The 115343-nt window shown below is 41.4% G+C and carries 97 protein-coding genes and 1 pseudogene (2 of these 98 cut by a window edge); 49 read left to right on the forward strand and 49 right to left on the reverse strand.

Translation table 11 applies throughout. The annotated features are described in order from the left end of the window. A protein-coding gene (locus tag V7K98_RS27940) for a thioredoxin domain-containing protein (RefSeq protein ID WP_335027928.1) crosses the window boundary here: on the forward strand, window positions 1-1368 show its 3' portion. It extends 690 nt beyond the left edge of the window; 1368 of the gene's 2058 nt are visible here — the last part of the coding sequence; the start codon falls outside the window, past its left edge; its stop codon occupies window positions 1366-1368. Window positions 1369-1420: 52 nt separating this feature from the next. On the opposite strand, the gene V7K98_RS27945 is transcribed toward V7K98_RS27940, so the two are convergent. Together V7K98_RS27945 and V7K98_RS27950 are read right to left on the reverse strand one after the other, a co-directional pair. After that, on the reverse strand, window positions 1421-1843 hold the full coding sequence (locus tag V7K98_RS27945) for a type II toxin-antitoxin system VapC family toxin (RefSeq protein WP_335027930.1): 423 nt from the start codon (window positions 1841-1843) through the stop codon (window positions 1421-1423). Next, window positions 1840-2061, reverse strand: a complete 222-nt coding sequence (locus tag V7K98_RS27950) for a hypothetical protein (RefSeq protein WP_104901588.1) — start codon at window positions 2059-2061, stop codon at window positions 1840-1842. Before V7K98_RS27950 ends, V7K98_RS27945 begins: the two co-directional genes overlap by 4 nt. A gap of 94 nt (window positions 2062-2155) precedes the next feature. Between V7K98_RS27950 and V7K98_RS27955 the strand changes: the two genes are divergently transcribed. Beyond that, the gene (locus tag V7K98_RS27955; protein WP_335027932.1) at window positions 2156-2773 is read left to right on the forward strand and encodes a molybdenum cofactor guanylyltransferase; all 618 of its coding nucleotides are present in this window, start codon (window positions 2156-2158) and stop codon (window positions 2771-2773) included. 68 nt (window positions 2774-2841) lie between these two features. On the opposite strand, the gene V7K98_RS27960 is transcribed toward V7K98_RS27955, so the two are convergent. Beyond that, window positions 2842-4341, reverse strand: a complete 1500-nt coding sequence (locus tag V7K98_RS27960) for a family 10 glycosylhydrolase (protein ID WP_335027934.1) — start codon at window positions 4339-4341, stop codon at window positions 2842-2844. Window positions 4342-5000: 659 nt separating this feature from the next. On the opposite strand from V7K98_RS27960, the gene V7K98_RS27965 reads away from it, so the two are divergent. Then, entirely contained in the window at window positions 5001-5936 is a 936-nt protein-coding gene (locus V7K98_RS27965; RefSeq protein ID WP_335027936.1) for an ABC transporter substrate-binding protein, read from the forward strand. Between the two features lie 62 nt (window positions 5937-5998). On the opposite strand, the gene V7K98_RS27970 is transcribed toward V7K98_RS27965, so the two are convergent. The 4 genes from V7K98_RS27970 to V7K98_RS27985 form a co-directional block, all read right to left on the reverse strand. After that, the gene (locus tag V7K98_RS27970; protein ID WP_335027938.1) at window positions 5999-6967 is read right to left on the reverse strand and encodes an FTR1 family iron permease; all 969 of its coding nucleotides are present in this window, start codon (window positions 6965-6967) and stop codon (window positions 5999-6001) included. A gap of 92 nt (window positions 6968-7059) precedes the next feature. Then, window positions 7060-7494, reverse strand: a complete 435-nt coding sequence (locus tag V7K98_RS27975; RefSeq protein WP_292841925.1) for a ferritin-like domain-containing protein — start codon at window positions 7492-7494, stop codon at window positions 7060-7062. A 110-nt stretch (window positions 7495-7604) separates the two neighbouring features. Continuing rightward, entirely contained in the window at window positions 7605-8642 is a 1038-nt protein-coding gene (locus tag V7K98_RS27980) for a helix-hairpin-helix domain-containing protein (protein ID WP_335027940.1), read from the reverse strand. 171 nt (window positions 8643-8813) lie between these two features. After that, entirely contained in the window at window positions 8814-9839 is a 1026-nt protein-coding gene (locus V7K98_RS27985; RefSeq protein WP_335027942.1) for a multicopper oxidase domain-containing protein, read from the reverse strand. 623 nt (window positions 9840-10462) lie between these two features. On the opposite strand from V7K98_RS27985, the gene V7K98_RS27990 reads away from it, so the two are divergent. From V7K98_RS27990 to V7K98_RS28005, 4 genes are all read left to right on the forward strand, one after another. Further along, window positions 10463-11947, forward strand: a complete 1485-nt coding sequence (locus tag V7K98_RS27990) for a glycosyltransferase family 39 protein (protein ID WP_335027944.1) — start codon at window positions 10463-10465, stop codon at window positions 11945-11947. 207 nt (window positions 11948-12154) lie between these two features. Next, entirely contained in the window at window positions 12155-13297 is a 1143-nt protein-coding gene (cofH, locus tag V7K98_RS27995; RefSeq protein WP_335027946.1) for a 7,8-didemethyl-8-hydroxy-5-deazariboflavin synthase subunit CofH, read from the forward strand. 154 nt (window positions 13298-13451) lie between these two features. Next, window positions 13452-14126, forward strand: coding sequence for a response regulator transcription factor (locus V7K98_RS28000; RefSeq protein WP_335027948.1), 675 nt, complete (start codon window positions 13452-13454; stop codon window positions 14124-14126). A 29-nt stretch (window positions 14127-14155) separates the two neighbouring features. Beyond that, complete coding sequence (locus tag V7K98_RS28005) at window positions 14156-15388, forward strand: sensor histidine kinase (protein ID WP_335027949.1); 1233 nt, start codon at window positions 14156-14158, stop codon at window positions 15386-15388. Between the two features lie 14 nt (window positions 15389-15402). On the opposite strand, the gene V7K98_RS28010 is transcribed toward V7K98_RS28005, so the two are convergent. Next, the gene (locus V7K98_RS28010; RefSeq protein ID WP_335027951.1) at window positions 15403-15873 is read right to left on the reverse strand and encodes a PepSY domain-containing protein; all 471 of its coding nucleotides are present in this window, start codon (window positions 15871-15873) and stop codon (window positions 15403-15405) included. 284 nt (window positions 15874-16157) lie between these two features. On the opposite strand from V7K98_RS28010, the gene V7K98_RS28015 reads away from it, so the two are divergent. The 3 genes from V7K98_RS28015 to psb27 all read left to right on the forward strand — a co-directional run bounded on the left by V7K98_RS28015 (window position 16158) and on the right by psb27 (window position 18158). Further along, on the forward strand, window positions 16158-16862 hold the full coding sequence (locus tag V7K98_RS28015) for a COG4705 family protein (protein WP_335028190.1): 705 nt from the start codon (window positions 16158-16160) through the stop codon (window positions 16860-16862). 12 nt (window positions 16863-16874) lie between these two features. Further along, window positions 16875-17573, forward strand: a complete 699-nt coding sequence (locus V7K98_RS28020) for a phosphatase PAP2 family protein (RefSeq protein ID WP_335027953.1) — start codon at window positions 16875-16877, stop codon at window positions 17571-17573. Between the two features lie 180 nt (window positions 17574-17753). Continuing rightward, window positions 17754-18158, forward strand: a complete 405-nt coding sequence (gene psb27 / locus V7K98_RS28025; protein ID WP_335027955.1) for a photosystem II protein Psb27 — start codon at window positions 17754-17756, stop codon at window positions 18156-18158. Window positions 18159-18313: 155 nt separating this feature from the next. Here psb27 and polA read toward each other — a convergent pair whose 3' ends face one another. Next, complete coding sequence (polA, locus tag V7K98_RS28030) at window positions 18314-21250, reverse strand: DNA polymerase I (protein WP_335027957.1); 2937 nt, start codon at window positions 21248-21250, stop codon at window positions 18314-18316. 544 nt (window positions 21251-21794) lie between these two features. Here polA and V7K98_RS28035 point away from each other — a divergent pair. Then, a complete protein-coding gene (locus V7K98_RS28035; RefSeq protein WP_335027959.1) occupies window positions 21795-22502 on the forward strand; it encodes a choice-of-anchor E domain-containing protein in 708 nt (235 codons plus the stop codon). Between the two features lie 280 nt (window positions 22503-22782). Then, the gene (locus V7K98_RS28040; RefSeq protein ID WP_335027961.1) at window positions 22783-23646 is read left to right on the forward strand and encodes a Cof-type HAD-IIB family hydrolase; all 864 of its coding nucleotides are present in this window, start codon (window positions 22783-22785) and stop codon (window positions 23644-23646) included. Between the two features lie 180 nt (window positions 23647-23826). Here V7K98_RS28040 and V7K98_RS28045 read toward each other — a convergent pair whose 3' ends face one another. After that, window positions 23827-24504: a DALR anticodon-binding domain-containing protein gene (locus V7K98_RS28045; RefSeq protein WP_335027963.1), complete on the reverse strand. Its 678-nt coding sequence runs from the start codon at window positions 24502-24504 to the stop codon at window positions 23827-23829. 520 nt (window positions 24505-25024) lie between these two features. On the opposite strand from V7K98_RS28045, the gene V7K98_RS28050 reads away from it, so the two are divergent. Further along, window positions 25025-25744: a Crp/Fnr family transcriptional regulator gene (locus tag V7K98_RS28050; RefSeq protein ID WP_335028191.1), complete on the forward strand. Its 720-nt coding sequence runs from the start codon at window positions 25025-25027 to the stop codon at window positions 25742-25744. Between the two features lie 65 nt (window positions 25745-25809). Here the strand turns inward: V7K98_RS28050 and V7K98_RS28055 are convergent, their stop codons facing one another. Continuing rightward, a complete protein-coding gene (locus V7K98_RS28055; protein WP_335027965.1) occupies window positions 25810-26856 on the reverse strand; it encodes a PstS family phosphate ABC transporter substrate-binding protein in 1047 nt (348 codons plus the stop codon). A 295-nt stretch (window positions 26857-27151) separates the two neighbouring features. Then, the gene (locus tag V7K98_RS28060; protein WP_335027967.1) at window positions 27152-27592 is read right to left on the reverse strand and encodes a hypothetical protein; all 441 of its coding nucleotides are present in this window, start codon (window positions 27590-27592) and stop codon (window positions 27152-27154) included. A gap of 310 nt (window positions 27593-27902) precedes the next feature. On the opposite strand from V7K98_RS28060, the gene V7K98_RS28065 reads away from it, so the two are divergent. After that, window positions 27903-28217, forward strand: coding sequence for a hypothetical protein (locus tag V7K98_RS28065; RefSeq protein WP_335027969.1), 315 nt, complete (start codon window positions 27903-27905; stop codon window positions 28215-28217). A 78-nt stretch (window positions 28218-28295) separates the two neighbouring features. Here V7K98_RS28065 and V7K98_RS28070 read toward each other — a convergent pair whose 3' ends face one another. The 6 genes from V7K98_RS28070 to V7K98_RS28095 all read right to left on the reverse strand — a co-directional run bounded on the left by V7K98_RS28070 (window position 28296) and on the right by V7K98_RS28095 (window position 36980). After that, window positions 28296-30368, reverse strand: a complete 2073-nt coding sequence (locus V7K98_RS28070) for a phospholipase C (protein ID WP_335027971.1) — start codon at window positions 30366-30368, stop codon at window positions 28296-28298. 181 nt (window positions 30369-30549) lie between these two features. Beyond that, window positions 30550-31224, reverse strand: coding sequence for a PEP-CTERM sorting domain-containing protein (locus V7K98_RS28075; RefSeq protein ID WP_335027973.1), 675 nt, complete (start codon window positions 31222-31224; stop codon window positions 30550-30552). Between the two features lie 365 nt (window positions 31225-31589). Then, window positions 31590-32996 (reverse strand): ABC transporter substrate-binding protein, encoded by a 1407-nt coding sequence (locus V7K98_RS28080; RefSeq protein WP_335027975.1) that lies wholly within the window; start codon window positions 32994-32996, stop codon window positions 31590-31592. Between the two features lie 106 nt (window positions 32997-33102). Beyond that, window positions 33103-34146 (reverse strand): PstS family phosphate ABC transporter substrate-binding protein, encoded by a 1044-nt coding sequence (locus V7K98_RS28085; RefSeq protein ID WP_335027977.1) that lies wholly within the window; start codon window positions 34144-34146, stop codon window positions 33103-33105. Window positions 34147-34172: 26 nt separating this feature from the next. Further along, window positions 34173-35570, reverse strand: coding sequence for a serine/threonine-protein kinase (locus tag V7K98_RS28090; RefSeq protein ID WP_335027979.1), 1398 nt, complete (start codon window positions 35568-35570; stop codon window positions 34173-34175). Between the two features lie 396 nt (window positions 35571-35966). After that, the gene (locus V7K98_RS28095; RefSeq protein ID WP_335027982.1) at window positions 35967-36980 is read right to left on the reverse strand and encodes a LysR family transcriptional regulator; all 1014 of its coding nucleotides are present in this window, start codon (window positions 36978-36980) and stop codon (window positions 35967-35969) included. 212 nt (window positions 36981-37192) lie between these two features. On the opposite strand from V7K98_RS28095, the gene V7K98_RS28100 reads away from it, so the two are divergent. From V7K98_RS28100 to V7K98_RS28140, 9 genes are all read left to right on the forward strand, one after another. Further along, window positions 37193-37915 carry an NnrU family protein gene (locus V7K98_RS28100; protein WP_335027984.1) on the forward strand — a complete coding sequence of 241 codons (723 nt, stop codon included), beginning with the start codon at window positions 37193-37195 and terminating at the stop codon, window positions 37913-37915. 102 nt (window positions 37916-38017) lie between these two features. Next, window positions 38018-38197 carry a hypothetical protein gene (locus tag V7K98_RS28105; protein ID WP_335027986.1) on the forward strand — a complete coding sequence of 60 codons (180 nt, stop codon included), beginning with the start codon at window positions 38018-38020 and terminating at the stop codon, window positions 38195-38197. Window positions 38198-38326: 129 nt separating this feature from the next. Continuing rightward, window positions 38327-38713, forward strand: a complete 387-nt coding sequence (locus V7K98_RS28110; protein ID WP_335027988.1) for a thioredoxin family protein — start codon at window positions 38327-38329, stop codon at window positions 38711-38713. A 145-nt stretch (window positions 38714-38858) separates the two neighbouring features. Next, window positions 38859-39014, forward strand: coding sequence for a hypothetical protein (locus tag V7K98_RS28115; protein WP_335027990.1), 156 nt, complete (start codon window positions 38859-38861; stop codon window positions 39012-39014). A 29-nt stretch (window positions 39015-39043) separates the two neighbouring features. Then, window positions 39044-41146 carry an NAD(P)H-quinone oxidoreductase subunit 5 gene (locus tag V7K98_RS28120; protein WP_335027992.1) on the forward strand — a complete coding sequence of 701 codons (2103 nt, stop codon included), beginning with the start codon at window positions 39044-39046 and terminating at the stop codon, window positions 41144-41146. A gap of 118 nt (window positions 41147-41264) precedes the next feature. After that, on the forward strand, window positions 41265-41456 hold the full coding sequence (locus V7K98_RS28125; protein WP_334887571.1) for a type II toxin-antitoxin system HicB family antitoxin: 192 nt from the start codon (window positions 41265-41267) through the stop codon (window positions 41454-41456). Continuing rightward, entirely contained in the window at window positions 41453-41638 is a 186-nt protein-coding gene (locus V7K98_RS28130) for a type II toxin-antitoxin system HicA family toxin (protein WP_152588361.1), read from the forward strand. Before V7K98_RS28125 ends, V7K98_RS28130 begins: the two co-directional genes overlap by 4 nt. A 45-nt stretch (window positions 41639-41683) precedes the next feature. Continuing rightward, complete coding sequence (locus V7K98_RS28135) at window positions 41684-41914, forward strand: addiction module protein (RefSeq protein WP_118162842.1); 231 nt, start codon at window positions 41684-41686, stop codon at window positions 41912-41914. Continuing rightward, window positions 41911-42207, forward strand: a complete 297-nt coding sequence (locus V7K98_RS28140; protein ID WP_335027997.1) for a type II toxin-antitoxin system RelE/ParE family toxin — start codon at window positions 41911-41913, stop codon at window positions 42205-42207. Before V7K98_RS28135 ends, V7K98_RS28140 begins: the two co-directional genes overlap by 4 nt. A gap of 45 nt (window positions 42208-42252) precedes the next feature. Here the strand turns inward: V7K98_RS28140 and V7K98_RS28145 are convergent, their stop codons facing one another. From V7K98_RS28145 to V7K98_RS28165, 5 genes are all read right to left on the reverse strand, one after another. Further along, a complete protein-coding gene (locus V7K98_RS28145) occupies window positions 42253-42456 on the reverse strand; it encodes a hypothetical protein (protein WP_335027999.1) in 204 nt (67 codons plus the stop codon). Window positions 42457-42600: 144 nt separating this feature from the next. Next, window positions 42601-42990 carry a hypothetical protein gene (locus V7K98_RS28150; protein WP_335028001.1) on the reverse strand — a complete coding sequence of 130 codons (390 nt, stop codon included), beginning with the start codon at window positions 42988-42990 and terminating at the stop codon, window positions 42601-42603. An 80-nt stretch (window positions 42991-43070) separates the two neighbouring features. After that, window positions 43071-43556 (reverse strand): helix-turn-helix domain-containing protein, encoded by a 486-nt coding sequence (locus V7K98_RS28155; protein ID WP_335028003.1) that lies wholly within the window; start codon window positions 43554-43556, stop codon window positions 43071-43073. Beyond that, a complete protein-coding gene (locus V7K98_RS28160) occupies window positions 43553-44965 on the reverse strand; it encodes a restriction endonuclease subunit S (protein ID WP_335028005.1) in 1413 nt (470 codons plus the stop codon). Before V7K98_RS28160 ends, V7K98_RS28155 begins: the two co-directional genes overlap by 4 nt. A gap of 5 nt (window positions 44966-44970) precedes the next feature. Continuing rightward, a complete protein-coding gene (locus V7K98_RS28165) occupies window positions 44971-46995 on the reverse strand; it encodes a restriction endonuclease subunit M (RefSeq protein WP_335028007.1) in 2025 nt (674 codons plus the stop codon). A 145-nt stretch (window positions 46996-47140) separates the two neighbouring features. Here V7K98_RS28165 and V7K98_RS28170 point away from each other — a divergent pair, with 145 nt between their 5' ends. Beyond that, window positions 47141-47428: a DUF4258 domain-containing protein gene (locus V7K98_RS28170; protein WP_335028009.1), complete on the forward strand. Its 288-nt coding sequence runs from the start codon at window positions 47141-47143 to the stop codon at window positions 47426-47428. Continuing rightward, window positions 47425-47652 (forward strand): type II toxin-antitoxin system MqsA family antitoxin, encoded by a 228-nt coding sequence (locus V7K98_RS28175; protein WP_335028011.1) that lies wholly within the window; start codon window positions 47425-47427, stop codon window positions 47650-47652. Before V7K98_RS28170 ends, V7K98_RS28175 begins: the two co-directional genes overlap by 4 nt. Before the next feature lie 50 nt (window positions 47653-47702). On the opposite strand, the gene V7K98_RS28180 is transcribed toward V7K98_RS28175, so the two are convergent. Beyond that, window positions 47703-47909, reverse strand: coding sequence for a hypothetical protein (locus V7K98_RS28180; protein WP_335028013.1), 207 nt, complete (start codon window positions 47907-47909; stop codon window positions 47703-47705). A 441-nt stretch (window positions 47910-48350) separates the two neighbouring features. On the opposite strand from V7K98_RS28180, the gene V7K98_RS28185 reads away from it, so the two are divergent. Beyond that, window positions 48351-49928 carry an NAD(P)H-quinone oxidoreductase subunit 4 gene (locus V7K98_RS28185; protein ID WP_335028015.1) on the forward strand — a complete coding sequence of 526 codons (1578 nt, stop codon included), beginning with the start codon at window positions 48351-48353 and terminating at the stop codon, window positions 49926-49928. Between the two features lie 362 nt (window positions 49929-50290). On the opposite strand, the gene V7K98_RS28190 is transcribed toward V7K98_RS28185, so the two are convergent. Further along, the gene (locus V7K98_RS28190; protein WP_335028017.1) at window positions 50291-51301 is read right to left on the reverse strand and encodes a DUF4351 domain-containing protein; all 1011 of its coding nucleotides are present in this window, start codon (window positions 51299-51301) and stop codon (window positions 50291-50293) included. Between the two features lie 15 nt (window positions 51302-51316). Further along, window positions 51317-53923 carry an ATP-binding protein gene (locus V7K98_RS28195; protein ID WP_335028019.1) on the reverse strand — a complete coding sequence of 869 codons (2607 nt, stop codon included), beginning with the start codon at window positions 53921-53923 and terminating at the stop codon, window positions 51317-51319. A 411-nt stretch (window positions 53924-54334) separates the two neighbouring features. On the opposite strand from V7K98_RS28195, the gene V7K98_RS28200 reads away from it, so the two are divergent. Beyond that, window positions 54335-55057, forward strand: a complete 723-nt coding sequence (locus V7K98_RS28200; protein ID WP_335028021.1) for a Uma2 family endonuclease — start codon at window positions 54335-54337, stop codon at window positions 55055-55057. An 89-nt stretch (window positions 55058-55146) separates the two neighbouring features. On the opposite strand, the gene V7K98_RS28205 is transcribed toward V7K98_RS28200, so the two are convergent. The 3 genes from V7K98_RS28205 to V7K98_RS28215 all read right to left on the reverse strand — a co-directional run bounded on the left by V7K98_RS28205 (window position 55147) and on the right by V7K98_RS28215 (window position 58321). Beyond that, window positions 55147-55905, reverse strand: a complete 759-nt coding sequence (locus V7K98_RS28205; RefSeq protein ID WP_335028023.1) for a Uma2 family endonuclease — start codon at window positions 55903-55905, stop codon at window positions 55147-55149. A gap of 474 nt (window positions 55906-56379) precedes the next feature. Beyond that, window positions 56380-57609: a tetratricopeptide repeat protein gene (locus tag V7K98_RS28210; RefSeq protein WP_335028025.1), complete on the reverse strand. Its 1230-nt coding sequence runs from the start codon at window positions 57607-57609 to the stop codon at window positions 56380-56382. 247 nt (window positions 57610-57856) lie between these two features. Continuing rightward, a complete protein-coding gene (locus V7K98_RS28215) occupies window positions 57857-58321 on the reverse strand; it encodes a hypothetical protein (RefSeq protein WP_335028192.1) in 465 nt (154 codons plus the stop codon). Between the two features lie 168 nt (window positions 58322-58489). Here V7K98_RS28215 and V7K98_RS28220 point away from each other — a divergent pair, with 168 nt between their 5' ends. The 4 genes from V7K98_RS28220 (at window position 58490) to V7K98_RS28235 (ending at window position 63142) form a co-directional block, all read left to right on the forward strand. Further along, entirely contained in the window at window positions 58490-59389 is a 900-nt protein-coding gene (locus V7K98_RS28220) for a YihY/virulence factor BrkB family protein (protein WP_335028027.1), read from the forward strand. A gap of 87 nt (window positions 59390-59476) precedes the next feature. Next, entirely contained in the window at window positions 59477-59983 is a 507-nt protein-coding gene (locus V7K98_RS28225; RefSeq protein ID WP_335028029.1) for a DUF4112 domain-containing protein, read from the forward strand. A gap of 884 nt (window positions 59984-60867) precedes the next feature. Further along, window positions 60868-61800: an alpha/beta fold hydrolase gene (locus V7K98_RS28230; protein ID WP_335028030.1), complete on the forward strand. Its 933-nt coding sequence runs from the start codon at window positions 60868-60870 to the stop codon at window positions 61798-61800. Between the two features lie 676 nt (window positions 61801-62476). Beyond that, window positions 62477-63142, forward strand: coding sequence for a class I SAM-dependent methyltransferase (locus V7K98_RS28235; protein ID WP_335028032.1), 666 nt, complete (start codon window positions 62477-62479; stop codon window positions 63140-63142). Between the two features lie 342 nt (window positions 63143-63484). Here V7K98_RS28235 and V7K98_RS28240 read toward each other — a convergent pair whose 3' ends face one another. From V7K98_RS28240 to V7K98_RS28265, 6 genes are all read right to left on the reverse strand, one after another. Then, complete coding sequence (locus V7K98_RS28240) at window positions 63485-65197, reverse strand: fasciclin domain-containing protein (protein WP_335028034.1); 1713 nt, start codon at window positions 65195-65197, stop codon at window positions 63485-63487. 738 nt (window positions 65198-65935) lie between these two features. Next, window positions 65936-69169 (reverse strand): hybrid sensor histidine kinase/response regulator, encoded by a 3234-nt coding sequence (locus V7K98_RS28245; RefSeq protein ID WP_335028036.1) that lies wholly within the window; start codon window positions 69167-69169, stop codon window positions 65936-65938. 186 nt (window positions 69170-69355) lie between these two features. After that, window positions 69356-69484: a hypothetical protein gene (locus tag V7K98_RS28250; RefSeq protein ID WP_335028038.1), complete on the reverse strand. Its 129-nt coding sequence runs from the start codon at window positions 69482-69484 to the stop codon at window positions 69356-69358. A gap of 254 nt (window positions 69485-69738) precedes the next feature. Beyond that, a complete protein-coding gene (locus V7K98_RS28255) occupies window positions 69739-70947 on the reverse strand; it encodes a NupC/NupG family nucleoside CNT transporter (protein WP_335028040.1) in 1209 nt (402 codons plus the stop codon). A gap of 325 nt (window positions 70948-71272) precedes the next feature. Continuing rightward, entirely contained in the window at window positions 71273-72403 is a 1131-nt protein-coding gene (gene wecB / locus V7K98_RS28260; protein WP_335028042.1) for a non-hydrolyzing UDP-N-acetylglucosamine 2-epimerase, read from the reverse strand. Window positions 72404-72531: 128 nt separating this feature from the next. Then, a complete protein-coding gene (locus V7K98_RS28265) occupies window positions 72532-72906 on the reverse strand; it encodes a hypothetical protein (protein ID WP_334856564.1) in 375 nt (124 codons plus the stop codon). A gap of 731 nt (window positions 72907-73637) precedes the next feature. Between V7K98_RS28265 and V7K98_RS28270 the strand changes: the two genes are divergently transcribed. Continuing rightward, entirely contained in the window at window positions 73638-74921 is a 1284-nt protein-coding gene (locus V7K98_RS28270; protein ID WP_335028045.1) for a type IV pilus twitching motility protein PilT, read from the forward strand. Window positions 74922-75124: 203 nt separating this feature from the next. Beyond that, window positions 75125-75892, forward strand: a complete 768-nt coding sequence (locus tag V7K98_RS28275) for a circadian clock KaiB family protein (protein ID WP_335028047.1) — start codon at window positions 75125-75127, stop codon at window positions 75890-75892. A gap of 127 nt (window positions 75893-76019) precedes the next feature. Here V7K98_RS28275 and V7K98_RS28280 read toward each other — a convergent pair whose 3' ends face one another. The 9 genes from V7K98_RS28280 to V7K98_RS28320 all read right to left on the reverse strand — a co-directional run bounded on the left by V7K98_RS28280 (window position 76020) and on the right by V7K98_RS28320 (window position 88151). Further along, entirely contained in the window at window positions 76020-76931 is a 912-nt protein-coding gene (locus tag V7K98_RS28280; RefSeq protein WP_335028049.1) for a M23 family metallopeptidase, read from the reverse strand. Window positions 76932-77250: 319 nt separating this feature from the next. After that, window positions 77251-77688, reverse strand: a complete 438-nt coding sequence (locus V7K98_RS28285) for a DUF6918 family protein (protein WP_335028051.1) — start codon at window positions 77686-77688, stop codon at window positions 77251-77253. A gap of 316 nt (window positions 77689-78004) precedes the next feature. Next, window positions 78005-81364: an efflux RND transporter permease subunit gene (locus V7K98_RS28290; protein ID WP_335028053.1), complete on the reverse strand. Its 3360-nt coding sequence runs from the start codon at window positions 81362-81364 to the stop codon at window positions 78005-78007. A 195-nt stretch (window positions 81365-81559) separates the two neighbouring features. Beyond that, window positions 81560-81688, reverse strand: coding sequence for a hypothetical protein (locus V7K98_RS28295; RefSeq protein ID WP_335028055.1), 129 nt, complete (start codon window positions 81686-81688; stop codon window positions 81560-81562). Window positions 81689-81968: 280 nt separating this feature from the next. Continuing rightward, entirely contained in the window at window positions 81969-83276 is a 1308-nt protein-coding gene (locus tag V7K98_RS28300; RefSeq protein WP_335028057.1) for a CO2 hydration protein, read from the reverse strand. A 99-nt stretch (window positions 83277-83375) separates the two neighbouring features. Then, window positions 83376-84872, reverse strand: a complete 1497-nt coding sequence (locus V7K98_RS28305) for an NADH-quinone oxidoreductase subunit M (RefSeq protein ID WP_335028059.1) — start codon at window positions 84870-84872, stop codon at window positions 83376-83378. Window positions 84873-84958: 86 nt separating this feature from the next. Further along, on the reverse strand, window positions 84959-85681 hold the full coding sequence (locus V7K98_RS28310; RefSeq protein ID WP_335028061.1) for a carbonic anhydrase: 723 nt from the start codon (window positions 85679-85681) through the stop codon (window positions 84959-84961). Window positions 85682-85735: 54 nt separating this feature from the next. Continuing rightward, complete coding sequence (locus tag V7K98_RS28315; protein ID WP_335028063.1) at window positions 85736-87613, reverse strand: NAD(P)H-quinone oxidoreductase subunit F; 1878 nt, start codon at window positions 87611-87613, stop codon at window positions 85736-85738. Window positions 87614-87965: 352 nt separating this feature from the next. Then, window positions 87966-88151 carry a hypothetical protein gene (locus V7K98_RS28320; RefSeq protein WP_335028065.1) on the reverse strand — a complete coding sequence of 62 codons (186 nt, stop codon included), beginning with the start codon at window positions 88149-88151 and terminating at the stop codon, window positions 87966-87968. A 524-nt stretch (window positions 88152-88675) separates the two neighbouring features. Between V7K98_RS28320 and V7K98_RS28325 the strand changes: the two genes are divergently transcribed. The 8 genes from V7K98_RS28325 (at window position 88676) to V7K98_RS28360 (ending at window position 97634) form a co-directional block, all read left to right on the forward strand. Continuing rightward, complete coding sequence (locus V7K98_RS28325; protein ID WP_335028067.1) at window positions 88676-90187, forward strand: hypothetical protein; 1512 nt, start codon at window positions 88676-88678, stop codon at window positions 90185-90187. Window positions 90188-90617: 430 nt separating this feature from the next. Next, entirely contained in the window at window positions 90618-90740 is a 123-nt protein-coding gene (locus V7K98_RS28330; RefSeq protein WP_335028069.1) for a hypothetical protein, read from the forward strand. A gap of 30 nt (window positions 90741-90770) precedes the next feature. After that, window positions 90771-92798 carry a pentapeptide repeat-containing protein gene (locus V7K98_RS28335; protein ID WP_335028071.1) on the forward strand — a complete coding sequence of 676 codons (2028 nt, stop codon included), beginning with the start codon at window positions 90771-90773 and terminating at the stop codon, window positions 92796-92798. 57 nt (window positions 92799-92855) lie between these two features. Continuing rightward, the gene (locus V7K98_RS28340) at window positions 92856-94403 is read left to right on the forward strand and encodes an FAD-binding oxidoreductase (RefSeq protein ID WP_335028073.1); all 1548 of its coding nucleotides are present in this window, start codon (window positions 92856-92858) and stop codon (window positions 94401-94403) included. 23 nt (window positions 94404-94426) lie between these two features. After that, window positions 94427-95131 (forward strand): actin-binding WH2 domain-containing protein, encoded by a 705-nt coding sequence (locus tag V7K98_RS28345; RefSeq protein WP_335028075.1) that lies wholly within the window; start codon window positions 94427-94429, stop codon window positions 95129-95131. A gap of 42 nt (window positions 95132-95173) precedes the next feature. After that, on the forward strand, window positions 95174-95881 hold the full coding sequence (locus V7K98_RS28350; RefSeq protein WP_335028077.1) for an actin-binding WH2 domain-containing protein: 708 nt from the start codon (window positions 95174-95176) through the stop codon (window positions 95879-95881). A gap of 364 nt (window positions 95882-96245) precedes the next feature. Beyond that, window positions 96246-97445, forward strand: coding sequence for an acyl-CoA dehydrogenase family protein (locus V7K98_RS28355; protein ID WP_335028079.1), 1200 nt, complete (start codon window positions 96246-96248; stop codon window positions 97443-97445). Further along, window positions 97446-97634, forward strand: a complete 189-nt coding sequence (locus V7K98_RS28360) for a hypothetical protein (RefSeq protein WP_335028081.1) — start codon at window positions 97446-97448, stop codon at window positions 97632-97634. Here the strand turns inward: V7K98_RS28360 and V7K98_RS28365 are convergent. From V7K98_RS28365 to ssuD, 4 genes and pseudogenes are all read right to left on the reverse strand, one after another. Next, on the reverse strand, window positions 97631-98581 hold the full coding sequence (locus tag V7K98_RS28365) for a D-2-hydroxyacid dehydrogenase (RefSeq protein ID WP_335028083.1): 951 nt from the start codon (window positions 98579-98581) through the stop codon (window positions 97631-97633). The genes V7K98_RS28360 and V7K98_RS28365 overlap by 4 nt on opposite strands. Window positions 98582-98830: 249 nt before the next feature. Next, the gene (locus V7K98_RS28370) at window positions 98831-99601 is read right to left on the reverse strand and encodes an ATP-binding cassette domain-containing protein (RefSeq protein ID WP_335028085.1); all 771 of its coding nucleotides are present in this window, start codon (window positions 99599-99601) and stop codon (window positions 98831-98833) included. Between the two features lie 124 nt (window positions 99602-99725). Beyond that, window positions 99726-100552: pseudogene (locus V7K98_RS28375) on the reverse strand (ABC transporter permease subunit). Window positions 100553-100646: 94 nt separating this feature from the next. After that, window positions 100647-101795, reverse strand: a complete 1149-nt coding sequence (gene ssuD / locus V7K98_RS28380; protein ID WP_335028089.1) for an FMNH2-dependent alkanesulfonate monooxygenase — start codon at window positions 101793-101795, stop codon at window positions 100647-100649. Between the two features lie 873 nt (window positions 101796-102668). Between ssuD and V7K98_RS28385 the strand changes: the two genes are divergently transcribed. From V7K98_RS28385 to V7K98_RS28420, 8 genes are all read left to right on the forward strand, one after another. Further along, a complete protein-coding gene (locus V7K98_RS28385) occupies window positions 102669-104483 on the forward strand; it encodes an iron uptake porin (protein WP_335028091.1) in 1815 nt (604 codons plus the stop codon). 754 nt (window positions 104484-105237) lie between these two features. Continuing rightward, window positions 105238-106854: an FAD-binding protein gene (locus V7K98_RS28390; RefSeq protein WP_335028093.1), complete on the forward strand. Its 1617-nt coding sequence runs from the start codon at window positions 105238-105240 to the stop codon at window positions 106852-106854. After that, window positions 106851-107180, forward strand: coding sequence for a ferredoxin family protein (locus V7K98_RS28395; RefSeq protein ID WP_335028095.1), 330 nt, complete (start codon window positions 106851-106853; stop codon window positions 107178-107180). Before V7K98_RS28390 ends, V7K98_RS28395 begins: the two co-directional genes overlap by 4 nt. A gap of 217 nt (window positions 107181-107397) precedes the next feature. After that, window positions 107398-108219 (forward strand): class I SAM-dependent methyltransferase, encoded by an 822-nt coding sequence (locus V7K98_RS28400; protein WP_335028097.1) that lies wholly within the window; start codon window positions 107398-107400, stop codon window positions 108217-108219. Window positions 108220-108512: 293 nt separating this feature from the next. Beyond that, a complete protein-coding gene (locus V7K98_RS28405) occupies window positions 108513-109607 on the forward strand; it encodes an aliphatic sulfonate ABC transporter substrate-binding protein (protein WP_335028099.1) in 1095 nt (364 codons plus the stop codon). Window positions 109608-109644: 37 nt separating this feature from the next. Further along, complete coding sequence (locus V7K98_RS28410; RefSeq protein ID WP_335028101.1) at window positions 109645-110508, forward strand: TauD/TfdA dioxygenase family protein; 864 nt, start codon at window positions 109645-109647, stop codon at window positions 110506-110508. An 853-nt stretch (window positions 110509-111361) separates the two neighbouring features. Then, window positions 111362-111646 (forward strand): hypothetical protein, encoded by a 285-nt coding sequence (locus V7K98_RS28415; protein WP_335028103.1) that lies wholly within the window; start codon window positions 111362-111364, stop codon window positions 111644-111646. A 233-nt stretch (window positions 111647-111879) separates the two neighbouring features. Continuing rightward, window positions 111880-114078: a CHASE2 domain-containing serine/threonine-protein kinase gene (locus tag V7K98_RS28420; RefSeq protein WP_335028105.1), complete on the forward strand. Its 2199-nt coding sequence runs from the start codon at window positions 111880-111882 to the stop codon at window positions 114076-114078. Window positions 114079-114150: 72 nt separating this feature from the next. On the opposite strand, the gene V7K98_RS28425 is transcribed toward V7K98_RS28420, so the two are convergent. Beyond that, window positions 114151-115343, reverse strand: the 3' portion of a protein-coding gene (locus tag V7K98_RS28425) for a TM0106 family RecB-like putative nuclease (RefSeq protein WP_335028107.1). It continues 268 nt past the right edge of the window; the window shows 1193 of its 1461 coding nt (coding positions 269-1461); its start codon lies beyond the right edge, outside the window; its stop codon occupies window positions 114151-114153.

Genomic DNA, 115343 nt, shown 5'->3' on the forward strand with positions numbered 1-115343 from the left:
TGTAATCAGCGAGGACTAGATTTAGCACTGGGTGGGATTTATGACCATGTAGCTGGTGGTTTTCATCGCTATACTGTTGACCCGACTTGGACAGTACCGCATTTTGAAAAGATGCTCTACGACAATGGACAAATTGTGGAGTATCTAGCTAATTTATGGAGTGCAGGAATACAAGAACCAGCATTTGAAAGAGCGATCGCTGGTACTGTACAATGGCTAAAGCGGGAAATGACCGCACCGGAAGGTTACTTCTATGCTTCTCAAGATGCCGATAGCTTTACCCAACCCACGGCTGTAGAACCAGAAGAAGGAGCTTTTTATGTTTGGAGTTACAGCGAAGTACAACAACTATTAACGCCTGAAGAATTAAGGGAATTACAAGAAGAATTTACTTTTACCCCTAACGGTAACTTTGAAGGACGTAACGTTTTACAAAGAAGGAATTCCGATCAACTGAGTGGAACGCTAGAAACGGCACTGAGTAAGTTATTTATTGTTCGCTATGGCGTTAATTCTGAGTCACTAGAAACTTTTCCCCCAGCCAGTAATAACCAAGAAGCAAAAACCACTAATTGGCCTGGTCGTATTCCTTCGGTGACAGATACGAAGATGATTGTCGCCTGGAATAGCTTGATGATTTCTGGGCTAGCTAAGGCTGCCGGCGTTTTCCAAGAACCATCATATCTGGAATTAGCAGCACGAGCGGCGAATTTTATCCTAGAAAATCAGTTTGTAAATGGGCGTTTTCAGCGACTCAACTATCAAGGCGAACCAACTGTTTTAGCTCAATCTGAAGATTACGCTTTGTTTATTAAAGCTTTGCTAGATTTACACGCTTCCAACCCTGAGCATAAGCAATGGCTAGAAAATGCGATCGCTATCCAAGATGAATTTAACGAATTTCTTTGGAGTGTGGAATTAGGTGGCTATAATAACACATCAAGCGATTCTAGTCAATATTTAATTGTCAGAGAGCGGAGTTACACCGATAATGCGACACCTTCAGCGAATGGAATTGCGATCGCTAATCTTGTCCGTCTGGCTATACTCACCGATAATCTAGATTATTTGGATTTAGCTGAACTTGGTTTGAAAGCCTTTAAAAGTGTGATGCATCGCGCTCCCCAAGCTTGTCCTAGCTTATTTACAGCCTTGGATTGGTATCGGAATTCTACCTTGATTCGCAGCACAACTGAGCAAATAAACTCGCTGATCCCCAAGTTTTTACCAGCGTCTGTGTTTGCCGTAACATCTGATTTACCAGAGGGAAGCGTTGGGTTAGTTTGCCAAGGTTTGAAGTGTCTTGCACCAGCCGAAAGTGTAGAGCATTTATTACAGCAGGTGGACAAAAGTCAGGTGAGGGCGTGAAATAGTTTTATTTGTCCAATTAGGATGTTACTGACCCAGTACAGTGATGAGCCTAAACAGACCAAGGATTAACGATTACAACTCCTGTTCCAACAAAATCTTTTTCGTTACGGGTGACAAGTGATAAAGAGTTATGGATTGCAATCGCTGCAATCAGAGAATCCATCACAGGTAGAGGTCGCCCATTCTGTTCTAGTTGCCCGATTAAATTTCCCCACAACACCATTGTTGAGACATCTATACTTAAAATTCTTTGTTGAAAGCGATTGGGTAGGGTTTCATTCAGCCAAGTTGTTAGAGATTCTTTCCGCTTAGATGCAGTAATTTTGCTGATGCCTTTAGCGATTTCGCCAATTGTGATGACGCTGAGGTAAAGTTTTTCTGGAACTTGGGCATCTAACCAATCTAAAACTTGTTGATTTGGTTGTTTGGCAACAAGTTCGGAAATCAAGCAGGTATCAAGGAGGTAATTCATGGGGTGAAGGCATCACGGGGGAGGCTGCGATCTCGACTAAGGTCAAGTTCTTCGGTGAGTTCAGCTAGGGGGGATTGACGGAAAAAATCTGAGAGTTTGCTTGGTTGATCTGGTTGGGTGTTGTGTGTGGTTAGGCTTTGGGCAAGGAGTTGAATGATGTACAGTTTATCGTTGGGGGAAAGCTGAAGGAGTTGTTGTTCGAGTTCTTGGATAGCCATGATGGGGTTTAAGTGGAGAATAAATTTATTTTACTTTCAGCATTTGGGGTTAATTTAGTTTGACTCGTTTTTTACCCTCTATTTTTTTTGACGAATGACTATTAACTCATGTAGCAAATTAACCGCCATTGTTTTAGCTGGCGGTAAAAGTTCTCGTATGGGTCAAGATAAAGCCTTGATTCCCATTGAAGGAATACCTTTGTTACAGCGAGTTTGTGCGATCGCTCAAAGCTGTGCTGATACAGTTTATATAATCACTCCCTGGCCAGAACGCTATCAAGATTTGCTTTTGTCTGGTTGCCAATTTATCCGAGAAGTACCTTTATCTGGAGAATCTTTAGCCCAGGGGCCTTTAGTTGGTTTTGCTCAAGCACTAGCGGAAGTGCAAACAGATTGGGTGCTTTTGCTAGCTTGCGATTTGCCGAGATTGCGGGTTGAAGTGTTGCAAGATTGGGTAACTAAACTTGATGGTGTGGGGGATAATGCGATCGCAGCTTTAGCCGATAATCCAAAAGGCTGGGAACCTCTGTGTGGTTTTTATCGCCGTCGCTGTTTGCCCCAACTTTTAGAGTTTATCAACCAAGGGGGGCGATCGTTTCAGCAATGGCTGCGGCAATATCCGGTAGAAGTTTTGCCTTTAGCAGAACCCGAAATGTTATTTAACTGTAATACACCAGCAGACTTAGTAAAACAAAATTTCATTAGTTCTTAGCGAATTCTCCGAGTGCCTCTGCGCTTCCCTCCGCACCCCTTTGCGTTTAAAATTCCCCCCTCTACTCATTACCGAATGCGACAAAATTTGCGATCGTTATCATTCTCAGGATATTGCCAAGAATAGGCAAAATGGCTAACTCCCTTCAGTTGGGGCGCAAATTGTCGGAGTGCTTGCATTTGCACTTCTAGGGATGGACGATTACTAACCGATTCTCCCCATTTGCCGGCTAAAGCTGGAATCACTTTAGTACCCGGTTTTGTCATACTCAAAACCCGTTGCACTTGCGCCACAATACAACTGACATTACCGCAATTTCCATAAGACATGGGATGCCACTCTAATGTCGTGGGAAAACGATCCCAAGGTTGCAAACGGGAATCATATCCTTGTCCTACAGTTTGGTTGCCATCAGGGAAAAACACTACTCCCGTGGAAACACCTTGCTGCTTGGCTGGGTAACTGGCCATGTTGACAAAATCTAGAATTCCTTGCATGGCGTGAGCAACTGCTAGCTGCCACAATTCCCATTGTAAAAGTGGTTGTCTGTCGGTTGCAGACAGAATTGATTTTTGCGCTGTTGGCGGAATGCGCCCTTGCCAAAGAGGTTCCCCTTCCTGGGGATAAAGTTTATCAATTTGGGCGATATCTCCGCCGGTGACATATCCCTTGCTCAAATAGCGGCGAATTAAGTCCAGCCCTTTATAATTCAGTGCCCGTTTAAATAAAGCTTCTTGAGTTGCGGGACTAAATAGCCATAAATCTGAAACTTTTGTGGCGATGGAATCACTTCCGGCTTGCCGGGGATAGCGCACGTAATCTAATAGCAAACCATCTGGACGACGGCGCAAAACTTCTTTTACTAATTGGTAGTAGTCGCTTTTTGCTTGGGAGTTGTAGGGATCGATAAATACTTGAGAGCCGTTATCTACAACATATAGGCTGGTTTGACCTTTACCATTGCGAGCGATCGCACTTTCTCTATCTGGACGCTGGGCATAAGTATAGCCGAAATTGTTAGTAAACATCCAAGCGTAGACCTTCAAACCGCGTTGCCGACCTTTTTGAATTGCTGTAGCGAGTATATCGATGTTTTCTGTCCCTGGAGTGCGAATTATAGAAGGCCAAACCGTCGGGTTAGCTTTTGCTGGCAATAATACCTGTCCGTCGTAAAATACTTCCAAATAAACTTGGTTATAGCCACGGTTGACAATCCGATCCATAATCTGGTCGATTATTCCTGGCCGAATGTCACAAGGATATAAACGCAACCAGAGAGCTTGAATTTGTGGCCACGTCCGAGTGCGGCACTCCTGTAAGTCTTGTGCCTGTTTTTTTAGTAAGTTTTGGTAGCGGGTTTGGGCATCTTGATTGCCTTTAAGGGCTGATAAACGTAAATTTTCTTTTTCTTGCACCACCGATGATGATAACTGACAATATTGGGTTGCTTGCGCCCTTGCTGGCTCGGTTCCAAAGTTGGGGAGCAACGAACTAGTAGTGAAAATAACAGCAAATAGATGCCGCCAAAATAATGTTGATCTTGCAACGTTCAAAGGATGGTTAGACATACCTACCAGTAGATGGACACAATAATCATCGACCCCAATTCAAATAATTGTGGGCAACGTGTATCGAATTATATAGTTAAGCTGTAATGGTTTTAAAACCTATTTTTTCAAGACTGCCAAAGCCCTGTTTGTGTTACCGCATTTTTTTATGAATACATAAACGTATTTAGGACAGTATAAAATGTCTCAATACAAAGGAAGTTTAGTCTACTATTAGATTCTATAGCGGTTCTCGGTTGAGTGAGATACACCCATAGGGGCACGGCACTGCCGTTCGCAATTAATGTTGTACTGCATCTGAATGGGAATCGCTATATATCTACTTTAGTTACTGAAAATCTGCCAAAGTCAGTAGTTTTTTGGAAACAAGAATAACTTGAATTTTAGCTCTTGTTATTAATCACATTGTTCCAATCTCTGGCAGCATTGATCCTGCTTGGTAATTTATAGCTATATTGCTAAAAGCTAATACGGTTCAGTTAAGGCTAAAACTTTTTGTTAAAGTCAGTTTTTTTAACAAACCACAGAGACGCAGAGTACACAGAGAGAAGATAAAAACCTTAACTGAACTGTATTGTGCTAAAAGCTACATTTGCGATTTTTGAAAGTGCTGCTGAGTATTTTTCGTATGCAATTTTTACCCCAGAAGGAATTTTAATATGCATCGTCGTTGGCTCTTATCTGCTTTAGCACTTTTGATGAGTATAGTTTTAGCTGCTTGCACGACTGCAACCACTCAACAGTCAGAAATAAAAGTCACAAACCCTACTGAGACGACAAACACAAGTTCTCAGCAATTATCAACAGGTTCAGCAAAAAGAGTTGTTGCTCTTTCTTCTCTTTCTGCGGATATTATCTCTCGACTCGATCCAACAAAAATTGTCGGAATTACTGGTAGTAAATTATTTAAAAATGACTCAAGATTCAAAGATATTCCCCGTGTTAGTGAAGGACAAAACCCACCAAATTTAGAAAAAGTGGTAGCACTCAAACCAGATTTAGTTATTGGTGCGGAAGGCTTTTCTAACATCCCAATTCAAAAACTTCAGCAGCTAGGAATTCCGACTTTATTAGCTAAGGTGAATAACTGGGAATCTCTAGAAGAACTTACTAAAACCCTTGGTAAAAAGATTGATGCCGATCCTCAGCCTTTGTTAAATCGTTATAAAACTTTCTTACCAGAAAAGCCAACTCAGGGTTTTTCTACTCTAGCGCTGGTTAGTCGTCAACCAATTTTATCGCCTAATAAAAATAGTTGGGCAGGGGATTTGCTGGCGAAATTCCAGGCGAAAAATATCGCGGCAGATTTACAAGGAAAAAGCCCAATTGGTGGCTATGTGACGCTTTCGGCTGAGAAGGTTTTAGAAGCAAACCCAGAGGTGATAATTTTGGTTAATCCCCCACAAGGTAATTCAGAAGCAGCACTTTTAGATTCGCTGAAAAAGGAAGCTTTTTGGAAGCAACTACAAGCAACTAAAAATAACCGAGTCTATGTGTTTGATTATTTTGGTTTGGTAAATCCAGGTAGTATAGATGCAATTGAAAAAGCTTGTCAGCAGCTTAAGCAAGTATTGTTTGCACCACAAGGTACTTAGCTTTTTTAAAATCGCAACGCTTCAGATCCCCGACTTCTTTAAGAAGTCGGGGATCTTGTTGTTCAATCTTTTGCAGAACTAATCGGTTTTTGTCCAAAGGGGATATTTTTTTTACCTTCAGGAGAAGCACCTCCAAGGCTGCGGAAATACAATCCTCCAACGGTTAGTAAGAACGTCACATATCCTACTGCTTGTACAAGATAGAGATTGTCTCTGTAACCAAATAAAGATTTGAGAATAATGCCAGGAAATTGTTCGTCAGGCAAGATTGTGGAAGTATTTGCAACCATTGGCCCCAAAATACAGGAGTGGATTTTTGTAAAACGTTCGTAATAGAAACACAGGTTTTCTGTGGCACGACTGCTAAGAGCAAGGTTTGCCACAGCTTCGTCAAAATGTTTCAAGCCTGAAACTACCAACCCAGCCACAATCAACACTAAGAAAACGCCCATTACCTGGAAAAACTGGCGGATGTTAATTTTCACACCCCATTTAAATAGCAGCACCCCAATGGCAGATGCTGCTACCAAACCACCAATTGCACCCAATGCTGGCATGAATCCCTGTTGAAAATTAGCAGCAACGAACAGAACAGTTTCAAAGCCTTCACGGACAACGGCAATTAAAATTAAAGTAAAAACACCCCAACCAGCATTTGAGTCTTGTGTCAGCGCTTCTGTTACTGCTCCTTCAACTGTGGCTTTCATGAATTTGGCTTGTTTAGTCATCCAGATTAGCATCCAACTGAGCATTGCGATCGCTAATACACTAAACACACCTTCTAAGGCTGGCTCAACTACAGTAGTGTATTGAGGATTCGCCGCTCCCAGTATTTGAATTACCCAACTGAATAGCACACCTATAAAGGCACTGACGACAATACCAACGCCGACACCCGCATATACCCAAGAGTTGAGTCGAGATTGTTTAGCTTTTTTCAGCAAAGCTAGCACAATACCAACAACTAGGGCAGCTTCCACTCCTTCCCGGAGTGTGATTACAAAAGTAGGTAGAGCAGTACTAAAATCCATCTTTTTTCCTTTGTCTTTTGTCTTTTGTCATTAGTCAGTTGTCCTTTGTCATTTGAATTTGTTTTTGACTAATGACTAATGACTAATGACTATTAGCTAAAATCGCGTAGCATCTTTTTCAGTTCGAGATTATGCATCTCTTCTTGCCCAATCATGCCACGAGCGAATTCTTCAAGATAAATACTAGCATTGGTGACAGTTTCGAGGAGGTTTTTATACAGTTCCAATGCCTTTTTTTCATGGGATAAGCTTTCTTCCAAGATATCTTTGACTTTATGCTGGTAAGTTTCTTCCATTGGGGCAATTTTCAGGGAGGGATGCCCATCTAAACCGGTAAGAATTTCTCCTACTTGTTCAGCATGAAGTAAAGACTCGCTTGCTTGTGCTTTGAAAAAAGCCACAATTGGAATGCGGTTAGGGCCAGTTACCATCAAAGAATAATGTGTATAACGCACTACTCCTGCTAGTTCAAATTCCATGATGGCGTTCAGCAAGTCAATAGTCTTTTTATAGTCAAGTTCTTGCATCATTTCTTAGTTAAAGTAACGAATGGAGTGTCAGAAGTTAGGAGGACGTAATTCCTAACGATTTCATCATTTTAAGCTCCTTAGCATGAGCTTTCCATTAAAACAAACTGTTATCGCTGTGCTTGGGTATTGGATTTGTCAACCACTTTTTGAGAGTTTTCCTCAATGGTTTTTACCAGCTTGGTAACATCATTAGTTGTTTTGACTGCTTTAGCTGGTGGGATGGCGGAGGGCCAAACTTTTATGAGTTCAGCGAAACTAGCATCGATCGCTTTGTGCGCTTCGGGATCTGCTTGAGCTACTTGACTAGAAATTCCTTTGTATAAATCATTGGCGTAAAAGACAAAACCACGGGAGTCTTGATACTCAATTGGGGCGGTTATTTTACCATCTGCGATCGCAGCGCCATATTCGGAGTTAGCTGAATCTAGCAGTTCGTTAATTACCTGTAACACAAATCCCGGTTTTGAGCGTTGAGCTTCTGGCAAAGCTGCGATCGCTCCGTCAACTGCTTGCACTGAAGAAGTAAAATTAGTTTTAACTTTGCTATCCTTCGGATTAGATTTTACTAAATCTTGCAAACTCACTAATGTTGTCTTAAATTCTTTGACTTTGCGCTCATTTAATTGTTCTTCTACATCAACATAAATTTCCTCAACTGGATGTCCAATATGAGGTTCTGCTTGTTTTGGCTGATTCTGATCTAGTAGTTCTCGTGCTACTAAAAGATGCCCTTTCATTAAGCCCAACTTGCTCATGTAGTCAACATCTTTTGCTTCACCAGTAAGTGCCACTTCTTGAACACCAACCTGGTCTTTAATTTGGTCGAACTGTTCTTGAGTAATGACTTTTTTAGTAACTAAATCTTCTGGTTTCCCATAAGGACGACCTGCTTGGATTTTGTTAGATAAAGCTGGAACACCTAGTTTACCTTCAAACTTATCTAATTCTGACAAAATAGCACTATTAATGTTAATTTTTTCTTTGCTACCATGACCACTATGACTGTTACTACTTACTGCTTCTGTAGTTGGAGTGCTAGCAACTGGTGCTGATGGATTTTCTGCGGTTGGTGTACTGGTACACGAACTCAAGGTAACTATTAAGGCTGCTGCTACTGTTAAACAGACATAGCGAAGTTTTATCATTTTTCTTTCTCACACAACTAAAAAAGTATTAATTGAAACATTTCAAACTATTACTAGAAAGTAGTTTGTTTGACAGAATGTCATAGATATTTACTGTTGCATATAATGACATTTTTTATCAACTAATTTTCTAAACCTTAATAAATTAATTACGAATTATTAATAATATTGTCAGGAATGTTTGACAGAATTTTGAGAGTTAATCTGGGCAAGTACTTCAAATTGACCCATGCAACCGTTTTCTGCGATCGCATCTTGATGGGGATGGAACATATACTTACCTGGGTAGCGAAAAGCAAATTCTAAGATGTGTCTTTCGGCTACACCCATCGTAATCACATCTGCTTTCTCACTAGGAGTCATACTCATGCCATAGCGATAGACATCAAAGAAGTTAGCGTGGAGATGAAACGTCACTGCCGGATCGTATTCAATGATGTTGAGGACATAGAGCCGAATCAACTGATCTTTGTAAATAGGAATGGGATTATGCATGTAATAGTGAGGCAAACCATTGAAGGCATAATAATCGTTATGACTATCATCATTCACGTCATACCCGCCCATTACTAGTACAATCTCATCAGCCGGAGGACGGGGAGTAGGTGGATCGATGATAAACATCCCATATAGTCCCTTAGCGATGTGACGGGTGACTGGTTCAATATGGCAGTGGTACAGGTGTACACCATAAGGTTCAGCATCAAATTCATAAATTGTGGCACTGCCATTACTGATTGGGCGAACACCATCCATTTCCGCCGGATGAACCCCATGAAAATGTAACGAGTGAGAATGTCCCGCATTGTTGAGAAATAGTACCCGAATGCGATCGCCTTGTTTTGCCCGTAGTGTTGGCCCTGGTATGCGACCATTTAAGTCCCAGATGTTGTAAGAAACAGCGCTATTGAGCTTTATGATGGAAGTACCCGCAGTTAGCTGAAATTCGCGGATAGTCCGCCCATTTTCTTGCTTTACCGTTCCATAATCAAAATCCCTTAACATCTTCATTGGGTTAGTAACATCATCTGGCGCTGACCTATCGAATGGTGGCACTTTGACGATGGACTTACTTTGTAGATTTAGCATCTGCCAAAGTCCAGCTGCACCAGTCACTCCAGCACCTGCTAGTCCCAGCTGCAATAATTGACGGCGGCTCCAAGGCTTTCCGTTACTTAGAGCGAAGTTGTTGGGCATGACATTTTGTTACGGTTAGCGCCAAAAAAGAATTGCAAAAGATTTGCAATTGCTTTTAAATATTAGAGGAATTAGTAATTATTGTCAATAATCTAATAGGGCTTCAAAACTACTATTTGAGTTGTTAAATTTAGAGCAAAGGAAAATTCACTCCTTGAAAATGGCTAAATTTATCAATATTAATTTAAGTGATTTATACACTGGCATCTGTATAAATAATCTTCAGAATCAAGCTAACTCTTTCCTGCTGATTGCTTTAGGGACTTCCAACAAATAAATTACCCAATCTTGTGGGGTGGGCAACATGAGCGCCTTTGTATATGGGCGCTCATGTTGCCCACCCCACAAGAAAGTAGTTGAGTATTTTTTTATTTGGAACTCCCTTAGTACTACTTAGATAGATGTACAATAAACCTCGTCTACCTTGAGAACTCTCTGCGGTTCATTTATTTTTACAAATGATTTAGGACTGCTATAATTCGATCTTTATGATAAACAGAGAATTAGTACTTGCAAAACATTTACCTCCTACAAAATATTTTCCTCCTAGTTGGTTACGATTTTTAATCGTAACCTTGTTAATATTAGGGATATTTTTTCGCTTCGCCTATCTGGATCGAAAAGTGTACTGGCACGATGAAGCTTATACCTCATTACGAATTTCTGGTTACACTAAAACAGAATTTGTTCAAAAAGTGTTTAATGGGCGCGTGTTTGCGGTTGGAGATATACAAGAATATCAACAGCCTAATTCTGAAAAAAGTTTAATCAATACAATCAATTCTTTGGCGGTGGAAGATGCTCAACATCCTCCACTTTATTACGTGATTGTTAGATTATGGATGCAATTTTTTGGCAATTCAGTAGCGACTACGAGAAGCTTGTCAGCCATAATTAGCCTGCTAGCCTTTCCTGGCATTTATTGGTTGTGCTTAGAATTATTTCAGTCATCTATAACGGCATGGATAAGCGTAGCTCTTCTAACAATTTCACCTTTCCATCTACTGTACGCCCAAGAAGCAAGGGAGTTCGGTTTGTGGGTGGTTACTACTTTGCTAGCGAGTATTGCACTACTGCGAGCAATAAGGCTTGGTAGCAAAAAGCTTTGGGGGATTTATGCAGTAACAGTTGCAGTAGGATTGTACACCTTTTTGTTTTCTGGGTTACTAGCGATCGCCTACGGTATTTATGTATTTGCCATTGAACGCTTTCGATTCACCAAAACCGTTAAAGCTTATCTAATAGCAACCAGTGCCGGATTTTTAGCTTTCGTTCCTTGGATTTTAACTGTTATTAATAGCCTGTCTGAAATTGAACGCACAACAGCTAGCGCTCAAACCAGAGAATCTGTATCATTTTTGGTTTCTGGTTGGATTGCTAATATTAGCTATTTATTTGGTGATTTTTGGCGTTACGAACCATTTTTTCCAGATTTGAATTTGCCAATTTTGCGCTGGGGTCGATTTTTAATTCCCTTAATACTAATCTTGGTACTATATTCATTCTTCTTTCTTTATCGTCAAGCAGAAAGACGAGTTTGGTTATTTGTTTTTACCTTAAGTGGGGTAACAGCTTTAGCTCTCATCTTGCCTGATTTGATTATTGGAGGTAAGCTTAGTCTCCGAGCTAGATATGTCATTCCGTGTTATGTAGGTATCCAGCTAGCTGTTGCTTACTTGCTGGCAAGTCAAATTATTTCTTCTAAGTTAATCGCCCAGAAATTTTGGCAATTAGTAATGGTACTAGTAATTTCCAGTGGAGTTATATCTTGTACCGTCAGTTCTCAAGCTGAGACATGGTGGAATAAAGGCAGCCATAAAAACCCTGAAATAGCTCGTATCATCAATAAATCTAATAACCCACTATTAATTAGTAGTAATTATTCCTTAAATATTGGCGATATAATGTCTCTGATTCATCTGCTCGATTACAAAGTACAGATGCAATTGGTAACTGAACCAAGCATACCAAATATTCCTGATAGTTTCAGTAATTTATTTTTGTATAATCCTTCTAAGAAATTTCGCTCTGAGCTTGAGAAGAAATACAAACTGGTCGATGTTTTTCAGTATGGTAGATTGTGGCGGTTAGAACAGAAAAGCAGATAAAGTTTGGATTCTCTATAACTTGGTATATTTATTATAGCGATTACCAGTTACGTGAGGTACAAATAATATTTTGAAACGCAAAGGGACGCAAAGTAAAGCGCAGAGGTACGCAGAGATTTGTACCTCAGCAGACTAGGAAACGCTATAAGTAAAATTTGATTATTTTCCAGATCATAAAATTAAAATTTACTCAGAAAAAAGAAAGTAATGCTGACAAAAATTGCTGTTGAAAAAATTCTTGAACGCGCCTTGATGGGATACGACTTATCTCCCGAAGAAGGAGTGGTGTTGTTACAACAAACTGAGCCAGAGGCGATCGCAGCAATCCGTACTACATCCGACACACTCCGCCACACTCAAGCAGGCGATACGGTTACATACATAATTAATCGGAATATTAACTTTACCAATATTTGTGAGCAGCACTGTAGTTTTTGTGCCTTCCGTCGAGATGATGGTGATGTCGGTGCATACTGGTTAGATTCGGCGCAAATTTTAGAAAAAGCGACAGATGCAGTGCAACGGGGGGCGACGGAAATCTGTATGCAGGGTGGGTTAAATCCACAAGCGCAGATAAATGGTAAATCTTTACCCTATTACCTCAAGGTAGTGGAAACCATCAAACAGGAATTTCCGCAGATACATCTCCACGCTTTCTCACCCCAGGAAGTGGAATTTATCGCCAGACTTGATGGACTTGAGTATGCTGATGTGATTATTGCTTTGCGCGATGCTGGTGTTGCCTCAATGCCGGGAACAGCAGCAGAAGTATTAGACGATGAAGTAAGGCGGATATTGTGTCCAGAGAAGATTAATACAGCCACTTGGCTAGAAATTGTCAGCACCGCTCATAAATTAGGTTTATATACCACCAGCACCATGTTATCTGGGCATATTGAAACCCACGAACAGCAAATCGGACATTTAGAAAAATTGCGATCGCTCCAAAAAACTGCCATCAATCAGGGATATCCCGCAAAGATCACAGAGTTTATTTTATTACCCTTCGTAGGTCAAGAAGCCCCCAAACCCTTACGTCGCCGTGTTGGACGCGATCAGCCAGTTTTAAGCGATGCGCTGCTGCTAGGCGCTGTGGCGCGGATTTACTTGGGTAATTGGATTCCCAACCATCAGCAGAGTTGGGTAAAACTGGGGCTTGCAGGTGCAACCGAAGCCTTAGTTTGGGGTTGCAACGATATCGGCGGTACATTGATGGAGGAGCATATTACCACAATGGCAGGTGCTTTGGGTGGTACATGCATGGAAGTGGAAACTTTGCAAACTGCGATCGCTTCTTTAGGACGACCTTACCAACAACGTGATACTCTTTATCAAAAAGTTGAGATTTAAGAATTTCCCTTTCAAGCTGGATAAAAATTCCTCTTCCCTCTGTGTTCTCTGCGCCTCTGCGGTTCAATAAATTACTTTTTAACCGCAGAGACACAGAGAGAGCAGAGAGCAAAAAAGAGTTAGTCTTCAACGCTTAACTTAGAGGTAGAGCATAATGAGAATTTTGATAGTTGAAGATGACGATCGCATTGCCAAGCCATTAGCCGAGTTTTTAAGACGACAACACCATATTGTAGATATAACAACCGATGGCTTGGCAGCTTGGGAATGGTCGCAATCAGCATTATATGAGCTAATTTTATTAGATTTAATGCTTCCTAAATTAGATGGAATTACTCTATGTAAGCGTTTACGCGCAACTTCATCTAATGTTCTAATTTTAATGTTGACGGCACGAGATACAACAGACGATAAAATTATCGGACTCGATGCTGGTGCTGATGATTACTTAGTTAAACCATTTGAATTAAAAGAGTTAGCAGCACGCATCAGGGCTTTAGCTAGAAGAACTCCAGAGATTCGTCCCCAGATTTTAATCCACGGTGATTTACAACTAGATCCAGCAACTCAACAAGTTACTTATGCCGAAAATATCATATCATTAACTCCCAAAGAATATATGATATTAGAATATTTTTTGAAACACCAAAATCAAATTGTCACTCGTTCGGTGATTCTTGATAAATTGTGGGACTTTGATAAATTTTCGGGGGAAGGAAGTATTAAAACTCATATTACAAATTTGCGGAATAAACTTAGAGCATCTGGAAGTTCAGAAGACCTGATTGAAAATATCTATGGCATAGGTTATCGTCTAGGAAAAAAGTAGAATAATTTCATATAAATAACAGAAACAATGTGTTTCAAAAAATCAGATATCGTTTATTGTTGTCTTACTTAGGAGTGTTCGCATCGCTTTTGGGAATATTTGCGATCGCAGTCCGATTTGTTTTCACTCGCAGCCTAACTGAACAAATCACAGATAAACTCACAGCCATAGGGAAAGCTGCGGCTACAAATGTAGAATTTGAAAAAGGTCGCCTAACGATTGAAAGTGACTTTCGTCCCCAAGATTTACTTGCTTCTCATCAAGCATTACAGTGGTTTGATCCTCAAGGAAATTTGATTATGCAACAAGGAAAAACTGTTTTAACCTTACCTTTTTTACCAAACAAAATAGTACAAATTCAGACGGGTAAAGTTCCTATCCAAGTAGTGACTGTACCAATTATTGCTAGCGATAATGGTGAGCTAGTTGGGTATGTAAGGGTAAGTCAATCTTTGGAAGAATTTAATGAAACCCTTGAAAAACTCGACTGGGGATTAGGCGGTGGCATTATTATAACTTTGGTTCTGAGTAGTATTGGCGGAATTTTACTAACTCGTCAAGCAATGCAACCTATTGAAGAAAGTTTTGAAAAGCTTAAACAATTTACTGCTGATGCTTCCCATGAACTACGTAGTCCGTTAATGGCGATCAAAATTAATGCTGAGTTACCGCTACAATATCCAGAAGAAATAGGGCCAAAAGATGCAGAGAAGTTTCAGGCGATCGCCAACGCTACTAACCAAATGACTCGCCTCACAGAAGACTTATTGATGCTAGCCCGCACTGATAAAGTTTCAAATCAGAATAGGGATACTCTCAATTTAACGTCAATATTAGAGAATCTAATCCAACTGTATAAACCTCAAGCCGAAGCTAAACAAATTAACTTGAAAATTCAATTAATTGCTAATCTTCAGCTAATAGGTGATTCAATTCAATTAACGCGACTGTTTACTAATTTAGTTGAAAATGCACTCCATTACACACCATCAGGGGGCGTAGTTGAAATTAAAAGCAGTCGTGTCGGTTCCCAGCTTTATGTCAATCTACAAGACACAGGTGTCGGAATTGCACCAGAGTATATCGACAAGGTTTTTGAGCGTTTTTGGCGAGCAGATCAGTCTCGTTCTTATTGGTCAGGTGGTTCTGGCTTAGGGCTAGCGATCGCTCAAGCTATTGCCCAAAATCACGGCGGATTGATTAGTGTTACGAGTCAATTAGGAGTTGGTAGTTGTTTTACTGTGCGTTTACCAACTCCATAAACTCAATTACCTACTTATTTATCATCATTAGTTTCTTTAACTTGAATACTACTCTTGGGACGATTAGCTTCATTTTTTTCATCTTGTTGATTAGTATTCTCAGCATAGAGAACTTTGCCATTGCCAGCATCAACCTTAATATCTTGCTGACCAATTTCTACCGAATAAACTAAGTTGCCATCTTCGTTTTCGAGTTTAATACTTTTCGCTTTAGCTCCCACAGATGCTTCAACAGTTTGCTGTGCTTGTTGTGCTGTAATTTTAGCTAGCGGTTGCAGTTTTGTTGCTTCTTGCTGTTCTTCTGCATCGTCATTTTTTTCACCGTCGCCATCACTAGCTTCAGCAACTTGGATAGCACTATGATGCTGACGTGCAATTGCTACGAAAGATTGCGGTTGTTTTGCAAATACCACTCTGGACAATCCAGCGAATCCCAAAGTACCAACAAAAGCTGCTGTCAAAATGAGTTTTGTTGAAGTTCTCATCCTTGAAAAATCCCTTGAATTCTAGGTTTGTATTTTCACAGTAAGTAATAAAAGTCAAGAAGTAGTCAAGAATGCTTTGAATTAAATATCAAATATTGAAATATTTTAGCTATTTTTAGCATCTATATTCTGAGAAAATTCCCTTTTAAATCAAATCTTGACTATTTCTTGACTTTTGCTGTGTAAAGTACAATCACTCAGTAATTTATGACAACACAGCTAACTTTAATAATTATGAAAAATAAATGAATAAAGTTGCAAAAGTCACGATTTTCTTCTGGATCATGAAGATCATCGCTACAACACTCGGCGAAACAGCCGGTGACTTCATCTCAATGTCTCTTGGACTAGGGTATTACGTAGCCTTTGCCATAACCTTCGCTATTCTGGCTATTCTCCTGTTTTTTCAAATTCAATCCGATAGATATATTCCCGTCCTTTACTGGACGGCCATCATCGCTACAACCACAGCCGGAACCGAAGTTTCAGACCTGATGGATCGATCTCTTGGGCTTGGCTATGCACTGGGGTCGCTTATCCTGGTAGCCTGTTTATTGAGCGTTCTTAGCATCTGGTACTATCGCGATCGCAATCTGAGCGTTTATCCGATTGTGAGGAAAGATGCAGAGACTACCTACTGGCTGGCTGTGGTGTTCTCCAACAGTTTGGGAACAGCCTTTGGTGACTTTCTCACAAGCAACTTAGGACTAAGCTATATTCAGGGCGCATTGGTGACAGCTAGCGTCATTGGTGTTGTCATCGCCCTTCACTACGTCACAAAGTTAAGCGATATTCTGCTATTCTGGCTTGCATTCATCTTCACACGTCCCTTCGGAGCCACCTTCGGAGATTTTCTGACCAAACCAGTCAAAAATGGCGGTTTATCACTGCCAAGGGAATATGCTTCTGCGATCGCCTTTATCCTGCTGGCGGTTGTCCTATTCTTTTCTGTGCGAAATGAAAAAAAAGTGCGTCGTCCAATTGAGTGATACGTTTTAAGTATGCTCCGACAAATTTCTAATTTCTGGTTGCGTCACATACACCCTCGTTTGGCTGCTTTAATTGCCACAATTGGTATTGTTGGACTTGCTAGTTGTCTGGTGATACTTTTTGTTTTAGCAAAAATAGCTGAAGAAGTTTTAGAACGAGAAGCTTTTGCATTTGATACTAATTTTTTGTTATGGCTACATCAGTTTGCCAATCCCAGCCTAGATAATTTCATGTTGTTCATTACCAATCTTGGTAATCCTAGTACAGTGGTCATCGTTGTCAGCGTTAATCTAATATTACTTTGGTGGCAACGTTATCGAGAAGAAGCAAAATTTTTCATCCTTGCTTGTTTAGGAGGATTCATTTTAAATACAGGGTTAAAGTTATTTTTTTCTAAACCTCGCCCTGAACTATGGCATCGCTTGATTTCTGAAAAATCTTTTAGTTTTCCTAGCGGACATGCACTAGGTTCTATGGTGCTTTATGGTTTTATTGCTTACGAATTGGCAACTCACTATCCTCGTTTTGCCACATTTATTTACAGTTTGACAGTTATTTTAATTGCTGTTATTGGTATTAGCCGCCTATATTTAGGAGTCCATTGGCCCACAGATATAATTGCAGGTTATGGAGTCGGCTTTTTATGGCTGATGATATGTATTACAATGCTCAAATTGCAGAAATTAAGGCAGGAAAACTTAGTTAATTAAATCCTCTCAACCTCTAATCCCATAACTCTAAGTACAACATTCCATTAATTCGTAGCGAAATTCTCTGCGTGCCTCTGCGCTTACCTCCGCGCTCCTTTGCGTTTAAAATCTAAACCTAATTGATCCCCAAGTTACCAATCCAAGATACGATAGACGTTGATTTACGTATTCTTCTACTTAATGCATATGAAGCGCTATTGGTCGCGTTTGCTTGCGCTGGTTTTGGTTCTATCTATCGGCTTAATGGGCTGTTCTGGCAGTCCAGATAGCTTAACTGGGGATTATCGCCAAGACACCTTAGATGTGGTCAATGTGATGAAACAAGCTCTGAATCTATCACAAGATTCAGCAGACAAAACAACAGTTCAAGCAGAAGCGCGTCAGAAAATTAATGACTTTTCGGCTCGTTATCAGCGAGTTAACTCTGTTTCTAGTCTTGGCTCCTTTACAACCATGCGAACAGCCCTCAATTCCCTGGCTGGACACTACAGTTCTTACCCAAATCGTCCCGTACCCGAAAAACTTAAAAATCGTTTAGAGAAGGAATTACAGCAAGTTGAAGCAGCGCTAAAGCGTGGCGGTTAACTCTAAAACTAAGCAAAAAAACCTCTAATTTGCATAACAAAATTAAACACAATTCTTGTGGGGTGGGCATCTTGCCCGCCGATTTCATCCAATCTAAATGTAGAACAGCTTATTGCCTACTGCATCATCAAGAGTCAATACTTAATGACTCTTGATTACTTCGTATCCATCCAATTTTCACCAACACGCGCCTCCACCAGCAACGGCACACTCAACTGGACTGCGTTTTCCATCACCGACTTAATCTGCGGTTGTAATTCTTCCCACTCATTAGGGGGAATTTCAAACACTAATTCATCGTGAACTTGCAACAACAAACGCGCCTGATAGTTCTTCAAAACCTCATGCAGTCTTACCATTGCAATTTTGATAATATCAGCATTAGAGCCTTGAATTGGTGCATTAGCAGCCGAACGTAATAAACCCGCATCATAAGGGCCCAAATTCTTCAATTTACCCAAATCAATATCTTCTGGATTACTGCCTTTTAATCTACGTAAGCTGTTATTAGTAAAGTCAAAATAACGACGACGACCGAGAATAGTTTCTACATAACCAAGAGCGATCGCTTCTTTTTTTACTTGCTCTAAATATGCAAAAACTTTCGGATATCTTTCATTAAACCGTTTAATGAACTCGTTGGCAATGTTCTTATCTATCCCAGTTGAGCGCGAAAATCTAAGAGAACCCATGCCATAAATCACGCCAAAATTGATAGTTTTTGCCATCCCTCGTTCTTCTGAGGTGATATTTTCTTTTTCAAATACTAACCGCGCAGTCACAGTGTGAACATCTTCATTTTGCTGATATGCTTGCACTAATATCGGCTCTTGACTCAAATGAGCCAAAATCCGCAATTCAATTTGTGAGTAATCAGCAGCCACCATTAACCAACCAGCTTCTGGCAAAAACGCCTTCCGAATTTGGCGACTAAAAGCTGTACCAACTGGAATGTTTTGTAAATTCGGATTAGAAGAAGATAAACGTCCAGTATCTGTAACAGTCTGATTAAAATCTGTATGCACCCGTTGCGTATCTGGGCGTACTAGTTTCGGTATTGCTTTAACGTATGTAGAATAAAGCTTGTGTAAAGTGCGGTACTCTAAAAGCGCATCAACAAAAGGGTGATCTCCTTGTAAATTTTCTAGCGTCGCCGCGTCAGTGGAATAAAAACCCGTAGGAGTTTTACGAGACTTTTTACGGTCTAAATTTAGCTTGTTAAACAGTAATTCACTTAACTGCTTAGGTGAGTTCAAGTTGAAGGCTTCACCAGGAACAGCGGCATACGCTTTTTGTTCGATTCCTGCCAAATCTTTTTCTAGCTGTTCTGAAAGTTTTTCAAGATAAGGAACGTCAATGCGGACACCTGTATATTCCATTTCTGCTAAAACTGCTTCTACAGGCTGTTCCACTTCCACGAATAGCTTGTACAAAGTTGGAATTTTCTCCAGTTTTTCTCGCAGTTTTACTACTAAGCCAAATGTAGAATAAGCATCCATACCGCAGTAATCGGCGACAGAGGGAATATCTATATCAGCGATAGTTTTGCCTTTAGGAACTAATTCTAAATAACTTTTCGCCGTCAATCCCAAGTGTTGCTGCGCCAAGTCAGCTAAATTATGTTTAGCATCTGGCTTTAGAAGATAACTAGCTAGCATCGGATCAAACACTACTCTCGCCAAATTAATCCCTTGACACCTTAGAACTAAGCGGTCAAATTTGGCATTCTGTAAAGCTTTGGGATAATCAGCACTTTCGAGAATTGGGCGTAATGCTTCTAGCACCAAATCTTTATGCAAATTTTCCCCAGTTTTATGCCCCACAGGAATATAGGCTACTTCATCAGGTTGCATTCCCCAGCAGCAACCAATTCCTACTAACTCAGCATCTCTCGGTTCTAAAGAGGTAGTTTCAGTATCCCAAGCAACGGGAGTCTCTGGGTTAGTGAATGTTTGCAAAAGTTTCACTAACTCAGTTAGTTTCGCTTCGTTGTTGATGATAAGTGGTGTAATGGGAGAAATAGATTTTTGTGCAACTGCTGCTGTATCACTGGCACTGAAAAACCACAATTCATTATCTTCATCATCCCTCAATTCTGAGTTAGGATTAATTGCGTCTGTTTTAGCTTCTGGCTTTTCGTCAACTTTGCCACCAAAACGTTGCTGTAGGTCGTTGATTCTACCTAAAAAAGACTTGAATTCTAATTTTTCTAAAATGGGGGATAAGACGCTTATATCAAACCCTTTTAATTTGCAATCTTCTAAATTAATTTCTATAGGAACATCTAAAACTATGGTTGCCAAATAACGAGACTTATCGGCATCTTCTTTACCCGTGGCTAGTTTTTTCTGAGTTGCGCCTTTAATTTCATCTAACGCAGCATAAATATTCTCAAGGGAACCATAAGTATTTAGCAGTTGTACTGCCGTCTTTTCTCCAATTCCCTTAACCCCAGGAATATTATCTGATTTATCACCACAAAGAGCTTTGAAATCGATAATTTGTGAAGGCAAAACGCCCATCTTCTCTTTGACTTGTTCTGCTTCAAATTCCGTAATGCTATTTGTAGAGCGTTTTATGGCATCTGGACTAAAATTCAGAACAGTGATTTCTTTGTCAGAGTCGATCAGTTGAAATAAATCGCGATCGCCTGTAAGAATCTTCACCCTATACCCAGCAGCAGTTACTCGCTGTGCTAAGGTTCCCAAAACATCATCTGCCTCGAAACCGGGGGCAGTAAAAATCGGTAGATTGAAGCCATTTAGCAACTCATGTAGGTTTGCTAAATCAGGAATGAAGTCTTCCGGCGTTTCTTTGCGATCGGCTTTGTAAGTCTCGTCAGCTTCGTGGCGAAAAGTGGCCTCACCCAAATCAAAAGCGATCGCCATTGCTTGGGGCTGTTGTGTTGCCATTACCTCCAGCAAGCACTTCACAAAACCAAAACATATACTCGTGGGAATCCCTGCTTTAGTACGCAGTCCTCCATCTCGCCCTTTGGCAAAAGCAAAGTATGAACGATAAGCCAGGGAGTGCCCATCTACAAGGATGAACGTAGGGCGTGTTGCAGTTACAGAAGTGAAAGTTTCAGACATAGCCCTATTTTAGCCAGAAGCTTTGTCACATAGTTAGCAATTTTTAGATGCTAGTTCAGCTTGGCTTTGGCGAAAATAGCCCAACTTTTGCATATCAATTAACTTTGCGTATAATTTTAGACATATATTTGTCTACCATTTGCGGTCTTAGCACGGAAGCCTAGTAGAACCAATTTTGGCAGCAATACCGCCCTAATTAAGTACGTGAGTATGAACATAGTAACCAGACAGTAACTATATACTCTATATTCTGGTGAGAAGTCAGAGAGCTATCTCCTGAGCGGTTTATGTTTAATTACGTTCACCTAGCTTACTTCTCAAAACTAGCTTAGTATTTCAACATGAGACTGCCACTATTAAAGCCTCTTTTCCTTACCAAAACTTTATATGTAGCAATCAACAAGTGTACTTGCTGACAGGAATCGAATATAAAAACTTTACATAAGGTTACGTGTATTTATCAGGACTACAAGCAAAGTTTCAGAGTTAGAACTAACTTAGTAGTCTCCTGTAATGATTCGTTTTAGAAAAGTATCTTCACATCATGACAACAAAACTATTGAACACTCTAGCTGCTGCTACAACGTTGGCAGGAATTGTTGCAACATCTGGAGCAGCTAATGCAGCTTCTCTCTCTTACAGCAGTTTTAGTAATTACGATTTGACAGATATCATTGATTCACCTTTGAGCGTCCAAAAATTTGACTCATCTCTAGGCACACTCCAAGGTGTAACGATAGGATTTACTGGCGATATACTTGGAAATGCAGGTTTTGAAAACACAGGTAAAAGCGTGAATCCGGTGACAGTAACGCTTGCCAGTGAGATCAGCTTACAACTAAATAATCAGTCTCTGTTTGCGCTCAATCCAAAAGATACCTTCAGTTACCAAGTTGCTAAATTTGACGGCAACATTGATTTTAGTGGCACCTCTGGAAAAACTCTTTCTAACTTAACTGCCACACAATCTGGTACTCAATCTTTCACTGATACCCAATTTTTGCAGTCTTTTATTGGTAATGACAACATAGACTTTTTGTTCTCAGCTTTAGCCACCTCACAAGTTAAGGGACCGGGCAACATAGCATCCTATGTTCAAACACTTGCTAAAGCAGGTATCACAGTAACTTACGATTACGATGAGGTTAAATCAGTACCTGAACCCTCTGCCACACTTGGAGTTGCTTTAATTGCTGGGCTTTGTCTGTTGTCACAAGGCAAAAAAAGCTGGCTCAAGGTATCAAAATCATAGACTTTTTTGAAAAGGTGGGTTTTTCCCATTTTATTTATCGGTTAAGCTGTCTAATTTAAATCAAAAACCCCAATTTTTTCGAGAATCGGGGTTTTTTGTTGCGATTACTATCCAAAATTTTGAACAATTTAAAAAAATACTATAGCAATCTAAAATTGTATGATTTACCATTCTCATGTTATGAAAATTGGGTTTTCTAGTCAACCCAATTTTTGCTAATACTCCCCACTGGTCGCTAGAGCCTGTTAACCTCTAACTGGAACTTAAAATCTAGGAAATCATGCAGAAAGCATCTGCCACACCATCTACTGATCATCAGACTGCTACAAAAGACATTAAACTACTAGTTTTGGATATAGACGGCACGATCGCAGGAGAATCTAATACTATTAGCGCAGGTGTAAAGCAAGCTATTGTTGCAGTCCAAGCACGAGGCATTCCAGTGGCGATCGCTACAGGTAGAATGTACCGTTCAGCCTTGCGCTTTCACCAGGAAATTGGCTCTACTTTACCATTAATGGCTTATCAAGGAGCCTGGATTCAAGATCCAAACACCCAAAAAATTCATCGCCATTGGGCTGTTCCCAGAGAAATCGCCCACCAGCTACTCGACTATTTTGAACAGCCTGAGTTGCGATCGCTCTTATCTGTCCACTTCTACATCAACGATCAGCTATATATCCGTGAGTTAACCAGAGAAACCCAAATTTATGCAGAACGTTCTGGTATTATCCCGATTCCCGTTGGTGATTTGCGCGAAACCTTAACAAATGAACCGACAAAAATTCTCGCTTTGTCTGATGACATAGATGTAATCGACAAACTATTGGGGAATTTGCGTCGCCAATACACACCTGCTGAACTTTATCTCACAACATCTGTTGCTACCTTCTTTGAAGCAACTAACGCCTCTGTGAACAAGGGAACTGCTGTACGTTACCTAGCCGAAGAATTGTTGGGATTACAGATAGCCAACGTTATGGCAATTGGTGATAACTTCAACGATCTAGAAATGCTGGAGTCTGTTGGACTTGGTGTAGCTATGGGCAACGCACCAGCCGGAGTACAAGCGATCGCGCGGTGGGTAGCTCCTAGTGTAGAGGAAGATGGAGCAGCAGTAGCAATTGAAAAGTTTTTGCTGTAACGAGGGCGCTCTTTCAAACCTAAACCATATAAATCAGAAAGGACACCGACGACTGGCCGTGTTTCGTCTCGGTGCCCTAGCTGGTTCGCTCCTCACACACCTGCTAATGTAGCCGAGGTGATGCATTGAGTCAATAGCTGTTATAAAAGTTTTTATTTTTACCTAAGCGACATTACTGATTTATAACTCTAATGGCGCAAAAACACCCAATTTTTCCTCTAGTAAGTATCTTAATAGTGACTGAGTAGCCATAAGTAATCCAAGTCTGGCTTGGGCTAATTCTGGTAATGTAATTTTTACCTCACCCCAAATCCGGCAATTACACCAGAAGTTTTCAAAAGCTTGGCTCAAATTCAGCGCGACTTTTTCCCATTTTACAGAACCGCTAATATCAGGGCACTCTATGCTGTCTACCACTTGTATCAATTCGCTAATGAGACGACGTTCATCTGGATGATTTAGTCGTAATGTTTCATCACAGTTGAGCCAAGGTAGAGGGTTAGGAGAGATAACATCCCAAAAACTTAGACTGGTATTTGTAACAGGTTGTTTAAGTTTAATCAATCCCTCTCGGTGAGCCAGTAACAGCAGCGAACAGCAACGTGCATGGGCGTGCTGAACAGCAAATAATGAATGGGGCATAGGGCATGGGGCATGGGGCATTGGGCATGGGGCATTGGTTATTAATTCATCTTCCTCATTTTCTCCCAAACTCCCGATTGCAATACTTTGTAACCAAGCCGCTAAGGTCGAGTGACTCAATTCAAAATGTATCCAGCCAGGGGGAACAATTTGGATGGTAAAAACGTTACCACAAGTCCTTAATAAATCAGATGCGATCGCACTGGCAAGCTCCATAGTCTTCCAATTCTGAGATTTTGACAGTCGCAGGGCCACACTTGAGATATATAAAACTCTATTTTCATCTCTATCTTTATATAGAGGAAATTTTTCATCTTTTATGCTTATACTTTCTATGCTGTAAGTATTAATACTTAGTAATTTTATTAAATGACCATGTAATAGCTGTTTAATTGATGTATATTTATTAACTAGTAATTTATAATGCACGTAATTTTATTTAAAAAATCATGTAAAATATATTCGTTAGTTTTCTGTCATCTATCTTGGGAAACAAATTTAATTTAGATGAAGAAAAATGAGAATAGGATAAAATTTGATGAATAATTGATGAATCGTAAGTAAACTTTACTACCATCATTGTACAGTAGGAAGTATAACAAAAGAGTAGAGAGTAATTTCCTTTCTATTCTTTGGATTGGCTGGCGCTGTTAGGCGTTAAGCCTCGCCAACACAAAGACACTCCTTGCACCTTTTGATCACGTCTTTGTCTTCAGCCGAACGCTCTTTGTTACCTATGCAATCTCCATCCTCCTTTTCTGAGGCATCACGGCCTTTTTTAACTTGGCAACGAATTCTTGACTGGGCTCAAGAACACTATCGATGCCGTACCTTTAGCAAAGATGAGCGCATTCCAGCCCGGCCTGGATTGCTATATTTGGTGCAAAGGGGTGCGATCCGCATGGTAGGAACCGCCCAAGTAAGTGCAACAGCTAGTCAGCTAACGTCTCGACGAATCAACAGAACTCCAGAAGAAGCGTTCTTGGGTTTTGTGGGAGCGGGACAGCCATTTGAAATTGTTGCTCAGTCGCCATTTACACTCCAGTCTTATGCCCATGTTGACCAAACTGCGGTGTTGTGGATGTACTGGCATGACCTAGACAACTGGCCTCACTTCCGTCGTGAAGTTATGGATGCCTTTAGGTATCAGCACCAGCGTAAGCTGCTGTGGCTGAGTGCCTTGGGACAACGCCGCACAATTGACCGACTCTTAGGATTTCTCACATTGTTAATTGAGGAATATGGAGAGCCAGCAATGAGCGATACCGATCCTGATGTGATTCGCGGCTATGCTCTGCCCTTCCCCCTCACTCATGCTCAAATTGGTAGCGCGATTGGTTCAACCCGCGTCACCGTCACCCGCTTGATGGGTAAGCTGCGTCAACGCGGCTTAATCCTCACCCAAGGGGATAATCTAATTTGCTTGCCAGCAGAATCGATTAATAGAGCTGGTTAAAGCAGAGTTGAGAGCGGCGATTTCCGCCACTCTGTCTAAGCGCTATCTAAATGCGATCGCTCCTTTCAGCGAATTTTGACAAACCCAGCTTGGCTAATCAGTTCCTGTCCCTGTTCAGTTAGCAGTAAGTTGGCGTAAGCGACACCAGCTTGCTGCTCAGTCTGATTATTTTGTTTGACCACCACAAACAGATTGCGGGTAATTGGGTATTTTCCTGATTGGAAAGCCTCAATGTTCAATTTGTTCCGTTTACCAGGACATTCAGACGGGAGGACAAATGTTTCTTGGTAAGGAGCAATATATTGCCCCTGCGTTCGGCCTAACGCCAAGGGTTTGATTGAGCATTGAGGAACCACCTCTGGGGCAGAAGCGTAGTAAATACCACCAGAACTACCAGCCAATTTTTGCAAAGCTTGGGTGGTTGTGGAGATAAATTCCACGTTGGGGCTAAAAGCTTCACCACCCAAAATGTCTTGGACAAAAAGTTCCACAGTACCGCCATCAGTAATGCGGCGAGAATAGGGCTTAATCGGAATATTGGGGCCACCCACCTGGCTCCAATTATTGATTTTGCCTGTATAAATTGACTTTAATTGGTCTATCGTTATTCCTGGGATTTTGAGGTTAGGGTTGACTGCGATCGCTAAACCATCAATAGCCACAGGAATTTGTTTCAAAGTGAACCCACGCTGCTGGGCACGGCTTAATTCCTGATCGAGAATTGGGCGGGAGGACTGAGCAAAGGCTAGTTGACCGTCTATCAGTGACTGGATGCCTGTACCAGAACCAGGAGATGCATTACTGGGTTCTACATAGCGCAGCCGAAACTCCGACCGCGCAGCTTGAATTGCTGGATCAACTACCAGGCGAATCGGTGCCCAAGATGTACTCCCTCCGTAATTGAATAATCCTGTAGGAACATCCTGTACTGAAGTGAGAGTATTTCCGCTAGGTTGTTGTGATACAGCCTGGGGTGTTTTGCTACTACCAGAATTAATTGCATTTAGGTCAACACCAGACTTTTTACTAAACCACCAAAAACCGCCAGCAATTAGCCCGGCTGTGATTAGGATGGATAAAACAAGAATAGGTGTTTCGTTTTTTTGAGACATAGTAAATTACCCCCGCCTCCATTGAATATAAGTGCTTGACTTGATAAGTACTTGCTACTTGAGATTGTATTGGCAGGACGGGATTTTCTGAGCAAATTCTGACAAATCCTAACTTCTGACTACTTTTGAAGCCAAGGTATTGGTTGAAAACAGCTAAAAACCTTATAGCGGTTCTCGCTTGAGTGAGGTACACCCGTAGGGGCACGGCACTGCTGTGCCCTTATACTTTGCGATTAATTTTGTACCGCACCTGAATGGGAACCGCTATATTTGATACTTTTATACTTAGTTGAAATTACTCAAGAAACGGACTCAGAAGAAGTCCTCCACGGAAATGGTTTGTATTTAATCCACGGTCGAGCTTGAGTTGGGAGCCTTTCCCTAGATGGCGATCAAAGATGTCGCCATAGTTACCTACAGATCCAAGAACTTGGCGCTGCCACTCTTTGCCTAGACCCAGTTCTGATGCAAAGATTGGCATCACCCCAGCACCACCTGCATACCAGGGTGTTTCCGGTCTTTCTGCGTTGATCAATGTATCCACTGTCCAGGCGACGATCGCTGACCACTGAGCGTCCTCAGTTCCAGTAGCAGCAATAACGGGAAAAGTTGTGAGTGACTCCGGGAGGATGCGGCTTGATAATCGGTTCACCCCAGAGTCGAGGCGGATCTGGGCGAGGGTGGTGATCTCACTGGCGATCGCGTGGCAATTTTGCACGTTGTATGTATCGATCATCTCTCCATCCTCAGAGAACGGCCGACGGAACCAGTTTTTGTGGATAGCACCGAAGTAAGCCGTGAGGCTCCGCTCGACTGAACTACCAATCATAAAGCAGATGCTTTTTCCAGCGAGGTCGTTGACGTGGTATGCAGCTGAAGTTGACGCTACCATCACCGCATTCGATTCTATAAAGACAGTGGGGCCAGGTACTAGCTTACCAGCCAGTTTTTGCTCGTTAATCTCCGATCCTGTCAGGAAGTATACATCATCCTGCTGGTTACGCACGGCATCAAAATCTTTCGCTGTCTCATACTTGTGATATTCGATGCGGTCAGAAGATCCCAGCACGGCAGCAGCGATCGCACGACAGACATCGACGTTAAGACCACTCCAGCCTCCTGCCTCGGCTTCAGTTGCCAGACCCGTCCGCTCGACGCTACCACAGCGAACCACATTGTGTTCCTTTACACGTTTGATGACGGAACCTGCTTCAGCTGAAGAAATTGAGCAGCAGACACCAAATAGAGTCAGGAAGACTAACACAAAACGCATGAATTCTCCTCAAGGAATGTCGAAAAATGATTTCGAGTTATTGGGAATTGGGAATTGGGCATTGGGCATTGGGCATTGGTATCAATAACTAAATCATCGGGGGTAGTCACAGAGCTTGCCGAAGTGCTATCCCTCCCATACCAATGAGAGGGATAGCTGATTTTTTTTAAGGGTTAGCTGCTGGATAGGTGCTTGGTAGGGCATTGAAGCCCTGGGGGATTTTGTTGACTATCCCCTGGCGCTTATCTTCTGGCGTGATTCCGATCGCGCTACAGCCTTCACCGCCATAGTGCGGTAATGTGTTCACAACACTGTCTGGAATCTTCGCAAAGGAGGCTGGTAGTGGCGGCGAGACACCGAGCAGGCGCTTTGGATCAAAGCCTGAGAGTAAGCTGTCGGTAATCGGCGAATTGATATCCCGTGGGCCGAGGTACTTCTGCTTGAATCCTGGCGGGCCAAACTTGTTAAACTCTGGGGAATTGCCAGCAGCGAGTGCCTGCGCCTCATCGGGCAGACTGGCAAGCGCAGGTAAACCAAAGATCGTGTTGATCGTCTCAATCACCGAGTTGTGATCCCCTTCGGCGTGTGAGACAGCGTGCGTCCGAGCATAGGGTGATATCAGGATCAGTGGCACACGGACACCACGGGAGAGCGGCAACCCATCAGGGCCATAAGACAAGATCCTCGGCGGTACATGGTCGTAGAAGCCATCTGACTCGTCGTAGGTAATGATAATGGCACTCTGTTGCCAGATTTTGGGATTTGAGGCGATCGCATTAATCGCCCTGGCTGCCATCCCCTCACTAAGCTGGCGATCGGTGTAACTCGGATGGTCGTCATCACCTGATTTTGCTGCATTAATGGCGGCAATCTCATCTGCCGGCGTGTTGGGGTTCGTAATTGGTGGCTTCAGACCTTGCTGGTTAGTGTAGCCGCCACGAATGTAGAACACGCCACTTTTAGGTAAGGTATTGTTGGCTATGTCGCTAAAGAAGTCATTCAATCCACGCAGATTTTTACTTACCTGCGGCGTGTTGGCAACATAACCGAAATACTGTGCCCCGTTGTGATGGGTAACATAGGCATTGTGCGAAGCGATCCCGTTGCTATCGGTCGGTTCGAGATTGTAGCCTTCTTGATACCAACGCCAATTGACCGGTTCAGTCTGGAGCTTTTGGATATAAGGGATATCTTGCTGGATATCAGCTAAATCAAACAAAGGATTCCTGTTACCAGCCAAGACTGACCGAATATCATGACCCTGGAAAGTGAGCGGCAAACTAGCAAAGGTTAGGTTTGAGGAAATATTGTTATCGGCGTAGCTCTCTTTTGGGCCAGCAGGTTGCTTGTTATCCGTTGTTGGATCAAACTGGGAGCCATAGAATGGCTGTGGATCGTTGACTACCGGCACGCCCTGCGTTGTACCAGTGTGGCTACCCACGGTGTATGATTGACCGCTTGAACCGTGCTTAACCCACTGCGTCTCACCTGACTGCCCTGCGATCATTGCTACTGCATTAGGGGTCGAAGGGGTGTCTTCAGTTGCAAAGATGTTGTCGAAGACGGTGAAGCGACTAGCCCACTTCCAGAAGAAGGGAATGGTGTCGCAGTCGATGTGCGACATTACTAGGCGTGCGAACTGCTTGCCCTCAGCAATGTTGGCTGCTCCACCCTTCGATGCGAAGCGCGTGTACTCGTCGGAGGCGAACTGATCCATTTGTGGCTTACCATCCACAACGTGGAGCTTGTTCGCTAGTCCGGTGTGGGAATGGTCAACGCTATCAACGGCGCTGGCGTTCTGCTCAGATCCAATCAGGAATGGCTGAACTGTGACGCTTGCACCGTTGGCATCTGTGTATATCTGGGTGAAACCAGGCGTTTTTTTGGGGCTACGAGGCTTTTGCCCATCTGAGTAGAGTCCGTTAACACCGGGTAATGTACCATACTCGTTGTCGAAGGAGTGGTTCTCGTTAAAAATTACAAAGACGTACTTGATCCGCTCCTGAAGGAGCTTTGCAAGCAACTGTGGCGGCAGCTTGGGTTCCTTGTCTGGATCGTTTAAGTATTGCGCCACATCTGGCGTTGCATCTGGCTGAGTTGTAATACTTGACTGTGCTGGTAATGCTTCTCGTGGAGAAGATTCCTCTGCGATCGCCGAACCAAGAAATATGGACGGTATAATCGAGGACGGAAGTAGCAAGAGTGTTAGAGCAAAATAGAACTTCGTAAATCGTCTCAAAGCACATCTCCTTAGTAATTTCTATCCAGCTAACATCGCTACGCGGAATTAGAATCTTTAATTCATCTACCGCAAGCTTTTCATTGATTTAAAATAGGTATTTTGGTTACGTTATGCTTTATTGGTTAAGAAATTTAGAAGAAATTAACACTTTTGAGAAAAAGCAAAATTATATCGTCATTTAACCTTTTTGCTTTCTTCTCAGCCACAAACCGATAGTAGCAATAACTGCTGTTCCAGCTAAATTTTGAGGTTCAGGAACAGGTTCAATTTTGACGAAAGTCACGGCAGTAAGACCTGAACTTTTGACACTTCCAAGGTCGCTGTTGTCTAAAAATTTTCCATCATTAGTAATGCCCGTACCTGTAAAATTGCTGTCAAAGTCCAGTTCCAAACTGTACAAATTCTTGTTTTCATTTGTCAATAAACCTGCGTCTGAAAAAGCAAGTTTGTTCTCTTGAATGTAAGCTGTATTGCCAGCCAAACTGTTAGATAATGTTCCCAGAACAGTATTTTCATTGACTAAGTTTACATTCCAACTCGTCAAATTTACAAAAGAATTAGAAGCTGGTAATTGATCCACATCTACTGTGTAAGCCCCATTAAAAGAACCATTTGCTAAGTTAACAGGTAGTCCTATTGAACCATCAAGAGCAGTAGAAGCAAAATTTCCTGAAATATTAAATGTTTTCAGATTGACAGCTTTGGCAGGATCTGTACCAATAGCTGTAAGCATAGTTAAACCAAGCGCTGCGGTTGCAGTTGCTTGCGATAACCTTCTTAAAGGTGTTGCACTCAGCATAAGTTTGGTCTTAATATTTTTGCCCACAGTTTCAGGAAGTGCGTGTTTTTGCACACCGAAAATAATGTAATGCCATCAAAATTGCACTACCTCACTGAATGCTAAAAGTTTCCACTTTTGTATTTTGTTACCGGAAAATTAATGACAAGTTAAGAAAAAGCAAAATTTATTAAATAAATAGAAATAGTCATGCTAGCGCATCACATGAGGTACATCATAGCCTCCTCCTCGCTTGCGGGGAGGGGGTGGGGTTCTTGTATCTCACTCAACTGAGAACCGCCATAAAAGAGCGCTAGTATTACCCAGATTTCTGATAATTGAGAAAAAATCACTGATACAATCTGGATAAAGGATTTTTCCTCAAAACTAATGCGGTCTTGTAGAGATGGATTGCTAGCTAGTTCGTGATGCTCAATTCTTCAACGGACTGGTTCAAAGTCATAACCAGTGCCAGAGCGAGAGGGAGAAGCAGAAACGATTTTTACAAGTTGGACTGGTGCATTGCGATCGCCTGATGCTAAAAACCGAATTGTACCAGAAGCACCATTAGCAGAAAAGTCAGAGGAAGCTAATGCTGCTTGGACTCCAGAACGTGTTGGGTTGCGTTTTAATGCCTCAATCAGAGCTACAGTAGCATCATAGCTGAGGGCGCTTCGCCAACTCACATCAGCGCCCCATAGCTGCCGGGATTTCTGAGGAAAATCTGACTTAGGATCGCTATCAATATGCCACGGAACTGCCAATACCATCCCCACGGCTTGCTCTGTCCCAATTTGTAAAGTTTTAGCGGTGTAAACATCATCTCCCGCCAGCAGAGTTAACCGTTTCTGGTTAATCTGAATTACTTGCAGCGCTTTATCGAGAGTTTCAGTGTTAGCAGCTAACATCAACACTTCTGCACCTTGCTTAGTTACTTGTTCTAAACTTTGAGCCGCACTAAAATCCGCCTTGGATAAGTCAAATTCTCTGGATACTTGTCCACCCTCTAGGGAAATAGATGAGACAAACTCCGACTTTAAAGACTGGCTATAGTTACTCTGAGAATTAAAGAAAACCACGGCATTTTTTTTCTGCAAGGTTTTCACCATATAGTTAGCTAAACTTCTCGCAGCCATAAAATCACTGGGAACCGTGCGAAAAACATAGTGGCTAAAGTTAGAAATTTTGACAGATGTGCTGGTAGGAGAAATTGCTACAAGTTGTCCAGAAGTATAGATAGTACCTGCGGCTAAGGTGGAATCGCTAGTATTTGGCCCAACTACACCTAATACTTCGGAATTACTAACTAGGTTGGAAGCGATTTGCTTGGCTATTTCTGGATTGTCGTCATCGCTAGCTATCCCTACTCTTAACGGCACTCCCTTGATTCCCCCAGAGTTATTAACTTGATTTTGGGCTTGGGCGATGCCACGTAAAATTTCTAAAGCAGCATTGGGGTCAGTGCCTAATGGTACAGAAGCCACAATGGTGTAGCTCTTGGAAGAATCGATGCGGGCATTATTAAGAAAAATTAAGGTTTCTGGATCGTTACGGCTGAGTTTTAGGGCGGCTGTGAAATTGGCGATCGCACGATCGTAAACTTTAGTAGCCATCGCCTGTACTCCTTCTTTTTTCTCTGGAGAAATTTCACCCAGAGTCAAGGATTTTTCGCCAAAACTAATGCGGTCTTGTAAGTACGAATTCTTGCCTGGTTCCTGATTTGGAACGGTGGTATTACCAATTTTGACCCCAGAGTTTTTAGTAAACCACCAGAAACCACCGCCAATGATGCCAACTGTCAGCAGCAAGGTCAAGGCTAAAATTTTGATTTCATTCTTTTGTGACATGAACAAGTTTGAATAAAGTAAAAATATGAACAGTGCTGAGTATGTTAAATAACAGTTTTTGCGTAAGCCCTAATTTAATTATTTAGCTAAATGTAACTATTTGCGATCATTTAATTCTGACAAATCCAGCTTTTTCAATCAGGTCTTGACTCTGAGGTGTCAGCAGCCAATTTGCATAAGCTTCGCCAGCTTGCTGATCTGTTTGACCATTCTGTTTGACAATTACAAATAAATTGCGGGTAATTGCATAGTCTCCACTACGAAATGCCTGACTATTCAATTGATTACGTTTATTGGGACATTGAGATGGAGGTACAAATGGTTCTTGGTAAGGAGGCACAAATTGACTGCTTGTGCGCCCCAGTGGTAAGGGTTTAATAATACACTGAGATACAATCTCTGGGGCCGAGGCATAGTAAATTCCCCCAGGATTTGCAGCTACTTTCCGCACTGCTTCAGTGGTCGTGTCAACATAACTAACATTGACACCAAAATTTTCTTTATTTAGAATATTTTCGACAAAGAATTCTGGTGTACCCCCAGCTTCTTTGCTACGAGAGTAAACTTTAATTGGTAAATTTGGCCCACCTAGCTGTATCCAATTAGCAATTTTGCCAGTGTAGATGTCTTTGAGTTGGGCGACAGTTAAACCAGGAATGTTGAGATCGTGGTTGACAGCGATCGCTATTCCATCAATCGCCACTGGAATTTCTTTTAAACTAAATCCTTTTTGTTGAGCTTCAGCATTTTCTTCGGCCTTTACTGAACGGGAAGATTGAGAAAAAGCTAGTTGATTATCTATCAACATCCGAATACCAGTCCCAGATCCTGCTTTACCTGATGGAGGTTGAGTGTAACGTAAAATAAACCGAGGACACTGGCTTTCTAATACGGAGTCTACATCTTTACGAATAGGTGCCCAAGTTGTACTACCACCATAGTTGAATGTCCCTTCTATGAGGTTGGGCACGTTACATTTGCTGATGAACTGGTTTGTCGGGTTATCTGTGTTGTTAGTCCCCGAAGATTTTACAACATTTCCATTTAGTTGCGCCCAGCGTTCCATAAGAAACCATAAGCCACAAAAGATTAAACCAATGCTGATGACAACAGTTAAGAAAAGAGTACGTGCTTCGTTTTTCTGAGACATAGGTGGCTATTAGCACCAAAAGTTTTTTAAAGGATGATAGATAATAATTTATAAATAAGTCGAAATATGGCTGTTAGTGAAATTGCTACTAAAGCTGCTGCAACTGATAAAGTTATCACTACCTGAATGCCAAGACCCCCCTGTAAAAAGGGGAGAAAAAAAATAATCGCAAAAGTAATTGTCGGAATAATTAATAAATCGAACTTTTCAATCCACCGCCTGGTTTGGGCAAATATCAGTATACCTAAAATTACGGCTGTAATACTAAAAGTTACTATTGGTGGTTGTACTACACTGAAGAGGGCGATCGCTATTAATGCCCCCTCAAATCCACTAAATGCTGCCCCACTCAATAATTCCACTATAGAAAACACTGGTTGATTTGGTGGACGCTGGGAGACGACAGGATTAGAACCTTTAGGCGGTTGTGGCGGGAGTGTTACAGAAGGCGAATTAAGTTGTGTAGCGGCTAGAGGCTGTGAGTAAAGTGCATCTAGAACTTCCTGCGCCGACTGAAAACGCTGATTAGCAGCAGGTAACAGCATCTTATCTAAAATGTCAGCAAGGCGAGAATTTACACTCACTTGTTCGCGCCATTTCCACTGGTTGGTATAGGCATCAAATAGTTGAATTGCTTCTTGATTACTCAACAAGGTAATAAGAGTTACAGCTAAAGCGTATAAATCTGTGGATGGGAATACTTGTCCCCCTGCCATCTGTTCCGGCGGTGCAAATCCCATAGAATAGATTCCTGTGGAAGAAGCAGCCCCTAATGCAACGTTTGTCACTTGCTTAACTGCGCCAAAATCTAGTAAAAAAAGTTTACCATCACGACGGCGCATAATGTTAGAAGGTTTAATATCTCTATGGATAATGCCTCGCTCGTGGACAAACTTTAGCACTTTCAGGATTTCTTGCAGCACCTCTAAGACTTGGTGTTCAGAAAATTTGCCTTGCTGAACTAATTCTTCTTCTAAATTTTGCCCATCAATATATTCTTGTACTAAGTAGAAAAATTGCTCTTCTTGTTCTGACTGCGAACTATTAACTATTACTGGGAAAAAGGCAAATAAATCAGGAATTTGCTCGTGATCGTTACCAAGTTGTGCTAGAGCATCTGCCTCTCTCTCAAACATTATTTGTGCTTGTTGCAGTTGAGTGGGGGTTAAATTACCCACTGGTTGAAACTGCTTAACTACGCATTGACGCATTCCTGGGATTCGGCGATCGCGTGCTAAAAAAGCGGCCCCAAACCCTCCCCTTCCCAGCAACTTCGTGGTTACATATCGACCATCTAACAGCAGTGGCATACCACAGGTAGTACAGTATTTTTGCTGGGTTGTTTTCAGGGTTGTAATATTATCTAAATCTGCAAAATAGTTTTGTGGACGTGGGCAACGTGGACGAGTACAGTAAACTTCCATTTTCGTGATTAGTCAAAATAATTCGTAATTCGTAATTCGTAATAGAGCCTCCGGCACGCTCCGCGAACGTAATTCGTAATTAATTTATTGAGGTTACAGGGTAACTAAATTAATTGATGAATAACAACAAACTTTTTCTCTGAGTGAAATATTTAACACAGCACGGCGTAAAGAAGCCACACTATGAAACATCGAAAACCCTTACTTAAGAGTAATTACGAATTACGTTAGGGAGTCAGCAAACGTCATTACGAATTACCTAAACCGGTACTAGCTTTCCTACGGTGTGCTGCGCGAACAGCTATCAGGTCATAATTACAAATTACGTAGGCGCAGCTTTGCCGTAAGGTATTACGAACTATTTAGTCATTAACAAAAAAAACAAATCACCAGATTTTAGTCTTCGCCGGAGGAGGCGGGCATCGCTATATCCAATGTAGTTAACATGATGTTTTTTTGTGCCAATTTTAACACATTTTGATTCCATCCAGGGTTAGCAAACTGGGGCAAAATTTCTTGACTGAAGGCTTCAGCCGCCTTGGATCTATAGCGATTGGGATTGAAAATCAACCATAGCGTCCGTTTGACAACTACCCCTTCAATAGGGGTACGGTGTAGAACACCCATTTGTAACTCTTTAGCGATCGCACTGGTTGAAACAAAAGCAGCCCCTAAACCAGATTGGACAGCATTTTTAATTGCTTCAATGGAATTTAGTTCCATTTCAACCTTAAAACGTCTGGTATCAATTTCACAGCGTCCTAGCACTTGGTCAATCACTTTGCGGATAGTAGATTGAGAATCTAGGGCAATGAATTGTAATTTATATAGGTCGTCTTTTTGGATTTTTTCAAGTTTGGCGAAGGGATGAAAGACGGGTAGAATCAGGGCTAGTTCATCTTCGGCGTAAGAAATAACTTCCAATGATTCTGACAGTTCACCAGGAATTTCACCACCAATAATCGCCAGATCGACTTGTCCGTTAGCGACGCTCCAAGCAGTCCGCCTGGTAGAGTGGACGTGTAATTGCACTGCCACATCTGGATATTTTTGTCGGAACATGCCGATCATTCTAGGCAAAAGATAAGTACCGGTAGTTTGAGAAGCACCGACAATCAAAGTACCGCCTTGGAGATTTTGTAAATCCTCGATAGCACGGCAGGTTTCCTGACACAGACTAAGAATTTTTTCACCGTAATTTAGAAGTAGATGCCCTGCTTCAGTTAATTGGGCGCGTCGTCCTCCACGGTCGAATAAAGGGACATCTAGCTGCCGTTCGAGATTTTGGACTTGTAAGCTGACGGCAGGTTGGGAGACATAAAGACTATCGGCGGCACGCTTGAAGCTTCCTTCTTGAGCGATCGCTTTTAAAATCCGTAACTGATCTAAAGTGAAAGGAAGGTCAGACATAAGGCTCAACCCACAAACATTGAAAGGAGCGGATGCACACAACAAATAAAGTTTGGCAGCAATTAGCCGCCCATGATTTGCTGCATATTAAACTTGAAGACTTGACTCGAAAAGGACAGTAGCACAACATCTTGACTAAAGTCTCCTTTGGAATACTTTGTGGTATTGGTTGTACTGAATTCAATTTTCTTTAAATTACTTCACCCGTTTATATGCTGCCGATTTCTTGGTTGACACCCAGTCATTTTGTCATACTGGGGTTACAAATAGTTTTTGCGATCGCTCACAGTGGAGGCGCTGCTTTGCGTCCAAGGGCCGAAAAGTATATTGGCCCAAGGCTTTATCGCATTTTTTTCGCATTAGTCAGCCTCCCGTTGGCTGCGATCTTAATTATTTACTTTTTTGGGCACCGCTATGATGGTTTGCAACTTTGGCAGGTACAAGGAGTGCCAGGAGTACGAGAGCTTGTTTGGCTGCTGTCAGCGATCTCGTTTTTGTTTTTATATCCTGCTACCTTCAATCTACTAGAAATTGCTGCCATTCAAAAGCCCCAAGTTCATCTCTACGAAACAGGAATTATTCGGATTACCCGTCATCCCCAGATGGTGGGACAAATAATTTGGTGTGTTGCCCATACTCTCTGGCTGGGAACGACCTTTACCCTTGTGACTTCCATCGGATTGGTGTTACATCACTTGTTTGGGGTTTGGCATGGCGATCGCCGTTTGAGCGATCGCTATGGGGAAGCCTTTGAAATTGCCAAACAACGGACTTCAATTATTCCCTTTAAAGCAATTATTGACGGCCGTCAATCTATCTTATGGCAGGAATTTCTTCGCCCTTCCTATTTGGGAGTTGCCATTTTTATCGCTTTGCTTTGGTGGTCACACCCTCTGTTGATGGAAGCAACTGGTAGAATAAAATGGGAAATTTAAGCGATCCCCAGTGTCAGCAGAAAATCTAAAATAGATGAAATTTCAGCTTATCAATTGCCCCGAATCAATGTAGGATAAATTCAAACATCTGCTTCAGTGGAGGTGCATTTAGTTAGCTTGAGATTTTATATTGGTAGTCGTTGGTCAGTTGCCTTTCCTTTAGAGTCAGTGGCAGATTCAGTCAAATTCCCAGGCAGCCACAGCAATCAGGAGTCTAATATTCAAAAAAGCCACCGTGAGAGTTGCGCTGGCTTTTTTGTCCGAGATACATCAACACGCTGAATTTCTGCCCTATTATTGTCTGTCCTGAGATTTGGTTCCTGAAAGCATCTATCGCCCGTTACTGACTTACCAATCCTTCACTTCAGTACTGATAGTTTGATATAAAAACCTTATAATCCAAGAGGCGTCATGGTGTTGTCGGTTATTGAACAGACATTTACTCAAGAAGTTTTAGAATCTCCTATTCCTGTTTTAGTTAACTTTGAAGCACCTTGGTGTGGCTTGTGTCGGATTATCCACCCACTGTTGTTGGAATTTCAAGCCCAATGTGGGGACGAAATTAAATTAGTTGGGGTTAACGCCGATCAAAATTTTAAATTGTCTACTACTTATAGGCTAAAATCACTACCAACTTTACTATTGATTGAAAATGGTACTGTTCGTCATCGCTTGGAATGCTTTCGCAGCAGAGAAGACTTACGTCTGGCTCTAGAAGAGATTAAAGCCAGCTACAGCAATTGCCCGAAAATCTACAAGAGTTCAAAAACAGTGGACTTGGAATGTCGGTCTGCTTGATGGGCATGGGGCATGGGGCATGGTTGATTTCACGATCTAGATTTCTTTCTCCTACAACTCTTTTGGCATGGGGCATGGGGCATGGGGCATGATGAGAGGATGAGAGGATGAGGGACAAGGGGGAATTATTTAACAAGTCTCTCCCTTGTCTCTTCTTCATGCCCAATGCCCAATGCCCAATGCCCAATGCCCAATCCCCAAATCTAAAACCATGCTTAATAACCCACCCAAGACTGAATTGGGTGGGTTATTTTATCCTAAAGGGCGTGTGTCACAATTATTAACAGTTTCGACACGCTAAATCAAGAATTCTAAAAGTAGGCGTCAGTGATGGAAGTAATCTATCAGTATGCCTGGCTGATTCCGGTGTTCCCTCTTTTTGGGGCAATGCTGGTCGGTCTAGGGTTAATCTCGTTCAATCAGGTGACAAACCGCCTCCGGCAGCTGAACGCTGTGGTGATTATCTCCATGATGGCAGTAGCTATGGTGCTGTCGTCTGTCTTGCTGTGGAGTCAAATTCAAGGACACGCGCCTTATCTTCGCACCTTTGAGTGGGCAGCAGCAGGTAATTTTCACCTGAGCATGGGCTACACTATTGACCACCTGACAGCCCTAATGCTGGTGATTGTCACAACAGTAGCTTGCTTAGTCATGGTTTACACGGATGGCTACATGGCTCACGATCCCAGTTACGTGAGGTTTTACGCCTATCTCAGTTTGTTTGGCTCCTCAATGTTAGGTCTGGTGATCAGCCCCAACCTAGTACAGGTTTATATATTCTGGGAATTGGTGGGAATGTGTTCCTACTTGCTGGTTGGCTTTTGGTTCGATCGCAAGTCAGCAGCAGATGCCGCTCAAAAAGCCTTTGTAACTAACCGCGTGGGTGACTTTGGTTTGTTACTCGGCATTTTGGGGCTATTCTGGGCGACAGGAAGCTTTGATTTTCAGATTATGGGCGATCGCCTCGCTCAACTCGTGGAATCAGGTTCTATCAGCAATTTTCTCGCTGTCCTGTTGGCGATTTTAGTTTTCTTAGGGCCAGTCGCAAAATCAGCCCAATTCCCCCTCCACGTCTGGCTACCAGATGCAATGGAAGGCCCCACCCCCATTTCTGCCTTGATTCACGCAGCAACAATGGTGGCGGCTGGTGTTTTCCTCATTGCCCGGATGTACCCAGTATTTGAACACGTTCCAGTTGCAATGAACGTCATTGCCTTTACTGGGGCGTTTACGGCGTTTTTGGGGGCAACTATTGCCATTACCCAAAACGACATCAAAAAGGGCTTGGCTTATTCCACCATTTCCCAACTTGGTTACATGGTGATGGCAATGGGAATAGGTTCCTACAGTGCCGGATTATTCCACCTGATGACCCACGCCTATTTTAAAGCGATGCTGTTCTTGGGTTCAGGTTCAGTAATTCACGGTATGGAAGGCGTTGTCGGTCACGATCCCGCCTTAGCCCAAGATATGCGGCTGATGGGCGGATTGCGGAAGTATATGCCCGTCACCTCAATTACCTTCTTGATTGGCTGCTTGGCAATTTCTGGTATTCCCCCCTTTGCTGGTTTCTGGTCAAAAGATGAAATTCTAGGGAAAGCTTTTGAGGCTAACCCATTTCTCTGGTTGATTGGCTGGTTAACTGCCGGGATTACTGCTTTCTATATGTTCAGAATGTATTTCTCGACATTTGAAGGCGAATTCCGGGGTAATGACGAAAAAATCAAGCAAAAGCTCAAGAGTGCTGCGGCGACAATTGTCCTGGAATTAGAGTCAGCAGAACCAGCCCCGAATTTTGGGCCTGGGGCGATGAAGAAAGGAGAATTGGCTGCAACTAGCGAGCATCATGATTCCCATGACTCCCACGGGCATCACAGCGACTCCCCCCACGAATCGCCGTGGACAATGACCCTACCTTTGGCACTGCTAGCAGTGCCTTCGATTTTGATTGGTTTGGTGGGAACTCCCTATGCCAATTATTTTGAAGAGTTTATCTTTCCTCCTAGCGAAACCCTTTCCGAAGTTATAGAAAAGGCTGCCGAGTTCAACCCCACGGAATTTTACATCATGGCGGGGGCTTCAGTCGGAATTTCTTTGATTGCGATTACCCTGGCTTCGCTGATGTATTTGCGCCGTAAAATTGATCCGGCTGCGATCGCTGCTAAAATCCAACCACTTTACGAGTTATCCCTTAACAAGTGGTACTTTGATGACATTTACCATCGGGTTTTTGTCCTCGGCTTGCGTCGCCTAGCTAGACAAGTTATGGAAGTTGACTTCCGCGTTGTCGATGGTGCTGTTAACCTCACAGGATTTTTCACCCTTGTCACTGGTGAAGGTCTGAAGTACCTAGAAAATGGTCGCGCTCAATTCTATGCCTTGATTGTATTTGGGGCTGTTTTGGGCTTAGTGATTGTCTTTGGTGTTACCTGATTTTAATTGGGGTGGGCGATTGTCCGCCCCTAAGTTTTTTAAGAGTCTATTTGGACTCCTTTTTTTTGGCAGATAGTTCAGTAATTCGATAGTTTAGAAAAAGGCAGCGAATAGGCACATGACAAAGAAGAAATACATTTACTGGCAAGATGATGATATGTGGTTAGGTTATCTCGAAGAATATCCTGACTATTGGACTCAGGGTGAAACCGAAGAGGAACTAAGAGAAAATCTAGTCGATATTTATAGCGAATTAACAAGTGGAAATATCCAAAATATTCGTAGAGTTGCAGAACTTGAAGTTTCATGAAACGAAGAGATTTAATCAGTAAGATTGAAGAAATGGGTTGTATCTTCGTTCGTCATGGTGGCAAACATGATTGGTATCAGAATCCAATAACAAAAATTTCTCAAGCTGTTCCCAGACATAGAGAAATCAAAGAGCAACTGGCAAAACATATTATTAAGATGCTTAGTGATGAAGCTGGCTAATGCTTAGAATAAGAGGTACTGTACTAGAGAGTTTAGGTACTCACTATGACCCTTGAACAGCTTGAAGCCGAAGTTCTTGCACTTCCAAAAGATTCTCAAGTGATTTTATTAGCAAGATTACTGGAAAGATTGGGTCAAGAAAGTGGAATAGATCAAGAAATTGCGGCTAGTTGGGCTGAAGAAGCCCAGAAGCGTGATGAAGATATGAACACCAATCAAATTACTGGTATTCCGGCTGAAGAAGTGTTTCAACGAGTTCGTGCATCTTTACAATGAAAAGAATTGTATTTCATCCATTGGCAGAGCAAGAACTGGTTGATGTCGCAAGTTATTACGAGGAACAAAATCAGGGGCTAGGGCTAGATTACTTGACAGAAGTAGAAGGTGCAATCAATCTCCTTATGCGTTATCCTGCTGCTGGTGTAGTAGTTCGAGGATTTGTTCGTCGGCTGATTCTGCCTAAATTTCTTTATTCAATCCTATACCGTGTTGTTGATGATAATTTAATTCGTATTCTAGCCATAGCACATCACAAACGTAAGCCTGTGTACTGGATTGGTCGAGAATAGAATTCAGAAATTAATTGGTAGGGGATTTAAACCCCCTAAATTTTGTTAAATATTCAAGTTTTCTTTTACATCATCTGGCGGTTCAAACATAATCTCAAAACCTCCGTTGGGAATAGTTCGACGCAAAAATCTTAAATGGTCGTCTGCATCTTGGCGGTTAGTAAAACGGGCGACGGTGTGAGATTGGGTAATCACTACAGTTTTTACTATCACCCAAGGATGATTTTGGGCAATAACTGGTTTTATCATGGTGAATGTCTCCTTTTGTTAGGGAGCCAAGAGCCAGCAGCAAGCCTCGGAAACTTATTTGCTGGCTTTTGACAAGATTTGTAATTTTGTTGCATGGTTGCTGTAAGTTTGAGTGTGTTTTCATCGCTTCTAAACACTCTCATCTCATAGCTTTTGCGGTAAAAGTTGGGTTGCGTTGCGATCGTGTAGTCCTGGGACAACTAGCCATAACCACATCCGGCACTTGAACAAGCGCAGTGATAGCAGTTCTTCAGGGAATATTTGATTTCTGTGACCTTGCCAGTGTCCAAGGTGTGCAAGTTGTTGTTTGGCGCAGATTGGGCAGAGATCGCCTGGTTTTCCTTTGTCGATGGTGTAGTTTGAGTCTTCAGGATTTAGGGGTTTGATGCCAGGAAAGCGCCCTGCTTGGGAATGGGGGCAGGGTTTACCGTCGAGTTCTGCGGGGATGATGCCGGAGCATATTAGATTGTCGGGGTATACGTTGCCGTCAGGAGAGAGGAAGAGGGCTTTGGGTTCGGTGTTTTGAATATTCATGCTTGACTACTGCCAGAAGCAAATGCTATCCTGACAATATACGCCTACCGAATAAATGTCAAATAATAAAATTAGAACCTTTAGCTTTCTTCCTGATATGTAAATCCAAGCATCTGAGCAACTAATTCCAAATGTTTCGACTTTGAGCGAGTTGGTTCATAAATTCCGTTTTCCCATTCACTAACTGTTGCCTGACGCACACCCATTTGTGTTGCAAATTCTGCCTGTGTTAAACCCATTTGGAGACGTAATGCCTTAATGGATTTGCTATTCCATACCACTTTTCCATCTACAATCTGCACTTGTTCGCTAGTAGTAAATTGGCGAAAAGTAACGTTTTGCTTATCAAAATCAACATCCCCAACGCTATATCCTGCTTCTATCCAGGACAAAGCCTGTAATGCGCCTTTGCTGCGATTACTCCACCACGCCCGTTTACTTTTTGCTGAATTGGGTAAAGTATCTTTTATTAAAGTCTCAATTTCAGCAAATGATAAAGTTATTTCATTTTGATCGCTACCACGTAAAAATTCTAGGAGTGGCTGATACTTGCTGCCCTCCTTCATGTGACATCTTCCTCTCCTAAAATTATGCGTTCTACACGGGCTTTTGCTTCATTGAGAAAGTTTTCAGCTTCCACATCTAAATATTTAGCTTGTCTATAAGCATCTTGCATAACTTGTGCTATGTGATCTTGTAGTGAACGGGGAGGAAGGGGAAGGAGAAGTGCATGAATAGATGGTTTATCAACATAAGCAACAGCATTGTTTGAAATTTGAAGTTTGCGAATTTGTCCTTTTAATATTTCACTGTCAAGCATCACGGCAACATAAAAAGGATTATGTTCTTTATTTACTTGAAAACGAAAAATAGTTCCATTAACTATTGTTTTAAATAGAATTTTTTCAACAAAAGCTACTGATTTTTTGGAAGCAATTGATGCTCCTTTTATAGCTAAAATAACATCATTTTTTTTAAGATGCGCTCGTTTATGACGATAATATTCTTCAGGAACTTTAACTGATTTTTTAAAGTCAATTTGCATATTTTCGCGCATATCAGTAACGCGAATATAAGTTATGGGATGTTCATCAGAATAAACATCTCCAGGTGTTAGTATTCCATAAGAATCATCTTCAATTATTTTTCCCAAAGGAATTAAATTAAACTCTTTTGAAAAGCCATCAAAGAAAGCTAGATTGTGAAAAGTATGATATAAAACATCAAACCTTTTTTTTGTCAAATTATTGCTTGGAATAATAAAATTTTTTACTTGCTCAATTTGTGAAAAATTAATCCCAAGTGTATGTAAAACATAATCTTTAGCATTGGCTTCTATTTGTTCAGACTCTTTTAATTTATTTCTATATGTGTTGCGAGCATCCTGCATTATTTGAGCAATACGGTCTTGAATAGGTTTAGGAGGAATAGGAATTTTCAGTCGTCTGATATCTTCTAAATGAATATGAGTTATTGAAGAACCTTTAATTTGCTGTTTTATTTGTAGTTGACCTAGTTCGCTATTCAAGAAGGCAGAAAGATATTGCGAATTTATAATTGGAAGTGGTCGTATCTTTATGACACTGACAAATATATTAAACTCTGGCAGATAGTCAGGTACTACACACGCAACTCCAATTGTTCCATCTTTAGTTACAAGAACATCTCCAGGATCAGGCTTACACCTAATTATTTTTTTGTGTTCTTCTTTGGTTATATATGCGACATTATCCAAATTAATTTCAAAAGGTCTAATATTTCTGGCCATCAAAAAAAGAACACCCGAACTATCTGTATATTGCGGTGTGACATGAGTTCCATCAATTACCTGTTCAGTAATTTGCTGTATTGAGTAAAGAGGATAAGAACTTTTATTTAATTTATTTTCTAAGTCACTAAACTTTTTTTGGTGAAATCTGTAGTCCCAGCGTTTAGATTGATTTAGACTGTATACAAATTTAAAAATTTGTTCCATGATTACTACTTCATAATTTGCGTAAAATTAGTAATTATATCTTGAGTTTCGTCTAAATGTGTTGGCCAGCCTCTAGTGTCATAACCAATATCATCAATTTGTGCCATGTAAACTTTATAATCTTCATCAAATTCAATAACTTCCTGACCAAGTTCTAACTGACCTTCGGCTGTCACAGGTATCCCGCGCTTCTCTAGAACAACCACGCTAGTCTTTACACCTGCACCATAAGGCGCAAATGTAGCTTGTGGTAAACTAATAACTGCTTTTAATCTAGCCCATCGCAAAATCCAGTCCCTTACATCCTGCATAGAACTATTTGCTAATACCCCATCAGGTAAAACTATTGCCAACTTACCCCCTGGTGCTAGAAACTCAAGACAACGATTTAAAAAAGCAACTTCTTGAGGAATACTTTTAACAACTTTGCCTTTTTTCTTTGTAACTCCATCCCGTCCAGCCAAATCTTTTAAAATATTTTCATTTGTCAATTTAGAACCAAATGGAGGATTAGTTAAAATCATCGTCAACCCTCCCAGATAAAACCCAGGACGTTCTGGTAGTCCCTCTGTAATTCCTCCTGTAATGCTACTCAGTCGCTCCAGCGAATCCATTACCTTTAAATCGGCATATTGTGCGCCATTCATTAAAGTATTAACTCGCGCTACGTGCATCACATTTCGAGAATATTCAGCCCCAAATAAATGATTATCTCGAAACTTGATAAACTCTTGGGTTGGTTCTTCAGGATTAATCCCTTCAGGATTACCAGCATTATTTGCGATCGCTTTTGCATACTCCTGCTTACGCACATAATCCAAAACGTGCGTCAACATCCGCGCTGAACCGCAAGCAGGATCACCAACATAATCATTTACTGTAGGTTGCAAAATCCCTACCATTAAATTAATTACAGGTGTAGGTGTGAAATATTGCCCCAAATCATCGCGGAAAGTCTTGCTTAAAAAATCCTCAAATACCCCACCTTTCACATCTGCTGAAGATTTTCGCAAACTCCAAGGTTGTAAACGCTTAACGATTTCCATTGTCGTGTGAGGCTTGAATTGCAGCACATCACCCTCATTAAAAGCCAACCGTGCCGAAAGATCGTCGCCAAACTTTTTTGCTAAAGTCTCTCTTTCCCACTGCTTCGCTTTTTCAAAAGTGTCTCTTACTTGAACTAATAAACGTTCTGGGTCAGTTTCATTACTAACACTAAACACATAAGCCCGTGATTCTCCTGTTTGCTTTACCAAGTCTATTGTTGCCTGTTCGTCATACCACTTAGCAAACAAGAATTTAACCATTGCATCAACGGCTTCTTGTGGCTGCAAACCCTCGTTATCTCTGAGAATAGAGTGACAACCAGATCGCGTATCTCCCAAAACCTCCCGAAACTTATCACGGGTTAGTGGCGTTAGTCCGGTTTTAATCCCATCTGGTTCAGTGGGATTAAGGATTACAGTATAAAAACTGTGCTGTGCGGCTGCACCGGCGCTTTCATACTTCTGTAAATCACCAATTATTTCTAACTTGCGTGGGTAGTCAAGGTCACGACGATAGATGTCTGTATGGTGGCCATTAGTTAAAATGGCATAACGGGCAGATGGTGAAGCACTCATGTAAGCATTGAGTCGATTAAGATGATTAACCCAACCTTCCGCCTCAGTCCCGCCAACTTTTTTACTTGGTTCCATAGCCTCCACCATAATGAAGGCTACATCCAAATTACCTACAGAATCAGCATAACGGTCATCGTAAACTACAATGTCTACTCGCCCTTGATAGCGTCGCCCACCTTGATAAGTTCCCTCGGCAAAATCTGCATTTAATTCTAGTTCCATTGCCTCTAGTGGAACACCGTACTCTTCTACTAAAATCTGAAGCGCCCACATTGTCACAGGGTCTTCTGCTGGACGCACATAAGAACCATCAGCTTTAAATAACTTCTGTAGATTTATATGCTGGCGATAGTTCTGTGGTATGTTAGCGGGATTTTGGTAAGGATTAGTGAAATCGGAGAAAGGCATGAACTTATTGCTATGGGAGACAGACTACACAGTAGATAAATGATATGCTATTCGGGGCGATCTCTTAAGAGAAAAATTAATCTAATCCCAAGATTCAGCAAAATAATAATCTTATCACTAATTATAATTTAAAAATAATTCATGTATGTGTTGTAAAAATATAGTTTTCTCACGTCATGCTATCCAACAAATGTTTTATCGCCGCATCAGTCAAAAAGAAGTAAAAACTGCGATTTCTTATGGAGAAGTGATAGAAGAAAATCCTGATGATACACCCTACCCCAGTTATCTAATATTGGATTTTATAGAAGGTAAACCGATTCATGTTGTATTTTCCTACAATGAAGCTACAGATACAGGATATGTAGTAACAGCTTATATTCCTGATACTAATATTTGGTTAGATGATTTTACAACTAGGAGACAAAGATGATGAAATGTGTAATTTGTCAACATGGAGAAACTAAACCAGGTTTAGTAACTGTGACATTAGAAAGAAACGAATGTATTATTGTATTAAAAAAAGTTCCAGCAGAAATTTGTGATAATTGCGGTGAATATTATTTAAGTGATGCAGTTACCGAACAGGTTTTACAAAAAGCAGAGTCAGCTATTAATAATGGAGCAGAATTGGAGATTATTAGATATGCAGCTTAGTTTTCTTATTGGCGTTTCTGCTTTAGCGATGGGTTTGACTACGCGATCGCTCAAGGTAAGCTTTGCGAAATCTCTCTTTTAGCGGATTGGGCAGATGCAATCAGTTGTTGTTGAGTTTTCTTAAATGATTTATTCCATTTCAATTCATCTTGCAAATCTTCTAGGTACTCTCGGAGATGTTCTGCAACTCTTTCTTGCACATCTTCAGATAAAGATTCCATCATCTTAATTACAGTAGCGATCGCTGGAGATGACATAATAGAATTTCCTTTATCAACTTTCCCTGTCTATTTTACTAAAAAACTCAATCAAATCGCCTACTGTAGTCCCAAAGCTCTAAAGCGGGGAAAATGGCTTTCAATTTGTCCGATTATCATTATGGTTAGTTCTCGTGTAGGGCTTTTTTCAACAACCACGCATACAGCATTGTGTATTTTTAGCGATGGGTTGGACTACGCCATCGCACCACTAAACTATAATTTTATCGGCTTTATTTAGGGTAAATTTTAGACTTGACTCGGAGTATCACAACCCACATACCGTACTCCCAAGTGTCAAAAGAGACTCCCAACAGAAAAAACAGGGGATTGCCAATTTAATTAAATCAACCTAACGAGGAAGACGAAATCCCCAAAAAGCTGTTACTTAATAACTAGTGACTTTTTGCCAAACATGATTTTGATAGCAGACTAATTGTGATGAATATAGCTAATTTTCCGTGGCTGACGACGATTATTCTGTTTCCGATAGCTGCGTCGCTACTTCTTCCCATCATCCCTGACAAAGAAGGCAAAACAGTGCGCTGGTACTCCCTGATCGTGGGGCTGATAGATTTTGCACTAATTGTTTATGCTTTTTCTACTGGGTATGATTTCTCCAATCCAGATTTGCAGTTAGTAGAAAGTTACCCCTGGGTACCACAATTGGGTTTGAATTGGTCAGTAGGGGCAGATGGCTTATCCATGCCCCTAATTATTTTGACTGGATTCATTACCACGCTGGCGATTTTAGCAGCTTGGCCTGTCACCTTCAAGCCCAAGCTATTCTTCTTCTTGATTTTGGCAATGTATGGCGGTCAAATTGCCGTGTTCGCTGTCCAGGATATGCTGTTATTTTTCCTGGTGTGGGAACTGGAACTAGTACCGATATACTTCCTACTGTCGATTTGGGGAGGTAAAAGACGGCAATATGCAGCGACTAAATTCATTTTATACACTGCTGGCGGTTCGCTGTTTATTTTGCTATCTGCCCTCACAATGGGATTTTACGGCGATACGGTGACGTTTGATATGCGATCGCTCGCCCTCAAAGATTTCGCCTTGAATTTGCAACTTGCCCTCTATGCGGGCTTCCTGATTGCCTACGCCGTCAAGTTGCCAATTATTCCCTTGCACACCTGGCTACCTGATGCCCACGGTGAAGCGACAGCCCCTGTACACATGTTATTAGCAGGTATTCTCTTGAAAATGGGCGGTTACGCCTTAATTCGGATGAATGCCCAAATGCTCCCCGATGCCCACGCTTATTTTGCGCCAGTGTTGGTGGTTTTGGGGGTAGTTAATATCATCTACGCTGCCTTGACATCCTTTGCCCAGCGCAACCTGAAGCGAAAAATTGCCTACTCCTCAATTTCTCACATGGGCTTTGTGATGATTGGTTTTGCCTCCTTCACCGATTTGGGATTGAGTGGGGCAGTATTGCAAATGGTTTCTCACGGGTTAATTGGGGCGAGTTTATTCTTTTTAGTTGGCGCAACTTACGATCGCACCCACACCCTAATGTTGGATGAAATGGGCGGTGTTGCGAAGAGAATGCCGAAGATTTTCGCCATGTTCACCACCTGTTCAATGGCTTCTTTAGCATTACCAGGGATGAGCGGTTTTGTGGCAGAATTAATGGTATTTGTTGGCTTTGCTACTAGCGATGCTTATAGCTCTACCTTCAAAGTCATTGTAGTATTCTTGATGGCAGTGGGAGTGATTTTAACTCCAATTTATCTGCTGTCGATGTTGCGCGAAATTTTCTATGGAGAAGAGAACAAGGAATTAGTTTCTCACCAAGCGTTGATAGATGCCGAACCCCGTGAAGTATTTATCATTGCCTGTTTGTTAATTCCAATTATTGGGATTGGTTTTTATCCAAAACTGCTGACTCAAATGTATGACGCGACAACTGTACAATTGACAGCAAGATTGCGTGATTCCGTGCCGACATTAGCATTGCAAAAAGACGAAACACTCAAGGTTTCTTTGAGTGCGCCGGAAATTGGTAATTAAGTTGCGTTAGCGAAGCTCACCGAAGGTATCGCTAGTTTATAGCGTTTCCTAATCACATGAAGCACATCATAGCCCCCTCATCGCTTGCGGGGAGGGGGTTGGGGGTGGGGTTCTCATACCTCACTCAATCGAGAACCGCTATAGTTTAAATATTGATTACTTTGAGGGTGGGTTTTGTACCTGCCCTTTTTGTTACTCACTCGTGAATTTTTATTTAGTAGGATAAAAAACTCGATGTGTTTTTTACAATTACAGCAGATTGTAACTTTGTGAGGTACAGATGATCTTAAGGGCACAGCACTGCTGTGCCCCTACCTGTGTACTTCATTTACCTGAGAAATGCTGTATTACAAAAATGCATTTTAAGCTGATTGATTTGTTTGCAACCAGTTAAGCAAATCTTCCATAGCAGTAAAATCTAACAAAGCTTCGCCAAGGGTTTCTAATTGATTTAAAGAAAGAGATTGGATGCGCTCTTGCAATTCTGGTGATAATTCTCCCACTCGTCTTTGTAGTAATCTTAAAATAAGCCGTTGTTCACCTTCTTGTTTACCCTCTGCTTTACCCTCTTCTTTACCCTCTGCTTTACCGCGCTCGTAGCCGATGCGCTCACCTGTAGTTACATATCTCATAGTCCGTTCCTGCTCAAATTCTTTAAATTCTTCCCAAAACTGATTTTCTAATGCCTTTGGTAATATCATAACCCAATCGATAAATCGATATAGGTTGCGAATATCCTGTTCTTGTAAGCCCAAATCATATAACCTGCGAATTAAGCTAAATTTCCATATTTTGCGTTGTTCGGGTGATGAGCGCGTCTGCTGCGTTTTCAAATGCGCCATAACGACAGTTGCAAATGGATTATTGCTATTTTCTAACTCGTGAAATCGATTTTCGTAATCTAAAAGTTTAATACTGCCAAATTCAAAATTTAAGCGAGTATTGGGATAATTGTAACTGTAATTATTTGGCCGCCATTCGCGGTTTGAATCGCAGAGAATTGCAAGACTAATTGCTGGTTTATCAAAGCGGTCAAATATGCGAAAGTTGTAGGTAAACATCCGCTTGGGAAAGTTGTCTTCTTTTTGTGCCTGAATTTCGACATGGATTAATAACCAAAGTTCTTCTCCTTGGATTTGCCAAACTTTGACTAATTGATCGGCATATCTCTTACCTTGTTCGGCTTCACGAGCTATTTGTTGAAATTCTTTATCTAGAAATTGGTATGGACGTTCCCAATCAATTAATGCAGAAACTTCTGGAAAAAAGAAATCCATTGCTTGGGGAAAATAAACTTCTAGAATTTCTTTCCAAGGGCTATCAAAATCAGCGCGTAGGCGTAGCCCGTCGTAGACATCGCTATTATTATTCATTTGCCAAGAATATCATCAAATTCTGGATGGAGTAGCAATACTTGCAGTAGCTAGTTTAGAACTTTGCTTAATCGGAATCTCAACCCAAAATTCTGCTCCTTGTCCTGGTTCCGAGATACACCAAATAGCACCGTTATGTTTTTCTATTACAATCTGAGCGCTAATTGCCAGTCCTAATCCTGTGCCTTTACCTGCGGGTTTTGTGGTAAAGAAAGGGTCAAATAATTGTTGCTTAACTACTTCGCTCATGCCAGGGCCATTATCTGCAATTTGCACAGTTATACAATCTGCATTGCCTAAATTAGTACGAATTATAATCTGGCTGGGGTTAGCTTTTATATCTTCAAGAGTTCGCTGACTGTTATAACTATCCAGGGCATCAATGGCATTACTAATGAGATTCATAAAGACCTGATTGAGTTGTCCGGCATAGCAATCTACTAAAGGGATATCACCATAAGCTTTTACTATTTCAATTCCGGGATTTACAGACGTTTGTTTGAAGCGATTTTGTAAAATTAGTAGTGTGCTATCAATACCTTCATGAATGTTGACAGGTTTCATATCCGCTTCGTCAAGTCGAGAAAAATTCCGCAAGGATAGAACTATTTCCCGAATGCGATTAGCTCCCATTTTCATTGAAACTAAAATTTTAGGTAAATCTTCAGTCATAAAGTCAAGGTCGATGGCTTCTATATGAGCTTGTACTTCAGGTGTTGAATTAGCATTTGACTTTTGATAGAGTTCTACCAGTTCTAACAAGCCGAGCGTATATTCATTTACATGGGTCAGATTACCGTAGATAAAGTTAACTGGATTATTGATTTCGTGAGCCACCCCAGCCACTAATTGACCTAAACTCGACATTTTTTCGGTTTGAATTAGTTGAGCTTGAGTCTGTTTGAGATTGTGTAGAACTTGGTTGAGTTGTTCTGCGTGAGTAGTTGCAGCAGCAGTAGCAGCGCGGCTTTGATTATACAATTGGGCTTGGTCAATGGCGATCGCTAACTGTTCAGCCACACCTCGAATCAGTTCCACTTCATCATCGCTCCAAGAACGCAGCGCTCTACTATGTTCGCAGACAATCACACCCAAGCGACCCGACTGAGTTTGAACCGAAACTATCAGTAGAGACTTAAAACCCAATGTCACCAGTAAATTTCGATTTTTGAAATCAAGCCAGGGATCTGTCGCAATGTCGTCAAAGCAAAGTAAATTCCCTTGGAGAACAGCCTCACTGAGTGCTTCCACATTCTGGATAGGAGAACAGCCCAAGGGTTCTGGCAAGTCGGGAGCGCAGGCTTGCTGACTTAATTCAAAGCTAGTAGATTCCTCTTCGTCTTCTTTATGACACCAAAGGAACTGGCATCGATCGATCTGGAGCAGTTCTCGAACTTCACCCACTACTGTACTCAAAATCGTATTCAGATCCAGCGAGTTACGAATTTGACTAGATAAACGAGTTTTAAGAATTTTTTCTCGCTCAACTAGCTCTCGTAACTGGGCTTCAGACTGGCTTAACTCTAGCTGGGCCATCTGACGATTGACACTAGCTCTTGCTAGTAGCCAAGAACCAATGCCAATTAATCCTACTAACCCAGCATATAGAAGTAGCAATTGACTCAAAAATCGGTTTGATTTGATCGTCAACATCTCTGGTGACACCCATGAGACAATTTTCCAATAATAGGATTTGGTATCAATTTGATTTTGGCTCGGTGCAAAAGCCTGCCCTGCTCCCGTACTAGATTTTTGCCCTTCCAGAAGCGGGTAGACTGTAGCAAATGTGAACATTCCCTCAGCAGTTTGGAATTGTCCCGATTCTTTTTGAGAAATCTGCTGCCATGCTTGGGGAAAAGCTTTACCAAAAGTGCGGTTTTTGCGATCGCTAAACATAAATCCCCATTCGTCTTCAGATTTCGCCCCTTTTAACCAGTAACCATCGGCATTCAGCAGCATTCCCTGGCTAAGGACGTTAGCAAAAGCTTGATTGAAATTGTCCAGCAGTTTAGTGCCAAAATAATTTAAAACTACAATGCCTCGTTTCTGTCCACGGCGATCAAAAACGGGAGTGCCAAAGCGGATCATTGGTTTGAGGGGTTGTTCAATCTTACCTTGGTCAATGTTGAGGTCAAGGGGAGAGACAAATACTTCTCCTTGGTTGAGTCGCAAAGTGTCATTAAACCAGTAACGCTTTGCTTGCACTTGCAGTTTTTCTTCGGGGACAATCGCTGGTTCACCCTTTTTGAAGTTGACTCTGACAACTTCTTTACCCGATCGATCCAAAAAGCGAATTTGGTCGTAAAGTTTTTTATATCGAGAAAATAATAATAATTCTCTGGAAAGTGCCTGTTGTTCTCCATCCACTCCTTCTAAAATTCTCTGTAGGTCATTTTGTTTAGAGATAACCATCAAATCTGAGACAACCGAGTGAAAGTCTCCGCTAATTACTTTTGTTTGTAAATCTACTTTACCAAGTTCATTCGTTTGCAATACAACTTTCTCAGTTTGTACCTGTTGGTAGTAGATAGCCCCTACAACACTCCCAACTAAGACTGATAAGGGCACAAAAACGGTTAGAAAGTGTTTGATTAAAATTCGTGAATGGATCTGTGGTGACATATCTGATACTTAAGTACGATTCAAAAATCGGGCTAAAAATCAGCTAAGTTCCAGGTGCGCCATATTTTCGGAGTCAAGGTTGAGAAAATATTTTTTCTCTTGGTAGGTATAGGTAATTAGCCGAACTACCAAATTCACCATGAAATTGAATACTCTGCAACTTCTGGAATGTTCTAGTTGAACAATATTCCACCCTTTTTTGCTATTGTGGGTTAGACACTCTCGTTGCCAGTACCGAAAAATTACCTAATTAGAAAATTACACTTGTAATTGCTTTTGAATACTCAAAATGAAGAGAAGTGATGTCTACGATAGGCTACGCCTAAGCTAAAAATAGTTCTTTATTCTGGCGCTGCGATCGCACATCAATAAATTACTTACTGTCTAAAATCAGATTTGGCAAAACCGCTCATGTTAAACTACAATCCGCTCCATTGTTTGCCATCTTCCGAAGAATTGCCCGACTCTAATGACACCCCTGTGGATAATGAACTCCAAAATTTAATTCCCGGCTTGCTAAAAACGATACTAGCTTTGGTTTGGTGCGATCGCTGGGATTGGTTTTTTGGTGTTGATATGGGTATCTATTATCACCCAGATAAACCAGCCGTTGTCCCTGATGGGTTTCTCAGTTTAGGTGTTAAACGTGTCATTGATGAAGATTTACGCCTAAGTTATGTGCTATGGGAAGAAAAAAAGCCGCCAATTTTAGCACTAGAAGTTGTTTCTCAAATTTATCGGGAAGAATATAGCGCCAAGAAAGAATTCTATGTAAAAGAATTAGGAATTTTATATTACGTTGTATATAGTCCCCTTCGGCGTAAAAAGTCGCCTTTGGAGGTGTATCACTTAGTTGATGGGGAATATATTTTAATATCAGGAAATCCTGTTTGGCTACCAGAGATTGGTTTAGGAATTGGGCGAGAACGAGGAATTTATCAAGGTATAGTGCGGGAGTGGCTGTACTGGTATGACGAGGAAGGGCAAAGATTGCTGACACCAGAAGAACGCATCAGGGAAGCCGAAGAACGTACAGCTTTTGAAGAACAGCAACGGGTGGAAGCTGAACAAAAGGTGAAAATGTTAATTGAAAGGTTGAATGCGTTAGGTATTGATCCAGAAAAATTGTCGTAGATTCGTAACTTCTCAATAAGCGATGGTAGAGCTTATTAATGTTGTAATGCATCTGAATGGGAACCGCTATAGTGTATTTAGCTAGCATCCTAATCCAACATTTCGGAGTCAATTTCTAAAGCATTGAGTTGTTCAACAGAGAGCGAACGCAATTTTTCTACAATTCTCTCACGCTTTTGTCGCTCAACATTTGCCCGTTCTTCACCAGTTAGCAGTAAATTTCCTTGTGCATCCCACCAGCGTAACCAAGGTAACTCTGCATTCTGATAAGATCCTTGCCAGATTCCTAACTCTACCCCCAAAGGAGCAATTGGGTAATGTCCCCGTTCATTGGATTTCATTCGTTGATAGCTATTATCGATTAGGTGATATACCTCAATCTGGGCTTTTGCTACTTCATAAATCCCATAATAAGGGACTCGAATCGCCTGCTCATAAACCCAAAATTTAACAACATTTCCACCTTCACCTTGAGATGGCGGCGTGTTATCTCGTTCTTCTGAACCATCTCCAGAGACAAATTCCAGTGCAATCAACGGCGCGATGTACTCCTTCCATAGCACATAAGAACGCCGCATTTTACCATTCAGAGTGGGCGGTACATTTGGTACATAAAACCAATCGGGTGCTTCAGCGCCTTTTTCAGGAGGATCTGTCAATCGCCAGTAGATACCAGAATCTTGTCCAATACAATATTGTCCGTCAGGATGCCGTTGTTCTAAAACTGGTTTAATTGAATCTGTAATTAAGATACTTTGCGGATGCTCCTGAAGATTTTTCACGAATGTACCATCTGAATCTGGTAAGTCGGTGTGATCGGGTAAAGTTAATGCCGATAGGGAAGTCACGTCGCTTCGCTCCGAATTCAAAATTCAAAATTCAAAATTTCCATAAATTTAGTTGCTCTTTATGATCAGTTTTTGTCGGTCATAAGAACAACCAAGATTATAGTTATATTGTATCAAGAAGACGCAGGATAAATTTATGTGATTATTTTTTTACTCTTATAAGTAAGTGGATCAAATTAAATATAAAATCTCATCCTGCCTCCGGCTTCCCTCTCCTTACTAAGGAGAGGGATTGAGGGTGAGGTTTGATCTTAATATTTAATTACGCCTACCTACTTACCAAGTATGTATGAAGATGCGCTAAATCATAAGTACAGGAAAGAAAAACGAACCGCAAAGGACGCAAAGGACACAAAGAAAGAACTTAAAAAGGTTTGGTGTAGCCTTATAAAGAAATGGTATTAGGCATTTTGGGATTTTAAATATTTCAATCCAAAATTTGAAATCCAAAATTTAGGAATTGATTAATACTAATTACAAATTTGACTTTGAGATTTTTTCAATTTGCCCCGTAAAGTATGCTTCTTTATATTTTAGTTGTTGTGCTATTTCCAATCCTTTTTTAAAAGCTGTTAAAGCTTGGGGAAAATCTTTGCGTTCTAGATATAATTGCCCAATTTGGTCATAAGCTTGCATCACACCGTAAAAATTTGCAGCTTGCGTCTGTATCTGCACAAGAATTTCGCTAGTCTGTAAAGCCTCGTCTATTTGTCCTTCAGAACGGTACAGTGCAATTAACTTCTGCAAAGCTTCACCAGCACGAACGTATTCTAGTAATTGCCAAGCAGTGGTATAAGCTTCTTGATAATTTTGAAAAGCTTTTAGCAGTAAGTTAGGATCTTTCTTTGCTAGAGATTCGTAATTTGAAGCGATCGCTAGCTTTAATTCTGGGATTTGAGTAAGATTATTTTCACTAACGTAAATTTCTACTAGTCTATTAAGTACATTCAATGACTGCTGTGGTTGTTTTGTCTGCTCATAAATGTAAGCCAGCCGTTGCAGATATGTTAACTCGTTTATCTGCTCACCTTGAGAAGTCGCTAAACCCAATAATTCTTCGTAGACTGGGGCAGCTTTGGTATAATCAAACCAAGTTAAATGTAGTTCCCCCATTGTCTCAAGTATTTGTACTAGTGCTATCGGATCTTTTTGCTCTCGCACCACTAACAAAACTTGGTCGTAAGCTTCTACAGCTAGTTTAATCGATCGCACATCTTGGTAAGCTTGGGCTAGCGATCGCCACAATTCTAGATCAACTTGGGCAGTTTTTTTCTGAGATTTTTCCTGCTTTTGAATGGCTTGCAATCGCTGCAAAATATATTGTACTTCTTCTTTATCATTTTGCTTCCAGGCGATCGCCCCGACTCGTGATAGTGCTTGCACCTCTGCTAATGGCCCGAAAAAGCGCCGCAAACGAAGTTCCCGGTTCCAAATTTCAAAGGCCGTCACCTTATCCCCTGCTTGCAGTTTTGCTGCTGCTTCTTGATTTAAGGTACTTAGCGCTGGCTCTAAGTTTTGCTGTTCTTGGAGAGTTAACGGTTGTTTATCCTTGGGCAAACGTGGTAGCAGTGGATCGGGTGTGGTAATTTCTAGGGGACTAGGAGGAAATTTATCCGGTGGTTTGGGCTTTTTAGTCTGTGCCAATGTCAAGGAGTTGCTAAAGAGTATAGCGGCAGTCACAATCACAATTAAGCGCCTGAGCATGGGTACTTTACCTTACCTTGAGTTAGCTGCATGAGTTCATTATCCCCATGCCCTATTATTTTTACCTTATTCCAGCAATTCCGAAGCGTCTCTGACTGAAGAAAGCCGGAGAGACGCTACGCGATCGCTCCGAATTCAAAATTCAAAATGACGTACTAAGTACCTGGACACAATTAATTTAGCAGTCCTAAATCATTCATGAACAACAAGAACCCTGGTTCCTTAAAAAAACCGGGGTTTAGGCGGATTATTGACTCTCTTTTTCTCCTGCCGCTCGTTCCCGTGTCAAACTGTCAATAGCATCACCCAAGGCAGTAGTCAGGCTATTGCGGGTTTGAGCGTGATTATCCTGTTCACTTTTCAAAGCTTGCAAGAGGCGATCGCGTTCTTTGATCGCACTCATGAGTTTAGCTTGCAACTCCTCCACAGATTTTAGCTGTTTTACTTCTTCTTGGATTGCTGTTACTGATGTCTCAGCAGCCAGTGTTTCAACCTCAAAACCTCGCAGTTTATGCAAATCTGCCTTCAAGGATGCGATCGCCTGTTGGGACAGTTGGGCATCTGTGCGGCGTTGTTCTGCTTCTGTGTTATAGAGTTTACGCCATTTTTGGGCACTTTCCCAAGCCGTATCGCGATCGCTCTGAAGTCCCGCCATCTGCTCTCTAAGTTCCTGGATTTCTGTCAACCACTCTTGTGTAAAATCTTGATTCATAGTTATTGGGAATTGGGAATTGGGCACTGGGCATTGGGCATTGGGCATTGGGTATTCTCCTTGTCCCCTGCTCGCCACTCGGTATTATTGCGGTAAAAAGATAAATGCGATCGCTACGCCAAATTTGGCACAGTAGTTAAGAAACCTAACCAGTTTTACCTCTAAATTATGTCAAACCCTCGTTTTTTCCGCTTCTTTCGCCACCTCAATTGGCGCACACTCAAAAAAACTTTTGCTAGAACAATGGAAAGGCGACTTTTGGGACTAGCTTCGGAAATCGCCTTCAATGCCATGTTATCGCTGTTTCCAGCGATTCTTGCTGTCCTTACAGCCATTGGCTTATTGGCAGAATCTTTACAAGCTACCTTTAAACAATTAGCAGCACAACTTAGTCAAGTTCTACCTGAACAAGCCCTGGTTCTGATTCGTGATTTTGCCACCACAGAAATTACCAATTCTAGAAACAGTAGCTTATTTTCTCTGAGCTTTGTATTAGCAATTTGGACTGCTTCCGGGGCGGTTAGTACCGCTATGACAGCCCTCGATCAAATTCATCAAATTCCTTCAGAAAACATCCGTCCCTTTTGGAAAGCCAAGCTTGTCTCTCTGGGATTAACAGTCGGTACTATGTTGCTTTTAGTGCTGGCTTCTTTCTTAGTGTTTACTAGCGACTGGCTATTAGGAATGGTAGTACGCGAAAATGTTTCTTTGATCTTCTTATTGCATCTTTGGCAGCTGTTACGCTGGCCTTTAGCATTAAGTATTGTTGCTGTCGCCTTTAGCTTTGTCTATCGCTATGGGACAAGTGCGTGGAACTCAGGCACACCAATGATGCCTGGAGCAATTTTAGCAGCTGTTTTCTGGGCAATATTGTCTGCCCTATTTCGGCTTTATGTGGCGAATTTTGGCAATTATAATAAAGTATATGGTGCTGTAGGGGCTGTGATAGTTTTAATGCTCTGGTTGTCGATGAGCGCGGCTGTACTCTTAATTGGCGATCAGTTGAATGTAACAGTCGGTGAAGATATGCGCCCAAAAATGCAGTCGCAATCTAACGAAAAATATTAATTTGTAAATCCCTGAGAAAACTTTTGCAAAAGCTCAGTAGGGCAGTAGAATATCTAACGATTCAATGCAAAGTTAGCGATCGCCTTCATGCCAGATTCTAACCCTCGGTTTTCAATGATTGAACCTGATGCCAAAGCACCCACCTTGAAGCGCCTACGCCAGTTAAGTCGGCTGCTAGATAATATTATTACCATTCCTGGTACAAAGATTGGTTTTGGTCTAGATCCAATTATAGGACTTATACCTATTGGTGGCGATTTTTTGGGTGTTATGTTTTCTAGCTACATCATCTTAGAAGCAGCGCGGCTGGGTGTATCTAGAGCCACTTTAGGAAAAATGGTTGTAAATGTTATCCTTGATGGCTTGGTAGGCGCTGTTCCAGTTTTAGGAGACTTGTTTGATTTTGCCTGGAAAGCTAACATTAATAACATCAAGCTCTTGGAAGAATACTTAAAATTTCCCAGCGAACAAAAGAGTGCAGATAGGTGGTTTATCATTGCCCTTTTGGTTGGATTATTGCTGATATCGATTATTTTAGTAGCATTACCAGTGATACTAATTAGAATGCTGTGGAACGCTTTAACTGGGGGTTAAAATAATTCGTAATAGAGCCTTCGGTACGCTCCGCGTTAAGCGAAGCTATGCCGCAGGCTTTACGTAATTCGTAATTTAAATTTAGATTATGACACAAAAATTACCGTGACTAGACTGATGATTTGCTGAATTTATTGTTAGTCGCTATTTACTTAAATTAGCAAAATTATAGAACTCATATAGCGGTTCTCGGTTGAATGAGTTACATCAGTAGGGGCACGGCAGTGCCCATTGGTGTCAACTTAAGCTCAAACGCTTATTCCACAGGCATTTTACCTGACTCAGCACTCAGCACTCTTCATCTCATCCCTCAATCCCCTCCCCAAAATATCGGCTACGGTGTACACACAAGTCATCGAATTACCCAAAACAAAAGAAAAACCTTACCCTGTCCTATCTTTAATCCCTCTCCTTACTAAGGAGAGGGACAGGTTTTACGCAGTAAAACCAGGGTGAGGTTTCTTAGGGACTATAAGATATAAGACTTAACCGCAAATCACCTCACCAAAGACTTGTGTGTACATCGTAGCCTTAATAAGGGGAGGGGAGATTTTGCATCTGCAAAGCGGGGTGGGGTGACGCGGATCTTCATGGTAAGTGAGTTGAACTCAAGATCGTTTCTTCACAAGGGTTTCACGTTATACAGGTATTGTAAAGTGTGTTAGAACGGAGTTCGTAACGCACCCTACATATATTTTCAGAAATCAAACCGGATTCCTATATGAAACTGCACTTTATTCACGTAGGTACAATTCATGAATTGCCCCTACAGTTTGTAGTTTTACATCAGTTTTATAAGCGCATCTTCATACAAAAATGGTGTAACCGAATAAATTCCGAAATCAAAACAGACTGCTATAGTTAAATTATTTATTGATAAAATAATGAAAGATTGGTGGCAAGCTACCTTCCCTAAAGGACGGCAAAATCTAATTATTAGTGATATTCAAGGGTATCCTGTACAAATTTCCTATGGCGAAAAAGGTAGAGGCAAACCGCTAATTTTATTACATGGAATGGGTAGCTGGAGCTATAATTGGCGGCATAGCATAGCAGCATTATCTAAACATTTTCGGGTCATTTGTTTTGATGCTAAAGGCTTTGGTTATTCCGAAAAAGCATTGTCTCGTAGAGAACATAATGGTCATCAGATTATTGAGTTTCAAAGAATTATTCAGGCATTGTGTGATGAACCAGCAATAATTGTAGCTGAATCTCTGGGGGGATTAGTTGCCCTTGCCCTAGCTCAAGAAAGTCCGCAGTTAATCGGGCAGCTTATAGTAGTAAATGTACCTGTTTTTACTAAACAACTACCTCATTGGGGTATGTCGTTACTTGCCCAAATCCCTCGAGAAGTAATAGAAACAATTGACTCCTTACGTTTGGCATATTTGTTTGCACCTCTACTAAGAGAAATTATGGCAATAGAAAGACGTAGGGTACTATTTGATCCGTCAATTTTGACAAAAGAAGATGTCTATTGGATAACTTACCCATTTATTGAATTTCCTGGTACGATTGCCAAAGTTGCCGAAGAGTTACAAATAGCAGCGCGAGAAATTGAGAATTGGCAAGTAAATAAACCAAATATGCTTACCCAAATTCAAAATAACCTGAGTGCAATTAAATGTCCTACACTAGTTTTGTGGGGCGATCAAGATAGTTGGTTTCCTGTTAGTCATGGTGAAAAATTACATCAGCATATCCCCAATTCCAAATTCCAAATTTTGTCTAACTGCTATCATGATGCCTCAACAGGTGCTTTTGAGGAGTTGAATGCAGCGATTCTTGAGTTTTTACGGGATACTAAATTTTGAATAAGAATTCTGTTTCGATAAAAAAAGAGTGGGAGGAAGCATATCAGTTAGCTTTCAAACTCCCACTCTGCCATTTGCTGCTGAAGTGAACAGGAATGTATACAGACGTTACCCGTTATTTGGGGGCTAATGCGTACTTCAATAACAACGCCTATACGCATTTAATATTCCTGTTGCAGCAAATGCCAAACCTGATTATTGATATTTATCTGCCGAGAAAAATCCTCTGCAAATAATTGCTAGAGATAGTATTTTTATAAATCACTTAGAGGGTGTTTGACGAAAGCAATTTACTTGTGTGATAGCCCCTGATAAAAAAATCTTTGAAGTCGTTTATCTTTGTACAATTTAACTTGGTGAATCAGAGTATGGTTGCCATTTTGCCAGTTTTCTAAATTTCCTTATGGGACTCATATCATGTCCGCCAAATTATCCATAATAAAACAACCCCTCCCCGCTAGCGGGGAGGGGAGACAAAGCATAGCTTTTGCGGGGTGGGGTTCTTCGGGTTTAATAAATAATCAAGGGGACATCGTATCACGTGAAAATTAAATATCAAGCTAGACAATTGTATTGAGCAGAAAAATCTTAACCTTGATTGGTACATTGGTGATTCCTAAAAAACCACTCTTAGGCGATAGTATAGCTGTAGTTTCTTTTAATTCTCCGATCTATCATGCCAAAACAGTCTTTAGGTCTTGATAACCAACTCTATAATTACCTTTTATCCGTTTCGCTGCGGGAACCAGAGATTCTTTTGAAGTTGCGCCAAGAAACCGCTAGCCATCCCAGAAGCACAATGCAGATTTCACCTGAACAAGGGCAGTTTATGAGACTACTGGTACAGCTGATTGGAGCCAAGAAAACTCTGGAAGTCGGTGTATTTACAGGTTATAGCTCACTCTCAGTTGCTTTAGCGCTTCCTGAAGATGGTAAGATTATCGCTGCTGATGTGAGTGAAGAATTTACTGCGATCGCTCGGCGATATTGGCAGCAAGCTGGAGTTGCCCATAAAATCGATCTGCGACTAGCTCCAGGTTTGGAAACTCTAGATGCGCTTTTGGCATCTGGAGAAGCCGAGACATTTGATTTTGCCTTTATTGATGCGGATAAAGAAAATTATGATGGATATTATGAGCGATCGCTGCAATTAATTCGTCCAGGTGGATTGATTGCTATTGATAATGTTTTATGGTCAGGACAAGTTGCCAACCCGCAAATTCAAGATGAAAACACCCAAGCTATCCGAGCGCTTAACGAAAAGTTACATCATGATGAACGGGTTACACTTTCCCTTGTCCCGATCGCCGATGGACTGACTTTAGCTATCAAGCGATTTTAGTATAGTTTGATTTCTAATTCTTATAAATTATGGAAACACCAGCCGAAACCTTTATTTCTACCTAGGGGCAATTCATGAATTGCCCCTACTTCTATCTTCAACTTGTAGCGGCGTTAGCGCCGTAGAAGCGTAGCAGTCGTCTACTAACTCATGGTTGAGTGGCGCGATGTTCGCCGCTTTGGGATTGGGAACTGGGAAAAGTTTTTTAAAATTTGGTAATGGGTAAAAGCCCCAACCATTATTTTTAGGTGATTACTCCCAATCCCCAATCCCCAATCCCCAATCCCCAATCCCCAATCCCCAATCCCCAATCCCCAATCCCCAATCCCCAATCCCTTTTACTTAGAAGTTGTAGCCAAGTCCTAATTGTAGCCCGACATCAGTGTCATCCAAAAAAGCAGCATTTACAGCCCCATTTAACGTAAATTTGGAACCGAGAGGAATGTCTACACCACCAGTTAGCAGTAATCCAATATCGGTATTCTTATTAGCTTCAATGGCTACGCCAGCGCCAATATAAGGAGCTATAGCGAAGGTTCGTTGACCCACCTCAGCAGTTGCGCGAGGAGTAAAATCTAAAGTCAAGGGAACCATAAACAATGTATCATCCCCAAAGATCACTGATGGCCGGACTGAGATATTGCGTGTCAGACCAATTTTGCTGATTACTGCAAAGTTACCATCGCTTAAAGCTGTATCGTTACCGCTCAAACCAATGTTACCACCACCCCCGATATAGCTAGGGCCACCAAGAGTAGTTCTACCCGGTTTAACATTAGGCGTTGTGCCATCTGTATTACCTGTTGGTGGTTGATTTAACTGACTGATGTTAACATCAGGCGGCACAAGGACTTGGTTAATTGCATGGATAACACCATTGCTAGCTTTAACGTCTGCCTGGATAACTCTGGCATTATTCACCGAGATTTGATTGCTAGCGCGATCGATTTGAATATTTACCGGTTTTTCTTCAGCAGTATTCAATTGCCCAGCTGTGAGTTGACTAGAACTTACTGCACCAGGAACGACATGGTATGTCAAAATCTTAATCAATGCTTGTTTGTTTTCTGGTTGCTGTAACTGCTGTAATGTTGCAGCAGGCAAGGCAGCAAACGCTTGATCGGTGGGAGCGAAAACTGTATAAGGGCCTGGTTGTTGAAGAATATCTGTTAAACCAGCTGTCTTTAATAAAGAAGTCAGAGTTGTCAAAGAATTACTGGATGCAGCAAGAGAAACAATATCAGTACCCGTTTGAGTGCCGCCAGCAGTTCCACCCACAATGTACTGACTAGCTGGAAGATTGCTAGCAATTGGTTGTACCCGTCCCTGTTTAGCCAAAGCTTGATACAACAGTGCCGCAGCTTCTGCACGAGTTAGCGGTTGTTGCGGATTGAGTTGTTTGACATCTGGATAATTAACAACAATATTAGATTGGGTTGCGCTAGTAACACTTGCAACAGCATAACCTGGAATATTGGAAGCGTCCGTGTAATAGGTGCTGAGATCGGTACTGCTTCCAGTGCTGCTAGCAGTTAAACCCAAACCACTTGTTAAAGCAACGATCGCCTGTACTCTAGGTATTTGTTCGCTTGGTTTAAACACGTTTCCAGGATAGCCTGCTAGAAATCCTGTTTCGTAGGCGTACTGAATTACAGAAGTCGCCCAATAGCCAGCCGGAACATCTTTAAATCCACCTGCGCCTAATTGCCGAACTCGGTTTTGGCTAGGGAAAGCTTTTTGAATAAGTGCAGCAAATTCTGCACGAGTTACAGCTTGGTTTGGTCTGAAACTGCCATCAGGAAAGCCAGCAATTACACTATTGTCAGCTAGGGCTTGAATGAAGGGACTCGCCCAATAATCTGAGGAGACATCAGATAAGCTAACTGTGGAAGTTGGGGTGGAAGTTGGGGTGGAACTTGGGGTTGGTGTTGCAGATGGAACAGCATCTTGAGATGAAGCTGGGGCAGAAATTACGATAGGAGTTATTGTGGCAGCTGTCATTCCCAGAACTAGTAAAGCAAGCCTTGCTGATGGCCAACGAGAAAAACTAAACATGGAAATATCCCCTCTTGAAATACTTAGATTGACTACTGGAAAATACTGGATGCAAGGTTAAGTGAATAGAAATATCCAGAGGATTGCTTGGTTTGCCTCGATATCGAAGCGTTAACTCTGGAATATTAAAGTGTTGGACATTATGAGTAGCTGCTCTGAAATCTCATCACATTAATCAAAATGTTCACCACACATAGTACTAGGATTCCTATTTGATTTTGCAGAAACCGCAGATCGCAATAATAATGATAGGCAGTGTTTCTGTGGTAATGTAGTATGTTGCAAGAATAAAGATGATTAATGCCAGTAGGCGATTTTCTCAGGTTTAAAATCGCCGGCAAGCAGTAAAGTTATGGGCTTTTAATAGCCGTCTCTCTATAATTGCCAATGGGGTTAAAGTGGTCGATCTCAATGTATCATAATATTTTGCAAGATTTCAAAAATAAAATTTCTCTAAGTGATATGGTGTATTATTATTCTTTTAGTAATATTATACAACTAACTAATGGCTAGGGTTTGAGGAAAAACTTTCACTCCTTAGATAGTTGTTGTTGATGGAATAATTTCAAATAATAGAATGCAAATTAGCGATCGCAATCAAAATTTTGATGCGATGATGCCCCAAAATTATTTTGTAAAAAACAATTTTATGAAAATCTACCCAAGGATAAACTAGGGTTTTTGAATTTCATCGAAGTGCAACGTCCTTGTGCGTTTTGAGCCAGTCAGAAGGGTTGCCTATCTCTGCTGTAGCAAATCTGCAATTGAGGTTAGTAATTCATTAGGTTGGACTGGTTTGGCAATATGTTTCTGAAAACCAGCCGCTAAAACTCGATCGCGATCGCTTTCTCCAGCGTAAGCCGTAAGAGCGATCGCCGGAATATCCCCTCCTTCTTCCTTGGGCATAGCCCTCAGCAGCTTAATCAGGTTATAGCCATCCATCTCTGGCATTCCTAAATCACTGATTAATAAATCAGGTATAGTTTTGACTATGAGAGCCAGCGCCTCAGTTCCCGATGCTACAACTGTTGTCAGCAGCCCATTTTGTTGGAGCAAGAAGTGCAAAAACTGCCGTGTGTCAATATCATCATCGACAATTAATATCCGTCTTCCGGCGATGAGTGACGAGTTAAATTCTTTGTCTACTTCCTTTGCTTCCCTTACTACCCGACTCTCCTGCATCACGGGCAGCCTAACACTAAAAATTGCTCCCTGTCCTATTCCTGGACTAGCTGCTGTGACAGTTCCGCCATGCAACTCTACCAGATGGCGAACTATTGCCAATCCCAGCCCCAGCCCACCAAATTTTCTAGTTGTGCTGCCATCGGCTTGCCGAAAATATTCAAAGACGTGGGGTAAAAATTCGGGGGAAATACCAATACCTGTGTCTTTAACTTGAATTAGGGCGAAATCGGAACTCAATTCCCCACTCAATGATAGGCTGACTTCCACTGAACCATTGGCGGGAGTGAACTTAACAGCATTCGAGAGTAAATTCCCTACAACTTGCTGCAAGCGATAATAATCGCCTGACACTTTACCAACATTGGGTTCAAGCTGTATTTTTATCTGAATAGATTTGGTTTCTGCTGTTAACCGGACTGTTTCTAATGCAGCATCAATTACAGATACCAGGTTAACAGTGGCAAAAGTCAGGCTTAACTTACCGCGAATAATTCGGGAGACATCCAGCAACTCATCAATTAATTGAATCTGCAATTGGGCATTTCTTTCGATGGTTTCCAAGGCGCGATTTGTAGTAACTTCATCAAATTTGCGGCTTTTGAGCAGAGATGACCAGCCGAGAATCGGGTTGAGGGGCGATCGCAATTCGTGGGAGAGAATAGCGAGAAACTCATCTTTATTCCGGTTTGCTTCTTTGAGTTCCTCTGCTTGTTGTCTAAGTGCCTTTTCTAATTGCTTCCTTGGGGTTAAATCTAGAATAAAACAGATCCAAGATGCCGGCTCTTTCTCCACCAAAGCACCACCAATTAGTATGGGAATGCGCGAACCATCTTTGCGGATATATTCTTTTTCAAAAGGATTACATACTCCAACCGTTAAAAGTTGCTCAAGCCCTTGCTCATCAAGAGCTTGATATTCCGTTGGAGTCATCTGTTGTCTGCTTACCTTACTTGCTAATAGTTCCTCTCGCGTATAACCCACCATTTCTAAAAAAGCCTCGTTCGCGTCAGTAATGTAGTCGGCAGTGGCGAACATAATGCCAATAATATTGGAATCAACTAAGCGCCTTAATTGAGTTTCACGCTGGCGCAAATCATTCTCTACCTGTTTGCGCTCAGTAATATCCTGAGTAGTACCCATCATCTGAACTGGATTACCCTCGCCATCGTGAAAGACACGACCTTTAGCAGCAATCCAATGAATACTCCCATCAGGCCAAATACTGCGGTATTCAATGTCATAGTCAACCTTTTCTTTAAAAGAGCGGGCGATCGCTTCGTTGAGGCGTTCATGGTCTTCTGGATGTACACTGTTGAGGAAAAGCTCATAGTCCATTTTGACTTCTGGGTTTAGTCCAAACAGCTGCTTACATTTCTCTGTCCAAAATAACTCGTTAGTGGTGATATTCCAAAACCACATCCCTAATTCTGCGGCGTTAGTCGCTAACCGAATCCGTTCTTCACTCTCGCGCAGATTTGTTTCAATTTCTTGGCGATCGCGTAGCGCGACTTGCTGTTCGGTAATATCAGTACTAGCACCAACTACCCTAACTATCTGACCATTAGCATCTCGGACAGCAAATCCTTGATCTTTCACCCACAAATAGCGGCCATCCTTGTGAAGCACTCGATACTCAATGCTATAGTGGTTCCCATTGGCTATACTAGCCATGAACTGGTCATTAACTCTTTGTTGGTCATCAGGGTGGATAAGTTTTTGCCACCACTCGAAGGTAGGTTCAGCTTCTTGTTCTGTATAGCCAAAAACCTCAGTTAGACCCTGAGTTCTTTCCACAGTAATTCTTTCAATCTCCCAGTCATAGATTAGGCAATTAACCGCCGCCGCCGCTAGTTCAAATCTTTCGTTACTTTGCCGCAGGGAAATTTCTATATGTCGTCGCTCTGTAACATCAAAGGCGATGCCTAAAAGGTATTTTGGTAATCCCTCAGCAGTTCTGCTATACACAGTGTCATAGCTACAAAACCAACGCCATTCTCCATTAGCGTGGCGAATTCGGTACTCAAAGCTGAAGACTTCACCCTGACGAGTAGAATTAAATTTTTCAAAATAGCTAGGGAGTCGGGCTAAATCTTCAGGATGGAGAAGTTGGTTAAATAACTCCTTTCCCATTGCCTGAATTTCTGCTGGTATGTAGCCCCAACTTTGAGCAATTTCGTAATTAACGTAAGCATTGCGCTGCTCAATTAGGTCATATATGTAAAGTATCCCCGGAAGAGTGCCAGCAATTTGTTGAAATAAACGTTGACTATCCCACAGTGCCTGAAATTCATTTATATCAACTTGTTGAGTATCTTCAATAGAGCTAGAGTTTTCCTCAAGTTGCGCTTGCTTAAATTCTGTAATATCCGAAAAAGTTGTAACGATCGCGTAGGGAATAGTTTCTCCACCTTGGAATAAAGGTTGTGAAGACAACAATAGCCAGACTAGCTCACCATTTGGCTTATAAAAGCCACAAACTACATTCAAGCAAGGTTTACCTATTTTAGCAGCGATCGCAGAGTGAGTATCACTGAGTAAAGGAGAGCCATCTTCATGAATAAATTTCCACTTGGGATCGAGTAGATTTTGCCCTACAAGCTGTTCTGCGGTTAGTCCTAAAATGCGATCGCTATCTGCATTGCAAGCTTGGATAGTGCCATCAGCCAACAGAAGCACCATTCCCTCTTCTTTTTTGGCTAGCAGCGAATAATTGGTTTTGTTACTAACTTGCCGGTGCAGCAGCTTTTCATTAGCCAGCTGGTTTTGAGACTTTTCCGCGTCTGGCATTTTATTAAGTTAAATAAATTTAAATTTAACGTAGAATTCGCGTTAGTTAAACAAAAGTTGCTGCCCAAATCCCCTACTTCTTCAAAAAGTCAAAAATCTAATACCAATTCTGTATGAAGATGCACAGAATATTATTAAACGAACCGCCAAGTACGCCAAGAGCGCCAAGAATAGAGAGTTACTCATTTAGTGCAGCTTCACATTAAATTGGTATAAATTCTGAAAGTGAATATTAAAACTGGATTCATCCACCTCAGAACTCCGTTCATCCATATCAGAACTCCGTTCATCCACCTCAGAACTCCGTTCATCCATATCAGAACTCCGTTCATCCACCTTTGAACTGGATTCATCTCTAAAAAATTAGAAGTAAATCTTAAGTAGGGTGTGTTAAGTGTTTTAATCACCTTTTTTGTGATAAATCAGATTAAAACATGTACTTAGCATACCCTACCAAATATAAATTGATAATCAACAAGAAAGTGGAGGATTCAAACCCGTGATTTTTTATGCTAACTCCTGTTAGCGATCGCGGGGCGTTTAGCCTATTCTGACTTCTAAATTCTTTTTCAAATCAATATCCCAGCAATACAAGCCGTAATAAAACCCGCTAATAAGCCGCCAATCATTGATCTTACACCCATACGAGCTAAATCATGCTGGCGATTAGGTGCTATCCCAGTAATGCCACCAATAGTAATGCCAATTGAACCTATATTTGCAAAATTACATAAGGCGTAAGTCGCAATAATTACTGCCCGTTGAGAAATTTTACCACTTTCCATTAGTGCCTTCAAATCTAAAAAAGCAATAAACTCATTGAGAATTGTCTTTGTACCCAATAAAGCCCCAACTTGCCGACAATCAGCCCAAGGTACACCCATCAGCCACGCCACGGGAGCCATAACAAAAGACAAAATCCACTGTAATGACAGTTGTTGTAAACCTACAAATGCTCCCAACCATCCCAGCAGTGCATTTAAAGCAGCCAATAATCCCAAAAAGGCGATAATCATCACCCCAACATTAACTGCTAGCTTCACGCCGTCAATGGCTCCAGTAGTAGCAGCATCAATTACATTTACATAATTAGTTTTTATATCTGCCTTTGCCTTTCCAACCGTCTCTGATACTTCTGTTTCTGGATAGAGCAATTTTGATACCACCAACGATGTAGGAGCAGTCATAAAAAAAGCCGCAATTAGGTGTTCTGCTGGTATCCCAAAAGAAAGATATGCCCCTAATACTCCAGCCGCAATTGTCGAAAAACCACCAGTCATCACAGCATGAAGTTCTGATTGCGTCATTTTCGCTATGTATGGTTTAACCATCAGCGCTGACTCTGTTGGCCCTAAAAAAATGTTACCTGCACAAGATAAAGATTCAGAACCAGATGTTTTCATCGTCTTCATCATTACCCACGCCATCACATTTACCACTCGCTGTAAAATGCCGTAATAATACAAAACGCTGATGAAGGCAGAGAAAAAGATAATTGTCGGTAGCACTTGGAACGCAAAGAAATGATCCTTAAAATTTTCTCCAAAAACAAATTTGGCACCAACATCAGAAAATGCTAAAAACTTACCGACAAAATCTCCCAGAAATTTAAACACATTTAAACCCCAAGGAGTTTTAAGAATCACCAGCGCCAATGCAAATTCTAATCCCAAACCCCACCCCACTATACGCCAACGCACCGCTTGACGATTAACCGAGAAGGCGTAGGATATCCCGATAAAAACTAAAATTCCCAACGCAGAGATGGCGCGTTCCATATTTACTCCCGGAAAGATATCGCTAAGGCACTTGGCCACAAAGCATACACAAAAATACGCCTTATTTTGTGGCTTTGTAGTTAATTACTTTTTCCATTCTGTTTTTACAAAGTAATACCATTTCTTTGTGAGGCTGCGCCAAACCCTTTTAACTTCTTTCTTTCTTTGCGTCCTTTGCGTCCTTTGCGGTTCGTTTCTCTTTCTTGTACTTAAATATGGTTTAGCGCATCTTCATACAGAAGTGTTATAAGCTGTCGTGCATTTAATTTGCACAATTAGGGCGGGCAAGATGCCCACCCCACAAGAGATTTATTTTTTTAAGTTTCTAAGTTGATGTTTCTGATGAAAGACCCAAGTAATTTTGCACAATCTGCAAAATGCGCTCTGCTGCATGTCCATCTCCAAAGGGATTAATTGCATTTGCCATTGCCTCATAAGCATCTCGATCGCCCAGTAACTCAGCAGCAGCAGCAAAAATGTTCTCACTCGTAGTCCCTACAAGTTTGGCTGTACCGGCTGTAACAGCCTCTGGTCTTTCGGTGGTGTCTCTCAAAACCAGTACTGGTTTTCCCAAACTGGGGGCTTCTTCTTGCAACCCACCAGAGTCTGTAAGCAAAAGATGCGATCGCCCAATTGCTCCCACCAATTCGCCATAATCTAGAGGTTCCGTCAAGAAAATTCGGGGATGATTCCCTAAAAGTTCTTGCAACGGAATTCGCACTGTCGGATTGCGGTGTAATGGTAAAAGCAATGCTGTATCAGGAAACTTCTCTAAGATTTGTAAAAAGCCCTGAGCGATCGCTAACAGAGGTTCTCCCCAATTCTCCCGCCGATGAACCGTTGCTAACAGAACGCGATGTGAATCCCAGTCTAAGCCTAGTATATTACAAACAGTTTGAGTTGCGGCTACATTCAACAACGCATCAATCACCGTGTTACCCGTCATGTGAATTTCACCCAAAACACCAGAACGGTGCAAATTTTCCACAGCCCAAGGAGTCGGCGCAAAGTGCAACTGAGTAATTTGAGAAATCAACCGCCGATTAGCTTCTTCTGGATAAGGATTGAAGATATCATCAGTTCTTAAACCTGCTTCTACATGACCGATAGGAATTTTTTGATAAAAAGCTGCCAAAGCTGCGGCAAAAGCCGTTGTAGTGTCTCCTTGTACCACTACTAAATCTGGCTTTTTCTCTTTAAATAATGCTTCTAGCCCTTGCAAACTGCGGCATGTAATATCATTTAGAGATTGCTGAACCTGCATAATTTCCAAGTTATAATCTGCCTTAATCTTGAACAGCTGCATAACTTGCTCAACCATCTCCCGATGCTGTCCAGTTAAAATTACTTGCGACTCAAAACTTGAAGATTTCTGAAAAACCTGAATCACTGGAGCAAGTTTAATCGCTTCGGGACGAGTACCCAAGATAATGCAAACCCGTTTTTGATTAGTCATTTGTCAATGTGATTACTTAATCGTCTATCGTAAATAGTAAATGGTCAATCTTCACAAATGACAAATAACCATGAAAAAACCCGGCTTAACCGGGCAGACACACTGTTTGTCGTATTCACCTGTAATGACTAAATTTTAATCTCACAAGTTAAAGGGCAAGCAGCATAAACAGTAGCCTGCATTTGGTCTGCCTCTCCATGCAGCCAGCTTAACCATTTGACTTCATTGGGATGAACTCCTTTAATAGTTAGCACACCCGCAGCCAATAAAACTGCCATCACATTAAACATGATTAGAGCGCCTGCTACAAGCAAAACAGCACTAACAGGCATCACAGATTGCAAAACGATCGACAACAGACATCCAACTGTAGCCATCAAGACAACTAATGGAAAACCCACAACTAACAAGCAAACTGCTAATGTAAAAGTCCATATTAAAAAGCTTTTAATCATCAACAAGGAGTAGGTCTTTCCTTGATTAGAGCTTTGAGCAGAAACCATGACTTTTCCTCCCAAAAATACACAACAAATTTTAATTTTCAGTTATATCCCGCTTTTTGCGAGTTAACTGAATTTGTTTCTCAGTGAAATTTAGTATATAAAAACTAATCAGGAAAATGAGCATTTGTTTACTAAAGTTTACAGTTACTTTTTTGTAATTGTGGATCTAAAGTCAAGTTTATGTCTATCAAAATAACTTCTTTTCTGCATCTACCTTCAGATATGTAACCTAAAAGGTATCAGCTTTTAATCTTGATCCCCAGATATTGCTCCTATTCAACTTAACATTTCTTATAAAAAAGGACAGCAATTCTCATAATTTATAAATGGGCTGAATAAATGAACAGTCAGTATTTGTGCTGTTAATTGCTGGCAATTCATATTTACACCTGAGATAAATTTCTCATCTAAGGGCTGAGAATATTTATGTTTTATCAAAAGTATTGTAAAGCACCAATCAATCCCTGTGCTTTTGCTGAGGCGTTTTGAGCCATTGGGTGTGTTAAACCAGTTTAGATAGGTTAAATAATTTTTCTCAATATTCTGATTAGTGGAATCTTAGGAAAAAAGATACCAGTTGAGGTGGATGAAATGGATTGACCGTGGCTCTAGAGTTTCAATCGTCTCCCATCACCACCAGAGCTTGCACACAAGCATTCTCCAAAAGTCATCGAAGTAAGTGACTTGACTTCTCGCTAATTCAACTTTTTAACTGCCAAATGTGAAGATATATGACAGAATCACAGTCTGCATCAAATTCTAACTCTGTTACCGAACGTAACCTGCCCCCAGCGCCTCCAATGCCGCCACCTCCGCCAACCTTTAGCACGCAGAGGCAGATGACACAAACATTGGATATGTCAATGGAGAGGAGTCCTAACACTCCTGTTGCAGGTCATCGTCCAGTTAGCCCACCGCCAATACCTAGTTCAGTTCCCCCTAAAAACAGCAGTGCGGGGCCAACTTTAGAGAAGTTAATCAGGCTAGCTTACGATCAGGGATATTCTGACCTTCACTTGGGAGTAGGTGAAGTACCCCGCTTCCGCAGCCGAGGAGAAATTCAATCAACGGATTATCCAGAAACAGATAAAGAAGGTTTCATGAGTTGGTTGCGGGAGGTGATGAGTGAGGTTGAAATTCAGCGCTTTGAAGAACACTTAGAATTTGATGGAGCAACTCAATATGACTTTGCTCGCGTGCGGATTAATGTTTTTGGCACCCTTAGAGGGCCTGCAATGGTCTTGCGGTTGATTCCACTGAAAATCTTAACTATGGAACAGTTGAATTTACCCCCAATTTTTCGGGATATTTGTCATCACCACAAAGGTTTAATTTTAGTGACTGGGCCTACTGGTTCTGGTAAGTCCACCACAATGGCGGCGATGGTTGACTACATCAATAAGGAGATGGCCAAGCATATCATCACCATTGAAGACCCGATCGAATTTATCCATCAAAGCCGCAAGTCTTTAGTCAAACAAAGGGAAGTGGGAATGCATACCCGGAAATTTGACAACGCTTTGAAAGCAGCTTTGCGGGAAGATCCAGATTTGATTCTGGTGGGAGAAATGCGGGACAAAGAAACAGTCAACACCGCCCTAAAAGCCGCTCAGACTGGTCACTTAGTTATGGGAACCCTGCACACCAATAGCGCTGTCAAAACTATTGAACGGATTCTCAATCTTTACTCTGGTGACGAACAGGATGCAATGCGGGTGGCAATTTCTGAGTCTTTAGTGTCAGTAATTGCTCAAGGTTTGTGTCGCACAACTGACGGAAAGCGGGCTGCTTTCCATGATGTGCTGATCAATACTGAGGCGATTAAAGAATGGATCAAAGATGGTAAGTATGATGAAATTGGCGAGTTGATGAAACAAGCTAGCTTTGACGGCATGATTACGATGAATCAGTCGTTGCTAAATCTCTATCAAGACGGACGCATCACTGAAGAAACTGCTTTGGAAATGTCGCCAACTCCTAACGAAATGGCACAGTTTCTCAGAGGTCGAGTTTAAGATTGGGGATTGGGGCATTGGGGATGGGGCATTGGGCATGGGGCATGGGGCATTGCTCAATAGTTAGTAGTCAATAATTATTCTCCCTCATCTCCCTCATCTCCCTCATCTCCACCCAATCCCAAATATCTTTCTGATCCTGGTTGGAGTTATAGCTAAAGTAAAAGGTAAAAGAGAGAATTTTTTACTTTTAGCTAGCCTTTGTGAATAACTTGACAACAAACAAACTATCTACACCTCAGTTGTTTAAAGGCATTGCCTTATTTACACCTGGAGGAGATTTAATTTACTGCATCGACCCTAGCAAGCAAGGTCGATGGCACTTGCATTTGTGTTCGGCTTTACAAGAAATTCTAGATTTACCAGAGCCACCGCACTTTTTAGTGCCTTGTTATACTGCGACTATTGACCACTGGTTAGATCCGCGTACTCAACAAGTGCGAACTTTCGCTGAAGGTTATCCGGCTGTAATTAGACATCAAGCTTTACTTAATGCCATTTTTGGCACAGGGGAGTTAACATGGCAAGCAGCCCCTTGGCAAGATGGGTTGTGCGATCGCATGGTATTAACAACTTATCGTTCTTCATTCCCGCAGCTTTGGGAAGATCACGATTTAATTGTTCGTCTAGACCTTTCTGAACCTGTACCAAAATACCACCAACCAGTAATAGTACAAAAAAAGGAAGAAATCACACAAGGCTATGTTCTCCGTTTGTTTGTAGCAGGACATAGCAGTACTACCGAACGCATTCTGCAAAATTTACACGAATTGTTGGAGCGATCGCTGGGACATCCCTATACTCTAAAAGTGATTGATGTTTTAACTCATCCAGAACAAGCAGAACTCAACCAGGTTTCTGCAACTCCTACCCTTGTGAAGGTTTGGCCACACCCAATTCGGCGAATTGTTGGAGAGTTGGATCATGTAGAAAAGATTTTACACATGTTAGCTGCTAAGGAAAAATTTTAAGTTTTATCGCTAACATCGGCTTCAACTTAGTTAATATTGCGATCGCAATCAACTAAAACCCCTATTAGGGATTGAAACCTATGATCTGCTTTGCGATCGCAATCAAACCAAATATTGGATACTAGCTTTATGGCGATTTGGTTAAAGTATAAAATTTGTCAGAACGCATCTGAGTGCCATTTCGCCAAACTTCCACTCTTTCAGAGCTAACTAAATAATAAAAACTACCATTATCTGCTCGATATTTGCCTTTGCCAATATTTAAAGCTGCAATTTTTATAGGCTTACTTGAGTCTTTCTTTAACTGCCCAATATAAAATAATTGACCATTTTCTTCACAGACTTGTACACGAATATTTGCATTCTCACCCTCAATGAGAATAACTCCATGACACTTAGTCTCATTATTAAGAGGTGCAAAACCTATTGAAATTGGCTGTAAAGGTGAAACTTGCTTTCCTCCTGAAGGTGCGGAGACTGGGCGGTTCGGGTTATCAACTTGCTGAACTTTAAAAGCAGGAGTAACACTTGCAGTTAAAGATGTTAACAGACGAAGGGGATCAACTGCTATTCGACCATTTGGATGAACTTCAAAGTGGAGATGAGGTGCTGTACTATTGCCCGTAGATCCCATTTCAGCAATAATTTGACCTTGAATCACCTGTTGATCCTTGCTCACCAACAAACGGCGATTGTGACCATAAACAGTAATGCTGCCATCAAGATGTTTAATAGTTATGGCATTGCCTAATCCCCAATTATCCCAACCTGCTTTTATAACTCTACCCGATGCAGCAGCAACAATCGGAGTTCCAGATGCCCCTGCAATATCAATTCCTTCATGTTGATATTTGCGGAAGCCTTGAGAAATAAACCCTTGAGTCGGCCAGATTAAGTTAGAAGCAGGGATAGGAGTTTGCTCAATTGGAGAATCAGTAGCTAACTGTGTTAGGGCAGATGTACTTGTACTTAATACAGCGATTAAGGATATTAACCCAATTAGTCCATAAGTCCGGTACCGATAAGTAACTTTTTTCATAAATTGCAAGCCTATTAAAACAATAATTCAGATAGTTTCTGATTATTTGCTGTTTCAAGCTAACTCGGTAAATATCAGGAAGTTTAGGATATACAGCATCTTTAATATCCTCACCAAACACTTTTGTAATACAAGTGTAATTTCTACCTCGTATGCCAGCCATCGATGTATCGAAGGTTGGCATACGTTTATCAATCGCTAGAGAGCAAGGGTTTAAGACCCCACTGTTATCTCAGCTTCCTTTTTTCTTACAAGAGTTCAGTGGCTTCAATTCAGGAGCGGTCAAATTCCATAAGTCATATTGCACCTGCCTCATACCTTAAACTTTAGTGTAATTATCTATTAATTTAGCTAAATCTGGCACTGCTTCTTCTACGTGCTTTTTGGCTGAACCGCGAAGTTTTTCATAAGTTCCCCGCACTATTTGGCGTTTGGCGTTCTTGACTCTAGCATCAGTGACACCCAGTAGCGCATCTGCTGTATTAGAGCGATTTGCATTTAGGTGTCCAATCGGATCGCCTTTCTCTACGCCTTCGCTCCAGATGGGATCAAGTGCTGTCAAGCACTGTGGCAGTATCTGCTCAACAACGTAGGGGATATACCCTGGCTTGACTCCCTTCAGAGCAGCGAAGGCAGTTTTCAAAGCAATGCCGCTCATACCTGACTTAGATGCCAGCTGTCCTTCTATCATGTTGCAACATTCATCTATGACCATAGCCTTTTTGGTCGGGTTCAAAAGTCCTTCGCTAAGTCCCATTTCACTTTTCCTTATCTAAGTACTTAATTTTTATTCGACTAACTTTTTTAGCAAGCAGGAAATTACAGAAAATGGTATCAGAGTTAGAGGATGTTATGAACATCACGCTCTCACTACTTAAGTAGGACTTACGCAAAAGTTAACGCACTAGGGGCAATTCATGAATTGCCCTAACAAGAAAATCTTTCTTTTTGGTTATTGTTTGCGTAAGTCTTATTAAGGCTTCACCCATAATGCAATACGCTTGGTTTCAGGGCAGCATTCCTTGTCAAAACCATTTTCTAGGGGGTTTCGGGGAAAGGGTGAATGAGAAAATTCAGGTTATCCCATCTTGCTGAGACCTGAGTTGTGTCTCTGGCAGACTTGAACCAGAAGGTAAAGCCCTATGTTCAGATGCCGAAGTTCCATCTGGAGAATCTGGAGGTTTTGAGCCACTCGATCGCTTCCGAGAAAATATGGACTGAGCTAAGGTCTTGACTAAGATATACAGAATTGGCACTAGGAACAAACTCAAGAACGTCGCAAGCAGCAGCCCCCCAAAGAGCGCTGTTCCTAAAGACCAACGGCTGCTGGCTCCAGCCCCTTGAGAGATCACCAAGGGCAAAAATCCTAATAGCGCGGCAAAAGAAGTCATTAAGATCGGTCGCAGACGCTCTTGCCCGGCTTTCACTGCCGCCCGCGTGTAGCTCATGCCCTGCTCGTGCAGCTGATTGGCAAATTCCACAACTAAAATCGCGTTTTTTGCGGCTAGACCAATCAAAGTTACTAGGCCCACTTGGCAATAGATATCATCTACTACTTTCGGAAAGAGGCTACCTGCCATGAAAATATTTGAACGTATCCAAATAGCCGTCATTGCTCCCAAAATTGCTAGGGGAACTGTCAGCAAAATAATGATCGGGTCAACGTAGCTTTCATACTGAGCCGATAGCACCAGAAAGACAATCACGATCGCTAAGGCAAAAATCAAGCCTGTAGATCCTCCAGATGTCTTTTCTTGGAGATAAGTCCCTGTCCACTCATAACCAAACCCTTGAGGTAAAACCTCTGCTGCAACTTCCTCCATCGCTTTTATTGCCTGTCCAGAACTAGCACCTGGAGCCGGAGCGCCCTGCACTTTGATTGACCTGTACAAGTTGTAATGGGAAATGGTTTTTGGCCCCACAAAGGGAGTAATTTTCACCAGATTGCTCAACGGAATCATCGTTCCACTTGCAGAGCGAACATACAGCTTACCAATATCATCTGGATTAGAGCGAAAAACCCCATCTGCTTGGACATATACTCGATACTGTCGCTGTCCCTGCACAAAGTCATTCACATATTGCGACCCCAAGTAACTTTGCAATGTCCCAAAGATGTCGTTGAGTTCGACGTTGAGAGCTTTGGCTTGGTTGCGGTTTACCTGAATGTCAAACTGAGGTGTGTCTGCGGTGAACTGAGTGAAGACTCGTTGTAGAGCAGGATTTTTATTTGCCGCCCCAATGAATTTTTGAGCAGTCTCAACCAGGGTTTCAATCGGCGCATTTCCGGTTTTATCTTGAATAATAAACTCAAAACCACCTGTACTACTTAACCCTCTAACTGGAGGAGCATTTACAGCCAGCACTCTGGCATCTGTAATTGAAGAGAGCTTTTGGTTCACCCTCTGAAGTATTCCATATACAGATTCAGATTCTTTAGTTCTCTCTTTCCACGGTTTCAGGTTAGCAAAGGCAATGCCTAAATTAGAAGCATTGCCATCGAAACCAAAACCACTGATCATAAAACTAGCTCTAACTTCGGGAACCGATGTTACTTCTTTGGCAACCCGATCCATGACAGATTCAGTATATTTCAAAGAAACCCCGTCAGGCCCCTGAACAATTACAAAGAAGTAACCTTGATCTTCCTCTGGAATAAATCCGGTAGGTACTGCTCTGTACATTAAAACCGTTGCTACTAAACCAGCAATGAAAACCCCAATTACAATCGGCTTGACATGGGTAAGGTAACTCACAAACCCGACATATCGCCGTGTGAACCAAGAAAATCCCCGATTGAATTGCCCAAAAAACCAGCCCAAAGGGCCTCGTGGACTTTGAGCAGGGCGCATGAGGATGGCTGCCATACTTGGGGAGAATGTTAAAGCATTGAAGGTCGAAATGGCAATGGAACAAGCAACGGTTAACGCAAATTGTTTGTAGACAATCCCTGTAGTGCCCGGAATGAATGCAACGGGAATGAATACCGCCATCAGGACAAGTGAAGTAGCAATGATTGCCCCGGTTAATTCCTTCATGGCTTCGACAGCCGCATCAAAGGGCCTCATACCCTGCTCTAGTTTGACTGCAACTGCCTCCACTACAATAATCGCATCATCGACCACGATCCCGATCGCCAGAACGAAACCAAATAAAGTCAGTGTATTAATCTGAAATCCTAAAACCAAAAGAGCCGCACATGTCCCAATCAGGGAAACGGGGATCGCAATAGTAGGAATAATCGTGGTGCGCCAGTCTTGCAAAAAGACGAAAATTACCAAGACTACCAGGATAATCGCCTCAACCAGAGTGTGCAGAACTTCTTCTAAAGAAATTTCTACAAATGGAGTCGTATCAAATGCCAACTGTGCTTTTAGTCCAGGTGGAAAACTCTTCTCTAGCGCTACGATCTTCTCTTCAACAGCATGAGCAACGTCCAAGGCATTACTACCCGGAAGTTGATATATCCCCAGTCCCACGGCTGGTTTCGGAGCATTTCCTGGGATGGTGAATTTAGCATCAGCGAGATAGCTTTCTGCTCCTAGTTCAACTCGACCGATATCTCTAAGCTTAACTAGGGTGCTACTAGTAGCGCTAGTAGTGCTGCTATTATTGGTGCTAGTAGTGCTGCTATTAGTGCTAGTAGTGCTAGTAGTCCCACCTTGACTCACCTTCAGCACCATATCCTCAAATTCAGCCGCATTTTTAAATCGACTGCTTGCTCGTAAAGCAAATTCAAAACTTTGATTATCTGGTGCTGGTTCCTTACCGATCGCCCCTGCACCCACTTGAATATTTTGTTCTTGCAAGGCAGTTGTCACGTCTTGAGGAGTTAGTTGATGTTGGGCAAGCTTGTTGGGATCGAGCCAAAGACGCATGGCATATTTCCGCTCACCAAAAATCGTGGCTTTTCCTACACCAGGAAGCCGCTTAATTTGATCGAGAATATACAGATCGACATAGTTGCTGATAAAAATGTTGTCATACTCATTATTATCTGAGTAAAATCCATAGACCAAAAGGAGACTGCTTGATGCCGTTTCAACGGTGACACCTGTTCGTTGAACAGTATCTGGCAGTTGAGGTTCAGAAAGTGCTTGTTTATTTTGAACGTTTACTTGAGCAATATCGCTATTGACATTAGTTGGAAAGGAGACGGTTATATTGCTGGAACCATCATTACCCGTATTAGAAGAGATATAAGATACATCTTTAACACCATTAATTTGTCGCTCAATAATGTTGGTGACTGTATTTTCTGTTGTTTGAGCATCCGCACCAGTATTATTAGAGCTAACGGTGATTTGCACCGGAGCAAGATCCGGTAGCTGAGAAATCGGCAGGATGGGAATACAGATGCTTCCCAGCAACAAGATGATGAACGTACAGACCGTAGTTAGGACTGGACGTTTGATGAAGGTATTGACAAACATAAATCCAGGAACAGTTTAATTCTGGTTACGGGCAGAGTAGCTTGTTCTTAATATAATAAGTATCAAGATTTAATGTTAGATATTTTCTGGTTGTTCTCTTTTCTATAGCTGTATACAGATGTATAAATGGATGCTCTGACTCAATGTATAACTAAAGGCAAAGCCTCTCATACCAATTATATGTGAGGCTGCGCTTTATTTAGATAGGGGCAATTGATTGAAAGCGACGGGAAACTCCATCTCCAGGTGTCTGTAGAGGGATAGTCGCCCCGTCGCTTGGGGCATTGGGCATTGGGCATTGGGCATTGGTAATTTCTTCCCCATGCCCTGTTCATGTTCCCCATGCCCAAAAACTTCATCCCCTTGTGGGTGGAGTTTTTCATGAATTGCCCCTACAATCTGTGGTTTTGCGTAAATTATAAGGTGATTAAAAAATCTGATTGGACAATAAAATGGCGATGCCTCCGGCAAGGCTCCGCCAACGCACTGAAATTTTTTTGATCGCCAGATTCCTAAAGTTTTGCACCTATACTATTGACAAAATCTATGTTTTGTGGATTGCGGTTGAAATAGCCCTGCTGCTTTTTAAGGAAGGTTGGGGGGCTTATCGATAATCTTGCTTTTGAATACTCCCTAAACGAGCAGCATCACGAATATTATAATCGGGTCGAGTAAAGCGATTTAGCTGCATTTCAAAAAACTCTCGATTAGCTTGTAAATGTTTGGGATTTGGGTCATCTAAAGGATATAAGAGTGCAGTTCGCAAAGCTTGAATTACCGCAGAAGTAACACAGTACATTGACCGTTGAAAACTAACTCCCAACTGAATCAACATATCTTCTTCACCCCGGCAATGTTGGCTGTAGTAATCAACAAGATATTGGGGTAAAAAATGCAGCATATCTTGCATTAATAATGTGGGGGGAATCCCAGCAGTACCTACTGGAAATACATCAGCATAAAGAATACCATAGTGAAAGTCTTTCTGGTCTTCTGGCACTTGACGCGCTTGAGCATTATAAGATTTTGTCCCTCGAAAGGGTGCGGTGCGGTAGAAAACTGCCTCTACATAAGGTAATGCAGCTTCATATAGCCACATAAAACCCTTAGATTTGGGGATAATTTCGTAGCATTCACCACGAATATAAACATGATGGTAAATGGGACGACCTGCGATCGCAAATATACCATTAACTAAGAAGCTCATCGCCTCTGGGACGGTGCTAATCTTGCCTTCGTCATAGAGGTCGGACATCTCAAAGAACACTGGGGCCATGACTTCCCAGAATAAGCCCAGATTAGCGTAGTATGACATCTGGCGGCACTGTTCCAAAAACATATCGGGGAACAGCTTGTAAAGTCCCAGCATGACTGGGTTTCCTTGGAAATAAGCTTTAATTGCTCGGTCAGCGTTGGCTTTGTATTCTTCTGAATCTAGGTAAGGGTCAAATTGTCCACCCATGCCTCTGTGCCACAACATTGCCCGCATACAAGCTTCAGCAAACTCCATGTTAATGCGATCGTGGAATAAGTGATGCAACAACTTTGGCATTTTGAAAGTTTCACCCTTTTCAATAAATGCCAAAAGTTCTGGATGTGCAGTGGCTTCGCCGCGCCAAATTCGTAAATCGGCATCATCGCCAGCATAATGATTATGTAGTTCTAAATACTCTTTGGGTAAGAAGTATTTAAAGAAAGGAACCGGATTTAAAAATTCGTTTTCGGCAATATAAAGCAGGTCACGCCAGTAAAAATCCATTGGCACAGCATAAGCTTTATATAAACCGATGATTTGCATCAAATTTTCTGGAGTATCAGGTAACATTGCACCGCCAGCTTCTAAGCGGTGAATTACATCAGCAAATTCATGTTTGGAAGGTGGTAATTTAATTGCTGTTTTAATTGCTGTCATGGTAATGGTAAATGGGTAGAGACGCGATAAATTGCGTCTGGGCGGATAGGTTTTGAGACGCGATAAATCGCCGTCTCTACAAGTGTTTTTATCTATTTTCTATTTCAGCGCTACTTCAGAGATTACGGTTTTTTCTAAAGAGGGAATTGCCGCAACCATTGTTGTAGTTGTAGATTCACTCCAACGCACTAACCAAGTGGGTTGTACTCCCAAAAAGATGATGAAAGCTGCCAAAATTAAAGCTGGGATTTTTTCAGACCAAAGAACTTTAGGATAGTAGGCAAAGTTATCGAGTCTGCCAAAACAAGTACGGTTGAGGAGAATGACAAAATAAACTGAGGTTAATCCACTCGCAACCACACACAAAATCGTTGGGATGGGAAAGGCGGAGAAACTACCTTGAAACACTATAAATTCGGCGATGAATCCTGTTAAACCGGGAATACCTGCACTAGCCATTCCACTTAAAACTAGTAAGGCGCTAATTAGGGGTAAACCGCGTATGGGACTCATCAAACCGTTGAGTTTATCTAACTCCCGCGTACCAACTTTGGCTTCTACAACTCCCACCAAGTGGAAAAGAATTGCCAGAATTAGACCATGACTAAACATTTGGGCGACTGCACCAACGAGTGCTAAGGGTGTACTGGCGGCAGCACCCAGTAAAATATAGCCCATGTGACCAACAGAACTGTATGCTACCATGCGCTTGATGTCTTTTTGAGCGATCGCAACTACTGCCCCATAGATAGCGCTGATTGCTCCCCAAATCGCCAGAGTCGGTGCAATAATACTCCAAGCATCAGGAAACATCCCCAATCCAAATCGCAGCAATCCATAAGTTCCTAGTTTTGCCAATACGCCACCGAGAAGAATGGCAATTGGTGCTGAAGCTTCAACATAAGCATCAGGTAGCCAAGTATGGAAGGGAACTAAGGGAATTTTAATACCAAAACCTAAAACTATTCCTGCTAGTAAAAGGATTTGTTTTGTTGTTGACAGATTTTCTGTTGAGAATGCATCAAAAGCAAAATTGGTAGAACCACTCAGCCACACCATACCCAAGAATGTCGCCAGAATTAATGCTCCCGAAACCGCAGTATAAATCAGGAATTTAATCCCAGCATAACCCCGTTTCGCTCCTCCCCAAATGGAAATCAGTAAGTAGAAGGGGATTAGTTCTAGTTCGTAGAATAGGAAGAATAGTAGCAAATTTTGAGCTACGAAAGCACCTGCAACCCCTCCACTCACTAATAAAATCATGGAGTAGAACAGTCGGGGGCGTTCAGTTTCTTTACTGCTACTGTAAATCGAAATCCAGGTGAGTAGGCTATTTAGGACTAACATTAATATAGAAAGTCCATCAACACCTATTTGATAGTTTAATCCAAGGGTTTCATTCCACGGCAAATACTCTTTAAATTGCATTGCTGGATTAGTAATATCAAATTTTATCAATATGAACACATTCCAAAAAAGAACTATCCCAGAAAAAATTAATGCTGTTAACCGAATTCGATGATTAGAGATACTTACAGGTAATATTGCTATGAGAGCGGCGGCTAAAATAGGGAGCCAAATCAAAACACTTAACATTATATTTTTCCTTTATTATTTCTCCTTTGTTATTTGTCCTTTGTGAGTTAGTAACGATCAATGACTAATGACAAAGGACAAAAAAGCTAACTTACTAAACTGATTCTGCCAGTATCTAAATCGTAGTAACTACCAACTATTTTCAGTTTTTCTGCCTTGATTAATTCAGATAAAACTGACGATGACTTCAATTTTTCAACTTGCGCCAAAACATTTGCTTTACAGGCATTTTCTAACTTATCTCCTGATTTTCCTTTGGAACTTTCTACACTTGGTTGAATTGCTGCAAGCAAACTTCCAATTTGCCCAGGGACTTGAGCGCCTTTAATAGCAGCTTCTACCGCACCACATCTTTTATGTCCCATTACCATGATGACTTTAGTGCCTAACACTAAGCTGCCAAATTCTAAGCTACCAATTTGCTGCGTTGTAGCAATATTTCCAGCTATGCGACAGACAAATAAATCTCCAAGTCCTTGGTCAAAAACAATCTCTGATGGTACGCGTGAATCTGCACAACCTAGAATAGAAGCAAAAGGCTTTTGACCTTTAGCAACTTCGACTAAACGTGAATGAGTTTGGTTGGGATTGCGACGTTTTGCTTTGACAAATCTTTCATTCCCCTCTAATAGCTCTTGCAATGCTTTATCGGGAGTAATATCATTTTCTGCTGGCGCTAGTGGGGCTTTTTCGGCTGCAAGTAAATTTGAGCCAAGTCCAACTGTCAGTATCCCTGTACCGATGGCACCTGCACCAAACTTGAATAAACTTCTTCTGGAAAGATTGGTTTGTGGATGTTGTGTACTCATGGAATTATCCTCACAATATTAATGTCTGTTTGTTTGTAATAAAACGGTGTTTAACTACCCAACTGTCGAAATTTGAGAAATCAAATTTAAAAACTGCACTCCCCAAAATGGCCAAGCTACCCACATTCCTAAAAAGCTTACTCCTAGTAAGACGGTTAAGGCGTAGAACTGGGTTTGTCCAGAGGTGCTATATTTTAAACTTTCACCACCCAATAGCGAAAATAAACCAACCAAATTAACGATGCCATCGACTACAAAGCGGTCAATCATATCGGCAAGTTGGGAAATTTTGGCAACGCCAAAAATAATGGTTATCCGATAAAGTTTGGGGGTGTAAAAGTCGTATGCGAACAAGTCTTGTAAACCTTTCCAGGGGAGGCGAATTGGTTTAGGAATATTGCCTAAATAAACCACCCCAGTGATGCTGCAACCGGAAATACTCGACCAAATTAAAAGTAGTACAACATCTTTATTGAGACTTGCCCAATCGGGTAAAAGTGATAAGCTTTGCAACACTAAAGGAAGATGGAGGCTAAAGGCAAGTAAGATAACCATTGGTAAAATCATCGGCCAGTGTGCTTCAGGCGATCGCTGACTCATTTGTGTAGCTTTACCGCCAAAAATTAAACCAAATTCTCTGGTTAAACTCACTGCTGTCAAAGCGTTTACTGTTATCACTACTCCTGCTAACAAAGGTTGAGTTTCCCATAAGCCATCTGCTAGTTTCACTAATGCCCAAAAGCTACCCAGTGGTGGAAAACCAACTAATCCCAAAGTTCCAACGATAAAAGCTATTGCTGAAATCGGGCGACGTGTCCATAATCCGCCCAATTGGGTAACATCTTGAGTGATGCTATTCCAAATAATTCCTCCGGTACTCATCACCAATAGGGCTGCGGATATAGCATGGGTGAGTACTAACAACAGCGCCGCTTCGTTTTGTTGCGTTCCCACCGCGATGAATACTAAACCCATGTATGCACTGACAGAATAGGATTGACAGCGTTTAAGATCGATTTGAGCGATCGCAATTAAAGAAGCACCAATCGCTGTTACTACCCCAATGGCCACCATCGCAGAAGAAACTATGGGCGATAGGCTTAACACAGGTTGCAGTTTAATCAGCACCCATGCACCACTAGCAACTACTACCGAATTCCGTAAAATTGTACTAGGAACTGGGCCTTCCATTGCTTCATCCAACCACAGATGGAGGGGGAACTGGGCACATTTACCCATCGGCCCGGCAATTAAAGCTAAACCTACCAGCGCCATTGTTGTCGGGTTGACATTAGCAGTCGCCGCCCACTTAGCTAGTTCTGGATAACTCCAAGTACCAGCGAGGGGCCATAATGCCAACACGCCCATCAGCAAGAATAAATCTCCCACCCGCTTGGTTAAGAAAGCATCTCTCGCACCTGAGACTACCAACGGCTGGCTAAACCATAAGCCAACTAATAGGTAGGTTCCCAGTGTCAGGACTTCCAAAATTACATAGCTGAAGAACAAGTTATTACATAGAACCAGGGCGCAAAGTCCCGCTTCAAATAATCCTAATAAGGAGTAGAAGCGTCCCCAACCCCAATCCATCTCCATGTAACCGATGGCATAAATCTGCGCCAGCAAATTCAAGCCACTAATCACACATAAAGCGCCGACACTAACCGAGGATATTTCTAAAGCAATGGTGAGGTCTAAACCAGCCGTAGATAACCAAGGGATAAATACTTCTTGGGCTGGCTGATTCCAAGTTGCTTGTAAGGCGATCGCACTATGTAGAAACGCCAAAAATGTCATCACCAAGTTTATATAACCCGCCGGTCTTGGCCCCGTTTTCCGAATGATCCCCGGCGACCAAGGCACGGCTAATAAGCCACCTATTAAGGCATAGCAAGGAACTAGCCAAACAGTCTCAAGTAGAAACTGAGCCATCAACCCACCTCTATTGTTTGCATCAAAAACTTAGGGTTTTGAATCGACTTACGTTGATCCCTGTTAACCCAGCGATTGCAGATAACACAAATTTATCTTTATTTAATCTTGTTAAAACAGCTTACCTTTATATCTGTCAAAAAGGAATTACTTTATCTAAACAAATCTGAGATAAATACTCTAAATAAATCTTATATAATCGACCATTCGAGTAATGAATAATACCTATTACTTTTTATCTATGAATCAATCTTTGGCTTAATCAATAGTTATCATTAGTTTTTACTTATTGACATAAACGACAAGAGACGCAATGGATTGCGCCTCTACAAGTCAGCAAACGAAATACAGTCTACATCTTAGTAATTTTGTCAATCTGCCAAAAAGCAGAAATAATTACAGGTGCTTGGTCAAATTGGCTGATGGGGGCAGGTTTCATGTCTCGGTAGTCCAGTAGTTGGACTAGGATGAGGTAAGCGATCGCTAAAATCACCGAAATTGCACCTGTAAGAATAGCAATTATTTTTGAACGTTCCATCAATATTTCCTGTAATGCAAGTTATTGTGTAGTGCCTATATCTACATTAATACTTAAGGCACACACTTACCTATATAGTCATACTTCATCAAAGTAATACTTTAGACATTGTATCGACCTCTTTATCTTTATAGAGGTTAGTTTTTTCATGCTTATCCACTTATTGAACCAATATTTATGAAGATACAGTTTTGATTATACAAAAAGCCTTTGCAAACTCTAAAAGGTATGGTAGAACATAGCAAAGTTAAAAACAGAATTTAAGTAACAAAAAGCTCAGAAGCATTGCCTATTAAAGTTTTCATACACCATCATTAATGAATAAACTATACAATTATTGTTATCTAATTACGATATCAAAGACTACTATTTGATGTTTTGAGAAATACTAAGTACACCTTGATTTTCTAGAATACTTTTGCCTCTGGTCTACCTATACAAGTAATTATTATGGCTATGCCAGGCTGCGCTAACAGTAATTACACTGGATTTTTATATTAACTTAAATTGAAATTAGTTATGTCATGAACTGTATTGCTAAATTAAATAGAACTGACTTGATAGTTTTGATTCTTATTGTCATCATTGGTCTTATCCATTTACCTTTTCCCTTTGACGGAGATCAAGCATTTTTTAGGCTAGGTGCTTTGGAGATGCAACAAGGAAAGGTACTCTATCGTGATTTCTGGGATATTAAGCAACCGGGGATTTTCTGCTTTTATTTTTTAGCAGGAAATTTGTTTGGCTTTAATGAGATTGGCATCCATTTGTTTGAACTCATTTACATGGTATTTTTTTCGATAACATTGCTGCTGACTCTCAAAAGCTATTTTCGGCATCAAATCATCGCAAGCCTAGTACCATTATTAACGGTTGGCGTTTACTATACTGTTTCAGGTGCTTGGCATCTTACTCAAGTAGAAGCACTGGTTGGTTTTCCTTTATTTCTTTGTCTTTGGCTAACTTTTAAGTCTTTTAAAAATGAGGGAAAGCAAAGATTTTACTTACTTTTAATGTCAGGCTTGATTGGGGGAATAGTCATACTATTTAAATTAGTACTTCTGCTTATCGTTGTTGCATTTTGGCTAACGATATTTATGTATTATTTAATAATAAAACGGCAAAAAATTCAGAAAATATTGATTGATACGTGCTTGCCAATTTTTATAGGAATTATGCTTCCTCTTTTAGTTGTTGCCAGCTACTTTGTTTGGGTTAATAGTTTTTCAATAGTTTTTCAGACATTTTTTATCTATCCACCTCTTGTTGTTGCTAATACCGTATTTAATAAAACTAATTTTATTTCGGGAATCAAATGGTTCTTACAAAGTTTTTACCCTTTATTATTAATGGGTAGTGTTGCAGTATATGTCTCATTGCATAAGTCTAAAAATATATTGACTTTGCTACTTGTTGTTTGGTGTATTTTTGGTTTGAGTGTTATTTTTTTACAGCGAACAGCATTGTGGCAATACCATTATTTACTGTTGTTTGTTCCCATCGGTATTTTAGCAACTAAAGGATTAGATATATTATGGGATTATTTAAAAGAATTAAGGTCTTTAATCCCGACTGTTATACTGATATTTCTATTGTTTTTACCTTTGTCATTAGCTTTGATAAAGAAGAGTGCAACTCTGGTTAGTAATAATTTTGCTTTAACTGAAGATACACGATTACAATATCAGACTGTCTTCAGAAAAAAATATCCATCTCTTCATTCAGAAGCTAATTTTATATCTCAATCAGGAAGTATTGCTGGTGATATTTATGTAGCTGGCGATCCATCTATTTACTACTTTTCTGGGCGGAGTCAAGCAACAATATTACGTGGTTGGGCACTTGAATATTTTCTATCTGAGCAATGGTTAGCACTGATAAATCAGTTAGATTCATCAAAGCCTCCTTATATCTTTATTGATTATGAACCACAAGCTATAATCAAAGCAAATTTCCCTAAAATGCTGGAATTTGTTGAGCAAAGATACCAGATTTTGCGTCAAGATAATAACGGTATTTGGTATATCATCAAATGATACAGCAGATTGCAACTTGGTGAGCTACAGATCATCGTAGGGGCACGACATGTTGTGCCCCTACCCGTGTACTTCATTTACCCGCAATACGCTGTATATGAAAGACTTAATTGATTGCTAGAGCAGCTTATCGTCAGATATCGCCCTAGATTTGATGATCGATAAAATAACAGAAATCGCACCTGTCTACTGTTATGGAATTTTGATGATGAGAATTTTAATTATGTAGATAATCTTATAGTCGAAGTGTGGTCATCAGCAAATATAGTTCAACAATGACCTTCTGAAGCTCAATGTTGACCTTCTGAACCTCAACGATGACCTTCTGAAGCTCGAAATTGCGCCTTTAACCCTCGAAGTTGCACCTTTTATCCTCGACGTTGCGGCTTTTATCCTCAACGTTGACCTTCTGAGGCTCAATGATGACCTTTTGAAGCTCGAAGTTGCGGCTTTTATCCTCGGAGTTGCACCTTTTATCCTCGAAGTTGCACCTTTGATTGTCAACCAACAAATATATCTAACCATTCCTGAATTTACAGGGGTGAGCGTGTAGTAAAATTTGCTCACCTCCGTAAAGTGGAACATGGCTTTAGACTTCTCCGGTCAAAATCTCCGAGGATGCAACTTCAAAGGTAGACAAGACCTTGCGGGTGCAAACTTTAGCTATGCCGACATCCGAGGGGCAAACTTCACTCATGCTAATTTAACAGGCGCAAACTTCAGCCATGCCAAAGCTGGACTACAACGCCGTTGGGCAATTTTCCTAGTCCTTGTCTCGTGGCTGTTGTCGGGACTGTCAGGATTTTTATGGGTTTTCAACGGTTATTTGATGTCACTAATATTTAATTCCAAGTTAGAGAATCAGATTGCCGGCTGGGCTGCCCTAATCGTATTAATTGCCTTTTTCTTCGTCACAATTCGCCAAGGAGTAGTAGCTGGTTTAGGAGCCGTCGCCTTAGCCTTAGCCGTTGCCTTTGCCGTCGCCTTGACCTTCGCCGGAGCCGTCGCCGGAACCACAGCCGATGCCATCACCTTTGCCTTCGCCGGAGTCTTTGCCGTCGCCTTTGCCTTTGCCTTCGCCTTCGCCGTCGCCGGAGCCTTTGCCGTCGCCTTTGCCTTTGCCGTCGCCTTTGCCGTCGCCCGAGCTTTTGCCTTTGCCGTCGCCGTCGCCGTCGCCGGAGCCTTTGCCTTAGCCATCGCCGTCGCCGGAACGTTATTTAGTATCTACATCAGTTGGCGAGCCATGAAAGGAGACGAAAAGCACTCCTTGATTCGTAATATTGCTGTTACCTTTGCTGCAACAGGAGGTACAAGTTTTTGTGGCGCTGATTTAACCAATGCTGATTTCACCCAAGCAACGCTTAAAAGTACAGATTTCCGCAACACAATCCTTATCTGTAGCTGTTGGCATCAAACCAAAATGCTTGACCGTGTTCGTCCTGGTTTAACTTATCTTCAGAACTCACAAGTACGTCAACTGCTGGTTACAGGACAGGGACAAGACAAAAACTTTGACCGTCAAGACCTCCGAGGTATCAACTTACAAGCAGCAAACTTAGCAGATACCAGCTTTATTGGCGCTGATCTCAGTGAAGCGAATTTGCAAGATGCCAATTTATCAAGAGCAAAACTAAAGCAAACCCAACTAGACGGCACAGATTTAACAGGTGCAATTCTCACCGGAGCTTACATTGAAGATTGGGGTATTACAAATACAACTAAATTGCATGGCGTGAGGTGTGAATATGTCTTCATGCGCTTACCCACAAAAGAAGACCCCGACCCCCTCCGCAAACCTGATAATAAACAAGAGGTATTTGAGGACGGTGATTTTGCCGACTTTATTAAGCCAATTTTTGACACCCTCGACTTATACCATAATCAAGGCGTTGACCCTCGTGCGATCGCGATCGCCTTCAAAAACCTTGCCGAAAATCATCCAGAAGCCGAGTTAGAAATTGTGGCAATGGAGAAACGCGGCGATGATAAAATCTTGCTGAGAGCCAAAACCAACCCAGGCAGCGATAAATCTCAACTGAGTGCAGAATATTTTGATGACTATAATCAACTGAAAGCTTTATCGCAGAGTCAGCAATTATTGCTGGTAGAAAAGGATAAGCGCATTATTGGTTTAGAAAATATGGTAGATACTGCTCTCAAGCAGCCGAAATTTTATACTCAAGGAGATACAAATATGTCTGATATCAGCGGCATCAACATTCAAGGTAGCAGTAATGTTAGCGGTATCGCTGGCAATAGTTCTATTGCTAATCTGGGAACCATTAGCGGTAACGTGAGTATTGCCCTCAATGAGTTACCTGATGCGCCAGATGTCGAGAAACCAGGAATCAAAGAATTATTGTCGCAGTTGCAAGATGCAATCATCCAATCCACATATTTGTCAGAAGAAGACAAAGCCGAAGCACTAGAACAGGTGCAAGCTTTGGCAGAAGCGGGTAAAAGTCCTCAAGAATCGACTAAGCAGAAGACGGCAAAAACAGCTATCACCATGTTGAAAGGGATATTTACAGGCTTACCTGTTGTTGCTTCTCTAGTTGAAGCGACTAATAAATTATTACCTGCGATCGCAAAATTATTCGGTTTGGGATAAAAGCGCTGTTCCAGCAAAGATACGATCGATACTATAACTCTGCTGGAATTAAACTCAATGTCTTTAACTGAAGAAATTCTTTCCCAATTACCAGGCGATGTTTTAAAAGGGTTGCGCCAAAGCGATCGCATCCTCACATCTCTGCGCGAAAACTCCGCACCAGTGCCAACGTTAGTTAAAGAAAATCAACAGCCTTTAGGGGTTGTAGATTTTGATGTGCTTATCTGCGGTGGCACATTGGGCATTTTAATTGGTTGCGCCCTAGCTGTGAAGGGGTTGCGGGTGGCGTTGCTAGAACGGGGAATTTTGCGGGGGAGGGAACAAGAGTGGAATATCTCTCGCAAAGAACTAGATGTATTTGTGGAATTGAACTTGCTGACTGAGGAAGAATTAGCAAGTGCGATCGCCACTCAATATAACCCAGCACGAGTTAGTTTTGCTGGCAGTACAGAAGTTTGGGTAGAGGATGTCTTGAATATCGGCGTAGATCCAGTTTATCTACTAGCTACCTTGAAAACCCGATTTCTCGCCACTGGTGGAAAGTTATTAGAAAATACACCCTTTAGCGAAGCAGTGGTTCATCCAGATGGGGTGATAGTAAATAACCAATTTAAAACTCGGTTATTAATCGATGCAATGGGACATTTTTCACCCATCACCCAACAAGCACGCCAAGGCAAAAAACCAGACGCTTTATGCCTAGTTGTGGGAACTTGCGCCCAAGGTTTTGCGGAAAATAACTCAGGCGACTTGTTATTATCATTCACTGAGTTGCAAAATCAATGTCAGTACTTCTGGGAAGCGTTCCCAGCCAGAGATGGCAGAACAACTTACTTGTTTACCTACATGGATGCAGATCCTCAACGTTTGAGTTTAGAAGCTTTATTTGAAGAATATCTGCGTCTTTTACCAGAATATCAGGGAGTGGAATTAAGCAAGCTGAAATTTCAACGGGCGTTATTTGGTTTCTTTCCTACCTATCGCCAAAGTCCGCTAAAAACCCCTTGGAATCGCATTCTTCCAGTAGGGGATAGCAGTGGTAGTCAATCTCCCTTGAGTTTTGGTGGTTTTGGGGCAATGGTGCGTCACCTGAAGCGTTTAACTTATGGCATTTCCGAAGCGCTGGAAACAGAACAATTATCTGCAAAAGCCTTAGTGCTGCTGCAACCTTATCAGCCAAGTTTGACTGTTACCTGGTTATTTCAAAGGGCGATGAGTGTTGGTGTAAATCAGAAAATTGCCCCAGATCAAATTAACCAATTACTCTCAGCCGTATTTCAGCAAATGCAACACTTGGGTACACCAGTGCTAAAACCATTTTTACAAGATATAGTACAGTTTTCGGCACTCACGCAAACACTGTTAAGAACTGGTTTCTATCATCCTGGAATAGTTACCAAGATAATTCCGCAAGTAGGTTTGGCAAGTTTGTTAGATTGGATGTTACATTACAGTAATTTAGGTGTCTACACTGCCTTGTTTTCGCTAAGTCCAATGCTAGAAACATGGATTAAGAATCAACCAAAAGAACAACAATTTTATTGGCATCGTTTAATTGATGCTTGGAAGTATGGTTCTGGTGGTGATTACTCAGATGAAACTTAGAATTTTATCGGTGTGAGGATAACATGATGGAACGGAAATCATCAGGAATCAAATACTTTGCAGTATTGATTGGATTCCTGCGCGATCGCCAAGGATTTCTAGAGGAAGTTCGCCAAGGGATAAGATTACCAAATAAAATCATTTCTCTACTGGTTTGCAGTTCGTTATTTCTCGCTGCTTATGGCGGAATCATTGGTGCATATCATAGCTGGATGCAAGCTTTATCTTCCGCCATTAAACTCCCAGCCCTTTATTTAATCACGCTGCTGATTTGTATCCCGACGTTGTTCTTTGCTAATATTATTTTTGGTTCCAAGCGGACTTTTGGACAGCATTTAGCATTAGTATTAACTGCTGTTTCAGTGACAAGCGTACTTTTATTTAGCTTTGCACCAATAACTCTGTTTTTCTTAATTACCACCAATAATTACCAATTTTTAATTCTGTTAAATGTATTCATCTTTGCATTAACTGGATTCATTGGGATTTCTTCTTTATATCAAGCCACGAGTTTAGTTTTAGAACAAGATGACGAAGGTAGTAAGACACGTCAGAAGATTTTACAATTTTGGCTATTTCTTTACGCTTTCGTAGGCAGTCAGTTAGGATGGACTCTCAGACCATTTTTTGGTACACCTGGTTCTGTTTTTGAACTCTTCCGCGAAAGAGAAGGTAATTTCTATTTAAGCGTCATTAAATCTCTTAGCTATCTCTTTGGATTCCGTTAATTAGTCATTAGTAATTACCCAAAATATCTCAAATATAAACTTATGTTAAATAAGCAAAATCGCGGAATTCAACAATTTGGTGTTTTGATTACTTTATTGCGCGATCGCCAATCTTTTTTAGAAGAAATTCGTCAGGGAATAAGATTACAAAATAAAATCAGTTCTTTGTTTGTATCTAGTTCTATCTTTTTTGCCCTTTATGGAGGGATTATCGGTGCATCCCATAGTTGGGCACAGGCATTATCCGGCGCTATTAAACTTCCAGCATTTTATTTATTAACACTGATTATTTGTTTCCCGACTTTGTTCTTTTTTAATGTCTTGTTTGGTTCCAGAAGCAGTATTCAACAACATTTTGTTGTATTACTCACCTCTGTATCAGTGATTAGCGTACTTTTATTTAGCTTGGCACCAGTCACGCTATTCTTTCTCATCACTACACCAGATTCTTATCAATTTTTCAAATTGTTGAATGTGTTTATTTTTGGCATTACAGGTATCTTTGGTGTGAAATTCTTGTATGAAGGAATGCAATTACTTTCTCAACAAGATGAAGTTGGTAAAAAAACCCGCACCACTATTTTAAGATCCTGGTTATTGCTTTATGCCTTTGTTGGTATGCAGTTAGGATGGTTTCTCAGACCATTTTTTGGTGCGCCTGACTCCAAATTTGAATTATTTCGTGCAGTAAAAGGCAACTTTTATTTAGATATTGTAACGGCGATTTCGGAAATTTTAGGTTTGCGCTAACGAATCGCACAAGCCCCCCAGCCTAAAAGCCTTCTCTATAGAACTTACGCAAAATACAGCAGATTGCAACAGGCGTGAGATACAGATCATCGTAGGGGCACAACATGTTGTGCCCCTACCCGTGTACTTCATTTACCTGCAATACGCTGTATCTCTCAAACTCTCATTTCTCTGAGTCCTCTGCGCCCCTGCGGTTCGTTATTCCGTAAGTCCTATTCTAAATTCTCTGCTTGACTTGCTCTGTGAAAGCTGTTTGTGTCATATTTACATATTATACTAAATTCCCAGTAACCTTAAGTAGTATAGACCTGAGTTAAAGACCATAAACTAAAGAAGAAAAGAAAGCAGGATTTAGGCTAACTTTATGTCAAAGTTGGAGCAAGCAGTGGCAGACACCTTTGTAACCAAAAGCTTAGAAACTATCCCTAATATTCTCCACCAGGTTGAAGTTCTAGCCAAAGACTTTGCCACTCGTGCAGGAGTACACGACAAAGAGGGTTCTTTTGCCTTCGAGAATTTTACAGCTTTACATGAGGCAGGATTACTCAGCCTCACCATTCCCCGTGAATTAGGCGGTGAGGGTTTAGGGTTGCACACTATCTGCAAAGTCATTGAAGGGATAGCGCGTGGCGATGCATCAACCGCGCTAGTACTGACGATGCATTATCTCCAACATGCCAATGCAGCCCGTAGCCGTCGCTGGAATCCAGATGTATATAAGCAGCTGTGTCGTGAATCGATTGAAGGCATTGCCCTGCTAAATGCGGCTCGTGTCGAACCAGAGTTAGGAACACCAGCTAGAGGCGGATTACCTGCCACAATTGCCGAACGGACAATAGAGGGTTGGCGTTTAACAGGCCACAAGCAATACACCACGGGTAGTCCCATCCTCAGTTACTTTGTTGTGTGGGCGCGAACAACTGAAGATGAACCACAAGTTGGCAATTTTCTAGTTCCGCGCGATTTGCCCGGTTTGGAAATTGTTGAAACTTGGGATCACTTGGGAATGAGAGCTACAGGCAGCCACGATCTGATTTTGGAGAATGTATTAATTCCCTTAGAGTATGCCCTGAATATCAATCCCATATCTGCTGCACCATCCTTTGATCCGCTTATTTCCACTTGGGGCAGTTTGACAGTGAGTGCTTTATATCTTGGTGTTGCTACTAGTGCGAGAGACTGGCTGGTTAAATATCTTTGGGAGCGATCGCCTTCTAATCTCAAAGAACCACTGGCAACTCTACCACGTTTCCAAACTGCCGTGGGTGAAATAGAAGCACTACTGTTTGCTAACAATAGATTAATTTATAGCTTGGCTCAAGATATTGACAAGGGCGAGTATGAGTCTAACGTAGGATTACAGGCACAAGCTGTTAAATACCTCACCACAACTAATTCAATTCGGGCTGTAGAAATTGCCTTAGAACTAACTGGTAATCCCGGTATGTTAAAAAAGAATCCTTTAGAGCGACACTACCGTGACGTTCTGTGCAGCCGTATCCATACACCACAAAATGATGTTATTTGTCAGTCATTAGGTAAATCAGCGCTGAAAGTAAAGTGATTGGCGACTGGGGACAAGGGGACAAGGGGACAAGGGGACAAGGGGACAAGGGGACAAGGGGACAAGGGGACAAGGGGACAAGGGGACAAGGGGACAAGGGGACAAGGGGAAAAAGAGAATACCCAATTCCCAATCCCCAATTCCCAATTCCCAATTCCCAATTCCCAATTCCCAATTCCCAATATTTAGTATCCAGCTTTCTTATCTACAACATTCCGCAAAGGTTGGCCAGTTTGGTAGCGTTTGAGATTGTCGAGAAACAGTTGTGCTATGCGCTCTTTCAGGCGTGGCGAAAGGGCTGAACAATGGGGTGTGATAAAGGCATTCGGTAACGACCACAAAGGACTTTCCGGTGGTAGAGGTTCGCTTGCAACCGTGTCTAATCCAGCACCTGCAATCCATCCCTCACGTAGTGCGGTGAGCAATGCAGCTTCATCCACGATCGCACCACGAGCAATATTAATTAGGTAAGCAGACTGACGCATGGAGCGCAAGGCGGCTTCATCGATCAAGCCTTTAGTTTCTGGAGTTAGCGGTGTGGCAATTACTACATAGTCGGCAGATGGCAGGAGCGATCGCCATTCATCAGCACCAACAATCTTGTCAAAATTCGGTAGGGGTTCGGGATGGCGGCGACTACCCCAAACTTTAACACCAAACGCTTTAGCGCGAGATGCGATCGCTTGACCTATATTCCCAGTGCCGAGAATTAATAAAGTTGCATCTGCCAACTCTTCGAGAAACACTCCTCTTACCCAAGTGTGTGCATCCTGCAAAGTCTGCAATTTCCGCAGATTCTTGGCGTGATAGAGCATGAATGCTAATACAAATTCCGAAATTGGAATCGCATGAACCCCTGCGCCATTAGTAAGGATAATGTCCTTTTGCAAAAAAGTTGGTGTGAGGATGTGATTCACGCCAGCACTCGGTGATTGTTGCCAACGCAGTCTAGGTGCTGCTGTCAGTACTTTGTCAAGGGTAGAAGTTTTCAGATAAAATCCGTTGACATAAACTTCTGCATCACTGACATCACCATCAAGATTACCTTCACTATCCACTTCCACAACATCTATATCAGATGGCAGGTGTGGCTCAATATCAGCAATGAGATGATCGGGTAAAATTAGTTTCACCATTTGCTACTCCCTAATTCTATTTTGGATAGCGTATAAAACCTCACCCTGCCTCCGGCTTCCCTCTCCTTACTAAGGAGAGGGATTGAGGGTGAGGTTTGATCTTATATTTAATTACGCCTACCTACTTATAAACAATTATTTTTAATCTATCAAAAAAGATTGTTATATGAATTATCTTGAGTCTCGAAGTAGCCTATTTTACAACAGCTACCCCAAGCATTATATCAATCAACTAACGAAAGCTAAATCTCAACTACTCAACTGTAACAATTGAATATTTGACAGAGTACTTTCATTCGTCATTACTCGCTGGAGAACTGCTTCTCTGATATTGATAAATACTTCGCTACTTCTATCTCGCGGGCGTGAAAGTCTCACAGGTAGATCGAGAGAAATTTGTCCTTCATCAATCACTATCACTCGATCTGCTAACGCGACAGCTTCTTCTACATCATGAGTAACCAAAAACGCAGTAAATCTTCTTTCTAACCATATATTCTCAATTAATTGCTGCATTTCTAAGCGAGTTAGAGCATCTAATGCTCCCAAAGGTTCATCTAGCAACAACAAACGAGGTTGACTGACTAACGCTCTTGCCAATGACACCCGTTGCCGTTGTCCACCCGATAAAATAGACGGCCACTCATCAGCCCGATCTTTGAGTCCGACTTTATTGAGTGCCCACAAAGCTTTTTCACGCCAATCACCTTGTAAGCCTAATCCTACGTTCTGAATAACGCGCTTCCACGGTAATAAACGGGGATCTTGAAACATCACTCTTACAGAGCCGCTGAGTCTACGCAGTGGTTCTCCATCCAGGAGTATTCCACCTGAAGTTGTTTTATCTAACCCTGACACCAGACGCAATAAAGTACTCTTACCACAACCACTTCGTCCGACGATAGCAACAAATTCACCTGCTTCAACTTCTAAATTCAGCGAGTTTAAAACAGTTTTTTTACCAAAAGCTTTGGTCAAATCCAAAATACTTAGTTGCGTACCCTGTACATTAGAACTCACTTGCAAAACTCCTATTTTCAGAACAATAATGAGACGTTAAACAAAGCAAATTACACTCAAAATCAATAGAAGTTAAAACTTAAAAAGTCTTGATTTTAACTATTGAACTTGGGTTATTTGCCATTTATGACCTTTGATAATTGGGGTTCCAAGCCAAGAATTTTGTTTCTAATCCTCTGGCAACAGCGTCTGCTAATTTACCCAACAGTGCATAAATCACAATACTCAAGACCACAACATCAGTTTGCATAAACTCACGGGCATTCATTGCCATATAACCAAGTCCAGAATCTGCTGCGATCGTTTCTGCCACAATTAGCGTCAGCCACATAATTCCTAAAGAAAAACGGACACCGACGAGAATCGAAGATAAGGCTCCTGGAAAAATGATTTGCCAGAGAAGTTGTGGTGTTTTTAATCCATAAACTTTTCCCATTTCAATCAGTCCAGGATCAACACTGCGGATACCATGAAATGTATTGAGATATAACGGGAAAAATACCCCCATAGATACTAGAAATAATCTAGCTTGATCGCCAATACCAAACCAAAGAATCACTAGGGGAATTAATGCTAAATTAGGGATTGTGCGGAGCATTTGTAAGGAACTATCTAATAACTTTTCTGCTATAGGGGAAAAGCCATTGAGCAATCCCAAACCAAACCCAATACTGCCACCAACTATAAAACCAGATATTGCCCGTCCAGCACTAATTCCTATATGTTTAAAAAGTTCTCCAGTGGAGGCTAATCTAATAGCTGTAGTGATTACACCACTAGGGGCAGGTAAAATTCTGGTCGAGAGTAAACCCGTTCTGGAAGCAACTTCCCAAAGAACTAACACTAGAACGGGTACAATCCAGGGAACTATTTTATCGATTTTTGGGTTTTCTAATACCTCGCTCCAGGATATATTATTGTTTTTTTGGTGTGTTTAAAGGTAATAGTCATGAGATTTTAGATTGTAGATTGTTCCAAAGAGTGAATCTAGCAGCATTGTCAACATAATTCATAATTTGCTCTTTAATTACGAATTACGAATTAGTCATGAGGCACTCGTTAATTGTTTAGCAAATTTGTCATTGGTAACTATTTCACTAACAGTACTCAAAACTGGTGGCGTTAACAGTGCAGTTTCCCTCTCTAAAGGTAAACGTGGAAATAATAATTCAGCCGTGCGATATGCTTCTTCTAAATGGGGATATCCAGAGAAAACAAAGGTTTCTATTCCTAAATTGCGATATTCCAGCATCCTCGCGGCAACGGTGTCAGGATCTCCAACTAAAGCCGTACCAGCACCACCCCGAACTAATCCAATTCCTGTCCACAGGTTGGGACTAATCTCTAAGTTTTTTTGACTACCACTATGTAGTTGGCTCATCCGTCGCTGTCCTTCAGAATCAGAATTAGCCAAGCTTTCCTGAGCTTTAGCGATCGCATCTTCATCTACATACTTAATTAACTCATTGGCCGCATCCCAAGCCGCAGACTCGGTTTCACGCACAATTACATGCAAGCGAATCCCAAAGCGGACTGTTCTACCTTGTTCAGCCGCCAATCTTCTAACCTCGGCAATCTTTTGAGCAACTTGTTGTGGAGGTTCGCCCCAAGTCAGGTAAACATCTATATGTTTAGCGGCAACTCGCTTTGCAGCCGCAGATGAACCACCAAACCACAAGGGTGGATAGGGTTTTTGAACTGGTGGGAATTGGAGTTTACCACCTTTGATATCGAGGTAGTTTCCTTTAAAATCGACTGTTTCTCCACCGAGCATACCCCGCCAAACCGTAAGAAATTCATCGGTTAAATCATAGCGATCGTCATGACTCAGATGTAAGCCATCCCCAGCTAGTTGCACCGGATCTCCACCTGTCACCACATTAATCAACAATCTTCCTTTAGAAATCCGATCGAATGTTGCTGCCATCCGTGCAGCAGCACCTGGAGAAGTAATTCCTGGACGAATTGCCACGAGAAATTTCATCTGTTTGGTGACAGATATAAAAGCGGCGGCAGTTATCCAAGCATCTTCACAAGAATTCCCTGTGGGTAACAATGCGCCCGTGTAGCCTAAACTATCTACAGCTTGGGCAATTTGCTGCAAATAATCAGGTGTGGCAACGCGAGAACCAATATCTGTGCCTAAATAGCGTCCGTCATGAGATCCAGTAGGAATAAACCAGAGAATTTGCATGTTTGTCAGGATATGGGAGCTAAATATACGATTATCCTATCGAATTACCGTATTTTATAGACAAAATTCTACCCGATATTACCTAAAAATCAAGTCTAATTTAACGATTAGTAAAAAACGGCTGTTTGGATAATGAACTGCTTAACCGTTAATTTTGACACTTTTGGGTCAGAATTGCTGTGTTGGAAAATACAACTTTTTATTGAGTAAGCAAAATTTCTAAGCGATCGGTAATTAAGGGGGCAGAGGGTAGGAGGAATACCCATAAATAAAAAATTTAGGGGATTTGTAGCGATCGCCTACGGCACGCTATGCGTTCGCAGTTCCTTGAGTTGAGTTAGCCAATAATTTCGATATATTTTCCTTTCTGGATAAATACTGGGTCTTGCATTGTACCAAGCTCTATGCAAAGATAATTCTACACAAAATCCGGTAAATCTATCGACTTATAGGTTTATCGATTTTTATTAACAATTGAGACTGTCAAATCTAGCTGCTTACAAATTAGTGTACTCAGCTAATCTTAATTGCCAGATAATAGCTTGATTTCAATTCAGGCTTTAGTCAATGTCACGAGATATTGATAAATTTTGTTGCGTTATCTCATCGGTAGTACTCCAATACAATCGCAAATCAAATTCTGAATTATGAATTTTATTTTGAGAATTTGCTACGAGCCTTGGAGTCTGAATTCAATTTATTAGTACTGCTTGCGATACTTATCGGAGATTTGTACTTCTTTTAATTGGGGAACCTTTGCTAACTTTATTAGCTAATAATTTAGTAAGAAGTTTTAGTCAAAGTTCTCTGATAATTCTGCTGTCCGATTTAGAGATTATTTATCCGTTTTTCAGGTTGAGGAGTTTAAGGGTAATGTCTAATTTTCGCTCGAATTATAGATGGATAGTGTTCTTGCTTTCATTGCTAGATATTCTAGCTATCCTGGTTTTTTATCCAGGCAAAAGTCAAGCTGAACTGCCTAAATCTGATGTATCTGCGACTGAAGTACAAGAGAACAAAGCTTCAGAAGCAGTTGTCAATCAAACAGTAGACACTTCAATTGCACCAGTCACTCTTAAAAAAGCTCCAAACGATCTGCGAGATCGAGTCACACCTGTCTCACAATTGTTGCTAGTTGCACCGCCAACTAACAAAAAAGCTCCAAATAATGCAGCAGGGCAAGTAACATCCGTCTCGCAACTATCAGATATTAAGCCGACAGATTGGGCATTTCAAGCATTACAGTCTTTAGTTGAGCGCTATGGTGTAATTGCAGGATATACAGATAGCACATTTAAAGGCGATCGCGCCCTAACACGCTATGAATTTGCAGCTGGATTGAATGCAGCTTTAGATCGCCTCAATGAACTAATAGCAACTTCAACAACAGATTTAGTCAAACGCGAAGACTTGGATACCATCAAAAAACTACAAGAACAATTTTCTCCAGAACTTGCTCAACTTCGGGGACGTTTAGATAGCTTGGAAGCACGAAGTGCGAAGTTAGAATCAACTCAGTTTACGACCACAACCAAACTTATAGGTAGAGCTCAGATTGTCCTTGGCGAAGTTATAACAGGTAATAATGTCGTCAGCAAAAAACCAGCACCTCACAATGCCACACTTCAAGGCTCAACTTCTTTACGGTTAAACACCAGTTTTAACGGTAAAGATTCACTAGCTATAACAATAGGAGGTGGAAATATTGAATCATTGGGACAAACAAGAGCTGGATTATTAGGAACTTATGAGGGGAGAACTGCTGATAACTCCAGTATTACTTTTGCACGCAATACTATTACTCTTAATGGTGTTCGCTATCGGTTTCTACCTTTTCCAAATACCCAAGTCAACATTTATCCCTTGTCTGACGGAGCTAGTGAGATAGGTCTTTCTGGGCCGATTAACCCATATTTTGAATCGTCTTCTGCTACTGGTGCTAATGGGATTTCACGATTTTCACGGCGGTCTTTGGTCTATAACTATGGAGATAGCGGCCCCGGAATTGCCATACTCCAAGGATTAGGCAAACAGGTTCAATTCGGGATAGCGTACAGCGCACCAAACGGTAACAATCCGACAACTAATAATGGCTTATTTACAGGCAGGTATTTAGCTTTAGCACAGTTAATATACTACTCCACCAATAGGAATTTTCGGGTGGCTGCAACTTACGTTAATACCTATAGCCCACCAAATACATTAGGTTTTAGTGGAACAAATTTTGGCCCAGCAGTCGGGAGCAACCTGGTAAACAGTACCGTACCTGGAGCCGGAACTGTGGGCAACCTTTATGGTCTACAGGCGTTCTATCAAGTTAATCCCAAGTTGGCAATTAATGCCTGGGTAAGTTATGCAGCACACCGCTATTTGGGGCATGGAGATGGCGAAGCTATGGATTGGGCCGTAGGACTGGCATTCCCGGATCTTTTTAGTGAAGGTGCTTTAGGGGGGATTTTAGTTGGTATGGAGCCGAAAATCACCAGTCTTAGTAAAAATGTAGATTTGGGAGCAGGTGCTGGACAAGCAGACAAAGATACTTCCCTACACGTTGAGGCATTCTATCAATATAAAATCGGAGATCATATTGAGGTGACACCGGGTTTGATCTGGATTACTGCACCGAACTCAGATTCTAGCAATCCTGATAGTTTATTTGCTTGGGTTCGTACTGTCTTTAGGTTTTAAAACATACTAACGGGAGCATCAAAGCCTCAAAGGAATAATTACTTTGTATTCTCTGCGTCTGGAGTGATTCAATAAAATACTCTTAAACTCCCCCAGGCACAGAGAAGCCAGTGTGTTGGGGTGAATCCATGTAGGGCGGGAAACCCCTCTTGGTTGCTAGTGGTTTACACATAAGTCTTTGGTGAGGCAACTTACAGTTAAGTCTTATAGACCCTAAGAAACCTCACCCTGGTTTTGCTATGCAAAACCTGTCCCTCTCCTTAGTAAGGAGAGGGATGTCGGATAGGACAGGGTGAGGTTTTTCTTTTGTTTTGGGTAATTCGATGACTTGTGTGTTCACCGTAGCCTTCTGGAGAAGACCTCGGCCTCCGCGTTATAGCAACTGGAGCAACGCTGAGGGGCAAGCAGAGATTTTAAGAGTCACTATAACAGTTTGAGAGAGCTTTGGCGTAAGTCTTGCTATAAAAAACAAGTCTTTTTTGAAGTATGTAAAGTTTAATTGACATAAATTTACATTTTAATTTCTCTTAAAATACTTGCTTTTTTCTGAAAACTGTGAAAAGCTTTGTTATATCAGAAACTACGGTTTATCTATCGAGATAAAGGACTACGGTAGCCTGGCTTAACAAGCCAGAAATTGAGACTACTGATAATAAGTCCTCAAGTAAATGGGCAAAGAAATTTCTGAATATTTTGCAGCATCGATTGGGTGAAGACTTGATGCTTAAGACTTTATCGATGGGGGAAATGGTAGATGCTGAAGACGTTAACAACCGATTTTGAACTCGACTTAGAAACAGATGTGCTTGTGATTGGAGGCGGGCCAGCCGGAACTTGGGCGGCTTGGAATGCTGCATCAAGTGGAGCTAGAGTTATCCTCGTAGACAAAGGATACTGTGGTACGACTGGATGTGCTGCGGCATCTGGTAATGGTGTGTGGTATGTGCCACCCGGTCCAGAAGCACGAGAAACTGCAAAGGTGAGTCGGGAATCATTGGGTGGGTTTTTATCCGATCGCAACTGGATGGATCGAGTACTGGATCAGACCTATGCAAACGTCAATCAGTTAGCAGAGTGGGGTTATCCCTTCCCTACCGACGATGAAGGTAAACCATATCGGCGATCGCTGCAAGGGCCAGAATATATGCGGCTGATGCGGCGGCAAATTCAACGCGCCGGAGTCAAGATTTTAGACAACAGCCCCGCCTTAGAACTACTGGTTGATGACGATGATGCTGTTGCTGGTGCAACAGGTGTGAATCGTCAGACTGGTGATAAGTGGATAGTGCGATCGCAGTCCACAATTATCGCAACTGGCGGCTGTGCATTTCTCAGTAAAGCGTTAGGATGCAACGTCCTGACAGGGGATGGTTATTTAATGGCGGCTGAAGCTGGTGCTGAGATGTCGGGTATGGAATTTTCTAATGCTTACGGCATCTCCCCCGCCTTTTCTTCAGTTACTAAAACCCTGTTTTATAATTGGGCAACCTTCACCTACGAAGACGGTACTGTAATTCCGGGGGCAAGTTCTCATAGACGTTCAGTAATTGCCGAGACATTGCTGCAACAGCCAGTTTACGCCATCATAGACAAAGCGGCGGAATCGATGCGGGGATCTATGCGTTTAGCGCAGCCCAACTTCTTTTTACCCTTTGATCGTGCAGGGATCGATCCATTTACTCAACGTTTCCCTGTGACTCTGCGCCTAGAAGGAACTGTGCGTGGTACGGGGGGAATTCGGATTGTAGATGAGAGTTGTAGTAGTTCTGTACGGGGACTCTATGCGGCTGGAGATGCCGCTACACGGGAACTGATTTGTGGCGGATTTACTGGCGGTGGTAGCCATAATGCAGCTTGGGCAATATCTTCTGGCTATTGGTCTGGGAAATCGGCTGCTGAATATAGTCGCAGTTTGGGGGAATACAAAACTCAACGCCGTGTTAAGGGTGTTGGGGAGGTAGGATTAAAGAGCGATCGCTCTCAAGCTTTGGCAACTGATGAAATTATTCAAGCAGTCCAAGCTGAAGTATTTCCTTATGAAAAGAACTATTTCCGTACAGAACAAGGCTTAACTAAGTCTTTGGGTAAGCTAAATCATCTTTGGCAAGAACTTCGTAATAGCCAGATAAAATCAGATAAAGAACTTCCAAGAGTACGAGAAGCTGCGGCGATGGTAGCCACAGCGCGATGGATGTACAGCAGTGCCATTGAACGGAAAGAAACTCGTGGTATGCATAAACATCAAGATTATCCAGAACTTGATGCTAACCAGCAACATCATCTAATTAGTGGCGGATTAGATCGAGTTTGGGTGAAGAGTCAGCCGCTAAGTACAGAAAAGCCTTTATCTAAAATAGGAGCAGCAGTGTGATTGAGTTGGTCAGCGAATCGCGGTGCATAAAATGTAATATCTGCGTGAATATTTGTCCAACCAACGTATTTGACAGAATGCCTGATGCGCCGCCAACCATTGCCCGACAGAGTGACTGCCAAACCTGTTATATGTGCGAATTGTATTGTCCAGTTGATGCTCTTTATGTAGCACCAGAAAGTGATGTCACCACTTCAGTCAACGAGGCAGAATTGGCAGAAGTCGGGCTACTGGGTAGTTATCGGGAAAAAATCGGCTGGGGACATAAGCGCACTTCAACAGCAAAAAAAGATCAAACATTTCAAATTTTGAAGCAGATGAAATAGTGCGGCGGAGAAAATAATCATGCTGTGGTTCAAAGTAGGAGCGGGTTTTATCAGTAAAAATAAATTTACTTTAAGATTATCAACTTCAGGGGCATTGGTTATTTTCTCCCCCACTCCCGCGCTAGGTGCTTTAGCTGTCTGCTCGTTGCTGTCTTGTAGGGTGGGTGTTATTTAATCTCCACCTTACTTACCTAAATCCAAAATCTAAAATCCAAATATGACTCAACTAAAAACACTTCCCACCTACGACCCAAGTTTATTTGAGGGAGCCGCAGAGGTCTACGCTCAATATAGAACCAAATATCCACCTGCTGTATTCGATAAACTAGCCGAAATATTTCATCTCAATGGTCAAGGACGACTCCTTGATTTGGGTACTGGCCCAGGGTTAATTTCAATTGCTCTGCGAACCCAATTTGAAGAAGTTGTTGCGATCGATCCCGATCCAGAAATGATTGCAGAAGCTAAACGCCAAGCAGCAGCAGTCGGAGCAAATAATATTACTTGGTTAGAACAAGGAGCCGAGTTAATTGACTCTAGTTTAGGGAAATTTAAGTTATCCACTATTGGTAGAGCCTTCCATTGGATGGAACGCGAACTAGTGCTTGAACGCCTTTATGAATTGCTAACTGATGATGGTGGATTAGCACTGCTTCAGACTGGTGATAACCCTTGGGAAAGCAATTTACCTTGGAAACAAGCTGCTGTTGGAGTAGTAAAGAAATGGTTAGGTGAAGAACGCCGGACTGGACAACGAGGACAAGGTACTCGTAAGCCAGTCGATCCTTCTCATGAAGTTGTAATTGGCAATTCTGCTTTTGCTCGTCAAGAAAACTATGAAGTGCCGTTTGAAAAATCTTGGACTGTCGATAGTTATCTGGGCTATTTATACACAACAGCCTTCTCTCTCAAAATTTTCTATGGCAATAACGCCCCAGCATTTGAAAAGGATCTTAGAGAAGCGTTACTAGCAGTTGAGCCATCTGGACATTTTACAGAAGAACTCAAAGCTACAATCCTAGTCGCTTGGAAGCACTAGCAAAATTAAATGCTACCAAAACAGAGTTCCACTTACAAATTTTAATCTTCCACTAGCACGATATTGGAGTGGGCTTTTCTCACTCCATTTCCTAAATTTTTGCCTCCTCAATATTAAAGTCTCAGTTCCTCAAGTCTTTGCGGGGTGGGTAATACCCACTCTCTTCTCTAATTTCATAAGTAAAGTGTTTGAAACTAACCAAATATCTACTGATTGGAATTTTCAAATAAACTTTATATTGCAATTAATCACCATTATTCTAATCACCTAGAGGGGAATCAATAAAACAACCCATGCCAGCTTTAAAAGGAAAGTTTGAATTCAAAAAAAGCCCGATAACAACACGTCATTCTTTGTTATTTGCTCTGGGCTACTGCTTAATGTTATCGACGACTCTATCAAGTTGTAGTGAAGCAAAAAATAACATTCAACAGTCAGCAGCTTCTCCTGTATCTGTGGCTTCATCTAGTACTACAGAGAAGCAACTAGTGCGGATTGTACGTTCAAAACAACTTTCCGCTTTAGCAGTTTTAGAAAAGCAGGGTTCCTTAGAAAAGCGATTAGAGCCTCTGGGTTTTAAAGTACAGTGGGCTGAGTTTGCGGCTGGGCCACAACAGCTAGAAGCCCTGAATGCAAATGGATTGGATATTGCATCTACAGCCGAATCGCCTCCTATATTTTCCCAAGCAGCAGGAGCGCCCCTTGTTTATCTAGCTACTACACGCCCTAGTGGTAAAGCTATTTCACTTTTAGTTCCTGTAAATTCTCCGATTAAAACTGTTAGCGATTTGAAGGGCAAAAAAGTGGCTTTTCAGAAAGCCTCCATCGGCCACTATCTATTAGTTAAAGCATTAGAAGATGCAGGGTTGAAACTGAGCGATGTCCAATCAGTTTTTTTAGCCCCGGCAGATGCAAATGCAGCATTCAGTCAAAATAAGGTGGATGCTTGGTATATCTGGGAGCCATTCGGTACTAGAAATGAACAAAAGAAAATCGCTCGTGTTTTAGCAGATGGTGGAAAGTTGCGAGATACTGGCAACTTTTATTCAACCTCACGCCAATTTTATCAGGCTCATCCTGATGTAATCAAAGTGTTTTTAGAGGAGCTAGAAAAGTCAGAAATCTGGACTAAGGCTCATCCCAAAGAAGTAGCACAACTGCTTGCTCCTGTAACTCAGCTAGATGCACCAACTTTAGAAAAAATGCATGATAAATATGATTATGGGCTAGTACCAATTACCGATAAAGTCATTAACAAACAACAAGAGGTTGCAGATAAGTGGTACAGCCTCGGACTTATACCTAAAAAGGTGAATGTTAGAGATGGCTTTTTGACACCTGATGAGTACGCCAAAATTACTCCCTCAGACGTGTTAGCCAATAAGTAGTTACACCCAAGAAGAAATTAAAACACAGGAGAATATTATGCCTACCTCGACTTTGACAAAGGTTAAAATTAGTCCTATTGATGCCCCATTGGGAGCGATAGTTACCGATTTTGATGCCAGTGGAGCGATCGCACCTGAAGTTATATTACAGCTTAAAGAAGCTTTGCGCGATCGCCATATTTTGATATTCAAAGACCAAAAGCTCTCTGATGAGCAGCTTTTCAACTTCGCTCTCTACTTTGGCGCACTGTTTGTACCATCAGATGAAACTCCAGTATTGGCTTCTAAACCAGGAGAAACTCCGGTAGTGATTCCGATTTCCAATGTCGATGGCGGCTATACAGGTACTGGAGAACTCACTTTCCATTCTGATCACAAATGGACTCCCACTCCATCTAGTGGTTCGCTTCTTTATGCTTTGGAAATACCAACTCATGGTGGAGATACTTATTGGTTAAATACTAATTTGGCCTATGAGGCGTTAGATCAAACCACTAAAGAACGGATTGCAGATTTACAGCTAATTACCTACAACCCATTTTTACAAGATAGAAATGCACCCCGCTCTTTATATCGTTTAGACAAAAATATTCCTTTAATCAGCCCAATCTTTCCCCATCCTTTAGTTAGAACACATCCAGATAGTGGTAAAAAGCATCTTTACTTAGATGTAGCGACGGAAGTGGAAATTGTCGGGTTAGAATCACAAGAAGGATCTAAACTGATTGAACAATTAAGGCAACATCTAAATCAACCCAAGTTTTACTACCAACACAAATGGTCTGTTGGTGATATTGTCTACTGGGATAATCAAGCTACCTTGCACTACCGTCAAGCATTTGATCCAAATGAACGACGGGTTTTGAAGCGAGTCAGTCTTGCAGGTAGTCGCCCCTTTTAGATTTTATTAGTCAGACAGTTATAGGTAATTTAGCTTAATCACCTAATTGACGTAAATCTTGAAACCTCTTCCTAGTTTTACTACGCAAAACCGTCGCCCTCCGAGTCGGTGTACACACAAGTCTTTATTAAGAAGTAAAAAGTAAAAAGTAAAAAGTAAAAAGTAAAAAGATAATCCCCATAAATAAATTCAGGGGAAATGATTAAGGACGCATAAACAAGTAAAAAGATAAAAGTAAAAAGTAAAAAGAAAGATAAATTCAATATTTCTTTTGCCTTTTTACTTTTTACTTTTGCCTTGTACGGACTTATTATTTCTTGCGCTATGCGTCTCGAAATAAATGTTTTTATTTCGTTCCATAAATAAATTTAGCGAAAAGAACTGTCAAGCGGGTTTCCCGCCGTAGGAAACTTTTCAAGACAGGGGCTTCAAACCACTGCTCTTTTTCTTTATGAGTGCCTTTTTACTTTTTACTTTTGCCTTGTTCGGTGAGACGATTTGCGGTTAAGTGTTATAGCCCCTAAGAAACCTCACCCTGGTTTTACTGCGTAAAACCTTTCCCTCTCCTTACTAAGGAGAGGGATGTCCAATCTTTGACAGGGTGAGGTTTTTCTTTTGTTTTGGCTGATTCGAGCTTCTAGCGATCGCCCTCCCGGAAAGTGACAGAAGACGGGTAAGCTAAAGATATTTTTATTTTCCTACTAGATATTGCGATATGGCAGATGCTATAACTCTGACTGCACCTATCTAAGCTATAAAGGTTGTAATTTGGTAATTATGTACTAGATCAACTATTATGCAAGCAAGCTATTTAAGCTAATAATAGAGTTATTTCAATCTAGGGGATAAGAATGTGAAGGTTTGGCTTGCTTGCTTTTTGGTGCTGTTTGCCTTGGCGGAACTGTTTGACTGGTTGCAAAAATTTAATCTGCCATTACCTATCTATATTTTGGGTGGCGCTTTTTTAGCTGTTGCTTCTAACTATGATAAAATTATTGGCTCATATTTTGACGATGCAAGTATGGAAGCATCACTCGAACAACCACAATTAGATTCACTAACCCCATCTACTAATCCTATTTCTTTCCCAATTACCAATTCTGTTGAAGATGCCCAAACATCTCAAACAGATGATTAGCCGCAGAGGGCGACGTTGAATAGCCCCTTTTAGACATACTTTATCTTAACTCTATGGTTGAGGTTGCACGTTAGTTTGCTTTAATATTAGGAATATCTCAATGTTTCTAATAATCAGTAAGTAAATTGCTACATTAATAGAGAAGCTCAGGTTAATTAGCTTTTAACCTAGAGTCTGAAAATAAACTTCTGCGCCTGCAACATCTACCCAATTCGGGCTACCGCCGCAACGCTGTGATTAGTGGATTATTAGAAAAACTCCGTGTCCCCTTTGTCAAAGTTCAGGATTCCCGTGAAACCTCCAAGGGCAAAAGCTGGTTGCAAGTTATTTTATTTACTAGTGTGGGAGTAACCGCCTTTATCTGGGGAATTCGGGAACTAAAATGGTTGCAGCCTTGGGAGTTAAGAGTTTACGATCAGATGTTGCGATCGCGTCCAGCACAAAAACCTGATAAGCGAATTTTACTGGTAAAAATCACTGACGACGATCTCAAACGCGAGAAATGGATTCTATCAGATCGGACAATCAATCAGCTGTTAAAGAAAATAGAGTCTTATCAACCACGAATTGTTGGTTTATATCTTTTCCAACCAGAAAACAAGAATTTGGCAAATAATTTCCAAAATCAAGACAACATCATTACCACCTGTTTGTTCAGCAGCTTGGGTAGAGATGAAATTCCACCACCGCCCAATTTTCCTATAGATAATGTTGGGTTTAGCGATGTGGTTGCTGACAGTGAAAACGACCAAATTCTTCGCCGCACTTTGTTATTTGCTAACTCTACAGACAATAAATGTACAACATCATTCGCATTTGGAGCGCTAATAGCAATTAATTATCTGGAAAAGCAAGGCATTGAATACCAGTTTACTAAGAAAGGTAATTTTCAGTTAGGTAAAACACTGTTTCCACGTTTACAAGCTAATTCTGGTAGCTACCAACATCTGGATGCAAATGGCTATCAAATATTATTAAATTACCGTCACCCCAACGGCCTCGCCGATCAAGTAACCCTTACACAAGTCCTCAATGGCCAAGTCAACTCCAGTTTATTCAAAGACCGTCTTGTAATTATCGGCACTACAGCAACCAATCTACCTCCAGGCGGCTTTTATACACCCTACAGCGCTTTGCCAGATCAACCAGCTAAAATGCCTGCTCTGTTTATTCATGCACAGATAGCAAGTCAACTCATCAGTACAGTGTTGGATGGACGACCTCTAATTTGGTATTGGCCTGACTGGGCGGAACTTATTTGGATATGGGGCTGGTCGCTTTTAGGTGGAATCATCGCATTGCGGTGGCAAAATCCGTTGCTTTTGCTAGTGGTAGTAGGGACAACTCTGCTTGGTTTAGTAGGAATCTGCGTTGCTTTGTTTTTACAAGCCGGATGGATACCGTTAGTTCCCTCTGCTCTTGGTTTGGTGATTAGTAGTATCTGCGTGATTGCTTATACTAGCTACTACAATCAGCGACAAACTCAGGTGATTATTCTGCAAGTTGAAAAACAACAAGAAGCGATCGCACAATTAAATGTACTCTTAGAAGACAAAACAGCAATTCCTGATTCATCTCTTGATTTTCCTCCCCCAATTGATTCACCAGAAATAAAATCAGGTGATTTGCTTTTGGGTGGACGCTACAAAATCTCTCAAGTTCTGGGTGCAGGTGGATTTGGTCGCACTTATTTAGCACAGGATACTCAACTACCGGGTAATCCGATTTGTGTAGTTAAAAAGTTAATGCCAGCCCGTCAAGATACACGCTTTTTGCAAATTGCTCGCAGATTGTTTCATAGTGAAGCTGAAATATTACAATCTTTGGGTAAACATCACCAAATTCCAGAACTACTGGCTTATTTTGAAGATTGCCAAGAATTCTATTTAATTCAACAGTATATCGAAGGACATACTCTAAGTGAAGAATTACCACCTGTGCAGAATGTGCAAAATGAATCATTTGTGATGGAGATGCTCAAACAAGTTTTAGAAGTTTTAGAATTTGTTCACCAGCATCGAGTGATTCATCGTGATATCAAACCAACTAATATTATTAGATGTGTTCAAGATAATCGGTTGGTATTAATTGACTTTGGTGCTGTGAAATTAATGCAACCACCAAGCAGCGACCAAACAGAATTAGCCACAGTAGCTATCGGGACGCGGGGTTATGCACCTCCAGAACAATTTGCCGGTCATCCCCGCTTATGCAGTGACATTTACGCTTTAGGAATGATTGGTATTCAAGCTATAACGGGGATACCACCACAAGAACTTTACCCAGATCCAGAAACTGGTAATGTGATGTGGCGGGAAACGGTGCAAGTGAATGAAGAATTAGCAGCAATTTTAGATAAAATGGTTTGTTATCATTTTAGCGATCGCTATCAATCAGCCGCCGCTATTTTACAAGATTTGAAACGGATATAACTGCGATTTGTACTTAGTAATATTTAAACCGGATTCTAAGTAATTGAAAACTTTAATAAAATCCGAAATTACTTAAGCTAGTCGTAAACCATATTCATCCTGAAAAAAGTTTACAAGCCAGTCTTTGACTTTGTGGGTAGCGCGACAGTCGTCTTCGTTGTAGCTTTGGATAATTTCTAGTAAGGTGCGATCGCCTGTTTCTAGCCACTGATCGTACCAGTAAATACATTTAGCACCACTAGCTTCTTTTTCTCGCCACTCAAATCCTAACCAACGTGCGATCGCTTTTAGGGCATAACTTTCTATAGGCAATGCTACACTTTCGGTTAATTGCTCATACACATCCACAAAGCGATTGAGTACTGGACGCACTGAGGCATAAGGAGTGTTGTAAAGCTTTGCCAGCCGTTTAACCGTATCAAACTCGTAGGCACAAAAATGATAAATTGGTGCTTCGGGATATTGCCAAACCAAATCCAAAAATTGCTTCCAAATTAATTCTTCGTCTTCTGGTTTATCTGCTAAAAACGAATAAAACTTTTCTGTGTTGGCAAGTCTATCGACTACCAAAACCCCCAAAAGATAATCTAAATCTAAGTCTGGCTGTGCCTCAATATCAAAGTAAAGTTCTATGGGTGCTGTGAATGTAATCTCTTTTATTGATAGTGGGTATGGTAAAAGAAGCGGTCGTTTTTCCAGTGCTGATTTAGCTTGCACTACTAGCTTGGGTGCTACTTTTTGGTCGAAACCAAGGAGGTTTTCTAAGGTGCTGGGACTAGTGTTAGCGAGAGATTCTAGTGTGGTGATAGCTACATCTTGGAGTTGAGTGTAGCGCAGAGGTGTTATACCTGGTAATAGTGAGAGATGTTTTTCAGATTTAGCGATCGCATAACATTGACTATACCAATGGCAAAAATTACACTTTTGCCGAGAAATAAACACCTCTGGCGGATTTGGTAACTCTAAAACTTCAATGAAGTCCTCCAGAATTTGCTGCATCCGTGGCATCCATTTAAATAAATCCACGGCATAATTGCTGTTTTTGGTTCGCAATATCAGCAAAGCTGTTTCTGGTATAACTCCCTGCACTTTTGCCAACACTTGGGTATGAAATGCAGCGATAACTTGATATTCTTGTTTAGGGCGCTTACCCAGTTCAATACTAGCCGGAACATACATCCAATCTCCAAAACTCGACTGTCCTGGCTGTTTGACGAGTAAATTTGGCCGACTCAGTAGGGTATATGCTTCAGAATAATTTGCTA

Origin of the sequence: Nostoc sp. (genome assembly GCF_036917435.1) — a bacterium.
GTDB lineage: Bacteria > Cyanobacteriota > Cyanobacteriia > Cyanobacteriales > Nostocaceae > Nostoc.

Coding starts and splice junctions, on each gene's coding strand:
- V7K98_RS28180 (WP_335028013.1), bottom strand. CDS start 47,909: ATGTCATCTCCAGCGATCGCTACTGTAATTAAGATGATGGAATCTTTA.
- V7K98_RS28300 (WP_335028057.1), bottom strand. CDS start 83,276: ATGACAGCAATTAAAACAGCAATTAAATTACCACCTTCCAAACATGAA.
- V7K98_RS28035 (WP_335027959.1), top strand. CDS start 21,795: ATGACAACAAAACTATTGAACACTCTAGCTGCTGCTACAACGTTGGCA.
- V7K98_RS28390 (WP_335028093.1), top strand. CDS start 105,238: ATGCTGAAGACGTTAACAACCGATTTTGAACTCGACTTAGAAACAGAT.
- V7K98_RS28230 (WP_335028030.1), top strand. CDS start 60,868: ATGAAAGATTGGTGGCAAGCTACCTTCCCTAAAGGACGGCAAAATCTA.
- V7K98_RS28280 (WP_335028049.1), bottom strand. CDS start 76,931: ATGAAAAAAGTTACTTATCGGTACCGGACTTATGGACTAATTGGGTTA.
- V7K98_RS28110 (WP_335027988.1), top strand. CDS start 38,327: ATGGTGTTGTCGGTTATTGAACAGACATTTACTCAAGAAGTTTTAGAA.
- V7K98_RS28385 (WP_335028091.1), top strand. CDS start 102,669: ATGTCTAATTTTCGCTCGAATTATAGATGGATAGTGTTCTTGCTTTCA.
- V7K98_RS27975 (WP_292841925.1), bottom strand. CDS start 7,494: ATGCAAGAACTTGACTATAAAAAGACTATTGACTTGCTGAACGCCATC.
- V7K98_RS28245 (WP_335028036.1), bottom strand. CDS start 69,169: ATGCCAGACGCGGAAAAGTCTCAAAACCAGCTGGCTAATGAAAAGCTG.
- V7K98_RS28305 (WP_335028059.1), bottom strand. CDS start 84,872: ATGTTAAGTGTTTTGATTTGGCTCCCTATTTTAGCCGCCGCTCTCATA.
- V7K98_RS28185 (WP_335028015.1), top strand. CDS start 48,351: ATGAATATAGCTAATTTTCCGTGGCTGACGACGATTATTCTGTTTCCG.
- V7K98_RS28285 (WP_335028051.1), bottom strand. CDS start 77,688: ATGGGACTTAGCGAAGGACTTTTGAACCCGACCAAAAAGGCTATGGTC.
- cofH (WP_335027946.1), top strand. CDS start 12,155: ATGCTGACAAAAATTGCTGTTGAAAAAATTCTTGAACGCGCCTTGATG.
- V7K98_RS28255 (WP_335028040.1), bottom strand. CDS start 70,947: ATGGAACGCGCCATCTCTGCGTTGGGAATTTTAGTTTTTATCGGGATA.
- V7K98_RS28170 (WP_335028009.1), top strand. CDS start 47,141: ATGTGTTGTAAAAATATAGTTTTCTCACGTCATGCTATCCAACAAATG.
- V7K98_RS28050 (WP_335028191.1), top strand. CDS start 25,025: ATGCAATCTCCATCCTCCTTTTCTGAGGCATCACGGCCTTTTTTAACT.
- V7K98_RS27985 (WP_335027942.1), bottom strand. CDS start 9,839: ATGCCCAACAACTTCGCTCTAAGTAACGGAAAGCCTTGGAGCCGCCGT.
- V7K98_RS28195 (WP_335028019.1), bottom strand. CDS start 53,923: ATGTCACCACAGATCCATTCACGAATTTTAATCAAACACTTTCTAACC.
- V7K98_RS28210 (WP_335028025.1), bottom strand. CDS start 57,609: ATGCTCAGGCGCTTAATTGTGATTGTGACTGCCGCTATACTCTTTAGC.
- V7K98_RS27955 (WP_335027932.1), top strand. CDS start 2,156: ATGACTATTAACTCATGTAGCAAATTAACCGCCATTGTTTTAGCTGGC.
- V7K98_RS28040 (WP_335027961.1), top strand. CDS start 22,783: ATGCAGAAAGCATCTGCCACACCATCTACTGATCATCAGACTGCTACA.
- V7K98_RS28265 (WP_334856564.1), bottom strand. CDS start 72,906: ATGGTTTCTGCTCAAAGCTCTAATCAAGGAAAGACCTACTCCTTGTTG.
- V7K98_RS28235 (WP_335028032.1), top strand. CDS start 62,477: ATGCCAAAACAGTCTTTAGGTCTTGATAACCAACTCTATAATTACCTT.
- psb27 (WP_335027955.1), top strand. CDS start 17,754: ATGCATATGAAGCGCTATTGGTCGCGTTTGCTTGCGCTGGTTTTGGTT.
- V7K98_RS28145 (WP_335027999.1), bottom strand. CDS start 42,456: ATGATAAAACCAGTTATTGCCCAAAATCATCCTTGGGTGATAGTAAAA.
- V7K98_RS28325 (WP_335028067.1), top strand. CDS start 88,676: ATGAACTGTATTGCTAAATTAAATAGAACTGACTTGATAGTTTTGATT.
- V7K98_RS28140 (WP_335027997.1), top strand. CDS start 41,911: ATGAAAAGAATTGTATTTCATCCATTGGCAGAGCAAGAACTGGTTGAT.
- V7K98_RS28120 (WP_335027992.1), top strand. CDS start 39,044: ATGGAAGTAATCTATCAGTATGCCTGGCTGATTCCGGTGTTCCCTCTT.
- wecB (WP_335028042.1), bottom strand. CDS start 72,403: ATGACTAATCAAAAACGGGTTTGCATTATCTTGGGTACTCGTCCCGAA.
- V7K98_RS28410 (WP_335028101.1), top strand. CDS start 109,645: ATGCCTACCTCGACTTTGACAAAGGTTAAAATTAGTCCTATTGATGCC.
- V7K98_RS28320 (WP_335028065.1), bottom strand. CDS start 88,151: ATGGAACGTTCAAAAATAATTGCTATTCTTACAGGTGCAATTTCGGTG.
- V7K98_RS27960 (WP_335027934.1), bottom strand. CDS start 4,341: ATGTCTAACCATCCTTTGAACGTTGCAAGATCAACATTATTTTGGCGG.
- V7K98_RS28155 (WP_335028003.1), bottom strand. CDS start 43,556: ATGAAGGAGGGCAGCAAGTATCAGCCACTCCTAGAATTTTTACGTGGT.
- V7K98_RS28200 (WP_335028021.1), top strand. CDS start 54,335: ATGTTAAACTACAATCCGCTCCATTGTTTGCCATCTTCCGAAGAATTG.
- V7K98_RS28000 (WP_335027948.1), top strand. CDS start 13,452: ATGAGAATTTTGATAGTTGAAGATGACGATCGCATTGCCAAGCCATTA.
- V7K98_RS28165 (WP_335028007.1), bottom strand. CDS start 46,995: ATGCCTTTCTCCGATTTCACTAATCCTTACCAAAATCCCGCTAACATA.
- V7K98_RS28340 (WP_335028073.1), top strand. CDS start 92,856: ATGTCTTTAACTGAAGAAATTCTTTCCCAATTACCAGGCGATGTTTTA.
- V7K98_RS28045 (WP_335027963.1), bottom strand. CDS start 24,504: ATGGAGCTTGCCAGTGCGATCGCATCTGATTTATTAAGGACTTGTGGT.
- V7K98_RS28355 (WP_335028079.1), top strand. CDS start 96,246: ATGTCAAAGTTGGAGCAAGCAGTGGCAGACACCTTTGTAACCAAAAGC.
- V7K98_RS28310 (WP_335028061.1), bottom strand. CDS start 85,681: ATGAGTACACAACATCCACAAACCAATCTTTCCAGAAGAAGTTTATTC.
- V7K98_RS28010 (WP_335027951.1), bottom strand. CDS start 15,873: ATGAGAACTTCAACAAAACTCATTTTGACAGCAGCTTTTGTTGGTACT.
- V7K98_RS27950 (WP_104901588.1), bottom strand. CDS start 2,061: ATGGCTATCCAAGAACTCGAACAACAACTCCTTCAGCTTTCCCCCAAC.
- V7K98_RS28220 (WP_335028027.1), top strand. CDS start 58,490: ATGTCAAACCCTCGTTTTTTCCGCTTCTTTCGCCACCTCAATTGGCGC.
- V7K98_RS28160 (WP_335028005.1), bottom strand. CDS start 44,965: ATGGAACAAATTTTTAAATTTGTATACAGTCTAAATCAATCTAAACGC.
- ssuD (WP_335028089.1), bottom strand. CDS start 101,795: ATGCAAATTCTCTGGTTTATTCCTACTGGATCTCATGACGGACGCTAT.
- V7K98_RS28080 (WP_335027975.1), bottom strand. CDS start 32,996: ATGTCACAAAAGAATGAAATCAAAATTTTAGCCTTGACCTTGCTGCTG.
- V7K98_RS28270 (WP_335028045.1), top strand. CDS start 73,638: ATGACAGAATCACAGTCTGCATCAAATTCTAACTCTGTTACCGAACGT.
- V7K98_RS28015 (WP_335028190.1), top strand. CDS start 16,158: ATGAAGATCATCGCTACAACACTCGGCGAAACAGCCGGTGACTTCATC.
- V7K98_RS27970 (WP_335027938.1), bottom strand. CDS start 6,967: ATGGATTTTAGTACTGCTCTACCTACTTTTGTAATCACACTCCGGGAA.
- V7K98_RS27945 (WP_335027930.1), bottom strand. CDS start 1,843: ATGAATTACCTCCTTGATACCTGCTTGATTTCCGAACTTGTTGCCAAA.
- V7K98_RS28085 (WP_335027977.1), bottom strand. CDS start 34,146: ATGTCTCAGAAAAACGAAGCACGTACTCTTTTCTTAACTGTTGTCATC.
- V7K98_RS28295 (WP_335028055.1), bottom strand. CDS start 81,688: ATGGGGAAGAAATTACCAATGCCCAATGCCCAATGCCCAATGCCCCAA.
- V7K98_RS28400 (WP_335028097.1), top strand. CDS start 107,398: ATGACTCAACTAAAAACACTTCCCACCTACGACCCAAGTTTATTTGAG.
- V7K98_RS28135 (WP_118162842.1), top strand. CDS start 41,684: ATGACCCTTGAACAGCTTGAAGCCGAAGTTCTTGCACTTCCAAAAGAT.
- V7K98_RS28350 (WP_335028077.1), top strand. CDS start 95,174: ATGTTAAATAAGCAAAATCGCGGAATTCAACAATTTGGTGTTTTGATT.
- V7K98_RS27965 (WP_335027936.1), top strand. CDS start 5,001: ATGCATCGTCGTTGGCTCTTATCTGCTTTAGCACTTTTGATGAGTATA.
- V7K98_RS28365 (WP_335028083.1), bottom strand. CDS start 98,581: ATGGTGAAACTAATTTTACCCGATCATCTCATTGCTGATATTGAGCCA.
- V7K98_RS28090 (WP_335027979.1), bottom strand. CDS start 35,570: ATGGAAGTTTACTGTACTCGTCCACGTTGCCCACGTCCACAAAACTAT.
- V7K98_RS28250 (WP_335028038.1), bottom strand. CDS start 69,484: ATGGATGAACGGAGTTCTGAGGTGGATGAACGGAGTTCTGATATGGAT.
- V7K98_RS28405 (WP_335028099.1), top strand. CDS start 108,513: ATGCCAGCTTTAAAAGGAAAGTTTGAATTCAAAAAAAGCCCGATAACA.
- V7K98_RS28130 (WP_152588361.1), top strand. CDS start 41,453: ATGAAACGAAGAGATTTAATCAGTAAGATTGAAGAAATGGGTTGTATC.
- V7K98_RS28125 (WP_334887571.1), top strand. CDS start 41,265: ATGACAAAGAAGAAATACATTTACTGGCAAGATGATGATATGTGGTTA.
- V7K98_RS28225 (WP_335028029.1), top strand. CDS start 59,477: ATGCCAGATTCTAACCCTCGGTTTTCAATGATTGAACCTGATGCCAAA.
- V7K98_RS28175 (WP_335028011.1), top strand. CDS start 47,425: ATGATGAAATGTGTAATTTGTCAACATGGAGAAACTAAACCAGGTTTA.
- V7K98_RS28055 (WP_335027965.1), bottom strand. CDS start 26,856: ATGTCTCAAAAAAACGAAACACCTATTCTTGTTTTATCCATCCTAATC.
- V7K98_RS28290 (WP_335028053.1), bottom strand. CDS start 81,364: ATGTTTGTCAATACCTTCATCAAACGTCCAGTCCTAACTACGGTCTGT.
- V7K98_RS28065 (WP_335027969.1), top strand. CDS start 27,903: ATGCGGTCAGAAGATCCCAGCACGGCAGCAGCGATCGCACGACAGACA.
- V7K98_RS28190 (WP_335028017.1), bottom strand. CDS start 51,301: ATGAATAATAATAGCGATGTCTACGACGGGCTACGCCTACGCGCTGAT.
- V7K98_RS28020 (WP_335027953.1), top strand. CDS start 16,875: ATGCTCCGACAAATTTCTAATTTCTGGTTGCGTCACATACACCCTCGT.
- polA (WP_335027957.1), bottom strand. CDS start 21,250: ATGTCTGAAACTTTCACTTCTGTAACTGCAACACGCCCTACGTTCATC.
- V7K98_RS28315 (WP_335028063.1), bottom strand. CDS start 87,613: ATGGCTCAGTTTCTACTTGAGACTGTTTGGCTAGTTCCTTGCTATGCC.
- V7K98_RS28060 (WP_335027967.1), bottom strand. CDS start 27,592: ATGATCGATACATACAACGTGCAAAATTGCCACGCGATCGCCAGTGAG.
- V7K98_RS28100 (WP_335027984.1), top strand. CDS start 37,193: ATGCTGCCGATTTCTTGGTTGACACCCAGTCATTTTGTCATACTGGGG.
- V7K98_RS28215 (WP_335028192.1), bottom strand. CDS start 58,321: ATGAATCAAGATTTTACACAAGAGTGGTTGACAGAAATCCAGGAACTT.
- V7K98_RS28240 (WP_335028034.1), bottom strand. CDS start 65,197: ATGTTTAGTTTTTCTCGTTGGCCATCAGCAAGGCTTGCTTTACTAGTT.
- V7K98_RS28345 (WP_335028075.1), top strand. CDS start 94,427: ATGATGGAACGGAAATCATCAGGAATCAAATACTTTGCAGTATTGATT.
- V7K98_RS28095 (WP_335027982.1), bottom strand. CDS start 36,980: ATGTCTGACCTTCCTTTCACTTTAGATCAGTTACGGATTTTAAAAGCG.
- V7K98_RS28335 (WP_335028071.1), top strand. CDS start 90,771: ATGGCTTTAGACTTCTCCGGTCAAAATCTCCGAGGATGCAACTTCAAA.
- V7K98_RS27980 (WP_335027940.1), bottom strand. CDS start 8,642: ATGATAAAACTTCGCTATGTCTGTTTAACAGTAGCAGCAGCCTTAATA.
- V7K98_RS28150 (WP_335028001.1), bottom strand. CDS start 42,990: ATGAATATTCAAAACACCGAACCCAAAGCCCTCTTCCTCTCTCCTGAC.